Genomic DNA, 115,343 nt, shown 5'->3' with positions numbered 1-115,343 from the left:
CCTTCAGACAACCAAAATAATGAGTGATCACCAATTAATAGGATTACTGGAAAAATACCTGCAGGGCAATTGTTCGGAAGAAGAAAAAGAGGCGCTTGAATTATGGTACGAAGACTACAGGGCGAAGAAAACGGGGCATGCCGGGACTTCGCACCCCGACCTTCACCAGCTCTATAACGATATTACAGACCGGCTGAAAGCAGAAGGGGAGTGGGAAGAACCGGCAGCCAGGATAGTGAAATTTAAATGGAAGAAATTAGCCGTAGCAGCCGTACTGGCAGTGCTGATCAGCGCTGCCGGCCTGCAATATTATTTCTCCCATAAAGTGCAGCAACTGGCCATAAGTACCAGCGAAGGCGAACGTAAAAAAATAACGCTGGAAGATGGAACAGAGGTTTGGATGAATGTTGGCAGCCGGTTAAGCTATCCGGGGAATATAGCCGACGGCAAAAGGGAAGTGGTGTTGGAAGGAGAAGCATTTTTCGATGTAGCCAAACATGAAAGTAAACCCTTTACCATCCGGGCTTCTGATATGCGCGTACGGGTACTGGGTACCCGTTTCAATGTAAAGGCCTATAAAGACGACGAGGCGCTGGAAGCGGCGTTAATAGAAGGAAGTATTGCAATTGATCATCAATCTAATTCCCTCACGCTTAAAGCAGGTGAAAAACTGACATTAAAAAAGAAGGATCAACCAATTACCGTACCGCCGGGAGCAAGGGTTATAGAGTGGCCCGACCGGGTGGCGATCATAGAACAATTAAATCCGCAGACCAATAAAACAACAAACAGTGAACTGGAATGGATGGACGACAAACTATCGTTTAAAGACAAATCTTTCCCTGAACTGGCGCGATTAATGAGCCGCTGGTACAAACGTAAAATTATACTGAGGGATACTTTTCCGGAAGATTACAGATTCAAAGGCACTTTTAAAAAAGAAACCGTTACTGAAGTACTGAAAGCGCTGCAGATCACAGCCGACTTTCATTACACGATTAAAGGAGATACCATCTATTTGCACCATTAGTCAACCAACTTAAAAACGAAACGTATGAAAAATTTACACCTGGTACCTCCGGAACCTGTATAACCACTCCTTCTGCCATAAAAAAAGGGAAGTTGCACCTTCCCTTCAAAGCTAAACATGGAATGAAACAAAGATGTCCGTGCGGGATGCTCATTGTTTCAAATGTCTAACGTTCAATTTCAAAAGTATGAAAAAAACGCTGTGTTCAAAAACAGCCCGTTCCAACTATTTAGTGAGAAAAACATTCATGTGTATGAAGCTTTGTCTTATTCTCATAACTGCTACCCTTTTCCAGGTACGCGCTGAATCAGGCAGATTTACCCTCAACAGTAAACAGATCGCCCTGCATAAGCTGTTGGAATGGGTAGAAACAAGAAGCGAATACCGTTTCCTGTATAACTATAAGACCTTCCCGAAAGACCAGAAAGTGGACGTAAACTTTAAAGACGCTACGCTGCCCGAGATCCTCGACAAAGTGCTGAGTAAGAACTTTAAATACAAGATCCTGGAAGGAGGCATGGTAGCTATTTCTGAAAGCACTGCCGATATAACGGTAAAAGGTAAGGTAACTTCGGAGAATGGCCAGGAACTGCCCGGGGTAAGCATCCAGGTAAAAGGTACCAGCAGGGGAACTGCTACGGATGTAGACGGGAACTTCAGCATATCGGCGCCTGAAAACGGGGTATTGATCGTTTCCTATATCGGTTACCAATCCGTGGAAGTGCCGGTAAAAGGTAATAAACAACTGCCGGTTATCAGGCTAAAACCTTCCGAATCGGGCCTGAATGAAGTAGTGGTATTGGGGTATGGACAGAAGCAAACCCGCCAGAGCGTTACCGGCGCTGTTTCCAGCATACAAACGAAAGAACTGAAACAAAGCCCTGTTTCCAACCTCTCCAACGCCCTGGCAGGCCGCCTGCCCGGGTTGATCACTGCCCAGCATTCCGGCAGGCCGGGAGGCGACGATTCGCAGTTATTCATTCGCGGTATCAGCACCATAGGGGCTACCAACCCACTGGTAGTGATCGATGGTTTGCCGCGGGGAGATGCCAATATCGGCCAGTTGGACCCTAACGAAGTTGAATCTGTTACTATCCTTAAAGATGCGTCTTCCACTGCCTTGTATGGTATCCAGGGCGCTAACGGTATTGTGCTGGTGACTACCAAAAGAGGAAAGGACGGTCCCCCCAACATCCAGGTGAATATGCAATATGCTTTGCAACAACCTACTAATTTTCCCCGTTTCCTCAGCTCTTATGAATCAGGACTGCTGGAGAACGAAGCTGCAAAGAACGATGGATTGCCCGCCGTGTTTACAGACCAGGAGCTGGAATATTATAAAACAGGATTAAAGCCCTATGATTACCCGAACACCGATTGGTATGAAGAAATGATCAGGAAAAATTCTCCGCAGAAAACGCTGAATGTGAATATCGGCGGCGGCTCCAAGTATGTACGTTATTTTGTTTCCGGCTCTTACCTGCGCCAGGAGCCGATTTACAGGCGAGCTAATGAAAACATCTATGGCGTGAAATACAAATACGACCGTTTCAATTTCCGCTCCAACGTTGATATTACCCTCGACAAGAACACGGATCTGCAGGTAGACCTGGCCTCCAGGCTGGAGAACAGGACGGGCCCCTCTTCCGACCGCGGAGGATTTGAATTCCTTTGGGTGGTGCTGTCGCAGATGACCAACAGGCTCACTCCACGCCTGAACCCCAACGGCTCCGTTGCTTCCGGCAGCATGCGGGAAGACTTCTACAACCCTTACGGGATGCTTACCCGCAACGGCTACCTGGATGCTTACTGGCACAGCACCAATGGTAGCGTTGCCTTAACGCGGAAACTGGATTTCATCACTCCGGGGCTAAAGGTAAAAGGTTTATTCACTTTCGAAAACTACGGCGATATCAACTTCGCGCTGGACCAGGAATTTGATTCGTACCGTTATAAATCAGTACCCGGCAGCGAAGGTACGTATACCCAGCACCGTAAGGCTACGAGCTTGCAGCGTTCAGGCTTTTCCAGCGGTGAAAGGTATTACTACTATGACCTGAAGATCATGTACGACCGCGACTTCGGGAAACACTCCGTGAGCGGCTTATATCTTTTTAACCGCAACTACCGTTCGCAATCCGGCAACCTGCCACGTGTATACGAAGGCTTTGTTGGCCGCCTCGCTTATAACTACGCTTCTAAATATTACCTGGAATTCAACGCCGGCTACAATGGTTCAGAAAACTTTCCTCCGGGTAAACGCTATGGTTTCTTCCCGGCTATTTCTGCCGCCTGGGTGCTGAGCAGCGAAAATTTCATGAAACAGCAATCGGCCTTCAGCTTCCTGAAAATGCGCTTCTCTCACGGTTATGTAGGTAACGACCAGGTAGGAGGCGATCGTTGGCTGTATATGTCCGACTATGCAAGAGGCGATGGCTTTACTTTTGGCAGCGTAGCCTCTTCTGTAGGCGGCTACTACGAAAACAGGATAGGCAATACCGCTATCACCTGGGAGAAGGCTGCAAAAACCAACCTGGGTATAGAAACAGGATTCATGAAAGACAAACTGAAGTTTTCAGTAGATGTATTCAATGAGCTCCGTAAAGACATTCTCACCTATGCAGGCACCATTCCCTCTTACCTGGGCATCACCGCTTCTCTCAACCGTAATATGGGACGCATCCGCAACAGGGGTATCGAAGGCGAATTGAATCTTTATACCAACATCCGCCAGGTAGGCGTTTTCGCGAAAATGAACTACCAGTATGTGAAGAACAGGATACTGGAGCTGGACGAACCTAAGCTCGCATATCCTTACCAGAGCGCTGTTGGCCATCCTGTAGGGTACGACCTGGGATATGTTGCCGAAGGCCTGTTCCAAAGCCAGGATGAGATCAACAAAAGCCCTAAACAAACATTTGCTCCGCTCATCCCTGGTGATATTAAGTATAAAGATCTGAACAATGATGGAAAGATAGACGAGGCCGACAGAACAATGTTGCCTATGATGAATGTGCCTACCAATTACTACGGTATTACGGTAGGATTCGATTACAAAGGCCTGGATGTGAGCATCCTTTTCCAGGGGGCAGCAGGCGGCCGGCAGATCTTCTCTGCACAGCTGACAGCCAACTACCGGGAAAGTTTCAGGCCATTCCACGAAGGCCGATGGACCCCGGAAAATGCGGCCAATGCTACCTTCCCTGCGCTTCACCTGACAGAAAGCAACATGGCTAATAATTTCATTTCCTCCACCTATTGGATCAGGAACACTGATTATATCAAGTTAAAGAATGCAGAGATAGGATATAGATTGCCTGCGCACTGGCTGAAAAAAGCAAAGATCAAAAATGCAAGGATCTATATGAATGGTATGAACCTCATCAGCTGGGATAATGTGAGGGAACTGGGCATTGACCCCGAATCCAATACCGGCGGCCGTTGGGGCTGGCAGCCTTACCCAATTATGCGTGTGTTCAATGCCGGAATAACCGTTAATCTTTAAGCAACTGCGATAAAAATATAAGTATGAGAAAAGTTATTAAATCGGGTATCGCAGCAGTGTTGATAATGTGCTTTACCGCCTGCGGAAAAAATTACCTCGACAGAAAACCAAGTGACCTGATCACTGAAAAGGAAGTCTTTTCGAATATTGAAAACGCGGAAAGATTTGTAAACAGTATTTACCAGAGTTTGCCGAATATCTTCAAACCCGGCGCAGCATGGGGATTGAGCAGCGCTACAGATGAAACGAACCAGGCGAACGACTCGTATGCCGGCAACTTCAACAATGGTTCCATGAGTCCTTCCAACTTTCCTATGCAAAGCTGGTGGGGCGATTTCTACGGCAAGATCCGGTCCTGTAATAAATTCCTCGCGCAATATTCGCTGGTGCCGGAAGATCCGAACTACCCGCAGCGCCGCAACCGTTTAAAAGGCGAGGTATTACTCTTGAGAGCGTACTATTATTTTGAACTGATGCGGGCGTTCGGCGGCTTGCCATTGATCCTGGATGAAAAAAATCCCTTCGATGATCCGGCTGGCATTTACCTGAAACGCAACAGTATCGACGAAGTAACGGCAAGTATCCTGAAAGACCTGCAGGAAGCGGGTACTTTGTTGCCTGTTACTTATAATGATCGTCCTTCCAACTGGGGCCGCGCTACCAAAATGATCGCTATGGCGCTGGAAGGCAGGGTGAGATTATTTTATGCCAGCCCCCTGTTTAACCCGGGAAATGATGCCGGCAGGTGGAGATCCGCTGCTGCCGCATGCAAGGCGGCTTTAGACACCGCTATCGTTAACGGCTATACGTTATATGATAATTATGGAGATATTTTCACCCAGTATTTCAACAGGGAAGTGATCTGGAGCCGTGGCGCTCCCGGCGCCTTTGGCGATGGAGGGATAGACAGGGAGATGAACCCGCGCAGCGCTAACGGTTACGGGAATATCACCCCCTTGCAGGAGCTGGTGAATGATTATGAGATGAAAGCAACAGGATTGCCGATCGGCGACCCGGCTTCCGGCTACAATGCCCAACGACCTTACGAAGGCAGGGACCCTCGTTTTTACGCGACCATTCTTTATCCTGGCGCCAACTGGAAAGGGAAGATTCTGGACCCTAACGGCGCGGACGCTCCACGCTCTGGCCAGATCGTTACCAATTACTGGCCGCGTAAATACCTTTTGCCGTCTGTAGACCTGTTTGCAGGTACAGGAGGCTCCGACCGCAAATGGGTGCTGATAAGAACTGCAGAATTATACCTCAATTATGCGGAAGCGCAGAATGAAGTTGCAGGTCCGGGCGCCGATGTTTACAACGCCTTGAACGCCATCAGGAGAAGAGCCGGAATGCCTGATATAGCAGGCGGCGACCAGGCGGGCCTGCGGGCCGCGATACGCCATGAGCGAAGAATAGAACTGGCGCTGGAAGATCACCGCTTCTGGGATGTAAGGCGCTGGAAGATCGCGGAGGTGGTAGATAACAAAGAAGTGCATGGCGTAGCTGTAAGCGGCAACGGCGCCGGGAACGTTACCTATACCTACCCGGTAATAGGTAAAAGGGTGTTTGACCCGGCTAAGAACTACTGGCTGCCCATTCCGCAGAGCGAAATAGATAAGGTAAGCGGCCATAATCCCGATTTTAAACAGAATCCTGGTTGGTAAAAAATGCATACATGAAAACAACGATATACAACCTGCTGGCGGTATGCTTCCTCTTGCTGGCCGCCTGCAAAAAAGATAAAGGCTTTGTACACGATAACAACGCGCCGATAGTGGTAGACAAGTTCACTCCGGAGCATGGAGCGGCAGGAACAGAGGTATTGGTTTACGGTACCAATTTCAGTACAGATACTGCCGGCGTAACGGTGACCGTCAATGGCCATAAAGCCCTGATCACAGGCATTATCAGCGATCATATTTTAATCGTGATACCGGAGAAAGCGGGAAGCGGGAAAATAGCGGTTACCATCAACGGTAAAACAGGCGAAGCGCCCAAAGACTTTCAATATGAATCTTCCTACAAAGTAAGTACCCTTGCTGGTAATGGTACATCCGGCTTTGCCGATGGAAAAGGCAGCAATGCGTTTTTTAACTTTGATAAACGTTGCGGGTTGGATGTAGATGCTAACGGTAACGTATATGTGGCGGATGCAGGCAACCTGCGCATCAGGAAGATAGCTCCCGACGGCACTGTTACCACGTTATGCGGCGGTACCTATGGTTATAAAGAAGGTAAGGGAGCAGACGCCCAGTTCTACCTGCCGCTGGATATCGCTACAGATAACGATGGTAATATTTTCGTGACAGATCCTGCTGCCTGGACCATCAGGAAAGTGACTCCCGACGGTACTACCTCGCTTGTATGCTGGGGAGAAGCGTGGGGAATGGGGATAGATAAAAGGAATGGGATGATGTACTACGCCAACGCCGGCAACCCGGGAAGTATTTTCCAGGTAACGCCGTCGGGCGACGCCAAAGCCATTATTACAGGATTGGTATACCCCGCAGATGTGACCGTAGATGATGCAGGCAATCTCTATGTTACAGAAAACGGTACTTCGGTTATTAAGAAGTTCAAAGCCGGTACCTGGGAGCCTGAAACCATTGCCGGAGCCGCCGGCCAAACAGGCCTGGTGAACGGCATCGGCAACGCTGCCCGTTTCGACTATCCATGGGGTATCGCAATAGATAAACATAACAACCTGTTTGTTGCCGGTAACGGAACTTCAGATGGTTCTGTAGTGAATACCAACCAATGTATCAGGATGATCACGCCGGCCGATTGGAATGTAAGCACTTATATCGGCGGAAGTACGCCTGGCTTTGCAGATGGCTCAGGAGCCGCAGCGTTGTTCAATGCGCCAACAGGCGTGGCGGTAGATAAAGATGGAGTAGTGTATGTGGTAGACAGAAATAACAATTGTATCAGGAAAGTAGTTGCAGAATAAAACCAGCAGAATAATGAAGAAGTATTTATTAGCTATAGCGTGTTGTTTCATTCAGTTGTTGACCCAGGCGCAACAGCAGCCGGGAGAATTTAAATGGAATGTATTACCGGTAAAGGGATTATTGTTAAGTGTGCCGCCGCCGGAAGATGTGCCGCTGCTATGCCGCTTTATTAAGGAAGCGTTGAAAGCGGAAGGAGTGAATACCCTGGCGCTGAGGATCGAGTATTGGTACCAGTTTAAATCCAATCCTAAGATCCGTGAAAAGAATGCAATATCGGAGAGCGATCTTAAGCAGATTGTCCAGGCTTGCAGGGAAGCGGGCATCCGTTTTATCCCTACAATGAACCTGCTGGCGCACCAGTCGGAGCAAACAGAAATGTTGTCGTTGCTGAAGAATTATCCGCAGTTGGACGAATCGCCGGATTACGGTCCTCCTGTTCCCTGGAAGGATGGAGGCATGTTCGACTTTTACAGCAAGTGTCTTTGCCCCCTGCATCCTGACCTGTTCAGCATTATTTTCCCGTTGATGGATGAGTTGATAGATGTTACAGGAGCGGATGCGTTTCATGTGGGGTTGGATGAAGCATGGATCATCGGGTATGATAAATGTCCGCGTTGCGGAGGCCGGGACAAAGCAGAACTGTTTGCCGGTTATGTAAATGCGCTGCACCAGCATCTGAAGGAAAAGAAATGCCAGATGTGGATGTGGAGCGACAGGCTGATAGATGGAAAAGTGACCAACCTGCTGGCCTGGCAGGCAAGTATGAATAATACAGCCCGGGCAATAGACATGATACCGAAGGATATTATGATTTGTGACTGGAAGTATGAAGATGCGCCGCCGACGCCTGGTTATTTTGCAGTAAAGGGTTTCCAGGTACTGCCATCGGCATGTGGGAAAAAGGATGTGGCGCTGGCGCAGTTGGAGCAGGTTTACCTTGCCCGCAAAAATGCCCTCAGGGCCGATTTTTCCAGGACTTTATCCGAGCGTATGCCAGGCGTATTTGAAACCATGTGGGTAAGCACCCGTGAGTTTATAGACGGGTATTACAACCGTAAGGGCGTAAGGAAAGGAACCCAGGATAATGTGGATACTTTCAAAGCTTTGTTTGCTGAAATAAGAAGAATGGAAAAACAGTAATATAGTTAGCAGGGATGCAGAAGGGAGAAGCAGATCATCTTTCTCACTTTTGCATCTCTGCAATTAATTCTACTTCGTATACCGGGCTGAAAAGATAAACTTTGCCGGTTGCGATCTCTGTACCCCTGTATCGTTTCCTTATTTTTTCGTTCCGCTGGAATACCCTGCCATCCTTTGTTCTGAAGAAACCGTGCAGGGGTATCTGTTCCACGAATAAATGATTTTCTTTTTTCCTGTCGTAATTTCTGAGGACCCGCATAAGGTTTTCGTCGGCGCAGGAGCTGGCCGCCGGGTTGGTTATACTTTGCCTGATAGCCATTTCCACATCCGGGGGCAGGTAGTTTTTGCCTACAAACCCTTTCAGGATAAAGCTGAATTCCTGCTTCCATTCTTTACCATGGGCAGGCACATTATTCGCGTATTTATTATACGTGGTGAGGTGTGCGATCTCGTGCAGCAAGGTGATCAAAAAGGCGTACCTGTTCAGTGATCCGTTTACGCTGATACGGTGTCCTTTCCCGGTTCCGTCGGGATGCCGGTAATCGCCCAGGATACTTGCTCTTTCCCGGGTAATGGTGAGATGTACCTTGTAAGTGCGGATAAAATCCATTACCTGGTCGAAAGTGCCTTCTGGCAGGTAAGCCGCTAAAGCATGAAGTGGCGCCTCTTTTTTCAACAGTTTACTTTTTTAACCTGGTCAGCCGGAAAAGGCTGAATGTTTCAAAAACAGTATAGAGAAGATAGAGAAAAAGAAGGGTAAATACAGTTAGTTTACTGACATTAGGACGGTAAGTAAGCACATAGGCTGCAACGCCAACGATGCAAAGGAAGAATTTAAACAGCATAGAGCCATACACGGCCCTTACAAAGGCGTTGTTATTGGCAGAGGCTAAGCCCTGGCGACTCATCAGGTAAGACACCAGGGTAATAATTGCCAGCAACAGGTTTCCTATCATCAGGATATTGACGTGCATACCCTGGTCAAGGAGCTGTGGTTTTATCATGAACAGAATGCCGTTAAGGATCCCGAATACAGCGAATAATCTAATAAAAAATCTGTCAGTCATGCTTTCTGGTGTCTTTGATAATTTGCCACAAAATTATGGCTAAAGCAATTAAAGAAAAAATAAGCAAAAATACGGGAAACCGCCAGCCTATACGCTGGTCGAGCTTATATCCGGCAAAGACACCCAGGCCGAGCGTAGCCATCATCTGGAAGGCTAACCCGGCGTAACGATATATCAGTTTTAGATTATTCTGCTTCCTGGAGGACGGTTTTTCCATGTTTCTGGTGATCAGCTGGCGCCTGTTCATCCATGTAGCAACGGCCATTAAATTTGGCTGTAGGCTCCATTTCGAAATGAGCTGTATAAACATCGCCTTTTACCAATGCGTTGCCCTTCAGGAACAACAGATCTTCTACTTTAATGATACCTGTTACCTTGCCCAGTATATCTGCACTCTGGCATACCAGGTCGCCGCTGATTTCGCCTTCCGGCCCAACTACGATCTTGGCTTTGGTAGATACAAGGCCGGTAACCTGGCCATCAATACGAATATCGCCTTCGCATACGATGTCGCCCTGGATAGTAGTTCCAGTACCGATAATGTTGATTGTTGATGACGGCAGCATCGCCTTGTTGTCACCTTTCGATTTCTGACTGTTATTGAACATAGGGAATTAGGTTTTCCAAGTTTAGTTGTTACAATTTAATAAATATACAAAAAAAATAACATTTAACAAAAATAGGATTGGTCCGCTACCCGCTCGTGATTGTAGGACTAAAATATTCAAATAATAAAAAGAATAGTTTCTGTTACAAAAATCAATAGGTGCTGTTGTCTACCGCCGGAACCTTTAGTCTTGTCGTGTCTAACTTGCCCGTAAATTCACCATTGATAACCTGCTTGATATTATTCAGGTATTGATCGCGCAGCATCACCGCATGTTCCAGCGAATCGGCCCGCATTTTCAGATGAATAAATTCCTTGCGTTGCTTCAGATCACCATATCCCGGTATATAATAGCGTAATGGCGTAAATACTACGGTAGCTACAGTGATAGCAACCAATAATACAAATAGGGTACTGAATGCAATATAAACACTCATCCGGGAAAGCTTGAAAGATGTGACTTCTTCATAGGTATCTTCATTCATAATTACCAGACGGTATTTATGACTTAACTTTTCCAAACTTCTTCTGTTGTTTTTATTCACCTTCCGGGCCATGTGTAAATACTGCTTAAGGAATTTAAGGCGTTAAAGTTAATCATTATTGTAAAATTGGGAAGTTTGTTTTGACGATTCCTGAAAGTTAACATCTTTATAATCTGAAAACCAGTGTATTAAAATTTTATCTATGTTCCCGCTTTTCTCTAATTGCTTTGAAATCAACCATCGCAATCAACTATTTTATCCTATCTTTAAAATATTTTTCCAAACTGAGAGTTATATAATATAGCCTATACACCCTGGCATCCATGAATCGCATCAAATTGCTACATAAAAGTCTGGTACTCGTTGTTTTGTCATTTTGCCTGGGGCTTATTTCAGCAACTGCGCAGCAAAGACCTCAAAACCAGAACAGATCAACTCCTGTAAGGGGGCAAGCAGACACCTCCCGGCAGCAGCACACGGGGATGAAACCCCTGTTTAAACCCAGAGAACCCAGAGTGCAAGACAGGAGACCTCCCTCAGAAGTAATGCTGGAAAAAAAGAAATGGAACTGGAAAAGGATGTTCTTCCAGAACATGGCCACCCGCTTCAATTATTACTTCCATGCTAAAACAAAACTGGACAGGGTTGTGAAATCTGCCAACCGCGACGGGCAGGACGATTACACCGCTTTGCTTCCCTTCTACCCATATAGCCTCCAGAACAGCGACATCAGCAAAGGAGAGCTGGATTCAGTAATAGAAAAAAGCAACATGGGCATCCAGCTGCACGATCCCCGCGGCAAATGGATAGACGATTGCTTCCTGCTCCTCGGACGCGCTTATTTCTACGAAAACGACCTGGATAACGCCTATAAAACCTTCAGGTATATCAACATCGCTTTCGCCCCTAAAAATAAATCAGAATACAAAACAGTTGTAGGAGCACACGAGAACGACCAGATCTCTATCGCCTCCAAAGAGAAAAGGAACGGCTTATTCGGCTCCCTCAAACATAAAAAAGCCAGGAACGATGCCTTCTTATGGCAGGCACGTACCCTGCTGGCCATGCAGAACTACGATGAAGTACAGTCGCTGCTCAATGTACTCAACTCTGACCCTAACTTCCCTCATCGCCTCGATGGCGACCTGGCCGAGGTAAGGGCATACAGCAACTATATCCAGAAACGCTACCCGGAAACTATCGAACCCCTGAAACTGGCCATAGCAAAGAGCCGCAACAAGGTGTCGAAAGCCCGTATGGCGTTTATACTCGGACAACTATACGCTATGCAGCAGCAACCGGATTCGGCAATGGATGAGTTCAGGCATGTGATTGCCCTGAAACCCGACCCGATGATGGACTTCCAGGCAAGGATACAGATAGCCATCATCAATGCGCAAACAACCGGCGACCCCGACAGGAGCCTGGCAGGACTCAAACGCATGCTGCACAAACAAAAGTTCGAAAGGTTCAGGGATGGTATTTATTATACCATGGGCGCCCTGGTTGCAAAGAAAGATCCTGACGCCGCAGCCAATTACATGAAACAATCGCTCAAACAACCGAGCGATAACCTGATGCAGCGGGCGCTTACCTATAAAGGCCTGGCCGATCTCTATTACGATCATCGCAACTATGTGGATGCGAAAAAATACTACGACAGCACTGCCGGAGTAATGACCCAGGACTTTAAAGATGCAGCCATCGTTACTACCCGTAAAGACGCACTTTCAGAAGTTGTTGCCAAGCTGGATATCATAAAGAAACAGGACAGCTTAATGCGGATCGCCGCTATGGACCCCTCCGAAAGGAATATCTACCTTTCCAAGCTCCTGGCCGGCATGAAAAAAGAATCCAACACCAAAAAGCTGAAAGAGGCCCTGGATGCTACGTCAGCAACAGATGGACTGGCCAATATTACCAATAACAACGGCGCCTATTCGCCCAAGGAAGAAAAAGGCGACTGGTATTTTTATAATGCCGCCAGCAAATCAGCCGGCTATGCGGAGTTTAAACGTAAATGGGGCAACCGGGCGGCCGGAGATAACTGGAGGCGCAGCCAGAATGGCGTGGTAAATCCAAATTCCAATCAGCCTCTTATACCTGAAGACCAGGAAGCGCTGGCAAACACTAACGCATCCGGCTCTCCCGACAGCTTAACGGTAGACCAGTTGACGGCCGGGCTGCCATTAACACCGGCGCAAATGGAAACCGCCTCCGCTTCTGTAAAAGAAGCCTGGTTCGACCTGGGCAAGCTCTATCACGACAAACTGGACGACAGCCCCCTGGCCATTGAAACCTACGACTCGCTGCTGATCCTCTATCCTGAGCATCCCCGCAAGCCTGAAGTGATCTATTCCCTGTACGTTTGGCATAACAAGGCCAATCATGCCAGGGAAGCCGACAGGTACAAGACCATGGTGCTGAACCAGTACGGGAACACCAACTTCGCAGACATTATCAGGTCCGGAGGCCTGAAAGACATAGACGGGCAAAAGAAGAAAGAGATCACCAAAGCATATAACGAAGCTTACCTCGCCTTCAAGAGCGGCAATTTTGAAACGGCAAAAGCCCTGAAACAACAGGCCGACAGTACTTTTGGAGTTAATTTCCTGCAATCAAAATTCGATCTGCTGGAAGCTATGTTAGCCATCAGGATGGACACCGCCCAGGCTGGCGATACCCTGCAACTGGCGCGCAAAGCAGTGCAGCAGGTACTTACCAAATACGCCGCCGACGAGGAAGTGCATGCCCAGGCCCTCCTGCTGATGGAAGCGTTAGACAGGAAGGCGGAACTGACCAATTACCTCGCGAACCTGGAAATAAAGAAAACCGCCGATGGCAACCCGGTGATCGATGAAAATGTTTCCATGCGTTATCCATGGCAAAACCCGCAGCCGGTGCTGGCCGACAAGGTAAATACGGCTAAGGTGCCTGCGGATTCGGCCAGGATCATTGCTAAAATGACTTCGCCGCTGCCGGCGCCTCCAAGTCCGGTGCAACCTGCAAAACCGGTTACGCCCTATAAGCTGACGGCAGATAATCCTTATTTCGTGGTGCTGTCATTCCAGCGTGTGTCGAAAGAACTGATGGATGAAGGACTGAGCCAGTTTACCCGTTATAACGCAACCAAGCATGCGGGTGAAAAGATTGAAGTGGGAAGTTTCGTATTAACGCCGAACGAAGTAATGCTGATCTTCAGGCTGTTCCCCAACGAAGATAAAGCGCTGGCCTATTTCGACGAAATACGCGACGAGGCCGCAGTCACTATCATCCCGCGGATACAACGTAACGACTATAACTTTTTCGTTATTTCACGGGATAACTTTATCCTGCTGAACAGCACCAAAGACCTGAACGGGTACCGGAAGTTCTTTGCAGATAATTATGAAACCACTAATAACTAAACAGTTCATAACAAAATCCTAAATTTCAGCAAATCTGCAAATCCCCTGGATTTTAAATATCTTTGTCGGTCAAACTGTTATAAACAGGCGTGTTTATTGCAGTAAGAACTTTATTGAAAAAAAATATTATATAGCCAACAGATAATATAAATTGCCATTCTTTTAGGTTGAAGGGCAACTGTTAAACAAACTATTATAGCGCATGAAAAAATCGGTGAAAATACTGTGGTTGGTGGCTTTTGGATTTCTTGGTTTTATTATCCTCCTTGTATTGCTGATCAATTTCCGGATCATTGGCGGCATGCCGTCGCTGGATGAACTGGAAAATCCACGCGCCTCCCTGGCCTCTGAAGTAATAGCAGAAGATGGTACCATCCTCGGAAAATACTACCAGGTAGACCGTTCGAGCAGCGATTACAACGAGATCTCCAAAAATGTGATCAATGCGCTGATCGCTACAGAGGAAAGCCGTTTTTACGATAACTCAGGCATCGATCCTAAAGGTACCCTGGCTATTCCTTTCTATTTGCTGATCGGTAAGAAAAGAGGTTCCAGTACCATTACCCAGCAGCTGGCGCTGAACCTGCAGGCGGATAATGGTAAACAACGTTCCTCCAATCCCCTGTACCGCGGTTTCCAGAAGATCCAGGAATGGATCATGGCGATCAAACTGGAAAGGAATTTCACCAAGCAGGAAATACTCACCCTGTACCTGAATACCGTGGCATTCGGAGATAATGTGTATGGTATTGAGAACGGGGCCCGTACGTTTTTTAGTAAAGATGCAGGTCATTTATCCATAGAAGAAGCAGCGGTATTGGTAGGGATGCTGAAAGGGAACACTATTTACAACCCTCGCCGCAACCCGCAGAATGCCCTGATCCGCCGGAATACGGTGATAGACAATATGCTGAAAGAGAAGTTTATCACGCCTGCCGAAGCTGCATCCGCTAAAAGTAAACCTATAGTACTTCACTATAACAAAATAGACCATAACAAAGGATTGGCGCCTTACTTCAGGGAAGTGTTGCGCGATGAGCTGAAAGGCTGGTGTAAAACGCATAAAAAATCCGATGGTTCTGAATATAACCTGTACAGGGATGGCCTGAAGATCTATACGACCATTAACCCAAGAATGCAGTTGTATGCAGAAGAAGCAGTAGCCAAGCACCTGGCTGTATTGCAAAAATCACTTTTTGCCCAGAATGATATTAAAACAGGCAACGTTTGGAAAAAATGGCCAAAGTTCCTGGATCAATACATGAAAGAGTCGGATAGGTACAAAGCAATGAAAGAAGACGAAGCTTCCGATTCTGCCATTGCCAAAGCATTCAACACGCCAACCAGGATGAAGGTGTTCGGCTGGAAGAGCGCTACAGAACCTGATCTGAATGAAATTGATACAGTAATGACCCCGCTGGATTCCATCAAATATATGCGCGCCATTTTACAGGCGGGCTTTATGGCAATGGACCCTGAAAGCGGGGAGGTGAAAGCCTGGGTAGGCGGACCGGATTTCCGTTACTTCAAAAACGACCACGTAGCTAAAACCCGCCGCCAGGTTGGTTCTACCTTCAAACCGTTCCTGTATTGCTTTGCTATTATGAACGGTATGTCGCCAAATACAGTATTGCCGAACGAACCTATTAATATTAATGGCTGGCAGCCTAAGAACTCCGAAGGCAGTACCGGCGGATCTATTACCATGGCCGGCGCACTGGCAAAGTCGCTTAACCTGGTTGCCGCTTACCTGATCAAACAGATAGGCGCCAAGGCATTTGCAGACTTTGCGAAGAATAAAGTTGGCTTTAGCAGCGATATCCCCGCTTACCCGGCTATTGCGCTGGGAGCCGTAGAGATCTCGCTCTACGAGTTGATGCAGGGCTATACGATGTTCCCGGGTCGCGGTATCAACACCAAACCTATTTACATCACCAGGATCGAAGACCGTAACGGCAATATCCTGGAAACCTTTGCTCCTGTTAAACGTGAAGTGATCAGCGAAAAAGAAGCATATACCATGGTGAAGATGATGGAAGGGGTAGTGGCGCCCGGAGGTACCGGAGCCCGTGTCCGTTCCCGTTATAACATCCAGGGCGAAATAGCTGGTAAAACCGGTACCACTAACGATAACACCGATGGCTGGTTTATGGGCTATACCCCTAAATTGCTGGCAGGCGCCTGGGTTGGATGCGAAAACAACTTTATCCATTTCAGTACCACAGCAGTTGGTCAGGGTGCTAACACCGGCCTGCCTATCTGGGCGCTGTTTATGCAGAAAGTATATGCAGATCCCACCCTGAAGATCGGTTCCAACGATCATTTCCCTGTTCCTCCTAACATGGCGGAAGATGATATCTATATGAACTATGATTCCAATGTACAGCCGGGAGCGGAATCAGAGAACGTAGGAAACGGATCGGCGGATGATTATGGATCAGGAGCTGCCGACGATTTTGCACAGCCGGGATATGACCAGCCGGAACCGACTAAACCTGCCAAACCAAAGGAGAATAAGGAAAATAATAAAGAGAAGGAAGAGCAGAAACCGGCGCCAAAGGCGACAATGCCGGCGCAACCGAAGAAAGATCATTAATACATTTAACAGGCAGTTGTTTATTCACGGGAAGGATCCTGGTTTGAATCACTTAACAAATATCATATTAAAGAGGAAGCACTGGTTGCTTCCTCTTTTTATGCGGGTATAAAAAAAGTCCCCGGCCTCAGGCCGGGGACTCACAGAATATTTAATGTTTTTATAAACTAGGCTACTGCTTTGTTTACCAGTGCAGCTGCTTCGCTCAGCAGGATAGCTGATTGCACCTGCAGGCCGCTTTCTTCTATCAGCGCTTTCGCTTCTGCAGCGTTGGTACCTTGCAGGCGAACGATGATCGGAACATTGATGTTGCCGATTGATTTGTAAGCATCGATCACCCCTTGTGCAACCCTGTCGCAACGTACGATACCGCCAAAGATGTTGATCAGGATCGCTTTAACTTTTGGATCTTTCAGGATGATGCGGAAGCCGGCTTCCACAGTCTGCGCGTTGGCAGTACCTCCTACGTCCAGGAAGTTGGCAGGTTCGCCGCCGCTTAATTTGATCATGTCCATTGTAGCCATGGCCAGACCAGCGCCGTTCACCATACAACCTACGTTACCGTCCAGCTTCACGAAGTTGAGGTTGTATTTGCTGGCTTCTACTTCTGTAGGATCTTCTTCAGAGATATCGCGCAGCGCTTCCAGGTCCGGATGCCGCATTAAAGCGTTATCGTCCAGGTTTACTTTAGCATCTACTGCAATGATCTTATCGTCGCTGGTTTTGAACAGCGGGTTGATTTCCAGCATGCTGCAATCCAGGCCTACATATGCGTTATACAGGTTGGTCACGAATTTTACCATGTTTTTGAATGACTCACCGCTTAAACCCAGGTTGAAAGCTATATTACGAGCCTGGAACGGTTGCAGGGTCATATTTGGTTTTACCCACTCTTTGAAGATCTTTTCAGGAGTACTGTGCGCTACTTCTTCGATATCCATACCACCTTCAGTAGAGTACATGATAACGTTTTCAGCTTTTGCACGGTCTAAAAGAATAGACAGGTAAAATTCTTTTACAGGGCTGGCGCCAGGATAGTAAACATCTTGTGCTACCAGCACTTTGTTTACCAGCTTACCGGCTTCCCCTGTCTGGATGGTAACAAGGGTACCGCCCAGGATATTTCCAGCAATGGTTTTAATTTCTTCTGCATTTTTTCCTACTGCCACACCTCTTTGCTCTGTACCACGGATTTTACCTTTTCCGCGCCCACCGGCATGGATTTGAGCCTTTACAACGGCAAACTCATTACCAAATTGTACTTTCAGCTGCTTGTATGCTTCCGCAGCTGCTTCAGGAGTATCCACCGGAATACCTTCCTGTACCGGTACATTATATTTTTTCAACAGTTCTTTAGCCTGGTACTCGTGTAAGTTCATCGGAATAAAATTTGCCGCTAAAATAGGTCATTATGTTTTAAATATAAAACTGCATTCATTTGTGAATTAAAAAATACCTTTGCACGGGCTATTTTTGTTCCGTTATAATTAATATAGTATAAAACCGATGAGTGAATTAACAGCTAAGATTGAAGCAGCCAGGGACTATATCAACCAGTTTTGGAAGGAGAAACCTGTAGCAGGGATCATTTTAGGCAGCGGACTTGGAAACCTGGCTGAAGAAATAGAAGATTCGATCTCCATTCCATATAGTGATATACCACATTTCCCTGAATCTACCGTAGAAGGCCATTCAGGCAAATTGATCCTGGGATTTATGGAAGACAGGCCCGTAGTGGCAATGGCTGGAAGGTTTCACTATTATGAAGGATTCACCATGCAACAGGTGACCTTCCCCGTGAGGGTAATGAAAGCGCTGGGAATTGAAACTTTATTGATTTCCAATGCGGCAGGAGGAATGAACCCCGATTTTGAAGTGGGCGACCTGATGATCATCCGGGACCATATCAACCTGCAGCCCGAACACCCCCTGAGAGGAAAAAATGACGATAAACTCGGTCCAAGGTTCCCTGATATGAGCGAACCATATAACAAAGATTTAATACTGACTGCTTTCAATATCGCTGCAGCTAATAACATAGATGTACACAGCGGCGTGTACGTTGGCGTTCAGGGACCAACCTTCGAAACAAGGGCCGAATACCGCTATATGCACATTATCGGGGGCGATGCCGTTGGTATGAGCACCGTTCCGGAAGTAATTGTAGCTGTACATTCAGGTCTGAAGGTATTTGCCATGAGCGTAATTACCGATATAGGGATCCGCGAGGAAGAAAACGTAATTACCCACGAAGAGGTACTGGCAGCAGCTAAAGATGCAGAACCAAAGCTTACATTTATCTTTAGTGAATTAATCCGGCAATTATAAACGCTTTTGTTACTTTCGGATGAAGCAATTTTTCATTTTTACAGCGCTGCTGTTCTGTTGTGGGATTCATGTAAAAGCCCAGTTTAATTCAGGCCGTTTTACAAATATGGGCGGAGGCGCTGTTAACAGTGGTAACAGCAGGATGCAGCGTGATACCTCTAAACACGAACACGAGCCGGATACGCTGACCATCAGCTATAAGTATATGGGCGAACCCACCACTTATAGGATGGACTCATCGATCAACGATTTCCAGACCAATTTCCTGAGAGTGCCTGCCAGCTACACAACCCTCGGAAATACAGGATCTGCCGCCTATAACACGATATTTACTCCTGTCCTGAAACCAGGATTCGATCCGGGGTACCACGCCTACGACGTGTATATGAACAAGCATAAAGATGCGAAGTTCTATTTCACTACCCGTCCTTATACCGAACTGCAATACCTGGTTGGCAGCAAGCAGGAACAGGTTATTGGCGTATCTCATACCCAGAACAGGACAGAGCGTTTCAACTTTGCTTTCGATTACCGGAAGATCAATGCACCGGGATATTATCGTTCACAGAATACCAGTCATGATTTTTACAGGTTAACCGCCCGTTACCAGACCAAAAACAAAAGAGCCAATACTTACCTGAGCTTTTACAACAACAAGATCAACGGCGGCGAGAATGGCGGTATCCGAAGCGATACTTTCCTGCATAACAACAGCTTCAAACAGCGTAAAACCATCCCTACCAACATAGGTAATGGCGCTTCCACCACTTTTTCTTTCTTTAACAGTACCATCCCTACGAAATCCACCTACAAGGAAACCGGTTTCCTTATCCAGCAGCAATACGACTGGGGGCATGGTGATACCATTCACGTTAACGATACAACCGACTATTATAAATACGATCCTGTATTTCGCGTGCAATATACCTTCAACATCGAAAGCGGGAATTATGGATTTATAGACAGCGGGGCGGATACGGCATTTTATGTTAATCACTACGACTTTATACCAGGCGATACTGTAAGAGCCCAACACAAGTTCAGGACATTATCCAACGACCTGTCGCTTATCCAGTTTCCTGTGCGAGGCAACCTGGGCCACTTCATTAACCTGGGAGCCCGTTTCGAAAGCACTGCCGGCACTTTCCTGGATGCGGACATCAATTTCAGCAACCTGGCACTGCATGGCGAATACCGGAATAAGACCCGGAACCAGAAATGGGATTTTTCCGCCAAAGGCGAGTTTTATGCCGTAGGGCAGAACATTGGCGACTATATGCTCTCCGGTATGCTCAAAAGGCATATCAACGATCTGCTGGGAGACGTGACCATATCGGCGCTCAATGTGAACAGGGAGCCGAGCTACGTTTTCAAGTACTTCAACAGCAACCGGGATGCCTGGTATAACACCAGCCTGGGCAAGGAGAACACTACTTTACTGACCTTTGCTACGAATAATGATAAGTTAAAATATAATTTAACCGTCAATTATTACCTGTTCAATAACTACACTTATTTTACAGATTACTACCATAGCGCCCAGTTTAATGGTTTATTTAACCTGTTGCAGGTAATTTTCAGCAAGAAGTTCAGTATTAATTACTTCAGCTGGTACCTGGATCTTGCGTTCCAGCAACGCCACGGTGATGGACCTGTGAGTGTACCCGCTTTCTGGACCCGCAACCGCTTCGCCTTTGAGAAGAAACTGTACACCAACCTGAACTTATCCACAGGTATAGAATTACGGTACAATACAGGGTTCTATGCATATGATTACTCTCCGCTCCTGGGGCAGTTTATTTACCAGCAGAACCAGAAGATCACCAACAACATACCTGATATCGCTGCTTTCGTGAATTTCAGGGTGAAATCTTTCACTGCATATATAAGGGGAGAAAATCTTAACACTTTATTAGCTACCAACAATTATGCAGGCCCGATGTACCCTTTGAACAACTTTGCGTTCAGGGTGGGACTGCGATGGTGGTTCGTGAATTAAGAACGAAACACTTTTTTTGTTATTTTTGTAAATCAACATGAAACGATTTTTCGCCATATTACTTGCAACATTGTATATCACGCTTACGGGCGGGATAGCAGTGAACGTGCATTATTGTATGGGAAAACTGGCAGGTGTTGATTTAAAAGGAACGCCGGCCGACGTTTGCAATAAATGCAAGAAGCCGGCGAAAGGCATGGATTGTTGTAAAGATGAGGTGAAGTTCTGCAAGTTGACGGAATCTCACCAGGCTGCCAAAGCTACTCAACAAAACTTTGCCCCCTTAATTGATCTTCAGCTTCCGGTGAAGATCCTGCTAACTCCTTCCTTCAGGATGCTGGCATCATGCTTTGATCATGCCCATCATGATCCGCCTGATAATAACGCAGCTCCCTTATTTGTTCGTAACTGTACTTTCCTGATTTGATACCAGGCAACATTTAGTTGTTATGGGCATTGCCATGCCCGTATGAATTCATTTATTCACTTATCAAATCAATCATCATGAAATTCTTCTCTTTAATATTACTCGCATTAGGTATTACATTCGCTGCACAGGCACAACAGTTTAAAAAAGCCAGCTTGCATGCTTCAGGGCTTACCTGCGCCATGTGCTCCAAAGCAACTTACGAATCATTGGCTTCCCTGCCATTTGTTGATAAAATAGATACAGACCTGGATAACACTACTTTCATCCTGATCTTCAAACCTAATGTTCCGGTGAACATCGATGCGATCAAGAACAAGGTGGAAGATGCAGGTTTTTCTGTAGCCAAACTGGTTATGACAGCGAACTTCGACGGAGTAGCTGTAAAGAATGATACGCATATCAACTATGGCGGCAGCACTTTGCATTTTATGAATGTAAAGGACCAGACATTGAACGGAGATCAGCAGCTGACAGTGATCGACAAAGATTTTGTTTCCAGCAAACAGTTTAAAAAATTCAGTTCAGCAACTACTATGGCCTGCTATCAGACAGGGAAAATGGAAAACTGTTGCCATAAAACCGATGGCGCAACAGCTCAGCGGATCTATCACGTTACCATTTAATACCTGTTACTGATATGAAGAAGATTTTAGTATTGGCCATGCTCATTGCATTGGGAAAAGTTGTTGCAGCGCAGGAATTATATGTAAATACAGAGCCGGCAAGCAATATGCCTGCCCACTCGCTGGGCTTCCGGTTGGGAAACAAGATCTTTAATATGGATCATTCCGGAGAAAATGGCATTCGTATTGAGCCTGAGGTAATGTGGGGAGTGAATAAGAAACTGATGGTACACCTGCTTGGCTATGCTTCGAATATGATGCAGCCGTCTTTTAAACTTGAAGGAGGAGGGTTTTATGCAAAATACCGTTTTCTATCCAGCGACCAGCCCCATGCGCATTTCAGGATGGCGGCCTACGCCAGGGGATCGTTGATCGATAATCCCTTTTACCCTGTAATGGAGCATGGATCAACGTTCAAGCGCCCGTACCTGAACCGGGACCTGGACCTGGAAGGAAGCAATTCCGGTGTCAGCGGCGGTATTATTGCAACTCAGCTGCTGCATAAACTGGCATTATCAACAACGGTAGGGTATACACGTTATCTGAATAATATTCATGATAATATACCTTATGAGTTTTCAAAGAATTCGATCAACTACAGCCTGTCTGCAGGCCTGTTGGTATTGCCTGTAAAGTATAAAAGCTTCGAGCAGACTAACCTGAACCTGTATGTCGAATTCCTGGGGAAAACGAATACAGACCAGGTAGCAAAAGGCTCGTATATAGATGTTGCCCCGGCGCTGCAACTCATTTTTAACAGCACTACCCGCCTGGATCTTTCATACAGAACCCAGATGGCGGGTAATATGCCAAGAAATTCAGTCAATTCTTTCCTGGTTAGGATTGAGCATAACATTTTTAATGTTAAAAGGAGATAATGGAATGGCAACAACGGATCTTTATATTAAAAATATGGTTTGTCCACGCTGCATAAAGGTGGTTACCGGCATTCTGAACGCTCATCACCTGCAGGTAGCAGGGGTGGAGTTGGGAAAGGCGACGGTGAAAGGAACACCCGAACCGCAGCAGTTGCAGGCGATCGCAGAAGCCCTGGATAAAGAAGGGTTTGCGCTGATCGACGATAAGAAACAGCAATTGGTTGCAGGGATAAAAAGTATCGTGATAGAAAAAGTTCATCACTCAGATCTGGATGAAATGAAGGAAAACTTTTCTTCACTACTGGCAGGAAAGTTGCATAAGGACTACCACTATTTAAGTAATCTCTTTTCGGAGTTGGAAGGAACAACGATAGAACAGTATATTATCCAGCAGAAAATCGAAAGGGTTAAAGAATTACTGGTATATAATGAGTTGAGTTTAAGTGAGATAAGCTACAAACTGGGATACAGCAGCGTAGCGCACCTATCGGCTCAGTTCAAAAAAGTGACCGGCCTTACTCCAAGCAAATTTAAACAATTGAAGGCCCCTGAGCGTATTTCAATAGACAAGCTGTAAATACTATCGGGGTTACTATAAATTTTAGTTGTTTTAGTTTTAGTGTAAAAGAGAGGCTGCTGAACATCGTAGCCTCTTTTTTTTAAATTTGTGATATGAAAAAGTTATTAACAGGATTTTTAAAGTTTATTCAGTCCCTTTTTGTGAAAGACTGCTGTAAAAATTAATACATAATAGTTGAATCCAACCTCCGCCTGAGTACGTATCTCTAAATATAAATCTATCTTTACGCCAGCGATTAACTGCAGATGAAGAACAAATTTTTAATTACCAGTTTGTTGTGCGGATCTTGTATATGCTTCCTGTTAGCCTGCATTAATAAGAAAAAGCATACCGCCCCAAAACAAAAACAGATTGTAGCCAACATCAAACAATTAGATGAGGTTATTTCCGAAAGTATTGCAGAAAGACTGTCGGCCCTCCGCGACAATGAAGGTGAACTGGAAGACAGTATCCAGGCTTTCAGACCGGAGGCGATTGCCACATTTTATGGCGACGACAAACCTTCCAGCCATTGGTCTAAAAACGGCAATGCCAGCCCCATGATCGATTCCATGTTGTTCATGATCCAGCATGCAGATGAAGCAGGGCTGATGCCTGAACAGTATCATAGCGTGGCCCTGAGCGCTGCCTGGAACCAATTGAACACAGATCCTTCTGCGAAAAAAGACGCTGCACTTTGGGCAAAGGTGGATGTGCTGATGACAGACGCCTTTATGAAAATGGCTTCTGACCTGCGTTTCGGCGTAGCGCCCCGCGACAGCGTTTCCCTGAAAAAGGATTCGCTGTTCACCAACGACCAGCTGATCGCACAGTTGCAATCGGCCCTTCAGAACCAGGATGTAAGCAGCCAGCTGCATGCGCTGGAGCCTTCACATGCCGGTTACCTGGCCCTGAAAGAAGCGATCGTATCGTTCAAGGCAAAATACCAGGACCTGCACTGGGATACGCTGCCGCTGAACTATACAGATACCGTAGCTTTCCGCCAGCTGGTGATGAACCGCCTGGTACAATCGAAACACCTGGATACTACCGGCGGCAATACCGATAGTACGGCCCTGAAAGCAGGTATCAAAGCATTCCAGAAAGAGTTTAACATTTATCCTGACGGTATCGCAGGTAAGAGGACTGTGATGGCCCTGAACCGCACGGCGCGCGACTGGGTGGTGCAGGCAGGGATTAACCTCGACAGGTGGAGGAAGCTTCCGGATACCTTGCCTGATACCTACATTATGGTTAACCTGCCGGGATATACGCTGAGGGTAATGGACAGCGGAAATGTAGCGTTGGAATCCAGGGTTATCGTGGGTACGCCAAGAACCCGGACGCCGATACTGAACTCCTATATGACCAATTTCATGATGTACCCATACTGGAGAGTGCCATACAGTATTGTGTTCAAAGAAATGTTGCCTGCCATTCAAAAGAATATTGGTTACCTGGCCTCTAAAAACCTGGAGGTGATAGACAAAGACGGGAACACCGTAGATCCTTCAACCATTAACTGGAGCAAACTGAGTAAAGGGCATTTCCCTTATGTGCTGAGGCAAATGGATGGATTGGACAACTCCCTTGGCATCATGAAATTTAACTTCAGGAATAAATACAGTGTATACCTGCACGATACCAACAACCGTGGTTTGTTCAAGAACTCTATGCGCGCTATGAGCCATGGCTGTGTAAGGGTGCAGCAGTGGGACAGCCTGGCGCAGTTCCTTGTCAGAACTGATACGCTGTCGCATAAGGGAGACAGTGTAAGAGCGTGGTTGGCGAGAGAAGAGAAAAGACAGGTGGATTTACCAAAACATATTCCTATCTACCTGCGTTACTTTACGGCGGAAGGGCAGAATGGTACGCTTGTTTTCTTTGATGATATTTATGGAGAAGACAGGATATTGAAGAAGCATATGCACTTCAATTAATTGCCTGTCAGAAATAGGTATAAAAAAAGAGCGAAGATCATTGCGATCTTCGCTCTTAATATTTCTGGCAGCTTGGTAATTACTTGCCCAGCTTAGCTTTCAGGTTGTTGTCGATAGCTTCGAGGAATTCTTCTGTGTACAGGTAATGTTTACCATGTTCAACTTTGTTACCGTGGATACAAACTGCGAGGTCTTTGGTCATTTTACCACTTTCAACAGTTTCGATACAAACTTGTTCCAGGGTATTGCAGAAGTGTATTAATTGCTGGTTGTTGTCCAGTTTTCCACGGAATTCCAGGCCGCGTGTCCATGCGAAGATGGAAGCGATAGGGTTGGTGGAAGTTGGTTTACCAGCCTGGTGATCGCGGTAGTGGCGGGTTACGGTACCGTGAGCGGCTTCCGCTTCCATAATTTTACCATCAGGAGTGATGAGAGTGGAAGTCATTAAACCGAGGGAACCAAAGCCTTGTGCAACGGTGTCGGATTGTACGTCGCCGTCGTAGTTCTTACAAGCCCAAACGAAGTTGCCATTCCATTTCAGGGCGCTGGCTACCATGTCGTCGATGAGGCGGTGCTCATAAGTTAAGCCTTCAGCATCGAAAGCGGTTTTAAATTCGTTCTGATAGATCTCTTCGAAGATATCTTTGAAACGGCCATCGTATTTTTTCAGGATGGTGTTCTTGGTGCTCAGGTAGAGCGGCCATTTTTTCATTAACGCCTGGTTGAAACAAGCGCGCGCAAATCCTTTGATGGATTCGTCGGTGTTATACATTGCCAGCGCAACGCCGTCGCCTTTAAAGTTGTATACTTCAAATTCGCTTACTTCGCCGTTTTCGCCTTCAAATTTGATGGTCAGTTTACCTTTTCCTTTTGTGAGGAAGTCGGTAGCGCGGTATTGGTCGCCAAATGCGTGACGTCCGATACAGATAGGAGCTGTCCAGTTCGGAACCAGTCTTGGTACGTTCTTCATTACAATTGGCTCGCGGAATACAGTTCCATCCAGGATGTTACGGATAGTACCGTTAGGCGACTTCCACATCTGTTTCAGGTTGAACTCTTTTACGCGCGCTTCATCAGGGGTGATGGTAGCGCATTTGATACCAACGCCTACTTCTTTGATAGCGTTAGCAGCATCAATTGTAACCTGGTCGTTCGTTGCATCACGATGTTCCATTCCCAGGTCATAATATTTAATCTCAACATCCAGGTATGGAAGTATCAGCTTGTCCTTAATGAATTTCCAGATGATCCGTGTCATCTCATCTCCGTCCAGTTCAACTACCGGATTAGCAACTTTAATTTTTTCTGCCATTTCGGGTTTTTTAAAAAATTAGTTTAAAAGCTATTGACACACTTATTCAAGCGACTCCCATTACGGGATAATCCCGAAAAATACGAATAGCTATCAAAAAAACAAAAAAGTTTCTATGGGGAAATTTCACGCAAAGGGGTTTCACGCAAAGAAGCTAAGGAGCAAAGAAGCATAAGAGTTTTTGACCAGAGCGAATTTTAAGAAAGCAAAGGAGTTGAAGATTATGTTATAACACAATCTTCAACTCCTTTGCTTTCTTATTTTCCTTAAAAAAATATCTTATGCTTCTTTGCTCCTTAGCTTCTTTGCGTGAAACCCCTTTGCGTGAAACCTAGTGCATTTGTTTGATGATCTCATCCGCAAATTCGCTGGTTTTAACCAGGGTAGCGTCGTCCATCAGTTTGTAGAAGTCGATGGTGACGCGTTTGCGCATGATGGCGGTGCTCAGGCCATCGATGATTATTTTGGCGGCTTCTTTCCAGCCCATGTATTCCAGCATCATTACACCGCTGAGGATCACTGATGATGGGTTCATGGTGTTGGTGTTGGCGAAGCGTGGCGCGGTACCGTGAGTTGCTTCAAACACCGCATGGCCGGTAACGTAGTTGATATTAGCGCCCGGAGCGATACCAATACCGCCTACAGCAGCAGCCAGGGCGTCGGAAATATAGTCGCCGTTCAGGTTGAGGGTAGCGATCACAGAATAATCCTGTGGCGCCAGCAGTATCTGTTGCAGGAAGTTATCGGCAATCACATCGTTGATCAGCAGCTTGCCTTTAGCCAGTTCTACTTTCAGTTCTTTGTTTGCTTCCTCTTCGCCTGATTCTTTCTTGGTTTTTTCCCACTGTTCCCAGGTGTATACTTTGTCTCCGAATTCTCTTTCGGCCAACGCATATCCCCAGTTTTTGAAACCACCTTCAGTGAATTTCATGATGTTTCCTTTGTGAACAAGGGTTACAGACGGGCGTTTGTGTTCCAGCGCATAGAGGATGGCAGCGCGTACCAGTCTTTCAGTTCCTTCGATAGATACAGGTTTGATACCTAAAGAAGAGGTTTCCGGGAAGCGGATTTTTTTAACACCCATTTCATTCTGTAAGAATTCCAGGAGTTTTTTCGCTTCAGGCGTACCTGTCATATATTCAATACCGGCATAGATGTCTTCAGTGTTTTCACGGAAAATAACCATGTCAACTTTTTCCGGGTGTTTAACCGGGGAAGGCACTTTATTGAACCAGCGTACTGGTCTGACACAGGCATAGAGGTCCAGTTCCTGGCGCATGGCTACGTTTAGGGAACGGATACCGCCGCCTACCGGGGTCGACAAAGGACCTTTAATGGATACCAGGTATTCTTTCAGGGCATCCAGCGTATCTTTCGGAAGCCACTCGCCTGTTTCCTGGAAGGCCTTTTCGCCAGCCAATACTTCTTTCCATTCAATTTTCCTATCACCACCATAGGCTTTTTCAACTGCTGCGTCGAAAACCCTGACACTGGCTTTCCAGATATCCGGACCAATTCCGTCGCCTATAATAAATGGGATGATGGGTTGTGCAGGGACCTGTAACAGGCCGTTGTTCATCGTTATTTTTTCTGCCGGCATAAAACGGTTTCTTTATGCGTTACGTAATTGTTGTAATCGAGCGCAAAGGTAACGCTTTTCGGGTTAACCCGTGACAATATTGTAAGCCTTCCGCGGGTTAATACAGTTTTAACATGGAGGCCTTCCCCAGGTACGTTTTTAATGCCCTGCAAGGTGATACGCTGGCTGAAGGAACGACGTCTCTCTATCTATATATCATTTTTTGCTTATGTTAGGAATAATACTATTTTGCCTTTCTTTATCTACACCACTTTTCATGAAACCAATCACTTACCTGGCGCTGGGCGACAGCTATACCATAGGCGAAGCCGTTCCTGCATCCGCCTCCTTTCCTGTTCAGGCCGCTGATATGTTACGGGCAACCGGTATAAATATTAACCAACCCGATATTGTAGCCGTTACCGGCTGGACAACCGACGAACTGGCCGCCGGTATTGCCGGCGCTACCCTGCACCCGCCGTACGACCTGGTAACCCTGCTTATAGGCGTAAACAACCAATACAGGGGCCGGCCACTTGATGAGTATAAGGCCGAATTTACCGCCCTTCTGCAACAGGCTATTCATTTTTCCGGCAATCGCCCGCAGGCGGTGGTAGTACTGTCGATCCCGGACTGGGGAGTAACTCCCTTTGCCGCGGACCGCGACAGGCAAAAGATCTCAAGGGAAATAGATGTCTTTAATGCCGCCAATAAAGAAATAGCAGCCGGTTTTAAGACCCGGTACCTCGATATCACCGCTTTTACAAGAGAAGCAGCGGCCGATCCTTCACTGGTAGCGGAAGATGGGCTCCATCCATCCGGTAAAGACTACCAGAGATGGGCGCAGGCCCTGATACCGATGTTTCTTACAGCTTTGTAACGCCTGCCAGGTTATTTCTTTCGTCGTGTTGTTAACCCTGCTCCCTGGTCATTGGCCCCCAGGGGCAACCTTTCCTGCAATCATACTCAATCCATTCCCCAACAATCATCCTCTTTCATCCATCTCCCCTGATCATCCTCCTTAACCTATTCTCCCTCAATCCTTTTTACCATACAAACTTTATCCCCGAAAATCTCCCTTTTGCCCGTTTTAGGGTATCCCTTACGCTGCCGCCTTCATTTTCACCGGTAGTTTCCCGCCTTTTACCGGTAAACCCGCTTTTTTAGCCTAAAGGCGCTTCCTGCCCTGTAAACCGCTTTCTATTTTTGTATCATCAAACCAAACAAATAATCTTGCTACTAATGAAAGATCAAAATACAATTGAGGAAGACAAGAAGCAGCTCGATAAGGAGAGAAGAAGGGGAAAGAGCACCGGCGGTGTGATCCTCATCCTGATCGGTGCAGGGCTGTTGCTGAGAAACATGAACCTGGACCTCCCTTACTGGCTGTTCTCCTGGCAAATGATCGTGATCGTTGTTGGCCTTGTTCTCGGCTTCAAACATAATTTCAGACCAGGCGGCTGGATACCCGTTGTAGTAATAGGCACCATCTTCCTGTTAGGCGATATTTACAGCTGGCCCTATAACTCGGCCCGTTTCATCTGGCCGGTAGTACTGATAGGCGTGGGAATTTCGGTATTGATCAGCAAAAATTGTGATCTGCCAAAAAAAAGAATAAAATCTGAAAATTTTTCTGACGTTGATCCGTCTGTATATTCAGATCCATATAAAAACTATTATAAAGAGAAATACAAAGACTGGAGTAATACCGGAGATACAGACGGTAAAAGGGCAACTTTCTCTTCTGAAGATGTACTGAATGTTTCGGCCATTTTTGGTTCCGTGAATAAAATAGTAACATCCAAGAATTTCAGGGGCGGTGATGTATCTTCCGTTTTCGGAGGAGTTGAACTGAACCTTATGAAAGCAGAGCTGAACGGAACCGCTGTACTGGATGTAAATGCAATAATGGGCGGATGCGAGATCATAGTACCTGCAAACTGGAAAGTAAAAGTGGATATTACCACGATCCTGGGAGGAGTAGATGATACGCGCCCTGTTCAGTTTATGCAGGACGACGATAGCAAAAATGTACTTGTACTGACAGGCAGCTGCATCTTCGGCGGAGTTGAAATCAGAAGTTATGCCTGATCAAAGGCTTCAATATAAAAGATTCTTCCAACTTTTTAAATCTTAAAGCTATGCATTGGTTCGTTGCGAAAGTAGTATACCAGATCATTTGCGGAGAAGGCAACCATACCCCGCAATTCGATGAACAACTGAGACTCATCAGCGCTGTAACAAAGAAAGACGCCTGCGATAAGGCCAGGGAAATTGGAATGCAGGAGCAATACGCTTTCAAAAACCAGCAGCAGGAGCTTGTACAGTGGAAATTCATCAATGTGCCTGAAGTGTATACTTTAGACCAGTTGACAGACGGAATGGAACTGTATTCAAGAATAGAGGAACCAGGTGATCCTAATTCCTATATCGCCTGGTTGCAGATGAAATCTGCCCAGCTGCAAGGTCAACAATACTTCGAGTTGAATGTATAATACTTATAAAAACCGCTGCTTTGTCGAAACAGATCATAAGAGGTAACGTCCTCAGTGCTTTTATTATCAGCTTCCTGGTGTGGATGGTGTTATATGGGACGTTACTGTATTACTGGTTTAATATGCCGTTAATGCAGGCTGTTACCGATAGTTCGGTACATGTTATCCTGCTGAGCGCTGCAGGCGTTATCGTTAGCCATAACGTTGGTTATTACAGGCCTTCGGCAGATGCAATGAAGTATGGTTACGTGGGTTTGCTGAGTTGTGCGCTGGCTGTGCTTTGGGTATGTCTTAGCAGGTGGATATTAGTGACTACTTACCCGGATGACCCTACCTATATTCAATGGCTCAACAACGCCATTCCTATACATGCCTTTGTTGGATGGATGATGATATCAGGAATAGGCATGCGCAGCCAGATGTGGTATGAAGCTATGGAGCAGCAGAAAAACCAGCAGCGGCAACAGGATACGGAAAAGATAGTCAGAGAAGCTGAATTATTTAAATTACGCCAGCAGCTTCAACCTCACTTTTTATTCAACAGCCTGAACAGCATCAACGCCCTGATCATGCTCCGGCCGAAAGAAGCCAGGGAAATGGTGTTGAAGCTCTCAGACTTTTTAAGGGGATCGCTGAAGCAGGAAGATGATCAGTGGATCACGTTAGAAGAAGAGCTTAAATACCTGCAGCTGTACCTCGATATAGAGAAAGTAAGATTCGGGCATCGTTTATCCACCGCCGTTATCCATGACGTGGAAGCCGAAAAATTGCTCATGCCTCCCATGTTATTGCAACCGGTGGTTGAAAACGCTATCAAGTTCGGGTTGTACGATACAACAGGAGAGATCACCATCAGCATACATTCCTGGATAGAAAACCAGTTGTTGCATATTGCCATTGAGAATCCTTTCGACAGCAAATCATCATTACCTAATAAAGGAACCGGCTTCGGTCTTAGTTCCATCCAGCGCCGCCTTTATCTGTTGTTTGCCCGCCAGGACCTTCTCGAAACAAAAGCAAGTAATGGCATTTTTACTACCATAATTAAAGTACCACAAACCAAATGATAAAAGCAGTAATTATAGACGACGAGCCATTAGCAAGGGAAGTAGTGAAAGAGTATCTGCTCGGTTTCCCGCAGATCGAAGTTGTGCAGGAGTGCAACGACGGTTTCGAAGGACTGAAGGCGATCCAGCAACACCAGCCCGACCTGGTTTTCCTGGATATCCAGATGCCTAAGATCACAGGGTTTGAAATGCTTGAGCTGGTAGAAAAACTGCCGGCGGTTATTTTTACTACCGCATTCGAAGAACATGCTATCAGGGCGTTTGAAGTCAACGCCGTAGATTACCTGCTGAAGCCATTTTCGGCCGAACGCTTCGAAAAAGCCGTGCAGAAATGGCTGGACCATTTCCATAAACCGGCGGAAATGCCGGATACCAACGCTTTGCTGGAAGCGGCAGCCGCCACGCCCCTGCAAAACAACAGGGTAGTGATCCGGCTGAATGGCAAGATCAAGATCATACCGGTATCAGAGATCCATTACCTGGAAGCGGCAGACGATTATGTAAAAGTGGTGACCCATGAAGGAAGTTTCCTGAAGAACAAAACCATGGCATTTTTCGAGAAAACGCTCGACCCTGCGCAGTTTACCAGGGTGCATCGTTCTTATATCCTCAACATTAACCAGGTAACCCGCATAGAACCTTATGAAAAAGAAAATCATTTAGCTATCTTGCGCAGCGGGGCTAAAGTGCTTGTAAGCAAAACAGGTTATCCTAAGCTGAAAGCCGCACTCGGGCTATAGTTATAGAGATTGGGAGAAAAGGGAAGCAAGCTTTTCCCTTTTTAATATCTTTTGTACCTGTGTTCCTGTAGCAATTGTTCGTCCGCCGCTGGCAGCAACAAAACTACAGGTGATCGTATGGTTAACTATTAGTTTGATTGTGGCCACGAATTCTACCTGGCTTCCTGCAAGAGCAGGAGCCAGGTGTTCGATGGTTAAGGCAGCGCCAATCCCTTCTTCATCATCTTCTTTCATTTCCAGTACAAACAACCGGCAACACCATTCTGCATCCCTCGCCAACGCAAATGTTGCATATACAGGATGTACCTCTCCTGCGTCAAAAGCTGCACAATCTTCTTTCTTTACAATCCTTGTAAATTTTTTCTGGTCGCCCGGTTGAAATACCTGTCGCATGCCCGGATATTTTTTATTGAACCAACAATACTGGGATCTTAACATGGTGCCTCACCTGGTTGGCGGTTTCTCCATATAACCAGTCTTTAAATCCTTTGTGGCCATGCGCTCCCAATACCAGGAAATCAGCGTTTTCTTCTTTTACGATCCTGGCGATCTCTTTAGCCCTTCTCCTGAATCCCAGCACTCCTTTAGCCCTGTGCCCCCTGCTTTTCAGCAGGGTAATGTAGGTGTCGAGCTGTTCCTGGTCCCTGCGGGTTTCCAGGTCGTCCGACTCTTTTCCTGAATACTTTGCAGAGGCGCTTTCCACGATGTGGATAAGTATATACTCCGTTTGTTCGTTGCCGTGAGCAATGGCATTGGAGATGATCTCCCTGTCGCGGCCCGAGAAATCCAGCGCCATGGCGATGCGCTTGTAGGAAGGAGCTTCCATATCGCCCAGCGAAACCTGTGCGTGATGGATACCTGCGGCAGCGTCGTCCCGGTACCGTTGCCTTAACGGGTAAACGATCGTGATCACCAAAAGTATCACGAACCCAACGCAGGCCAGTATGATCAACGCGTCTACCGCCATATTACCGGTGCCGGACATATAATTGAATGCTTCTGTAAAAACCATTCTCAGGTTAAGGTACACCAATAAACTGGTAACTACCCAGCTGAAAACTCTTGTAAGAGGTTTGATGGCGAACTCGCCCATCTGTTTTTTATCGCTTACAAAATGAATAAGGGGAATAATAGCGAAACCAAGTTGCAGGCTTAGCAATACCTGGCTGAAAACCAGCAGGGCGCCTACTTCTTTATCTCCAAACCAGAGAATGGTGATCAGAGCAGGAATGATGGCCAGCAACCGGGTAATGATCCGGCGAAGCCATGGATTGATGCGAAGCCTGAGGTAGCCTTCCATTACTATTTGCCCCGCCAACGTACCGGTAACGGTAGAACTTTGTCCTGCTGCGATCAGTGCAACCGCGAAGAGGACAGGGGCCAGTTTATTGCCCAGTAATTTATCCAGCAACTGGTGCGCATCCTGAATTTCGGCAACATCCGTTCTGCCGCTTTTATAGAATACTGCGGCGGCCAGGATAAGGATAGCGGCGTTTACCAGGAAGGCCAGGTTTAGGGCTATAGTACTGTCAATAAAATTCATTTTGATTGCCTGCCTGATCCCTTTGTTGTCTTTCTTGATCTTCCTGGTTTGTACGAGGGCCGAGTGCAGGTAAAGGTTATGCGGCATTACCGTAGCCCCAATGATCCCGATAGCGATATAGAGCGCGTTGTTGTCGGGGATGGTGGGAATAAAGCCTTTGACCACCTCGTTCATTTCGGGTCTGACAAGCAGCAGTTCTATAAGGAAAGAGGTGCCTACAATGGCTACCAGGCCAATGATGAAGGCTTCCATCTTGCGGATGCCGTATTGTTGCAGGAAGAGGAGTAAAAAAGTATCGAGGATGGTCAGGCTCACTCCCCAGATGAGGGGTAAGCCGGTAAGCAGCTGGATACCGATGGCCATACCCAGTACCTCCGCCAGGTCGGTGGCTGCAATGGCGATTTCGGCAAGGAGGTAAAGAACAAAGTTAACGGCAGGGGGATAGGTTTCACGGTTGGCCTGGGCCAGGTCGCGCCCTCTAACAATCCCCAGCCGGGCGGCGAGGCTTTGCAGCAACAAGGCCATGAGGTTGCTCATAAGCAGCACCCAAAGCAGTTTGTAGCCGTATTGACTACCGCCTGCCAGGTCGGTGGCCCAGTTACCGGGGTCCATATAGCCTACGCTTACGAGGTAGGCGGGCCCCAGGAAAGCGAATATTCTCTTCCATTTAGATTTTCCGTTGGTCTCTACACTTTGATGTACGTCGCTTAATGAAGTATGTTCCATAATAGTTTTCAGACGGGTCTAACCATAATATTTTTAGCTACCTGTTCACTGATGGTAATAGGTGGTTGTTGTTTGATCTTTATTTCAATAGAATTATCGTACTCGTAATGTTCTATCACTTCCAGCTGGGTGCCCAGTTTGATATGCTTGGCATTCAGGAAGGCCAGCAAAGCGGTTGACTGGTCTGTAACGGCGGTTACCACTACTTTCCGGGCGGTCGACTGGTCAAGGGACGTTTGAGGGCGGGGTTTGGTCAGTTTGCCGTTAGCGTCCGGGATCGGGTCGCCATGCGGGTCGAAAAGCGGGTTGCCCAGGTATTCGCTGAGGCGGGAAGTCAGTTTTTCACTTCTTACGTGTTCCAGTTCTTCCGCCAGTTCGTGTACTTCTTCCCAGCTGAACGAGAGTTTATCTACCAGGAAACATTCCCAGAGCCGGTGCCGCCTTACAATTTGCAGGGCCATTTTCCGGCCTTCTGTTGTTAAAGTGAAGCCTTTGTATTTTTCGTAGTCTATCAGCAGCTTCTCTTTCAGCTTCTTAGCCATATCTGTTACGGAAGCAGGCTTGGTTTCCAGCTCGTAGGCCAGTGCGTTGGTGGTAACAACTGTATCCCCTTCCTGCAGTTTGTATATGGATTTGATGTAGTTTTCTTCCGCTATTGATAAGTTCATTCTATCTAAAATATTATTTAGACAAATCTAAATAATTAAAATGAACTTTTCGTTATCCGGTATGTTTTTTGTTTTTTAGCGCTCACATATAAAAATTATATCTAACTTTTCGCCCAAGAATTTATTTTTCTAATGAAGCGTATCTTTTTAGTATTGTTGACTATTGGGTTGTTTGCAGCCTGTAAGTCGAAAAAACCTGCAGGCAGGGGCAGCGGTGAGCCACTGACATTTGAAGATTTCCAGGCCCTGTTCACACCGGGCGCCTTGCCTTACAAACTGAACTCCGATTCCCTGATGTTGAAAGTGCCTGATTCCCTGGCCCTGGATACTTCCGGGCTTAAATTCCTGACAGATACTTTATCGAAAGGGGACTTCGCAAAAGGAGAACGGGTGAAATATTATCCTTTGCATAAGGTAAAGGGCAGCCAGGTCGACTATTTCACTGTGAAGGCAAGTTCCAGGAATAAATCTGTGGGTTATTTATGCTTCCTCGACAAAAAAGGAAAATACCTGAACCGTATCAGCGCTGCCACTACGGGAAACAGCGACGGCTCTGTAACTTCCGTGAATATTGATACGAAGAACGTGGTAAAGATCACGAATGAAACGAAACTTTCCGGAGGTAAAACTGCATTGAAGGAAGATTTCTACATGGTAAATCCCGATGGTACTACCACGCTTATCATGACTAACTCCAACGGGCCTACGAACGCCGGACAGATATTCAACCCGATAGATACGCTACCCCGTAAACACAAGTTCTCAGGCGATTATATGTCGGGCGACCTGAGTATTATCTCTATCCGCGATGGCAGCGATCCTAAGACCTTCCTGTTCTTTATCAGCTTTTCAAAAGACAACGGAAACTGTAAAGGAGAGCTTAGCGGAAAAGGAACTTATATTGCAGGGAACAGGGGAGAGTTTAAAGACAAAGAATCATCCTGCGGCCTGATGTTCCAGTTTTCATCCGGCAGGGTTACCATGAAAGAGATCGGCGGCTGCGGGGCTTACAGGGGTATCAAGTGTTTCTTTGAGGGCAGTTATGTAAAGAAAGCAGAGAAGAAAAAGAAGAAAGCATAGGCATAAAAAGCAGGCGTATTTATTGTCCTGTTTTTCTTTGATAAAAAATGACGGACCTTCTAAAACCTTTTACAGTATTGTGTTTTAGAAGGTTTTTATTTTTGGGAGACGAATGTAAAATTTACTTTTTTCAAAAAATATTTGGTAGAATAAAAATAGTTTATACCTTTGCGATCCAATCGGACGAAAGGGACGATAGGGAATAACGAAAAGAAGAAGGGAGCTTAGCTCAGCTGGTTCAGAGCATCTGCCTTACAAGCAGAGGGTCACTGGTTCGAATCCAGTAGCTCCCACACAAAAAGTTCTTATATTTTACAGGTTTTATCAGAAATGGGAGCTTAGCTCAGCTGGTTCAGAGCATCTGCCTTACAAGCAGAGGGTCACTGGTTCGAATCCAGTAGCTCCCACATCTTCAAAGGGCTGATCAAATTCATATTTGGTCAGCCCTTTTTTTTCACGCAGAGTGTTTCACGCAGAATGTTTCACGCAAAGAAGCTAAAGAGCAAAGAAGCATAAGAAGTTTTGACCAAAGCAAATTTTAAGAAAGCAAAGGAGTTGAAAATTATGTTATATAACACAATCTTCAACTCCTTTGCTTTCTTATTTCCCTTAAAAAAACTTCTTATGCTTCTTTGCTCCTTAGCTTCTTTGCGTGAAACATTCTGCGTGAAACACTCTGCGTGAAACCAGCTACTTTTTGAAGATGCGCTTAACCGCCTTGCCCAGCTTGTTGAGGTTGGCTATTTGTTCCTGGATTGGCGCCAAGGTGAGGTCCTCGGGTTGGAGGCCGGCTTCCAGTGCATCGAATTCCCGTTGTTCGGGGTAGAGCAGGATGACGTTGTTGTCTTTAAAATGCCGTTCCAATTTGGCCGGGATGCTATCCATATAGGCGTTGTAGGAGAGGGTGCTCTTACGTGCTGTTACCACTACTATCAGGTCGTCGGCGCTTACTTCCTTGGAAAGGATAAGGAAATCGTCTAGCCCGTCGAGTTGCCTGAAACTGAAATCTGCGTTGTTTTTAGTCTGTTCTGCATAAGCCTGTACAATGCTCTGTGTTTTGGCGTCGCAGTAAATAACCAGCCTGGCTCCCGCTTGTTTGGAAAGCATGAACAGTTTCTGCAAATAATGCATGAAACCCAGTTCATACGCGGTATTGGGAGGAAGTACCAACACCATTTTCTTGGTGGTATTGAGCGGCGTATGGAAGTTGCAAACGTAAACAGTTTCCCATACGCGTTGCAAAACGTTGTCGAGCGTTGTACCGAAGATGTTGCCTAACCAACGGTCGGTGGTGCTGGTTTTATCTGTCCAGCCGAGAATAAGATCGGTGATCAGCAATTCTTTGGTGGCCCTTGTAATACCGTCGGAAACGTTCAGATCGATGCGTGTAACAACCTGTACTTCGCTTTCTGTTGCAGCGGCATGTATCACCGCTTTTTCCATCATCTTGTTGGTAAGATGGATCTTCTCTTTCGCTTCTGCATCGTCCTGCACTACGGCTAACGGGTAAATGGGGGTGGGGGCGTTGCTGTCTTTGATCATCACTGCAAAATCAAGCAGGGCTTCCAGCTTGTCGGGGTTGGAAACGGGCACCAGTATACGCTCCGGCTGCTCCTGGGGGGCCGGTTTGTTTTCAATTTCCTGGATTGCCAGCCGGCGTCCAGCGTTTTCTGTTACAAACGAACCTGTCAGGCAGGTGATGAGGATCAGTACCACGGTGCCGTTCAATACATTTTCGTCCACTATTCCCATATTGTACCCGATAAGGATCACCGCGATGGTGGCTGCGGCATGGGCGCTGCTCAGACCGAAGATCACATTGCGCTGGGTGGGCGTGTATTTGAAAGAAAGTTGTGTAAAGAATGCCGCCAGCCATTTGCTGCTAAGGGCCATAACGGTTAAAGTACCTGCTATCATCAGGGCTTCCGGCCCTTTCAGCAATACCCGCAGATCTACCAGCATACCTACACTGATGAGGAAGAAGGGAATGAACAAGGCATTGCCTACAAACTCGATACGGTTCATCAATGGCGAAGTATGGGGGATAAGCTGGTTCAGGGCCAGCCCGGCCAGGAAGGCCCCGATAATACCCTCTACGCCGGCCAACTCTGCAAGGAATGCTGATGCAAATACCAGCGCCAGTACAAAGATGAAGTGAGAGGTTTTATCGTCCTTTATCTTCTTGAAAAACCATCTGCCCAACATAGGCATCAGCCAGAGGATGATAAGCGCAAAAATGGTAAGCGAAATGCCCAGTTTTACCCAAAAATAGGTGTTCAGGTTACCTGCCTGGGCTCCTGTGATGATGGCCAGTATTAACAGTACCAGCGTGTCTGTAATGATGGTGCCGCCAACAGCTACTGTCACCGCCTCGTTCTTGGTGATTCCCAAACGGCTGGCCAGCGGGTACGCAACCAGGGTATGGGTGGCAAACATGCTGGAAACCAGCAGGGTGGCCATAAAGTTGAACTGCAGCACATAACGGCATACCACGAATCCCATCAGCAGCGGGATCAGGAAGGTAAAACCGCCGAATACCATGCTCCGGTACCGGTTCTTCCTGAATTCTGTCATGTCAAGCTCCAAACCCGCCAGGAACATAATGTATAACAACCCTGCTTTCGAAAACAGGTCTATACTTCCTTTTTCGATTATTTTAAATCCATTGTCCCCTATCAGCATTCCCGCGATGATCAGCCCAATGATACTGGGTATCCTGAACTTGCGAAGAATAATAGGGGCCAGCAAAATGATAAACAATACCAGCGAAAAGATCGGGATAGGATCTTTTAGCGGTAAAGTAATGTTCATCAATAAAACCAATCCTTTCATATATATCCGGTTTTTGTCAGTATACCGACCTGTCAAGGTCAATTTACCGCAATTTTTAAAACATAAACCCTGTCAAATATGGATAAATTAACGAATATTCCATGTAATTTTGCAGAAAGCTTTTTAAAAGATGAATGATCATACTAGTACAAAAGGATTACCGGAGCAGGAAGAAGACGTACTGGTGGCGGAAGATGAGCAGTTCCCATTCAGCCTGGTAGTGTGGAATGACGAGGTGAATACTTTCGATTGGGTTATCACATCCCTCATGGAGGTGTGTGGCCATACCCATGAGCAGGCGGAACAATGTGCATTAATTATTCACTTTAATGGCAAATATGCTGTTAAAGAAGGAGAATACTATAAATTGAAACCGCAGTGTGAAGCCTTGCAGGAACGTGGATTGAGTGCAACAATTGAAGAAATGGCCGGAAGCTGATGGCAGTTTTCAGACTAGATAAAAGCCTGGTATTTCCTCCTCCTCAACTGGCCGATGAAGACGGGTTGCTGGCAGTAGGAGGGAATTTGAAAGTAGAAAGATTATTATTGGCATACCGCTCAGGTATATTCCCCTGGTATAGCGAACCCCCTATCCTGTGGTGGAGCCCCGACCCCAGGTTTGTTCTCTTCCCCGATCAATTGAAAGTTTCAGCCAGCATGCGGCAGGTATTGCGCCGCCAGGTATTCCGGATCACTTATAACCAGGCATTCGCATCCGTAATAGAACGTTGCAGCGCTATCCCGAGAGCCGGGCAGGATGGTACCTGGATCACGAAAGAAATGAAGAACGCGTATATCCGTTTGCACGAAGCAGGCTATGCTACCTCTGTGGAATGCTGGAAAGACGGCGTGTTGGTAGGCGGCCTGTATGGCGTCAGGATCGGCTCCTTCTTTTTCGGAGAATCTATGTTCGCTGATGTAAGCAATGCTTCAAAAACAGCGTTTATCACTTTTGTTCAGCAACATGCGAACGAAATACAAATGATCGACTGCCAGGTACATACAGAACACCTGGCTTCTTTAGGCGCCGTATTCATTTCACGGGAAGAATTTCTGGAGATCATAGGCTTTTCGTAACTTTCCATCACTGTAATTTCATTTACCCCTCTTTTCAAAATTAATTTTTATGAAAAAGCCTTTTTTACTGCTGCTATTGATGGCACTGATAGCAGGCAGTTTCTCGTTCACGTTATCTTCCACTGTTGACAAAAGAACTTACGACAAAAGTGATCTCATCAACTACCTGAAAGCAACAAGAGACAGCGCGCTCAATGCAGTACAGGGATTATCAGATACGCAGATGTCGTATAAAGAAGCGCCCGATCGCTGGTCGGTAGCCGAATGCCTGGAACATATCACCCTGGTGGAAAAGAATTTCATCACGATGGCAAAAAGCATGGCAGATGAAAAACCAAATCCTGAAAGAAGTCATGAGATCAAAATAACCGATGAAGCCATCGTACAAGGCGTATCTGACAGAAGTCATAAAGTGAAAGCGCCCGAGCCATTTATTCCCAGGCATGCTTTCGCATCAAAGGAAGAATTGATCAAAGCATTTACAGACCAGAGAAATGAGTTGATCTCCTATGTAGAAAGTACCAACGACAACCTGCGTGATCATATCAGAGACATGCCGCCGTTCGGTCCGGTATCCGCATTCCAGGTGCTCTTGCTCGACGGCGCACATAGCGCCCGCCATACCAAGCAAATGAGAGAAGTAATGGCAAGTGCTGAATTTCCTAAACAATAAGGATTAGCGAAGTTCCCAGTCGATAAGCTGATTATGCCACTCCTTGCGGAAAGGAGTGGTTACCTTGATATAGTTATCCGTATACCCTTCCATCATTCCATCTTTTCCTAAAGATTCGAATAATACTTTCCGTGTCTGGTTAAGATGCTGCTCGTTGAAATACTGCTGTTTCTTGTGACTCAGGTTGCGAAGCAGTTTATTCCTTTCCTGGCGAACAGGAACCGGAACTACCGGTTTAATATCCAGTGCGGCGGTATTGGCCCTTTCAGAATACGTGAAAACGTGCAGGTAAGAAACATCCAGGTTGTGCAGGAAATCATAGGTTTCTTTGAAATGCTCGTCGCTTTCCGAAGGGAAACCAACGATCACGTCTACGCCTATGGCACAATGCGGCATGATGGATTTAATAAGCGCTACTTTTTCTGCATAGAGTTCCCGGCGGTAACGACGGCGCATGCGACCCAGGATCTCATTGCTGCCGCTTTGCAACGGGATATGGAAATGAGGCATGAACCGTTTGCTTTGGGCAACGAATTCAATGATCTCGTCAGAAAGCAGGTTAGGCTCTATGGAAGAAATGCGATACCTGCTGATGCCTTCCACTTCATCCAGCGCTTTGGCCAGTTCAAAGAATGATTCTTCTCTTTTCTTTCCTCCTTCAAAACCTTTCCCGAAATCGCCCAGGTTTACGCCCGTCAGTACAATCTCCTTTACGCCGTTGGCAGCGAGCTGCTGTACCTGCGTAACCACGTTGGCAACACTGTCGCTGCGGCTTTTGCCCCTGGCCATTGGTATAGTACAGAAAGAACAGGTATAGTCGCAACCATCCTGTACCTTCAGGAAGGTACGGGTACGGTCGTTCACTGAATAGGAAGCATGGAAAGTATTTACATCTTCTATATCGCAGGAGCAGATCTTGGCGGAATCGCCTTTGGTAAGGTTCTTAAGATGCTCGGTAATGTTGAATTTTTCCGCTGCGCCCAGTACCAGGTCTACTCCTTCAATGTTGGCGATCTCCTGGGGCTTTAACTGTGCATAACAGCCGGTGATGACTACCATGCTGCCGGGAGCCCTGCGCTGTATGCGCCTTACCAGCATGCGGCATTCTTTGTCGGCATTGTCGGTCACCGAACAGGTGTTGATAACATATACATCTGCCGTTTCTTCAAAATCTTTTTTTACAAAACCATCCTGTTCCAGCAACCTGCTAAGGGTAGAGGTTTCTGAAAAATTCAGCTTACAGCCGAGAGTATGAAATGCTACTGATTTTACCTGTTCCATAAAGGATGGCAAAGGTAGGAACTTTTTATGTCATAGTTAGGTAAGGAATTTTGACTAATTTGCGCGCGTTCTGTTTTTATATGAGATCAATGCAAAAATATATCCCGGTATTATTCTTAGGCCTGTTATTGTTTGCCGGCTGGCAACAACGCTGGTGGAAAAGCTCCGGCAAGTCTGCAGGCCCTGTGGGTAAGCCTGTTATCGCCCGCGGAGCATTAGACGATAAGAACACCGGCAACGAGGTTATTAACCGGCATGCCCAGTTGGAGTATACGAAACATGCCATATGTCGGATGGGTTGCCGACAGGTGACTGCCAGCGAGGTGGAAGAAATCCTCGCAGTCGGTAAAATAAACCCTGAAAAATCTAATCCTAAAGATCATCCCTGTCCAACCTACGCATTAGAAGGTTACTCTACCGAAGGCCAGCATTTAAGGATCATCATAGCGCCCTGCGATGAAGAACATGCCAAAGTCATTACCTGTATCGACCTGGATAAGGACTGGTCATGCAACTGTGAATAGTATTTACTTGATTTATTAATGATTTTCTTCGTAGTTTTCACCTTTAATTCAACTATTTTTCAGAGGCGTTTATGAATTTGTTATTGAAACCGTTGCGTGTTATTTATGTGATATACGCCGCTGTGATCTTTCTTGGTATCATGTTTCTGATATTACCGCCTATTTTCCTGGCGTCGTTACTAGGAAAGCACAGGGGGGGAAATATCATTTTCTATTTTTTGCGTTTTTGGGCGCATACCTGGTTCCCGCTGGTAGGGATGCCGGTAAAACGCATCTACAAATGTGAAAAAGATAACGAGCCCTGCATTTATGTTGTGAACCATCGTTCTTACCTGGATGCGGCCATCGCTGTTAAAGTAATGCGCCTGCCTTTCAGGCCGCTTGGGAAAATAGAGATGTCGAAGATCCCGGCTTTCGGTTTTATATATAAAAACTCCGTTGTGGCGGTAGACCGTTCCAGCGCTCCTGCCAGGGCAAGAAGTGTGAGAGAGATGATGTCGGCCCTTAAAGCCGGTATTTCCATACTTGTATTCCCTGAAGGAACAACCAACGAGAGCACCCAGCCGTTAAGGCCTTTTCACAACGGCGCGTTCAGGATGGCGATAGAATTGCAGATGCCTATCAAACCTGTACTTTACCTGGATGCCGGCGACCGTCTTCCTCATAATTTTATGAAGATCAACCCTGGCAAATGCCGGGTAGTGTTCCTGCCATCAGTGCCGGTTGCAGGACTCACGTTAGATGATATCAATACCCTGAAACAAAAGGTATATGAGATCATGGACACCGAATTACGTAAATACCGCGAATATCCAACTTTGCAGCCCGTAGAATGAAATTTGCAGATGTAATATTGCCATTGGCGTTACCAAAGAATTATACTTATGCCATTCCTGAAACAATGGCCGACTCTTTGCAGCCTGGCAGCCGTATTGCTGTTCAACTCGGAAAACAAAAGAAATATGCAGGTATTGTAAAGGCGATACATGAACAGGCGCCTCCCTATAAAACCAAACCGATACTGGATATCCTGGATGCCAATCCTATCGTATACCCGTCGCAGTTAGCATTCTGGTCCTGGATCGCCAGCTATTATATGTGTACGGAAGGAGAGGTGCTGAATGCCGCTTTGCCCGCGCACCTGAAACTGTCCAGCGAAACCATCCTGTTATACAACGATGCTTATGGCTCCGATTTCTCTTCGTTAGATGATGATGAATACCTGGTCGCGGAAGCGCTCCTGATCCGTAAAGAACTGCGGATAGAGGAAGTACAGCTTATCCTGGATAAATCTTCCGTTTATTCCGTCATCAAAAAACTGATAGAGAAAAATGTGCTGCTGGTGTATGAAGAACTGAAGGAAGTGTATAAGGAGAAGAAAGAGAAATTTGTTCTCCTGCAGGAACAATATAAAGAAGACGCCCAGCTGGAAGCCTTATTCAATGAAATGAACAAGGCGCCCAAGCAATTGGAATTGTTGCTGGCGTATCTTCATTTGCAAAGAACGCAGGGCAATGTGCTGCAAAGCGAATTGCTGAAGAAATCCGGCGCCAGCGCCGCTCAACTGAAAGGCCTGGTAGATAAGGGGATTTTGTGGATAGAGAAAAGGACGGTAGATAGAGTTCCTGGCGGCGCGGCTGTAGCTGAAATTGATTTTGACCTGAGTGCCGCGCAAACAGCAGCTTTATCTGCAATTAATGAAAGTTTTAAAGAGAAACAGGTCACGTTATTACACGGAGTTACCTCCAGCGGCAAAACGCAGATCTATGTAAAACTGATAGAAGCCTGCCTGGCAGAAGGCAAACAGGTATTGTACCTGCTTCCTGAAATTGGCCTTACAGCCCAGGTGACCAGGCGACTTAAAAAACATTTTGGCGATAGCCTGGGGATCTACCACTCCCGCTTCAACAACAACGAAAGGGTCGAGATCTGGAACAAAGTAAAATCCCAGGAGATCAAAGTGATCCTGGGGGCCCGTTCCAGCCTGCTGTTGCCGTTCAAAGACCTGGGGCTTGTAATTCTTGATGAAGAACACGATGCTTCTTACAAGCAACAGGACCCTGCTCCCCGTTACCATGCCCGCGATGCAGCCATCTACTATGCCGCGCAGTTCAAAGCCAAAGTATTGCTTGGATCGGCAACGCCCTCGCTGGAATCCTATTTCAATGCCCAGCAGGGCAAATATGGCCTGGTAACGCTCAGCGAACGCTTTGGCGGCATTGAAATGCCGGCAATCGAGATCGTTGATATCAAAAAGGAGATGGCCGAAAAAACTATGGACGGGCATTTCACCTCCGCCCTGAAAACAGCCATCAACGATACTATCGCCTCCGGCAAACAGGTTATACTCTTCCAGAACCGCCGCGGTTATGCGCCTTTCCTTTTATGTACCACCTGCGGATGGATACCGCATTGCAAACAATGCGATGTATCCTTAACCTATCACAGGAACCAGGATAAACTAACCTGTCACTATTGCGGTACCCGTTACCCATATGTTCACACCTGCGCTGCCTGCGGTGCGCAAACCATCGAGCCTAAAAGTTTCGGAACAGAAAAGATCGAAGACGACCTGCAGGTCTTGTTCCCTGAAGCGCGCATTGCCCGTATGGATATGGATACCGTGAGAAATAAAGACAGCCATAACCGGCTCATACAGTTGCTGGAAGATAAGCATGTGGATATCCTGGTAGGTACGCAAATGGTGGTAAAAGGACTGGATTTCGAAAACGTAAACCTGGTAGGGATATTAAGTGCAGATAACCTGCTCAGCTTCCCCGATTTCAGGGTGCATGAAAGAGCTTTTCAGCTTATGGAGCAGGTGAGCGGAAGGGCAGGGCGAAAGCACGGAGCAGGAAGAGTGCTGATACAGGCCAGCAATACAAGGCACCCCGTGTTGCATTGGGTAATGGCCCACGATTATAAATTGATGTACGATGCGGAAATAGCGGAAAGACGTGCGTTCGGTTACCCTCCATTCGTGCGGCTGTTAAAGCTCACTATCAGGCATAAAGATCAACAAACCGCCGAACAGGCCGGGCATATTCTGGCCAGCTGGTTGCAGCCTTTACTCGGCAGCCAGTTGATGGGGCCTGCTGTTCCGCTCGTAGCAAGGGTGCGGAATAACTACCTCCAGGAACTGCTGATCAAGCTGCCCCGCGACGCCAAATCCATTGCCCAGATCAAGCAACGGATCCAGGATTATATCATCCAGTTAAGAACAGAGAAAAAATTCCGTACAGTGGCTATCATACCCGATGTAGACGGCGTATGACCCCTATTTCATCAGCACCATTTCCAGTTTCTGGATCTGCCTGATCTTCTCCTGCACCGCTTTAAATTTAAGTTTGCTGTTTCCTGACAGGTCATTCTGTTTGTACCATTCAATGATGAATATGGTAAGCTGCTGGCCGTTCTGGTCGCATTTGATCCTGTAGCTTAATGCAGGATCGTCGATCGTTGCATTCCAGTTGCCGCTGTTGGCAAGCTTGAAGCCTGAAGGAACGGTGATGTTGATACGTTTTTCCTGGTAGTAAGGGAAAGAGATCTGTATCGGGTAGTTATTTGTTGGTATATCCGTTTCCGTTGGTATGGTTCCTCCAAGCAGGTCGCCGATCCTGAGCCTGATCTCCTGAGGCGAAGTTTTTACCAGTGCAGGCGTAGCCAGGCTGCTTTTTAAAACAACCGGTTTTTCCAGGGTATACGGCGTGAACACTTCATTTTCAATAGCTACATTACTGGCCCTTCTTTCGCCGGCCTGGAATGGAAGAAGTGAGTTCAGCAAACTGTTTCTCGTTTCCTGCACATCTCCGGCCTTGGTAAATGCTGTTTTGATATTGCTGGAGGGATAACCGCCAAACGATTGAGTTACCTGCCATACGGGGTTTTGTACATCGCTTAAAGAGGCTTCCAGCGTAACGTTGCTGAAAGAATAAGGTACTACCGGGGTAGTGATGAAATCTGTCAGTACTTTACTTTGGCTGCCAACCAGCGTATCCCTGCAACGCAACGCGGTGATGCCAGACCATTTGGAAGGATAACAAGGGAAACGTGTAAGCATTTCCGTTGGAGCCAGCGCCTGGTTTAAAGTTGGGAAATATAGCAGTACATTCTTGGCAACGCCGCGGAGCGGAATTTCCGGGGTAACCGGGATGCTGTCGCGGCTGCCGGTGAATAATATCTGGGTGGGAATGTTCATTAAGTAATAGGACGCATTCAGCAAACGGATCATTCCTGTTTCATCGGCTTTTTTATTGCTGAGTATCCAGGAAATGTCTTGCGTGGCGCCTGTTTCATCAGGGAACACCAGCGTGAAATTGCTTTTGATATATTGTTCCAGGAGATAGATGCGTTGGGCCGGCGCCATCGGGCGGGCCAGGAAGGTGAGACGTTGCAGTTCCCTTTCCAGCTTTTTGAACTCCTGTGGCGATACGGCAACATAAGGGATATAGTTCTCTTCCCCGTATTGCTGCCAGGTAGCTTTAAGCGTGTCTTTTTTCTCGATGGCCTGTACTACGGCATAGTCGACCCGCTTAAGGTTTGGCAGCGTATAAAACAGGTCGCTGCTGATAAACGCAGGTACTTTATTCAATGAAATGCTGTGAAATTGCAGTTCGCCGGAAGTGCTGTCTTTAATCGCCGGTACACCCGGGGTTGTCTGTATCCTGAACGTATAATTCTTTGGTCCTGTAAGCCGGAAATCGACATGCTCCGCTTCCAGTCCTGTTTGCAGGAATTCCGAACCGGAGGTATTGTACAGGTACCTGACTACTATTTCATATTCTACCATTGTACCAACAGGAAGGCTGAGATCCTGGATAACAACCGCTCTCCTGTTACCCGGCAACCTCACTGTTCTTACCTTGCTTTCCAGGTTCGTTATTTCGCCCTGCTGGTTTATAGCCCTGACGCGCATGCTTCTGAGTTCATCGTTTGGTTCGAAGTTCAGAACAAGTTGATGAAGGCTGTCGGCTCCTGCCTGAGAATTGATCCTGATGGCTTTATAAGCGATCTTGTATTGATAGCATCCTTCAGCTTTATCCTGTGCCGAAACATTGAAATCCGCGACCAGTTTATTGTCTACTACCGTATAGGGAGCGTCGGAAGTGAGGCGGGGCGATTCGGGTTGGGTTTTCCAGGTATCCGGAAAATAGTTATTGATCTGGGCTGTTGTGATATTAGCAATACAAATGCCTACAGTAAGAAAGATGATCCATTTTCTCATAATGAGCTAAGATACGTATTGTCTAAGATACAGAGACACCCAAATTTTGGATGGCATCCGATTCAAGGATATGCGCTCCTGCATCGGCCCGGCGGGCCGCAACCAGCATAGCATTGGCTACTGTTGCCGCTTTGATCCCCCTGTATTTTTTCCATCTGCCCTGCAAGAGAAAATAGAAGAGCTGAATGATATATTTTCCAAGCCATTCTCCAAACCTGAATTCCTGTCTTTTTCCTATCAGTACAGATGGCCTGAAGATATAGATGCTGGGGAAGCCGACCTTTAATACAGCCTGTTCCATCTGGCCTTTGGTACGCAGGTAAAAATTGCGGGAGCGTGCATTAGCGCCGATGGCCGAAATAACCAGGTATTGCTTCACGCCCAGCGAGTGCGCGATTTCCGCACACCGGACCGGGATGCCGTAATCTACCTGCTTAAACCTTTCTTTGGTACGGGCTTTTTTTATGGTGGTGCCAATGCAGCAGAACAGCACGTCGCCCTGCAAATGAGGCGTTAAAGAAGCGGGATCGTTAAAGTTTACGATCACGCTTTCCAGCTTAGGCCGGGAATGCGCCCAGGGCTGGCGAACCAGGACCCTCACCTTATCATATTCCGGGTCTTGTAACAGCGCCGCTACAAGGTAAGTACCGGTCAATCCTGTTGCGCCTAAGACTATTGCTGTTTTACTCATAAACGGGTTTCATTTGGTGACGAACAAACCATAAATCTCATTATTGCCGTATTTCAAATGAGAATTGCGGCTATCTTTGCTGACCATAAATTTAAGTTATTATGCAGGTATCAGAAAATGTTCCACTCAGATCGTATAATACATTTGGCATTTCTGCAAAGGCCCGGTATTTCTCCACTTTCTCATCAGCCGATGAATTGCAGGAGCTTACCCACAGGCAAAAGGAAGATAATTTGCCCCAACTGATCCTGGGTGGAGGCAGCAATATTCTGTTTACCCGTAATTTCGACGGTTATGTACTGAAAAACCAGGTGATGGGCATTGAAAAGGTGGGGGAAGATGATGATTATGTTTATGTGAAAGCAGGGGCCGGTGAGAACTGGCATGGCTTTGTGAAATACTGCCTCGACGCGGACCTGGCGGGGGTAGAGAACTTATCATTGATCCCCGGGAATGTCGGAGCCAGCCCGATGCAGAATATCGGGGCCTATGGCGCAGAGATCAAGGATGTGTTTCACGAACTGGAAGCCTTTCACCTGCGCGACCAGCATATCGTTAAATTCACCAATGCCCAGTGTGAATTTGGCTACCGGGAGAGCGTCTTCAAAAAACAATTCAAAGGGCAGTTTGCTATCCTGAATGTCACTTATCGTCTTAACAAAACTCCCCGTTTCAATACCAGTTACGGCGCGATCTACGATGAGCTGGAAAAAATGAAGATAGAAAAGTTGACTATCCAGGCGATCAGCCAGGCGGTGATCAATATCCGCACCAGCAAATTGCCTGATCCGGCGCAGATCGGCAATGCCGGTAGTTTCTTCAAAAATCCCACCATCCCGAGGGCGCAGTTCCAGCAACTGGAAGCTGAATATCCAAAGATCGTAGCTTATCCCACAGACTCAGACCATGTTAAACTGGCTGCCGGCTGGCTGATAGAGCAATGCGGCTGGAAAGGGTACAGGCTGGGCGATGCAGGCGTTCATATCCGCCAGGCCCTGGTGCTGGTGAATTATGGCAATGCCAGCGGGAAAGATGTTTATGATCTCTCCCAGCAAATATTGGAAAGCGTACAGGAAAAATTCGGCGTACTCCTGGAACGGGAAGTGAATATCATTTAAGCATTATTCCTGATATGGCTGATGATCTTGCCGGCATGATCCCTTGAGTTCTCAATAAACCAAACATGAGTGTTCATGCCCCCGCATACCACTCCTGCCAGGTAAATATGCGGCATATTGGTTTCCATGGTAGCCGGATCGTATACGGGTATTTTCAGCGCATCGTCAGACAAGGCTATACCTGCGTTTTCCAGTAAAGAAAAGTTAGGCTGGTAGCCGGTCATTGCAATAACAAAGTCGTTGGGTATGGTAATGCTGCCGTCCGGCGTATTGACAGTTACCGACGCTTCCTCTATCATGGTAACGTGCGACTCGAAGTACGCTTTGATAGAGCCTTCTTTGATCCTGTTCTCTATATCAGGTTTCACCCAGTATTTCACCCGTTTTCCTATCTCTTTTTCCCTGACCACCATGGTTACCCTGGCGCCTTTGCGATAGGTTTCCAATGCAGCGTCTACCGCGCTGTTCGCAGCGCCTATCACTACAACGTCCTGGTCTGCATAAAAGTGCGGGTCTTTGTAGTAGTGCGTTACTTTCGGAAGGTCTTCTCCCGGTACGTTCAACAGGTTGGGGATATCATAGAAACCGGTGGCTATAACGACATGCCTGGCATGGTACGACTGTTTGCTGGTATGCACAATATATTCGCCGGCGTTAGGCAGGATCTGCTTTACTTCTTCAAACAGTTTGATGTTGATATGGTTGCTGCCCGCCACACGCCTGTAGTATTCGAGGGCTTCGGGCCGGGTAGGTTTCGGGTTGATGGAAACAAAAGGGATATTACCTATTTCCAGCCTTTCGGAGGTGGAAAAGAAGGTCATGTATAACGGGTAATTAAAAAGGGAATTTACAATACAACCTTTCTCAATAACTACATAACTGAGCCCTGCTCTCTTTGCTTCCAGGGCACAGGCGATTCCTATTGGTCCTCCGCCTACTATCAAAACATCAAATGCTGCGTTCATTCCTACTCTGATTTAATTATAAAGCCTCCAGGTGATCTAAAAGGCGAAACATGATCTTATTATTAACTGGCAAAAGGTCAAAATGTTGCCTGATAGTGGGTGCCTGTTGCACAAACGGGCCGCCGGCTTCCAGCACTTCCGCGTTATGGCCGACGATGTCTTCAATACTTTCCGGCGTCATTTCCAGGTGAAACTGCAGGCCAATGACCCTGTCGCCTTTGATAAAGGCCTGGTGAGGACCGGCGGCGGAAGCGGCAAACCTGGTTGCGCCCTGCGGAATATCAAACATATCCCCATGAAAATGAAAAGTAGGGAAATGTTGAGGGAATACTTTGTCCAATGCTGCAGCCTGGCCCTGGAAGCTGACATCCAGCGGGTACCAGCCTATTTCTTTCTGGTTCTGCGGGTAAACGTCGGCGCCTAAGGCGGAAGCGATCAGTTGCGCGCCCAGGCAGATGCCCAGCACCTTGATGTTTTTCTTAATCGCTTCTTCTATCAGTTGAAGTTCTGTTTTGATCCAGGGAAATTGTTCGATCTCGTAAACGCCCATGGTTCCGCCCATAATAATGAGCATGTCTATATTCTCAGGCAATTGGGATGCCGGTTGTTCGTACCAGCGGGTAAAGGAAAGTTGATGCCCTTTACGGCTTATCCAGTCGGCAATACTACCCAAACCTTCAAAAGGAACGTGCTGAAAGTAATGAATATGCATACAACGAAGATACGATGGCTATTTTACTTCTGCCCGTACAATTCGGAAATATTCATAACCTTTCATCCGCTTGCTTTTCTCGCCATAGTAAAGAGCGCGGTAATCGGTAGCCCCTCCGTCGTATCGCAGCTTCATATTCCGTTGGGCAAGAAATCCGGGCAGTTCATGGGTATGCAGTCCGAAATCCCATTGCTCGCCGGTTTTCTTCAGCAGTTTATTGATCTTGAAGAAACCGGTATAATGCCCGGGATTTACCAGCACGTCTTTATCCACATACGAAAAAATAACCTGTGTGCCTGGCGGAAAATCTTTCAGGTATTCGAAGATGGTTTCCGCCGCATTCAGTTCCCGGGTTGTCGTTAATGCTTCCCAAATGAATAAGGTTTTATAATGCCTGGGGAGTAAAGGAGATGGTATAACTTTGGCCAGTTGCTGTGTCTTTATATCAAGTTCTATATAATCTACGGGAAGCGACCTGGAACCGGGAGGCGGTTTCATGATCTTTCTCTTGCGCTGTTGCAGATCCTTATGATCGATCTCTACGAAGTTCACCTGCCGGCTTGTTTTCAGCCTGTGAGCCCTGGTATCGTACCTGGCGTTCAGGATGATGATCTGGTTGATGCCCTCGTGTTGTACTGCTTCAATTACCATATCGTCTATCAGGCGGGTACGGGCAACGCCGGCAGTATAGGTGCCCGGCCAGCGGGCGTTGATATAGGCTATAAAACAGTTCCTTACAGGGCCGAAACGGGATAGCGAAACAAGCAGTCTATGAAACTTAGGTAAGAATTTTATAGCATAAGGATCATAGAGCAGTCTTTTATTTACAGGCCTGGTGCTTTCAAGAGCGCGGAAGGTTGCCATATAGACACCGGTGTTGCGCGCAGGTGAGCGATTCATTTTAACGTATATTCCTTGAGGTTATATAATTTGATCCTGGTTATAATGAGAATGCGATTATTAGAATGATCAAATATATGTAAAAAGGAGAACGTTAAAACGGGGATTTTCCCGGTACGGGAAGTTAGTCGACCGTCAGTATAAACTTATTAAATTTTGTTGCAAAGTCGTCTCTCAGGGTCTGGTCGATTCCCGGCAGGTAGTTTATGGTAAACCCGCGTTGCAGGCGGCGGGCAGTGCTGCCATCGAGCGTCAGGGGGCGGGAGTGCAATACTCCTATCAGTTGCTGCCCCTGGAAGATAAGCGCCAGCCTGTAGAGGGGGCTGGGATCGTCTATCCCGCTTTCGTAATTAAAATACATTTTGTAGGGTTTGAGCACCTTTTCTTCTTCGAGCTGGAAGTTATGGATAAATGGCTCCATATCCTGTATGCTTCTGCCTTTATGTTGATTCAGGAAAGTAGTAAGAGCAGTTTCGATGATGCTGCCGCTCCTGACGCTTTTCTTGTCTACATAACCTTCAATGGTAGCCCACATTTTTTCGCCGTTGGTAGCAACAGGAAGCCGGATATCTTTTTCCAGCGTGCCCGCAGGGCGACCGTTAACTTCCAGTTTGCGTCCTTTACGGAACAGCGGTTTTCTGTATTCTTCAGGTGTGATATCAAAATCAATGTTTACAGGGTACCAGTCCTTTTGTAATTTGGCGGCGCGTACAGGTACATAATCCAGCAGTGTTACAATTGGCTGGCCGTTAGGCTGATCGCGCAGTATCGCTTTTCCGTTCACCCGTTCGCCGATAATGGGCGAAGCAGCTTTTTTTTTAGGAGCGGCAGGGATAGCGGCTTTGGTAGCTAATCGGTTATTGGTGTTGCCTTCGTTTCCGTATTTCTCTGTATTGTATTTCAGATCGCAGGCCGATAATGCAAATAAAAGAATGACAATTGAATAGCGCTTCATGTTCAAATTTCGTGACTCTGCGGTTATAGCCTCAAATATCAAGCCTAGAATTCTGAAAACAGCACCTGGTCACCGATTTGCAGGCGATGGACCTGTTGCATGCTGGAGAAAGGATCGAGCGGCGACCAGGAATGAAGCGTGTATAGTTGCACGTTCTTCCCTGCAATATCTTTTTCCAGTTGCTGTAAAGAGAGGCCGGTATTGGTTTTGGAAGAAATGTAAAAGATGTGGGGATTGTTTTTCAGGTGAATGATCCAGCCGGGAGACCCGGTTTTAATTGATGTTACCAATCCCGTTACCGGAATGCAGTTTTGTTTATTGGCTTTCCTGGAAGAAGGGATACCTGAAATGAGCAGTACCAGTATACAACAGGCAACTATTAACAAGGCCGTGGAAGCACGTTTGCCGGCATTTTTGTTTTTCATTTGTTGGCGTAGCTAGGTTAGGTGTGTTGAATTTAGGAAAAAAAATTCGTTAAGAATTAAACGTGATATTTATAGTAACCTTACTTTTGAATCATGTTTGTTAATACCCTTATAATCCATGTCTCTAAACGCCATAACCCATCTTATTATTGCAGGCCGGCAATTTTCCCAGTTAAGATCTTTAAAGCTGGAACAGGCCATGTCAGCACACCATTCGTTCAGCATTGAAATGCGTAATGAATGGCTGATAGCTGCGGGAGAAGATATGTTCAGCAGCGCCCTTGATTATCTTGGGAAAGAAATATCTGTTATCATCCGTATGCCGGAAAATCAGCAAGGCAAAGAACAACTGGTTTTCAAAGGCCTGATCACCGGCGTGCAAACCGGCAAGGCAGGCGATGGTACGGAAGGATACACCTGTTTGAAAGGAGGAAGCCCGACGTTGTTAACGGAAAAACTTCCCGACATGAAATCGTACGCCCACCAGCACCTTTCGGATATTGTGAGAGAGCATACGCAGGTTTGCAAGTCGTGGTTAAACCAGGTACAGATTACACCGGCGAATGACAGGCAGCTGAAATATTCGGTACAGTACAGGGAGAGCAGCTTCAGGTACCTGCAACGGCTTGCCGCCGAAAACGGGGAGTGGTTCTTTTACAACGGAACCGACCTTGTTTTTGGCCGGTATACGCCGGCGAACAGGCCGCTCACTCACCAGGTGAACCTGCTGGACTTTGAAATGAATGCCGTAGTAAGCGCTGCAAAAGGCATGTACAAGCAGTATGAATACAGGCAGGATAAACTGCATACGGTAGCGTGGCCTGAAAGGAACAACCATGCTTATTTAACCGGAGCTGTTGCACAGATCAGTGAACAATTATATCCTGCATCGTCGGTTTGCAAAGCCCTTAGCGGGCTGACAAGCAAGGCGGATGTTACTTTGCCGGTAACAGGAAAGCATTACAGGCAATCAATTATAGCCAACAGCGTTGTATTGAAAGGTAAAAGCAGTGATCCGGCTATCCGGTTGGGCGATGAGATCACGATCAGCGAGTTAAAAGGGAAAAGATATGGCGATTTCCTGGTAGTAGCGTTGGAACATCATTATACCGGCAATGGTACGTATTACAACCTTTTCAGTGCCATCCCTGCGGCATCCGCATACCCCGGAACCGCGCTGGCGCAGCCTCCCCGCTGCGAGGCACAGCGTGCGGTGGTTGTGGAGAATGACGATCCCAGGGGATTAGGTAGGGTAAAAGTGCGGTTCGACTGGCAGGAAAAAGATACTACACCCTGGATCAGGGTTTTAACCCCTTACGCAGGCGGGGAAAGAGGAATTTATTTTGTCCCCGAAATCAACGACGAAGTATGGATAGCATTTGAAGGAGATCATCCTGAACTGCCTTATGTAGCCGGTGCAATGTATAATGCGGGAACGGTTCCGGAATGGGCCGAACAGGAAAACAACCGGAAAGCGATTAAGACCAGGAGCGGTCACACCATCCAGCTGGACGATACAGCCGGAAAAGAGCAAATATCGATCACCGATAAAAGCGGGGGCAAGATCACGCTGGATAGCTGGGACAAAAGCATTTCCATTAAAGCTCCTGAAAGCCTCTACCTGGAAGCCAAACAATTGTTTATTAACACCCAGGAAAATATAACCCTGTGTGCAGGAGAAAACTTTACCTGTTATGCGGGGAACGACCTTCAACTTCAGGCCACGGCAGCCTGCCAGATAAGCGCTCATGATGCCGCAACTTTCATCAACAGTAAACAGGTTATCAATGCGCAGTCGGTGGATATCAGCGCCGGTAAAGTGAAAATTGAAAGCACCAAAGAGGATGTAGAGTTGATATCTGCCGGGCAGATCGATATACAAAGCTCAGAAAAAATAAGAATGTTCTAACTGTATTTCATTATCATTAAAAAGATAACAAGATGATAGATGATAAGGATAGTTGTGCCCAGGACACAAAGGAAGAACAACCTATGCTTGGTTTCCTTGTAAGTGAAGGTGCAGGCTGTACCTGTACATTTGCAGTAGATCCGGGACCTAAAAAGTTAAAGGTTATCAGTCAGCGGAAATACTTATTAAGTCATGCCAACGGGCATTTGCTGGCAACTACAAACGATAACAACATCAGTGCATTAAACTTCGGCAATTGTAAAATGCCGGATCCAAGTCACCCGGTTCCTTGTACAGCTAATCTCCGTTGGGCTAATTATTATACCGAGATCAAATTACCAGGTAATGCTTACCCGCTTACCGAAAACAGTGTGGCTACCTGCACTGCAAAAGGTGGAATTGTAAGAATCGTGAAACACGGTCAGGATGCCGCTACACCTGCGCCCCTGGCAGAAGATATGACTACGGAAACAGGAACAGCTGCGGATGGGGAAAACGACGCGGATAACACCGTGAATGAAAGCGACGAACCAGACGATGAGCAGGGCGCTGCAGGGAAGCCGGTTACTGAATCAAAGCCTATACGCGGAGGGAAAAAGAGATTCCAGGTGCTGGATGATACTGTTCAGCAAAAAGTAAGGCCGGGAGAGCTGATCACTTTTACTGTTACACCCGGGCCTGCAACAGGAGAACTGGAATTTTGGCAAGTGATGGGAGAGGGCGACATCATCAGTACAACCGGTAACTCTATCACGCTCCAAGCCGGCGCTCCGGGCAGCAGTTGTGGAGTGGTGGCTCATTGCGAAAAGAAACAGTTATACTCTGCAATGGTGCAATCAAACCCTAACAGGCTTAAAGCTGTGGATATTGAAAGAACAGTGCTGGTTAATGACCTGTTGGTACTGGACCTGGACGAATACTTTGAACTGCCGCCCAGGGGTTTGGAACGGCAACAGGTAAAATGGTATTGCAGTACCGACAGCAGTTTTGAGAACTATTATGGCAGTACCCTCCGTTATTCGTTCAGTAAGGAAGGGGTGTATAGGTTAGAACCCTACCTGGATTGTTTCGGAAAAGAGCTGACAATAACGGTAACGGTTAAACGTCCGAAGCTGCTCTTTGCGAGCTGGCGCGATGGGTTGGGATATGTGAAATTCGTCACAGGCTGGAAGGAAAGAAATCATTTGAGCCTCGTGTTCAGGGATGCAGCCAACCAGGAAGTCCTGGTTTCATTCGGCGCACAGGACAAACAGTCTGGCAGGCAGGTGATGTTGCAAACAGGTATAAGAAAGAAAATAGTTGATGACAGGGTAAGTATTGTTTTCGTGGCAGAAAAAGATAAAGCAAAAGCTTTAAAGGAGGGAATGTATTTTTTCGCTACAGTGAAGTTTGCCAATCCGCATTATGCCTCCGCCCAGGACAGGCTGCTACAGCCAGCCAGGTTAATGCGGTTGAAATGTGATCCCGAGATCATCGCTGTAAGGTTCTTTAAAAATGATAAGCAGGTTTTTAAAGCGGTATACGGAGAAACGCTGGAAGGAAAGGTATGGACCAGGAACCTTGTATACAGGGATCTGGCAATTGAAATTTACAGGAAGGAAGCAAGGAAGGGAATCGACTGGTTGCGAAAGGATACTTTGGTTTTCAGCTGCACTGCCTATGTGAACAGCGACGGATTCGCCTGTTTCAAATTTAAGCTCGACAGTTCTTTCAAAGATCAGTATAAAGAAAACTTCCACTCCTTTTACGTAAAAGTGAAGGATCAGCAAGGGGGGACAAATGCAATGATCATGGCTTTCCCGGAGCCGACAGAAAACAAAAAGAAAAATGGGAAAGCGGCGTCTGTGATACAGCAGCTTAAAATTAAAGGAAAGAAGGAAGTATGTGATGCCTGTAGTAAAGAGATCACGATAAGCGAGATCCTGGAAATTTGCAAGGATGTAAAGGGCCGGTCATTAATCCGGGAGATGAAACACATTAACGGGGCAATCGACTTCCTGAATAGCTTCAGGGAGAAAAGCGGGCTAACCAGGTGTATACGCAAAGCGCATTTCCTTGCCCAGGTAGCCGAAGAAACGAAGTTCTATAAGCTCGACGAACAGTTTAATTATTCAGCCGCCGGGCTCATAGAAACGTTTGCCAGGTTCCGGACGGCGGAAGGTCAACGGAAAGCGGACAAGTGGGGCAGAGGCCCTGGAAGTGATGTTCCCGTATCTCAATCTAACCAGGAGAACATTGCCAATTGGGTATATGCAGGTATTAATGGCAACAGTAAAGATGTAAGCGTAGGTGATGGATGGAGATACAGGGGGAAAGGATTCATACAGTTGACGGGAAAGGGAAATTACAAAGATGCTTCTGCCTATTTCAATAAGTATTTTGGAGGCGGGCAGAAAGATTGGGTGGCGGATCCCGACTCGCTTATTCAAGATCCTAAGGATGCTATGGCTACGGCCCTGGTTTTCTGGAAATCACGGCATTTGAGCGCCAGGGCAGATACAGGAATCACCGAAGCTTCGCTATCGTTCGTTACCAAGCCGTTGAACGATGCGCTCAAAAATTTCAATGAACGGGCATACTTTCTTGAGCGGGCAGTACAAACATTAAATGTTAATAATTGTATTCATTATATAGCGGGTAAAGATCAGAAAGGAAGTATTGTAGTAGTTAAAGGCCAAGGTCATCATTACATCAACGGATTTGTTGTATATGAAACCCTTGTTTGGCGCAATTTAACCCTGGAACGTTATCAACAGGAGCAACAGGATAATTCATTGCGTGATCCTGATTTTGTTACTTACCTGTCGAGGGATGCATGGGATACCAAATATTATGACAAGCAACAGAAGAAGCATATTACCGTAAAACATGATGACAGGCGTTATGGAAGTTATAACGAGGCGCCACCGGGAACCTACTATCTCTTTGCCGGAAGTTCAGGTCAGAAGTATAGCATGTACCTGGGAGATAGGCCGGGGAATGCGACGATTAACGGGCCGCATGGGGAGAGAGGAGGGATTGCGATACATCAGTATACGCCGGATAATTCACAAGGGTGTTTGACTACGGTTTCGGGCCGAGATGTTATTCCTGTGAAGGCGCTCAAAATGGAAATTCCAGATCTTATATTCCAGTCTCAGACAAGACTAGTTCGCATTATTTTAGAGGAAAGAAAAGTTGATGAATTAAAATGGGAGAGTAAAGAAAATGGAACGATTAAATGGTCGGGTGTAATATAGATCATAATGACTACTATAGGAATTGGAAATATCTTGATGCTAAAGAATTAGAATATGTTTTGCTGATCTTCAAATAAGAAACAGGAATAAATACTATCAGTATTATGGCTGAAGTAATTCCATATCAATATCATTGATTAGATGGCATACAAGCGACGTTTGAAATGCGGTAGGTGCCTAGCCGGAGAGTTATTGCTGTCGATCTGTAAACCTTACCCTGACTATTGTTTAAATAACATACTTACAATGAGATACCTATTTATAACTATTTTTTTGTTACCCCGTATGTTAACAGCGCAGCGACAACACGATACCAAAAGGCAAGTCTACCTGTCATCCTCTCAAGAGGCCGGCTTATTTCAGTATAGCAAGAGAATGATCGCGAATTGTAAAATTAATCCCTTGGATGAATTTGAATTTGCCAGGCGGATTTTAGATATTTATCAAATTGACATTGGCACTTATCCCGGTAACTATATTCCATTAGATGCCGATAACCAAGATGTCACAGTTGCGGTAAAGGATGCAAGGTATATCCATTTTGCTAACAGCAGTTCACCTACTGATATCGACGAGTTGGCGTTATGCAACTACAACAAATTGATTCTGCATAATGACAAATCAGCATTCGCTTATTTTAAAACTTCAATGCCTTACGTCATCACCGAATTAATCAAAGACTACGGCTACACCGGCAACAACGACTGGCTCGCATTCACATTCGACTACCTCGACGAAATCCGCGACAGCGAAGAATTTAACCGCTTCCTCTTCTCCGTTGACGACCAGCAAAAACTGGTGTTAAGAAAAAAGATGGTCGCTAAAATACTGGAAATACATCCCGACCTTCTCTACAACACATTCTCAATCGTGGAATTCATCCAACGTAGCCCTGAACAGTACAAAGAGCCCGACGAATCAATCGCCGTTATACTTGATGCAGGTTTGCAACATGATATTGTTGGCGTTTGCGAAATGGCTTTCGCCAATAAACCAGCACTCATAAAAAAACTGAAAAGCAAAAAGTATTACGGGTTGCCAACGCTGACAAACTACGTTGAACATTATTACAAGACACCGGCTGAACGAGCCAGGCAGGAACAGGAGAACAGTGATTATTACCTCCTGGAGGTAAGCAGGAATACAAAAGATAAAAGTATTGCCAAACATGGCGTTATTCACGATAAAGACGGTTTTACCAACCTGCGTCAAAATTCTAACAGCCATTCCGCCCGGGTACTGGCTAAGATCAGGGAAAATGAGCCCTTCCTCTATTGGCCCCTGGAAGGCGACTGGTGGGTAGTAGAATTGCAAAACGGGCTAAGAGGATTTGTGCATGCCAGCAGGATTAAAGAAGTTAAATAACCGGGAAAAGAGAAAGACAACTGGCGTAGAGAACAACCCGGGTTATATCCAGGCTTCTTAGCCTCCTCAGTGTAACTCACACTAAAGTGACCAGAACAAACTAAAACCTGGCACAAACCGCAATAAAACAAAAGAGGCGATTACATCGCCTCTTTCACATATAGTACATATAGTAGTATCGAACTTATCAAAACAAATAAATAAAGCGCCTACGCTTAATTCTTCTTATAGTCCTGGTCCGGATCTTCCCAATCTTCATCATTCCATTCCTCATCTTCCCAATCTTCATCCTCTTCTTCATCGATCAGCAAACTCTCGTCAGAGCCGGGCTCTACACCGTTAGCTCTCCAATGTGCTACAATCTCATCTACCTTAGCCTTAACAACAGCAAAATCAGTGATCGGTTTGTCTTCAAATATAACAGTAGTGTCAGGCAGGTTCTTAAAAGCCAGGAAACATTCCTCTAATAATGAAATATTAACAGGCGAGTTACGTAGCGCGCTGTAAGACAGGCGAACCGCATCAAACGGACCGCTGCCCAGGAAAACCTCTTCCCCATTCAGCATAGGAAATAACCAGATCAGCACATCGTCGCCGGTTTCTTCACTATTTAAAATTCCAAAAAAATCATCCAGTTGCTCGAATCCAAGCGGAGCTAACTGGGCAAAAGACTTACTCTTAGGAGGAAATTTAGGATGCTCGTCCCCTGTGATCAGGAACAGATCGCCAAACCTGGGTTTTTCTTTTGCCTTAAATTTAAAGTCAATGAGGATGTCGTTTTCCATTGAAGGCTATGATAATTTTGCTATTGTAATTTAATCTTTTTATTCAAAGGAAGGGAAAAAGTTCTTCGCTATAATTTTCAGGATATGGCAAATAGATGAAAAAAGGACTGGCCATTATGGCCAGTCCCAAAGCTATTACATAAAATGATAACGTACAAATGCTTCCATGGCTGCATACTTCTGCAAGCCTAATTTGTCATACAGGTCGGCAGTATTAGCGTTCCTGTCTTCGGCTCTTTGCCAGAACTCACGCAGGTCGGTACCCTGGAACGGCACCACATCCTTCTGGCTCTGGTGAATGAAGATACCCAGGCGTTTTTGCAATACCTGGTCAGGGCTCATCGGAACAGCCATTTCAATTTCATGGATCTCCCATTCCTGCCATGCGCCTTTATACAACCATACCCAGCAATCCTTAGCCCAATCATCATGTTTCACGATTTCCAGAGCTGCAAAAATGATATCCAAACAAACCTTGTGCGTACCGTGCGGATCGGCCAGGTCGCCGGCGCAATAGATCTGGTGCGGTTTCACTTTGCGGAGAAGATCAACAGTGAGCTGAACATCTTCAGGCCCCATTGGTTTTTTCTCAACCAGCCCTGTTTCATAGAAAGGCAGGTTCATAAAATGCGCGTTTTCTTCAGGGATGCCTACGTAACGGCAAGTGGCCTTCGCTTCGCAACGACGTATCAGCCCTTTAATAGCACGGATCTCAGGCGTATCTTTCTGGCTTGGTTTCTTAGTACGGATAAACGCTTTTGCTTCATCCAGGATCTGTGAGCTCTTGCTCTTATCAATGTCGAACATGCCTTCGAAACCTACGGCGAAGTCGATAAATCTTAATACAAATTCATCTGTTACGGCAATGTTGCCTGAAGTCTGGTAAGCAACATGCACATCATGCCCCTGTTCATGCAGGCGGATGAAAGTACCACCCATAGAGATGATATCGTCGTCCGGATGGGGGGAGAAGATCAACGCACGTTTTTTAGCAGGTTCTGAACGCTCAGGATGTTTAGGTAACTGCGGACCAGGTTTACCTCCGGGCCAGCCGGTAATGGTATCCCTGATGGCGTTGAATTCTTCAATATTCAGTTCATAAGCCGAACCATACTGCACGATCAGATCATTCAGACCATTTTCGTTATAGTCCTTATCTGTCAGCATGAGGATTGGCTTATTCAGTTTTAATGCAAGGCCGGTTACAGCTTTGCGGATAAGACCCGGGGTCCATTCGCAATCTCCCGTTAACCATGGTTCTTTGAAACGGGTCAATTCTGTTGCTGCCTGCTCATCGATAACGAACTTGCAGTTAGGATGCTGCTGCAGCAATGATGCAGGCACCTGGTCGCTGCTATGCCCTTCTACTGAACGGCAAACAATCTTCGCTTTGTGCGTGCCCCAAGCCATCAGCAAAATGCGTTTGGCTTTGAAGATGCTGCCCAGACCCATGGTGATCGCTAAGCGCGGTACCTGGCTCATGTTAGGGAACTCGTAAGCATTCGCCAAACGAGTGCTGTTATCAAGCGTTACAAGACGGGTATGAGAGTTGATATTGGAGCCAGGTTCATTGAACCCGATATGCCCGTTATTCCCGATACCTAATACCTGCAAATCAATACCTCCCAGCTCTTCAATCCGTTTGTCGTATGATTCGCAATACTTTTTAATCTGATCTTTAGGAATAGTACCATCTGGAATGTGATACTGGCCTTCCGGAATATCGATATGATTGAACAGGTGTTCTTTCATAAAGCGATTATAGCTTTGCAATGCATCCGGTTCAATCGGGTAGTACTCATCCAGGTTGAATGTGAATACATTTTTAAAGCTTAATCCTTCTTCTTTGTGCATACGCACAAGTTCAGCATACATGTACTTAGGAGTAGAGCCTGTTGCCAAACCTAAAACACAATGTTGGCCTGCTGCTTGTTTCTCACGAATTAATGTGGCAATTTCCTGTGCTACTGCTTTGGAACCTTCCTTGGCAGAAGGGTGTATTTCCACAGCAATTTGTTCAAAGCTGTCAATCAGTTCGATTTCCTGATGATTAATCGTCATTGTAAACGTTTTTTGATTAGATGCGGTTTAAAAAACGAGCCGGAAAATTAAAGAAATTTACTGCTAAAGCCTATTAATATTTAGCAAAATTTAACCAATAATTCTTTAGCTTAAGTAAACCATTTAATATTTTATTCCGTTAATATGTTTATGTTGCAGCCATTGAGGCTGTATTAAAATTTTTTGGTGTAGGAGTCATTCATATAACCGTTCACAGCACCTGTGCTGGAGCGGTTTTTTATTGTACCTCCAACTCATCTACCATCAGCCAGGCCTGATCACCGGCGCCTTCCGCGCCTGCAGGGATCTTCCCGAACCGTTGTACTGTCACTTTTACAAAGCGGGCATTAACCGTAGCAAATACGCTTCTTACATTGTTAATTCCCTGTTGTGAAAAGGTGGTTTGCTGGAAGATGGTTTTATAATTCTTTCCATCTTCAGACACTGAAAAGCTTACCTGCTTAGGCGGATAGATCCAATCATTCTTATTCACCAATACCCCGATCCCGATACTGCTGATTGGCTGAACGCTGTCCAGGTCTACCACTGCTTCAAAATCGCTGTTCTTATATCCAAACCATTCGTTGTCGTTATACGATTCGCTTCCCCTGATGCCATTTACCAACACTTCCGCGGAAGGCCGGTAAGCCTGGTCGGCTTCCGCTCCAAGCTTAACCTGCCTGCCTAACGCTTTGCTATAAACGAACCGTTGGTTATACTCATTACCAAAAGGCTTGTTATCCTGGAATACCTGCGCCCTGATTGTCATCGTTTTTTCGATGGCAACAGGTTGCGTATAAGGAGTCGACTGTGGAGTAGGGGCGGTACTATCTGTTGTGAAAAAAATCTTTCCGCCGTTTAATTTGCTGTCTAAGGTCAGCGATTCTTTACCGTCTTTAACCGTGATCTTACCTGTTACTTCAAAAACGTGCTTGGCGTAGTTGACTTTCTTTTTGTCGAGCCTTGCCACATGTTCTTTCAGCCTGTTCACGAAATCATCATAGTTTTTACGGGATGCCGGCGTCCACAATACCTCTGCCAGTGCGGCAGCGCGGGGGTAAGCCATGTATTCCAGGTAATCGCTGTTCGCAATATATTCTGTCCACAAATTGGCTTGTGCTCCTTTGATGTATTTGCCTTCTTCCTGGGTCAACGCCGCTGGAACAGGCTCGTATTCATAAACTTTCTTCACCGGCAGGTAACCGCCAATAGCCAGCGGTTCATTCGCGCTCCTGGATTGATAATGATCGAAATAGCAATAATCGCCCGGCGTCATGATCACATCATGATGTTGTTTTGCAGCCGCTATGCCTCCTTCAATTCCTCTCCAGCTCATTACAGTAGCATTGGGCGCCAGCCCGCCTTCCAGTATCTCGTCCCAGCCAATGATCTGCCTGCCCTTGCTGTTCAGGTATTTCTCTATCCGCTGGATGAAATAGCTTTGCAGCGCATGTTCGTTTTTCAGGCCTTCCTGTTTCATGCGGGCCTGGCATTTAGGACATTTTTCCCATCTGACCTTCGGACATTCGTCTCCGCCGATGTGAATGTATTTGCTGGGGAACAATGTCATGACTTCATCCAATACATCTTGCAGGAAAAGGAATACGCTGTCGTTGCCTGCACAATACACATCGTCGTATACGCCCCACCGTGTGCCGGTTTCATAAGGCCCGCCCGTGCATCCCAGGTTGGGATACGCTGCCAGCGCGGCTAAAGAGTGACCTGGCATCTCTATTTCGGGAATCACGGTAACGAAATGATCCTGGGCATACTTCACCACTTCCCTCACTTCTTCCTGTGTATAATACCCGCCATATGGTTTTCCATCAAACTGATTGTCGGCATACCTGCCTTTCATAGTTTCCTTGCGCTTGGAAGCAATTTCCTGCAGGCGAGGGTATTTCCTGATCTCTATTCGCCAGCCCTGATCTTCTGTAAGATGCCAGTGGAAAGTGTTGAACTTATGCATCGCCATCAGGTCTATGTACTTCTTGATAAAGGCTACCGGGAAGAAATGACGGCCAACATCGAGGTGCAGGCCGCGGTAGGCGAAACGTGGACTGTCAGTAATTTCGCCGCCTGGTATATACATCGCCTTTGCTTTGGCAACAGGGATCAGCTGTATCAGCGTTTGTACGCCATAAAAGGTACCGCTGCTGGTATTTCCCTGGATGGTGATCTGGTGATTGCCTACTTTCAGCGTATAGCCTTCAGGTTGAGTGCTGTCGCTCCCTGAATGAAGGGTAATGGCATTGTCGCCGGCTTCTTTCTTTACTTCCAGTTCATATCCTGTCAGCTCTTTTATCCAGGTGTTCAGAAGACTGGCAGTGGTTATGTCGGCAGGTTCGCTGGCAACAATAACCGTATGTTTGTCGAGCAGGAATGAATCACTGTTTGCCTGGATATTTGCCGGGAGGGGAATAACGTTGAAATGTCCCTTCGGAATTTCTTCGTTGGTAGTGGCACAGGCGCAGCATAACCCTATTAAGATCATGCACAGGTAGCTGATTGATTTCATTATTTTATCGAATTGATTGTTTTCAGTCGGGTAAAAAATATCTTGTTATTTCACTAATTCCACTTCACAAATAACAGGACGGTGATCTGATGCTACTGTTTCTTCTATCACTTTTGCTTCCCCTGCATTCCACCTGGCTTTTGGAGCCAGAAATATATAGTCCAGCTTCACTTTAGGCGTATCAGAAGGGAAGGTTGGACCCACCTGGTGCGTAGCATCTGTGAATACCTGTTTCAGGATCTTTATTTCTTTTGAAGCAGGAGGAGCATTCAGGTCGCCGCAGAAAATAACGGGCGTTTGCGCTGTTTTAAAATAGTTGGCAAGCGTGTTGGCCTGCGCAATGCGGTCGTTCGATCTTTTTCCTGCATCAAAATGCGTAGTCACAAAATGGATGACGCTATCGCCGGGCAGCTGCACAGTTACAATGCCTGCTGCTCTTGGTTCGCTGTCTTTACCTGAAGGAAGCGGAAGCGTGATGTTGTTCTGAATAGGAAACCGGGAAAGTACCCCGGTTCCATAGCCGCCGCCATCAAAGTCTGTTGCTTTTACAAAGTAGGTATACATTCCTGTGATAGCTGCCAGTTCTTTCAGTTGATCAGCGCCTTTTGAACGGCCGGTTACACTGTCTACTTCCTGGAGGGCAACAAGGTCCGGGTTTGTTGCTAATATTACGTTGGCAATTCCTTTTAAATCCAATTCCTGCCTGGTATTTTCTCCATGGTGAATGTTATAGGTCAATACTTTGATCTTCTGGTTCTGGGCATTCAGACAAAAACCTGATAAAATCACAGCAGTGATGAGCAGCATTCTTTTCATAGTCGTAATATTTAGAAACAAGAGGTTTTATACCTGTTGATTATTTAAATGCTTCAGTAACCGGACGCCCTGTCCACACAGCTGGTGTTTTCAGCCCAAAGATCCATGCCAGCGTAGCTGCCGTATCATAGGTCATCACACTGTTCCTGATCTCGTGGTTCTTCGCAATTCCCGGGCCACGTATGATCCAGGGTATCTGCATTTCTTCCATTGTCTTGCCTCCATGACCTTTCTTAATTCCACCATGATCCGCTGTCAGGAGGACGATGGTGTTATCCCACATGCCTGCATCTTTCACCGCCTGGAGGATTTGGCCCAGGCGAAGATCATTTTTGTGCACCTGTTCATAATACGCAGGGGTATCATGACCAATATTGTGCCCTGTTCCGTCAGGTTCGTCGAAATGGATAAACAGGAGATCCGGATGTTTTGTTTTTATATAGTCAACAGCTGCTGCTGTGGCCAGGCTATCGTTATCGTGGCAGGCTACCGAATGGTTCACCGCCTCTTTGGGAAAAAGATATCCTATCCCGTCCCAGCTGTAGATCACGCCAATTTCTGCTGTAGGTTTTTGCTGTCGTAATATGGTGTAAATAGATGGGAACATATTGTATTGATCAAGTTCCCTGGATGGTAAGTCTGGTTTTTTGCTATCCCATTCGGTGTAGCCGTGTAATTCAGGGCCTGCACCCATCACCATGGAAGCCCAGTTCACTGCACTGGAAGAAGGAAGTACGCTGCGGGCCCGGAGTGTATATGCTCCGTCCTGCATCATTTGTTTCATGTTGGGGTTGTCTGCTTTTGCAAAACTGTAGGCCCCCAATCCGTCCATACCCACAAGGATCACATGCTTCACCCCTTTAGTCTGGGCCTGTGCGCAGTATGTGCCGAGCATAAGGCCTGCCGCCAAGATCAATTTTTTCATTTCGTTGTTCACTTTACGCGGTATCTCTGACCGCCAATAATTTGGTATAGATAGCTGCTAAGATAGTAATGTTTTTTCGCCAATTTCACGTATCAGGGCTACTTCTTTTTCACGGGTTTGGGATATCCCGTATTCCGGAACTCCGGGAATGCCGCCCATGCTCACATTCGGGTGCCGGTAAACCATTTTGCTGTCTTCATACGATTTAGCAGAAGTATGGTATTCTGTGATCCCGGTTTCTTTTATCAGTTGTGCAATATTGGATGATCTGACACCTGAACCGGCCATGACAGCGATCCGGTCGTTAGCGCTGTTAACCAGCTGACGAAGCGTGGAGGCGCCTTCCAATGCCGTATTCCTGCCGCCGGATGTCAGTATCCTTTCAAACCCTAACGAAATAATATCTTCCAGCGCTTCGAACGGGTTATCTGTCATGTCAAAAGCCCGGTGAAAAGTAACTTTCATGGGTGCAGCCAGTGTAACAAGCACTTTGCATCTTTCTTTATCCACTTTCCCGTCCGGTGTCAAAATGCCAATCACCACGCCATCGCAGCCCAGTTGTTTGCAAAGCTGAATGTCTTTGATCATGGTGTCAAACTCCAGGTCCGAATACAGGAAATCGCCTCCCCTGGGCCTGATAATAGGATAAAGTTTAATGGAGGTCTTTTCCCTCGCTAATGCAATGGTTCCATAAGAAGGGGTGGTACCGCCTTCCAGGAGGTTGTCGCATAGCTCGATCCTGTCGGCGCCTCCCTTTTGAGCGGCAATACAGGATGCTACTGAACCCGCGCATATTTCAAGAATAAAAGCCATAGCAAAGGGTTTGCTGAGAAATTAAAAATAATGTTTCCCGTCGATCAGCGTATCGCAGTTACCGGTAGTGCAAACGGCATAGTTAAAGCCGGGTTGCAGGCAGTAGGCGCCGTGTTCTCCTTTTTTATTGAGGGCAAGGAATCCTACCTGTATTTCTTTCGCTTTTGAAGGACTTCTTTTTACTATCCTTTCAACTGCTTCTTTACATGCTTTTTCAGGAGGGTAACCTTGTCTCATCAATTCTACAACGAGATGGCTGCCCACGATCTTGATCACTTCTTCTCCAACACCGGTGCTGGTTGCGCCGCCTACTTCATTATCCACATACAGGCCGGCGCCGATAATAGGGGAGTCGCCCAGCCTTCCTCTCAGTTTAAAAGCCATGCCGCTGGTAGTGCAGGCGCCAGAGAGGTTTCCCTGCGCATCCATTGCCAGCATGCCGATGGTATCGTGGTTATAAACATTTCCCGGCAGTTGCAGCGGGCTGAATGCAGCAGCGCCGTTATCTTTTCCGTAGGAAGAATTTTCAATGTTGATGATCGGTTTGTATTCCGATTTTTTCAGCCATTCTTTCCAGGCTTTTTCAGCTTCAGGAGTGAGCAGGTTTTCTTTTTTGAAACCGTTGGCCAGGGCAAATTGCAATGCTCCTTCTCCCACCAGCATTACATGCGGTGTTTTTTCCATAACCAGCCGGGCAACAGAAATGGCGTGTGTAATGTGTTCCAGTGCGCCAACAGACCCGCAGTTGCCATGTTCGTCCATGATGCAGGCGTCAAGGGTTACACGTCCGTCGCGGTCGGGGTAGCCGCCAAATCCGACGGTGTGGTTGTTGGGATCAGCTTCCGGAACTTTTACGCCTGCTTCTACTGCATCGAGGGCGCGTCCGCCATTTTTAAGCACTTCCCAGGCAGCTGCGTTGGCAGCCCTTCCGAAATCCCAGGTCGATACAACGATTGGTTGTCCCGGTTTGGCAGCTCCGCGTCTGGCAGCCGGAGCGGCGCTAACTCCTTCTAAAGAGAAAACAGCGGCACTGAGGGCCGCTGTTTTCAGGAATGATCTTCTATCTTTCATACAAAGCATTTAGTTGTTCACTTCAGGGCTGAAGTGCGGCATGCTATTCTTTCATCTCCCAGGCCAGTGCGCTGGCTCCCAAAATGGCGGCATCGCTTTCTTTCAGTTCTGAGAACAGCAATTTAACTTTATTCTGGAATATCGGGAGCAGATTCTTTTCCATATGCTCCCTTACCGGTTTCATGATCAGATCGCCTGCCTTTGTAAGACCGCCGAATAAGATGATCGCTTCAGGGCTGGAGAACATTACAAAGTTAGCCAGGGCGGCGCCCAGTATCTTACCTGTAAATTCATATACTTCTCTCGCCAGCGGATCGCCTTGCATGGCTGCTTCGTAGATCAGTTTGGAATTGATTTCTTCTTTTGAATGCTCGCGCATAGTGCTTGGAGTATCGGGGCGGGTAGCCAAAAATTCGAGCGCTGAAGCTGTAACACCAGTAGCAGAGGCGTAGGCTTCCAATGAGCCAAGTGCGCCGGTGCCCGGATGTGGTCTGCCGTCGGGGATCACGATGCAATGTCCTAACTCTCCTGCAAAACCGTCATGACCGTAGATCAACTGACCGTTTGCCACAATACCGCTGCCAACACCGGTTCCCAACGTAATAACAATGAAGTCTTTCATGCCCCTGGCTGCACCATAGATCAATTCTCCCAATGCTGCTGCATTGGCATCGTTGGTCAGCACAGTAGGCAAACCAAATTTTTGTTCCAGGAGGCTGGCTAAAGGAACGATCCCTTTCCAGCGCAGGTTAGGAGCATACTCGATGTTCCCGGTATAGTAGTTACCGTTAGGAGCGCCAACGCCAATACCTTTGATATGTTCCATTCCACCTGCCTGTTCAATCAGTCCTGACAGGTGTTCGTGTAATTCGTCCAGGAAGCCGTTTACATCTTCATGTTGATTTGTTAACATTCGACCATCGCATAAGATATTTCCTCTGCGATCTACAACGCCAAATTTTGTATTAGTCCCCCCAATATCAATGCCCACCACTAATTGCTGACTCATAATCAATTCCTTGAGATTTTAAAATGTTTTTAACTCTAAATGCGAAGAAGGCCAGGTAAGCAAAACAGATTACCGGGATGATGTAAGAGGCGTGGATACCAATGCTTGGAATGTCTGCTAACCCACCCTGAACAGGAGGTATTAAAGAGCCACCAAGGATCATCATAACCAGGAAGGCAGAGCCCTGACCAGTATATTTGCCAAGACCGGCAATTGATAACGCGAAAATACTAGGCCACATTACGGAACAGTAAAGGCCACCGCTGATAAATGCGAAGGTAGCCACAGGGCCGGTAGTGAATAACCCGATCAGTACAGAACCTACGCCCAGCAAACCGAAAACCATCAGGGTTTTGGCAGGTTTATCCTGGCCGGCGAAGAATCCAATGATCTGGATCACAATGCAGATAGCATAAGGATATAATTCAGAGATGTCGTTTCCTTTGATACTGTTGGCAGCTAAAACAACGCCATAGGCGATGAAAGGAACAACCACACACAATATATTACGGGTAGTTTTGGAAACATTGAATACGCTGATGGCTCCCGTCCAGCGACCGATCATCATACTGCCCCAGAACAGGGATACATACGGGTCGATCTGTGATTCAGGCAAACCATTGGCAGTCAGGAAACCAGGATGTTTCAGCAATGCGCCCAGGTTGCTGGCCATGGTCACTTCCACACCTACATAAATAAAGATAGCCAGCATACCGAAGATCAGCTGCGGATATCTCATTGCGCCCCAACCTTCGTTGTTGGTTGCAGACGCGCTCTTTGTATAAAGCAGGATACCAATGATACCAACGATACCAGCTATAAAGAATGGCAATTCAATTTTCATTACAAGTCCTGCGAGGATCAGCACAAACATCAGCGTGATACCCAGCAGCGACCTGGTAGCTTTAGGCGAAGATTCAAATACTTCTGAGTCATTGCTCTCAGGCATTTTGACAAAGGCAAAAATGGCAGCGGCAACCAGGAACAACACGATCAATAAAATGTAAAGGGTATTGATCTTACTGATATCAGTGCTTACTTCACCGCCTTTAATGTTGCCAAACAGCAGCATGCTTACAATGATAGGTCCGATGGTTGTACCGAAAGAGTTTACTCCACCCGCCAGGTTCAGACGGTGAGTACCTTTCGCCGGGTCGCCCAGCAGGATCGCAAACGGGTTGGCAGCTGTCTGTTGCAGGGAGAAACCCAGTGCAACAATGAACAACGCCATAAGGATCAGGGCAAAGTAACCGAAGGTAACGGTTTGCTGGAACTCAGTGCTCAAAGCTGCAGTTACTTTTTCTACATTCGCTTTGGTAAAGGTGGCAACATACTGATGATGCTCTTCGTCTTTGTTGAATCCACCCGCTACGGCAGATAATAATTGTTGATTTGAAATGTATTTCTCTGCCTGCTCATTATCGCTGATCAGCAAAGAGTAAGTGTCGTCTGCTTTTTCACGACGGATCTTAACCTGCCTGTCGGATGTCTGCAACTGCTGTTCTACCTGGAAACCGGAGATATCTTTCACGGTTTCGGAAATAGGAACAATTTTTTCTTTGTTGACACATGGAATCATGATGGCAGCTCCCAGTACAGAGATCAAGAGTCCATAGATAATGCCTTTCCTGTAACCAATCTTATTCAGGATATCTACTTTCCTGGCGGCAGAAGCTAAATACAGGATCAAAGAACCAATAAAGTAGGCGCTGTAAAAAGAAAAGTCGATTAACTGGGATTCCAGTTGTGTAAGGTTGAAATGTGATTTACAGAAAGGGATAAAGATACTGTTAGATGCAGCCAGAAACCCCCAGAAAAAGAAAACTAGAATGAGCACAAAGAACGAAGGATGTGTGCTCTGCGCATTTTGTTTTGCATGCTGAGTCATAAACGTGTTGTTACTGTGAAATTTTGCCGGTTTAAATGTATAATTATTTTTTTAAAATTTTTTAAAAAGTAAAATTATTCTTGCAATATACTATATAGATAAAACGTTTTAGCAAAAATATTTAAGAAATATACAAGAAATATAGGAGAAGTTTAGTTAAGTTAGTACCTATCAAATAATAATCTGACAACATTATGTCCAACCAAACAGTAACAATGAAAGCCCCTCCAAAGCAGGTAGGGTACGCACAATCTATGGCCATTATCGGCATGTTATTCTTTATTTTTGGCTTTGTTACCTGGTTGAACGGTACACTGATCCAATTCTTTGAGATCGTATGTGAACTGAACGTTTCCCAGGCGTTATTGGTAACAATGGCCTTCTACATGGCCTATGTAGTACTGTCTATTCCTTCTTCCTATATCCTTGACAAAACAGGATTTAAAAACGGGATGGCGCTGGGATTATTGATCATCGCTGTTGGTTCTTTAATTTTTATCCCTGCCGCCAACGCCCGCAGCTTCTCTATGTTCCTGACAGGACTGTTTGTTCAGGGCGCCGGCCTGGCTCTCCTGCAAACGGCTTCCAATCCTTACGCCAGTATCATCGGGCCTAAGGAAAGCGCGGCAAAACGTATCAGCATCCTCGGCATCTGCAACAAAACTGCCGGCGCCCTGGCGCCGTTGATCCTCAGCACTATTGTGCTGAAAGATGCCAATGGCTTAAAAGAACAGATCGAAGCGGCAACAGACGCCGCCCAGAAAGCTACACTGCTGGATAACCTGGCTGGACGCGTGATCGGCCCTTACGTTGCTATCGCTGTCGTTTTAACTATCCTGGCCTTCTTATTAAAACGTTCTTCCCTGCCTGAAATTGATACCAACCAGGAAGACGAAACTACCGCAGCTGCTACGCTTGGTAAAACCAGCGTTTTGCAGTTCCCTCAACTGACACTGGGTGTACTCTGTATTTTCTTCTATGTTGGTGTTGAAGTAATGGCGGGAGATGTGATAGGCATATATGGTAAATCTTTAGGCCTGAGCGCCGACCAGACAAAATACTTTACTACTTTTACCCTGGTAGCTATGCTGGCTGGTTACATAGTGGGAGTAGCTACTATTCCCAAATATCTTTCCGGGAAGAAAAGCCTGCAGATCTCCGCACTGCTGGGAGTATTATTTACCGTTGCCGCTTATCTGACCACTGACTTCTCTGCTATCACATTCATTGCATTGCTGGGACTGGCCAACGCCCTTATGTGGCCGGCTATCTTCCCTATGGCTATCGACGGGTTGGGACGCTTTACCAAGATAGGTTCCGCCCTGCTGATCATGGGTATTGGCGGCGGCGCCATCATTCCGCAGGTTTACAGCGGGATGTTCAACCAACATGGATTAATGAGCTTTTTATATAGTCCGAATATTGATTTCCGCCATGCCTTCCTCTATTGCATGGTGCCCTGCTACCTGTATATTCTCCTGTATTCATTTATAGGAGATAAGCTAGGGAAGAAATAACCATTACCGGGTTCCAAAAGATTGTCTTTTTTTATACCAGATCAGCAGAAATGGAGTTCATCCGTTTTTGCTGATCTTTTTTATAGTACCCTGATCCCTTTTCCGGTCTATTTTATTAACAGGCAGGTTGATTTTTAAAAAATCCTTTTGAATCATCCTTTTTTTATATTTTTAGGTGTAAATTTTACGTTTAATAATTTTTGAATGATACAAAAAACCAGGGCGCTGTTTGTCCAGTTATTTAAAAAAGAGCCAACAATTGTGCTGTCTCCGGGCCGGATCAACCTGATAGGTGAACATACTGATTACAATGATGGTTTTGTGTTACCCGCTGCTATCGATAAGAAAATAGTATATGCGATTGCGCCGAATCATACCCGTACATGCACTGTACATGCAGTTTTTACCAATGAAACCCAATCATTTAGTTTAGACGATGTAAAGCCTACACCAGGATGGATCAATTACTTGATGGGCGTAGTTTACCAATTGCAGGAACGCGGGTTAAATGTAGAAGGCTTTGACTGCGTACTGGCTGGCGATATTCCCGTAGGCGCCGGTATGTCTTCCTCCGCCGCCGTAGAAGGCGGGTTGGTTGCTGCCCTCGATAACCTCTTCGGTTACCGGCTTAACAGGATGGAAATGGCCCTGATAGGCCAGAAAGCGGAACACACATTCCCGGGCGTAAAATGCGGGATAATGGACCAATTTGCCAACCTGCACGGAAAAAAAGACCAGGTTATGCGCCTCGATTGCCGCAGCCTCGAATTCGAATATTTTCCTTTCAACTTCCCCGACTATAAAATAGTATTATGCAATTCTATGGTGCATCACTCGCTTGCATCATCTGAATACAATGTTCGCCGCCAGCAATGTGAAGAAGGCGTAAAGGCCATCCAGGCCAGGTACCCTGCTGTAAAATCGCTCCGCGACGCCTCCATGCAGATGCTGGATGAAGTGAAAGAACAGGTACCAGCACTCGTATATAACCGTTGCGCTTACGTTATCTCCGAGATCCAGCGCGTACAGGATGCTACCGATCACCTGAAAGCAGGCAATCTCCAGGCATTCGGAGAACTGATGTATGCTACCCACGAAGGACTGAGCAAATTATATGAAGTAAGTTGCCCGGAACTGGATTACCTGGTATCCCTGGCCCGTACACGCCCTGAAGTAGCAGGCGCCCGCGTTATGGGAGGCGGTTTCGGCGGCTGTACCATCAACCTGGTAAAAGCAGACAAGGTAGATGAGTATGTAGCGTTCATCCAGGATAGTTATAAAGCACAATTCGGGAAAGTCCCCGAAGTATACGTCACCATCATCGAAGACGGCGTAAAAGTGCTGATCCCCAGCATCGCCTAGTTTCACGCAAAGGGTTTCGCGCAAAGAAGCAAAGGAGCAAAGAAGCAAAGGATTTTGTTTTAAGAAGAATAAGAAAGCAAAGGAGCGAAATTATGTTATAATAACACATAACATAATTTCGCTCTTTTGCTTCTTAAAATTCGCTTCGATCAAAAATTCTTTGCTTCTTTGCTCCTTTGCTTCTTTGCGTGAAACTCCTTTGCGTGCTAATATTGGTCGTCGAGCGCGAAGATAGGAGTGCGGTTCATCCAGCGTCCGCGGGTGAAGTCCGGGATGAATTGGACGTTACCGCCTTCTGCAACGGATTGTTCGCTCAGCGGAGTGATCGCGTACCAGGTAGCCATGTCGTATACATCAAGCGGGTATGGCGCTCCACGTTTTACGCATTCCAGGAAAGCGTTCAGCACGAACCAGTCCATACCTCCGTGACCTGCTCCCTTCGCATCTTTACTGAAACGTTTCCACAGCGGGTGATCATATTTCGCGAAGTAGCTGTTAGGATCATCGAAGCTGCCGGTTTGCTCCCATTCATCGTTCGGGCTCTTATGCTCTACGTAAATGCTTTTCTGATCATCCATCCACAGGCCATTGGTACCTTGAACGCGGAAGTTCAGGGAGTAAGGACGCGGAGAGTTGGTATCGTGCGACAACATAATTGTTTCGCCGTTGTTCGTTTTGATCAGGGTAGACACGATATCGCCTAATTTGAATTCAACCTTTGCGTTCGGATGATCAGGGCCTCCGTTATCTACGATGTATTTATGCAGACCGCGTGATTTGGTGGCCATGGAAGTCAGCGACACCAGGCGGTTACCGCGGTTGATATTGATATAGTTGTTGATCGGACCCAGGCCGTGAGACGGATAGAGGTCGCCGTTGCGGTGAACGGAGTGGTTGGTCCTCCATTTGGCTTCAGACAGCGCTTTCTCTCCAAATTCAACGCCGCCGCCATAATACTGCTTGCCATTGTTGAATTTTACCGGGCGAAGATCATGCTGGTAACCGCCCTGCAAGTGGATCAGTTCACCGAATAATCCCTGGCGCACCATGTTCAGTACTGCCATTACATCACGGCGGTAACACACGTTTTCCATACCAAATACAGGGATGCCTGTAGCTTCGCTGGTATTTACCAGCTCCCAGCACTCCTGGATATCAGAAGCGCCGCAAACTTCTACAGCCGGGGTTTTACCGGCTTTCATCGCTGCAATGGCCATGATGCTATGCCATTCCCATGGCGTTGCAATTACTACGGCGTCAATGTCGTCGCGTTTTAGAAGGTTGTGGAAATCTTCAGGTCCGTTAGTGTATTCAGCTACTTTTTTCTTGGTACCATAAGCCTTTTCGATCATGGCTTTTGCTTTAGGTACAGTGTAGGCAGTGTCGGGATCCGCGAACGCAATTACATCGGCGTCGTCGCGGTGTAAGAAGAAGTTCAGGTGTCCAAGACCGCGTGCTCCCACGCCAATCAGGCCAATTCTAACTTTAGGCATTTTTTCATTGGCAAATAATTTGGCAGACGAGCCGAGCATAGAAAGCCCTACGCCCGCTGCTACCGTGTTTTTCAGAAAGCTTCTGCGATGCAGTGGTTGTTTATTCATTGTTCAAAGTTTATCTGCGTATATAATGATACGTTCCGAAGGGACTAAATTTATAAAAATTGCTTTATCCAAACCAATGTGTTTCATAATATTCTTACATTTTTATGATAAACGGCTGCTTTTAAGGAAATTTCTTCCGGCCGGGATCATGACAATGATAATATTAAATTACAAAAGGGGAATATCAAGTCATAACGTTTGTATATCTGCCCTATCTTCGCTAAGATCCTTTATTTTATATTACAGTTCTACAACAATGAAAAAAAGCTTGTTATTGCTGGCCGGATTACTGGGCTGCGGTATCGCAAAAACCCAGGATATCCAACCCTATGGGGCATTACCTTCTGCTGCGCAGGTAGCATGGAATGACCTGGAGTACTACATGTTCATTCACTTCGGTCCGAATACCTTCACCAATAAGGAATGGGGGCACGGAGATGAAGATCCCAAAGTATTCAATCCGAAACATCTTGATGCACGGCAATGGGCCCGCACAGCGAAACTGGCGGGAATGAAAGGCATCGTGATCACCGCCAAACATCATGATGGTTTCTGCCTCTGGCCAAGCAAATACAGCACGCATACCGTCAGGGAAAGCGCCTGGAAAGACGGCAAAGGAGATGTATTGGCCGAATTGTCTGCCGCCTGCAAGGAGTACGGCCTGAAGTTCGGCGTGTATCTTTCGCCCTGGGACCGCAACCATCCTGCCTATGGCACCGCGGAGTACAACCAGATCTTCGCCAATACCCTCAACGAAGTATTATCAGGCTACGGCCCTGTTTTCGAGCAATGGTTCGATGGCGCCAATGGCGGTAATATCAAACAACCTTACGATTGGAAGCTGTTTCACAGCGTAGTATATAGAAATCAACCCAACGCGATCATTTTCAGCGACGTAGGACCCGGATGCCGTTGGGTAGGAAATGAAAACGGCTTTGCCGGCACTACTAACTGGAGTACATTAAATGTATCAGGCTTCACGCCGGGCGTAGGCGCACCGCCCACCAAATCCCTGAACGAAGGCGATGAAGACGGTGAAAAATGGATACCTGCCGAATGTGATGTCTCCATCCGGCCAGGATGGTTTTACAGTCCTGACACCGATGATAAGGTTAAATCAGTAAGCGACCTGCTGGAGATCTATTATGCCTCCGTTGGGCGCAACGGTAACCTCATCCTGAACGTGCCGGTAGACCGGGATGGATTGATCCACCCGAACGATTCCACCCGCCTGATGGAACTGCGGCGGGTATTAGACGCATCTTTCAAAACAAACCTGGCAAAAAATGCCCTGGTTACTGCCACCAACACCCGCAGCGGGAATCCCGCTGTCAGTATCCGCAACCTTACAGACGGGAAGAATGCTACCTACTGGGCGGCGGCAGACGGAAAAACAGAGGCTACCTTCGAACTCTCTTTCAGGCAACCTGTAACCTTCAACCGGCTGGTATTGCAGGAATATATCGCCCTGGGCCAGCGTGTAAAAGCATTTTCAGTATCTGTGCTGGAAAACGGCAGGTATAAAGAAGTGGCAAAAGAAACTACGGTAGGCCATAAACGCATCCTGCGCCTGCCTGATATTACTACTGCCAAAGTAAAGATCACCATTTTAGACGCCAAGGCGGCTCCGGTGATCAACGAGATCCAGTTGTACAAGGCTCCCGCGGTGATGGCTACCCCGGTGATTACCCGTAATGCCGCCGGCGAGGTGACTATAAATGGCGTTGCTTCTCCTGATGTAACCGTGCATTACACCACCGACGGCAGCGTTCCTGGCGCCAAATCGCCCGTTTACCATCACGGCCAGGCGATCCAACTGCCACAGGGCGGTACAGTAAAGGCAAGGGCATTTATTAATAATGGCGCCACTGCCGGAGAAACAGTTACCGCCGTTTTCGGCGTTGCGCCTGCCAGGTGGACCGTTGTAGGCAGCGATGATAAGAAAGCCATCGACGGGAACGCCAATACGGTGTACGTGGCCGACAGGAACGAAATCCAGGTTGACCTGCATGAAACCCTGCACCTGTCTGGCTTTACCTATACTCCGCCGGCATCCGACGACCATGGAGAAACGATTTCTATCTATGGTTATGAATTTTATGTAAGCAATGATGGCGCTAACTGGAAAAAGGTATCCGCCGGCCAGTTCGCCAATATCAAGAACAATCCTGTTCCGCAAACGGTGAACTTCGCTCCAACTGAGGCAAAATTCATCAGGTTGGTGGCCACCTCCCTGACAGACGAAAAAGGCAAATTCCCGGCTATCGCAGAGCTGGGGGTTTTTGCACGCAAAGCTGGTAAGTAGGGGGAAGAGCGCAAAGAAGATTTAATATTGTATATTATTCACAAAGAGGTATTTAAGAATATAATTTTCTTAAATACCTCTTTTTTTTCTTAAAATTCCTTAAAAAACCTTTGCGCTCTTCCCCCAACTTACCGTCTTTGCGTGCAATTTTCCAAAACCGCGAAAAAAAATCGATATTTTAAAAAGATATTATTATAACTTTGCGGGTATTCTAAACTAAAGACAATATTTATAACAATTTAACGCTGAACTGAAGTTGGAAAAAACCGCAACTTATACCAACATCTCTGCATATCATACCCGTTTAAACAAAGGGGTATATTCTGTTGGGTTCAATGTCTTTAGATTTCTTCTCCGACGACCTAGAATTTGATAGCGACATCGTTTTCATAACAATCGCTATCGCACCGTGATTTCCCAATCCTCCGGTGAGCCTTCCTGTTAAAGGAAATTTTCAATGTAGTTTATTGATTCACGATTTCAATTTAAAAAGTTGGAAAATCAACATATCATCGTTAGGGTAGCCACTCCTGACGATATTCACTATTCAAATACCATCACAGACGAGATGGAAGCGTCAGCAAAGGCAAGAGGAACCGGCATTGCTAAACGTTCGCCCGAGTATATCGAGTTAAAAATGAACGAAGGCAAGGCGGTGATCGCAGTAACGGAAAGTGGCGACTGGGTTGGCTTTTGCTATATCGAGGCATGGGGCCACGAGAAGTTTGTTGCCAACTCAGGTCTGATCGTTAACCCGGCATTCAGAGGGCATGGAGTTGCTAAATCTATCAAGAAAAAAATATTCGAACTGTCAAGGGAACGCTACCCCGATGCGAAGATCTTCGGGCTGACCACCGGTCTGGCTGTGATGAAGATCAACTCCGAGCTGGGGTATGAGCCTGTTACCTATTCCGAACTGACAGATGATGAAGAGTTCTGGAAAGGCTGCAGAAGCTGTGTGAACTTTGATATCCTGACTGCAAAGAACAGGAAGAACTGCCTTTGTACCGCAATGCTCTACGACCCGGTAGAGAAACTGAAAGAAGCGGAAGAAAGAGCAATGGCCGATAAAGCGGCGGCAGAAGCAGCGCAGAAGAAAACGCAACTCTCTGTCAGCCCCCAGGGACATATCCAGCACGACCGCCGTCATCGCGGGTTTAAAGGAAATATTAAACTCTACGAACGATGGCTGCGCTTCAAAAGATATGTGCTCCTGAAAAGTAAAAAAGAAGGCGGAGCCGCCGGACCTAAAAAGAAATTTTTCCTGTTCTTCTAACAAAAGCAGGCTGTAAATATTGTTATCTGGAATTATAAAAAAAGATGTCATAATGAAAAAAGTAGTACTGGGATTTAGCGGAGGACTTGATACTTCCTATTGCGTTAAATATCTGACCGAAGAAAAAGGTTACGAAGTGCATTCTGTGATCGTTAACACAGGCGGTTTTTCTGAAGAAGAACTGCAGGAAATAGAAAGACGCGCTTACAACCTGGGCGTTAAAAGTCATAAAACTGTTAATGCAATACATTCTTATTATGATGGCGTAATAAAATACCTCATCTTCGGTAATGTACTGAAGAACAATACTTACCCGCTGAGCGTAAGCGCAGAGCGTATGAGCCAGGCGCTGGCCATTGCAGAATACGTGAAAGAAGTGGGTGCAGACGCAGTAGCTCACGGCAGCACTGGTGCTGGTAACGACCAGGTGAGGTTCGACATGGTTTTCCATATCATGATCCCCGGAGTTGAGATCATTACCCCGATCCGTGATATGAAACTGAGCAGGGAAGAAGAAATTTCTTACCTGAAATCAAAAGGTGTACAGATGAACTTCGACAAAGCTGTATACTCTATCAACAAAGGTTTATGGGGTACTTCCGTAGGAGGTAAAGAAACCCTGACTTCTAACGGTATGCTGCCGGAAGAAGCCTGGCCTACCCAATTGACCAAACAGGGAGAAGAACAGGTTAAACTGGTTTTCACCAAAGGTGAACTGACCGGCGTCAACGATAAAACATTCGATCATCCGTCTGCAGCCATTCAATACCTGCAAACTATTGCCGGTCCTTTCGCGATCGGTCGCGATATCCATGTTGGCGATACCATTATCGGTATCAAAGGCCGCGTAGGTTTTGAAGCCGCCGCCCCAATGGTGATCATCAAAGCGCACCATGCACTGGAAAAACATGTGCTGACCAAATGGCAACTTACCTGGAAAGACCAGCTGGCTCAATTCTACGGTAACTACATGCACGAAGGCCAGATCATGGACCCTGTAATGCGCGATATCGAAGCCTTCCTGCAACATACCCAGGAAAATGTAACCGGCGAAGTATATGTTACCCTGATGCCTTACCGCTTCCAGGTTACCGGTATCCAGTCGCCTTACGACCTGATGAGCAGCAAATTCGGCAAATACGGTGAAATGAACAGTGGCTGGTCAGGCGAAGACGTAAGAGGCTTCAGCAAGATCTTCGGTAACCAGACTATGATCTGGCATCAGGTTAAAAATTCTATCTAAATCATCAGCTCATGGCACAGGAGAAAAAAATAAAAGCAGGGATTGTAGGAGGCGCCGGGTATACTGGTGGTGAAATGATCAGGATCTTACTGAACCATCCGGACGTCACTGTTTCGTTTGTTCATAGCCGTAGTAACGCCGGCAACCCGTTGTATGCGGTACATGCCGACCTGCTGGGAGAAACTGACCTGTTGTTCACCGGCGAGTTGAGCAACGATGTGGATGTAGTATTCTTATGCCTGGGACATGGCGAATCCGTGAAGTTCATGGAATCTGCCGACCTGGCTGCACATATTAAAGTAATTGACCTGAGCCAGGACTTCCGCCTGGGAGAAATGGTGAAAGGGCGCACTTTCGTTTATGGATTGCCGGAAATGCAACGCGATGTGATCAGAACAGCGCAGAATGTTGCCAATCCCGGTTGCTTTGCAACTGCCATCCAGTTGGGCTTATTGCCGCTGGCTGCCAACGGCCTGTTAACGGATGTGCATACAACAGGTATCACCGGTTCTACAGGCGCAGGTCAGAAACTGCAATCCACTTCTCATTTTACCTGGAGAGCGAACAATATTTCTACCTATAAAGTACTGGACCATCAACATCTCAGGGAGATCCGACGAAGCTTACAGCAACTGCAACCCGGCTTCAGTGGCGAAGTGAACTTTGTTCCGGTGCGTGGCGATTATCCAAGAGGCATCTGGATCACTTCTTACCTGAAAAGCGACCTTTCGCTGGCGGATGCAGTAAAGCTGTATAAAGATTATTACGACGGCCATCCGTTCACTCACGTAAGTGAAAAGCAGATAGATCTGAAACAGGTTGTTAACACTAACAAATGTATCATCCAGTTAGAAAAGATTGGAGATAGGTTAGTGATCCACTCGATCGAGGACAACCTGCTGAAAGGAGCTTCCGGACAAGCAGTTCAGAACATGAACCTGATGTGCGGACTGGATGAAACAGCCGGTCTTAAACTGAAGTCAATCGTATTCTAAGATTTGATGACGCTCTAACTTTTTAGCCAACATGAAACCGTTCGACGTTTACCCGGTAAACAATATAGTAATAGAAAAAGCGCTAGGTTCCCACGTCTGGGACGACCAGGGCAATCAATATCTCGACCTTTACGGTGGCCACGCCGTTATTTCTATCGGCCATACCCATCCTCACTATGTGAAAAGGTTGACAGACCAGCTGAATAAAGTTGGTTTCTATTCCAACTCAGTTAAAATGCCGTTGCAGGAGCAGTTGGCAGCATTATTAGGCAAAGTATCAGGCAAGGAAGATTACCATTTATTCCTTTGCAACTCCGGTGCTGAAGCCAATGAAAACGCGCTGAAATTAGCTTCTTTCTATAATGGCAGGAAAAAAGTGATCGCATTCCGGAAATCTTTCCACGGAAGAACTTCACTGGCCGTAGCAGCTACAGATAATCCAAATATCGTAGCGCCGGTTAACCAGACAGACAATGTAGTGTTCCTTCCCTGGGAAGATGAAGCTGCACTGGAAGCTGCATTCAAAGAATACGAAGTGTCTTCGGTGATCATAGAAGGCATCCAGGGCGTTGGCGGTATCAATGTAGCCAGCGAGTCTTTCCTTCGCAAGATCAGGAGCCTGTGCGACCAGTATAACGCAGTGTTTATCGCAGATGCTATCCAATGCGGTTATGGCAGAAGCGGTAAGTTCTACAGCCACGATTATGCAGGTGTGAATGCAGATATTTATACCATGGCAAAAGGTATCGGTAATGGTTTCCCATTGGGAGCCATCAGCATTGCCCCGAAGTTCAAAGCAGTACACGGCATGCTGGGTACTACCTTTGGCGGCAATCACCTGGCCTGTGCTGCGGCGCTTGCCGTGCTGGAAGTAATGGAAGAAGAGAAACTGATAGACAATGCAGCAAAGATCGGCGGCTACCTCATAGAGCAGTTAAAGAACTTCAAAGAAGTACTGGAAGTAAGAGGCCGTGGATTGATGATAGGCATCCAGTTGCCTGAATCGCTGGCGCATGTGAAAAAAGACCTGTTGATGAAACACCGGATCTTCACAGGAGAAGCCAAACCTAATGTGATCAGGTTGCTGCCTTCGCTGGCTTTGACCAAAGAGCATGCAGACCAGTTTTTAGAAGCATTTAGTAAAGAAGTGAAATAAAAGGAAATGAAACAGTTTATTTCTACAGCAGATGTTCCCAGTGTCCCGAGACTTGTAGACATTGCGTTGAACTATAAAGCAGATCCTTTCAGAGATAAGGAGTTGGGAAAGAATAAGACAGTGGGAATGATATTTCTGAACCCCAGTTTGCGTACCCGTCTCAGTACGCAGGTGGCAGCCAGGAACCTTGGCATGGAAGCTATTGTGTTCAACATCGACAAAGAAGGATGGGCGCTGGAAATGAATGATGGCGTTGTAATGAATGGCAATACCACCGAACATGTGAAAGAAGCGGCAGCGGTAATGGGACAGTATTTCGATATACTGGCCATCCGTACTTTTCCTGGCTTGAAGAATAAGGAAGAAGATTATACAGAGAAATATATCAACCAGTTCATTAAATATGCCGGTGTACCGGTAGTTAGCCTGGAAAGCGCTACCCTGCATCCTTTACAGAGCCTTACAGATGTAATTACCATCAGGGAACACTGGAACCAGCCCCGCAAACCAAAGGTGGTAATGACCTGGGCTCCGCATGTTAAAGCGCTGCCGCAGGCTGTTCCTAATTCTTTCGCTCAGTGGATGAACGCCTGGGGAGAAGCTGATTTTGTGATCACTCACCCCGAAGGGTATGAACTGGACGAGAAATTCTCCGGCAATGCACGTATCGAATATAACCAGGATAAAGCCCTGCAGGATGCAGACTTCGTGTATGTAAAGAACTGGTCTTCGTATCGTGATTATGGAAAGATCATTAACACTGATCCTTCCTGGACCTTCACTAATGCTAAACTGGCGTTGACTAATTCGGCAAAAGTAATGCACTGTTTACCTGTCCGTAGAAATGTGGTGATTGCCGATGAAGTACTGGATGGTCCGCAGTCTATAGTTATTCAGGAAGCCGGCAACCGCGTATGGGCGGCGCAGGCGGTACTGAGTGAAATACTCAAAGCAAAAGTATGATTGACCTGTTTATTATAAAGGTAGGCGGAAACGTTATTGATAACCCGGCATTGTTGCAGACTTTCATCGAAAAGTTTGCAACAATACCGGGTAAAAAGATCCTGATCCATGGCGGTGGTAAAATTGCCACCCGGATCGGCGATAAGCTGGGTATTGAGTCGAAGTACGTGGATGGCAGGCGCATTACAGATGCAGAAACCATTGACGTAGTAACGATGGTTTACGGCGGTTTGGTGAACAAACAACTGGTAGCCAGGTTGCAGGCCAATCAATGTAACGCGATAGGACTCACCGGCGCAGACGCCAATATCATCCCTGCAGTTAAAAGACCTGTGAAAACCATCGACTACGGATTTGTAGGCGATGTATATCCTGAACAACTGAATATCGCCCCGCTGAAAGCCTTGCTGGAAGCCGGCGTTACTCCGGTATTTGCTCCGCTGACCCATGATGGGAAAGGACAAATGCTGAATACCAATGCCGACACGATCGCTTCCTCTTTAGCTATCGCATTGTCGGCCAGCTATGCCGTTCGCCTTATCTACTGCTTCGAAAAGAAAGGAGTATTGAGCGACCCGAACGATGATAACGCTGTCATTAACCTCATCAACAAAGAGATATACCAGCAGCTACTGGACAATAAAGTACTCTCTGACGGCATATTGCCCAAGTTGCAGAATGCATTCGGGGCAATAGACAACGGAGTAAAGGAAGTATTGATCGGACATGCAGATGATGTGTTGAGCAATACAACTGCAACAGTAGCGGGTACCTTAATATGCTAAAAAATGTGGAACGAAAAACTATATGATGTGGCCGTGGCTTTGCTGAAGCAAATGATAGCCACCCCTTCATTAAGCCGGGAAGAAGCCGATACCGCGCAGTTGATCAGCGAATTCCTGACTGCCATGGATATTCCTCATGAACGTCACCTGAATAATATTTGGGCCTACAACAAACATTACGATCCTGCCAAACCTAATATACTTTTAAACTCGCATCACGACACCGTAAAACCCAACCCGCAATATACCCGGGATCCGTTCAGTCCCGATGTGGAAGACGGCAAGCTATACGGCTTAGGGAGCAACGATGCCGGCGGATGCCTGGTTAGCCTGATTGCAACTTTCCTGCATTTCTACCAACGTACGGATCTCAACTATAATATCATTCTTTCAGCTACCGCAGAAGAAGAGATCAGCGGCCAGAATGGTGTGGAAAGCATCCTGTCTAAATTACCGGCTATAGAATTTGCCATTGTAGGAGAACCTACTTTAACACAACTGGCTATAGCAGAAAAAGGCCTGATGGTACTGGATTGTACGAGTACCGGCAAAGCAGGCCACGCTGCCAGGGAAGAAGGAGAAAATGCGCTGTATAAAGCATTGCCTGACCTGAACTGGTTTAAGGATTATCGCTTTCCCAAGGTATCGCCCACACTGGGACCGGTGAAAATGAGCGTAACGGTGATCAATACTTCCAATAAAGCACATAACGTAGTACCTGCCGACTGCACCTTTGTAGTAGATGTAAGGGCTACGGATCAATATACCCTGGAGGAAATACTGGAAACTATCAAAGCGAACGTTTCCTGCGAAGTGAAGCCGCGCTCCATGCGGATGCGTCCTTCCTTCATTCCTATGGATCACCCGTTTGTACAGGCGGGTCTGGCTGTAGGTAAAACCTGTTACGGGTCGCCTACGACGTCCGACCAGGCGTTGATCCCGGCAACTTCCGTGAAAATGGGGCCCGGCGATTCTGCCCGTTCTCATACCGCAGATGAATTTATTTACTTGCACGAGATCAAAGAAGGCATAGACAGTTATATTCGCCTGCTGGAAATGATCCAGTAAGCATAACAAACAAAATTCTTAGAACATGAAATTGTGGCAAAAAGATAAAGTAGCATTGGAGTCGGTAGAACAGTTCACGGTAGGTAAAGACCGTGAAATGGATGCATACCTGGCCCCATTTGACGTACTGGGCTCTATGGCCCACATTACCATGCTGCAATCAATTGGCCTGTTGGATGCAACAGAATTAAAAATATTGAAGCAGGAACTGCGCAACATCTACCAGGAAATACAGGCAGGCAATTTTAAACTGGAAGAAGGAGTGGAAGATATTCACTCGCAGGTTGAGCTGTTGCTGACCCGCCGCCTGGGTGAAGTAGGGAAGAAGATACATAGCGGCAGATCACGCAACGACCAGGTGCTGGTAGACCTGAAATTATTCCTGCGCCATGAGTTGCAGGACATCGTATCTGAAGTGCTTGCCCTCTTCCATCTCCTGCAGCAACAAAGCGAAACATATAAGAACCGCCTGATGCCGGGTTATACACACCTGCAGATCGCGATGCCATCCTCTTTCGGGTTATGGTTTGGCGCCTATGCAGAAAGCCTGGTCGATGATCTCACTATGTTGCAGGGCGCATACAAAGTGGTGAATAAGAACCCGCTGGGTTCTGCTGCTGGTTATGGTTCTTCCTTCCCTTTAGACAGAACTTTAACAACCGCGTTGCTGGGTTTTGATACGCTTAACTACAACGTAGTGTACGCGCAGATGGGTCGTGGTAAAACCGAAAAACTGGTGGCCTTTGCCTTGTCGGGTATTGCAGCTACTGTTGCAAAAATGGCGATGGATATGACGTTGTTCATGAACCAGAATTTCGGGTTTGTGAGTTTCCCTGATGAGCTGACCACAGGTTCCAGCATTATGCCGCATAAAAAGAACCCGGATGTATGGGAGTTGATCCGTTCGCACGGTAATAAATTACAGGCTTTGCCTAACGAGATCGCTATGATGATCACCAACCTGCCTTCAGGCTACCATCGCGATCTGCAACTGCTGAAAGAAAACCTCTTCCCGGCTTTCCAGACATTGAAAGATTGCCTGAGGATGAGTCGCCTGATGCTGGAAAACATCCGCATCAAAGACCAGATCCTTGACGATGAAAAATACCAGTATCTTTTCAGCGTGGAAGTAGTGAACAACCTGGTGTTGCAGGGAGTGCCATTCAGAGAAGCATACAAACAGGTTGGGCTGGACATTGAAAAAGGTACTTTCTCTCCTGCTAAAGAAGTGAACCATACGCATGAAGGAAGTATTGGCAATTTATGTACAGCAGAGATCAAGGCGCAGATGGAAGCAGTGGTGAAGGGCTTCCCGTTTGAATCGGTTGATAAAGCGATTGAGCGGTTATTGAATGATTGATATTGTAAGGTAAGTTATAGGAGGCCGGAGGAGTTATAATTCTTCCGGCTTTTTTTTGGCAGGTCCTATAAACCTGATTGTAAGTAAAAGGCTGATCCGACTTATATGTCAGATCAGCCTTCTGATCGTATACACAGGATATGGCTAGAAACCAATAGTAACACCGGCAAAGAAATTGGTACCGGCCATCGGGTAATAGTAATTATCATACACCACCCGGTTGCTGTTGGTATCAAAGTATGGCCAGGTGCTTCCATTCGGCTCGTACTTTTTGTTGAAGATATTGTTCAGCATGAACTGTAATCCCAGTTCCCTGAATAGTTTCTGCGGAATGGAGTAGTTGATGCGTAAATTGCTAACGAAGTAAGGGTCCAGGCTTCCTTCCTTGTTGCCTGTATTATCCATGTACTGGCGGCTTACATATTTTCCTACCAGGTCGATGTTCAGGCGTTGCAGGGGCCTGGCGGTGAGGGTAGCGCCTCCAACGAAAGAAGGGGAGAAGGAAATATTCGCTCTTTTGATGAGCTGAACATGAGCTTCACCGGCGCCGTCGTACGTTACTGCGCTGTAATCCAGTACCTTGTTGCTACTCAATGCGCCGTTGGCCGCTATGCTGAAAACAGGAGAGAGGTTAACGGTACCATTCACTTCAACGCCTAAACGATAACTCTTAGGGATATTGGTTCTCATATAAGCCCCAACATCGGTCAGTTGGCCCGTTTGTACCAGTTGGTTTTTGTAGCGCATGTAGTAAACATTGGCTTCTACAATAGCTTTTTTATTTCTCCAGCTATAACCGGCTTCTATATCCTGCAACTCTTCGGGTTCAGGAACCTTGGCGCCATAGTTGGTTTCAAAGTCGCTGCGGGTAGGCTCTTTATGCGCAATGGCAATGGACGCGAATACCCTGTTGGCGTCGTTCAGGTTGTAGGAAACGCCGGCTTTAGGGTTGAAGAAATTATAATTAACGTGCTCTATGTATGTTGGAGCAGCTTCAAATCCATCAGCGTGGTAGCGGATATTGCGATACTGTGCATCGGCAAATACGCTGAAGCGGTTAGTGATCTTGTATTCTCCTTTCCAGTAAATATTGAAATCATTTTTCTGGGCAGGATAGCGATAGTATTCATGATCTTTATCTACGCCCACCTGCGCCCAGATGATCTTGCCGTAGTGGTCGCCGGTATACCTGTTCCAGCCTCCGCCTACGCTCCAGTTGAATTTCTCTCCCGTACGGTTTACAGAAAATACAGTACCATAAAAGTAGTTATCCAGCCATAACTGGCGAACCAGGTCGGTAGTATGAACAGAATCGCCGTTGATGATAGGGTAGTCTAATCCGTAGTCGCCAAACGACTGACCTGCTTTATATTGTTCGTAGTACCCTCTTCCTCTTGCCAGGTGCAGGGCTACGTTGAAGTTCAGGTGAGTATTGATCTCCTGGTTCAGGAATAGCTGGTAATGATCCTGTTGGTAGTTATCTGTTTCGTTGTCGTAAGGCGTGCCTGGTTTTGCGGTGCCGGCTGAGTTATAGGTGCGGTCAGTTTCCAGTTTATCTGCCGGTACGCCGTTCCATGCCTGGTATGTTTTTTCTTTACCGGAGAAAACGTTCAGGCGTATGGCTGTTTTGTCGGAGATGTAGGCGGCAGAAGTATAGAAAGAACGGAGGTCGGAAGTTGCGCGATCGATGTAGCCGTCGGACGAGATCTTCGACAGGCGGGCGTCGATAGTGAAGTGGTTGTTGATAAGGCCGGAACCAACTTTAACAGTGTTCTTCCAGCTGTTGAAAGAGCCGTAGCTGCTGCTGATCTCGCCGTATGCCTTTTCGTTGAATTCGTTGGTCGACAGGTTCAGGGAAGCGCCGAATGCGCCTGCACCGTTGGTTGAAGTTCCTACGCCGCGTTGCAATTGGATACTGCTGGTAGAGGAAGCGAAATCCGGCATGTTCACAAAGAAGGTACCCTGTGATTCTGCGTCGTTGATGGGGATACCGTTCACAGTAACGTTGATGCGGGTAATGTCGGAACCGCGTACCCGGATACCGGTGTAGCCGATACCTGTTCCGGCGTCGGAGTTGGTGACAACGGCCGGTTGCTGATCCAGCAGGAGCGGCAGATCCTGGCCCAGGTTCTGTTTTTTGATCTCGGCGGCTGTGAGCGTGGTGTTAACGAACGGCGCATTCTTGCCAGCCCTCAGACTGCTGATCTCAACAGGTTTCACGTACAGGGCGATACTTTCCAGCGAAATATTCAGTTGTTCGTTGGCGCCTGTGTTGTTGATGGTAGTTGAATAGGTTTTATAGCCTACAGAACTGGCTGTTAAGGTATAGGTACCAGCTTTGGAGAGGCGTATCTGGTAATATCCTGCCTGGTTGGTTAAGTCGCCTGTTTTGTTGATACTGATAGTTACACCCTGTAAAGGTTTGCCGGTTGATTGGTCGGTAACTGTACCTGTGATCAGCGACTGTGCATGTAAAGCGCCGGCTATGCAAAGCAGCGCTAATAACATTAGCTGTCTCATTTAAGTATGTCTGTTTTCTATTTTTTCAATTCCTAACCAGCATTACCTGGTCCAGGTTCCGTGGGTGTGATCTCAGCCTGAAAAGTAAGGCACCCCATGTATGAATTTGCGTGTAACGCAGGTACAAAGGTATAACTGTCATCTTTAAAATAAGAAATTATTTTTCGGCTCCATAAAAATGCCGTAATTTGAAGAGGTACTTCTTTAGATCATCATTTCTAAATTTTTAACCATTAATCTTTATTACTGATGATCAGAATGCAACTAATCGGGCATTTAGGCCGCGACGTAGTGAAAAAAGAAGTCAACGGTGCGAAAGTGTTCTCTTTCCCGGTAGCCGTCAACGAGCGTTTTAAAAATTCGCTGGGGGTATTGGAAGAAAGAACCACCTGGATCGATTGTTCTTTATGGGAACGGGGAGAAAATGTAGCGCCTTACCTCACTCAAGGCACGTTAGTGTTCCTGGATGGTTTTCCGAAAGCAGACGCTTATGTGAACCAAAGTACCGGGGCATTGACAGGTAGCTTTAAACTGAGGGTTTATTCGTTGCAGCTGCTAAGCAGGAAAGACGAAGAAAGAAGGAAAGCGATTCTTTCGGATGTACCTGTTTCTGAAGCAGAGCCTGTCCAGGAGCAACCCGCTGACGACCTTCCATTTTAACAGATCCGTATTTGTATTCCAATAAAAGCCAGCTTATCGCTGGCTTTTTTATTTTCGGGCCTCTATACTTATAATATTTGGAGTTAATGTGTTTATTGGTTAAATTGCTAAAAATAATAGTAAAAGAGCAACATGTACAAGGTGGAGGCCATAGCTAATTATTTCATAGAAAAGGGGATCTTAACAGATAATCCTGTTAATCCCATGAAATTACAGAAATTGCTTTTCTATGCCTATGGCTGGTATTATGCGTTGTTTGACAAGAAGTTGTTTGGAGACTCTATTCAGGCGTGGCAGTATGGTCCGGTGATTCCGGCCATTTACCATGATGTGAAAGGCTATGGCAATTATCCGATCACTACTCTTATATCTAAGGGAATTGGGAAAGAGGGCAGTATGTTTTCCTTCCACTACAATACTCCAAAAGTTGATGCTGAAAAAGACGGAGAGCTGATCAATTTCCTGGATGCTATGTGGAACGTATATTCAAAATATAGCGCAGTTAACCTTTCCACGGCTACCCATGCAGTAGGAACACCCTGGCATGACGTGGCAAAAACGTATGATTTTGTACTTCCCAAAGGGGCAATCATCAACGATTCCTTAATCAAAGATTATTTTATCAGTGAAAAAAAGAAAATAGAAAGCAAGAATTAAAATATGGATTTTCGCCGGCTGTTTTCTAATTATACCCCTATTCAACCAGAGCAAACCCCGGATGATGCGACCAGGGAGGGAGTATTTAATTACGATCTCGAGAACAAAAAGCATGATATCGCATTTAAGAAATCATATTTGAAAACCCGGAAGTGGGTTGGATTTTGGACATTTTTATTAGTCTGGGTCTGGTTGGCGTCAATGCTCTTTTTTGTTTTGTGCAAGGGTACCCGCATGATACCCGGAACATGTTATGGATTTGATTTGCCGGATGGAGTTATCATCGCATTGGTTACTACCACAACCGTGACAGTGGTCGCTTTTTTGACAATCGTGATAAAAGATTTATTTCCTAAAGGAAGTGGCAATGGAGACGTGGGGCCTCAATAAAAGCAATTATCTTTTATCCGGCTTTTTATATTCATCAGACCATAACTAACGAACCATTCCAAAAGGAATTGTATACGCAGAAACTAATTTTTTTAGAAATTTTTGGTTGTTAAGAAATTGTATCCTATCTTTGCACCCTCATTGCGAGGTAGAGCAGAGGTAGCTCGTCGGGCTCATAACCCGAAGGTCAGTGGTTCGAATCCGCTCCTCGCTACAAATAACGCTGAAGAGCGATAAAGATAAGGGCCGAAGAAATTCGGCTTTTTTTATTTGCATAAGTTTGAGGTCTAAAACCTCCCAATTAGTTGTCATGCATAAAGCAGGTTTTGTAAATATTTTCGGTAAGCCCAATGCAGGGAAAAGCACATTATTGAATGCTATTATTGGCGAAAAGCTCGCTATCATTTCTCCTAAAGTGCAAACTACCCGTCATCGTATCACCGGGGTACTGACAGAGCCGGGTTACCAGGTCGTATTTTCTGATACCCCCGGTATCATCGATCCTAAATACAAACTGCACGAGAAAATGATGGGAGCGGTAAAATCGGCCCTGGAAGACGCAGACGTAGCGCTGCTCATCCTGGATGCAAAAGACTCCCTGGAAGAAAATCTCGAATTGTTCGACTCGTTGAAACTAAAAGTACCCGTTATACTGGTACTGAATAAAATAGATAAACTCTCAAAAGAAGAGCTATCAGCCCTGGAAGAAAAAGCGAAAGAGTGGAAAAAAGCCACAGCAGTAGTGCCTATCTCTGCTATGCAGAAAAAAGGATTGAAAGAGCTGATGACAACAATAGTTTCATTGCTGCCCGAAGCCAACGCTTTCTATCCTGAAGACACACTAACTGACAGGTCTACACGCTTTTTCGTAGCAGAGATCATCCGCGAAAAAATATTTCAGCTGTTTAAAGAAGAGATACCGTACCATACTACGGTGATCGTCACCCAGTTCCAGGAAAAAGAAACCCTGACTAAAATTACAGCAGAAGTTATTGTTACGCGCGAAACTCAGAAAGCAATCATCCTTGGAGAAAAAGGTAAATCTATTCGTGAATTAGGTACGATATCCCGACAGGAGATAGAGAAATTCATTGAAAGAAAAGTATTCCTGGAATTATTCGTTAAAGTACGCGGCAAATGGCGGGATAACGACACCTTCCTTAAAGAATACGGTTATTAATTTGATCATCAGTAATATTAATAGAAATGGCTGGATATACAGTAGCTATCGTAGGCCGCCCGAATGTAGGCAAGTCAACCTTGTTCAACCGTTTGTTGGAACAACGTAAAGCAATTGTAGACGATCAGAGTGGAGTAACCCGCGATCGTCAGTATGGGATCGCCGACTGGAATGGCAAAACATTTAACGTAATTGATACAGGCGGATTCGTTTCAAACAGTGATGATGTGTTTGAAAAAGAGATCCGCAAACAAGCTAAGGTGGCGATGGAAGAAGCCAACCTTATCATCTTCATGTGCGATGTTACTACTGGCATCACAGACCTGGATGAAGATGTGGCAGATGTGCTCCGCAGAACTTCCAAACCAGTATACCTGGTAGTGAATAAAGTAGATAACAACCAGCGACAGCTGGAAGCTACAGAATTCTATAGCCTGGGATTCGAACATGTATTCTTCCTCTCTTCCATGACCGGTAGCGGAACAGGCGAATTGCTGGACGCAGTGGCCAGCCACATCACCCCGGAAATGGGAGAAGCCTCCATGGAAACAAACCTGCCAAAGATCGCCATCATCGGTCAACCTAACGTAGGTAAATCTTCCTTACTGAACGCACTGGTGGGCGACGAACGCAATATCGTTTCAGATATCGCAGGTACAACCCGCGATACCATCCATACCCACTACAACATGTTCCAGAAGGACTTTATGCTGATAGATACCGCCGGTATCCGTCGGAAAACCAAAGTACAGGAAGACCTGGAATTTTACTCCGTGATCCGCGCTATCAAAGCGATTGACGAAGCCGACGTAGTGATGTTGCTGTTAGACGCCGAAAAAGGGATCACCGCGCAGGACCTCAGCATCTACAGCCTGGCCGCCCGTAAAGGTAAAGGCATCGTGGTACTGGTGAATAAATGGGACCTGATAGAGAAAAGCACCAACACGGCAAGGGATTACGAGAAAGAACTGAAAAACAGGCTGGCGCCGTTCTCAGACGTGCCAATCATCTTTACATCCGTAACAGAGAAACAACGTATCTTCAAAGCCATTGAAACGGCGCTGGAAGTATACGAAAACCGCCTGCGCAGGATCCAGACCTCTACCCTGAACGAAGTAATGCTCAAAGCAATTGAATCATACCACCCGCCGGTAGTAAGAGGTATTCCTATCCGTATCAAGTATGTAACGCAGTTGCCTACGCATACGCCTGCATTTGCATTTTTCTGCAACCTGCCAGACGATGTAAAAACGCCTTACCGCAATTACCTGGAAAACCAGTTGCGTTCACATTTCGATTTCCGTGGGGTACCGTTGAAGTTATTTTTCCGCAAAAAATAATGAATTATTTGAGTTTGTAAATTATGAATTTTGTGTATACCTTTGCGGCGGTTTTTAAAACACAAAATCAAATCAACATGAAAAAAGTATTCGTATTTGCAATCGCTGCTGGTATGTTCTTCGTTGCTTGTAACGGTGGTAGCGCTCCTGCTACTGATTCTACTGCTACTGCAGTTGACACTATGAACGCTGAACCAGCTCCTGCTCCTGCTGCTGATTCTGCCGCTCTGCAAGCTCCAGCTGATTCTGCTGCTCAAGCTCCTGCTGCTGATTCTGCTGCACAAGCTCCAGCTGCTAAGTAAGAGATTATTATACTTAAATAATAAATCTTTCTTGCAAGAAATAAAAAAGCCCATCGCTTGTGCGGTGGGCTTTTTAGTTATGTCAAAACCGGCATCAGTCTTCCAGTATGCTGGCTAAATTCTTCAATTCATCCTGCTTATAACTGTCCTTTTCGTCCTGGAAACATTTAGACAGTTCTTCCAGCAAAAACTGGATGATCTGCTTGTTGGACTGCGGTTTGAAATAAGAAGGAACAGGAGGTACGGATACTCTCCTTAAATAAGTATCCACATCCTGTTGGGTATAGATCTGCCCCTGGATGGGATCTATAAAGAACAATATCCGGTAATCCGAGGGATCTACAGGTCCTGAAAAGTCAATGAATGTATCAAAGTATGCCAGTATAAACTGGCGGGGAATATTAACTGCATAGACCGGGAGATCCAGCATATGGCAGAGCGACTGGTAGATGATCCCGTTAGTAAGCGGGTTACCTTTCTTGGATTCAACCACCTGGTTTATAAAGAACTGGTTCTTGCGCTGGTAGGATACTTCTTCACCTTTAAGCCCAAAGTAGTTATAGATCATGCTGTTCAGCACATTGATCTGTTCCAGCGGCGTTAAATAATTATTTAACTCTAACCAGATATTCCTTTTAATTCTTTCAATTTCCGTTTGGATAACGTTAGACGCCAGGTCGGGGAACTGGTACCTGGCGGTCAGGATAGCACCCTGTAAAAGGTCGTGCATCTCTGAACGCGCCCAGACACGGAGAGCCGATTGTAAATCCTGGTAATGTACCCGATGGATCAGCAATTCTATCCTTTCCTGAATAGCCTCGTCAACTGTATTCTCCCACAAATTTTCCAGGTTGGGAATGATGTCTTTGCCATAAAGCAGAATCTTATTGGCAACCGTATCAAACACTTCAACATCCGGATCATCCAACAGGTGGAACAAAGCGTTTATTTCTCTGTTTTCGTTCATACCATTACACTATGATCAGGTGGCAATCATCAAATAATGATCCTGCTGGCAAATTAAATAATACGCGTATCAATCGCACTGCAGTAATTATCCTTTGCCTGATTCATCGGCCTTTGCCACCCGGTTATTCGGCTTTCTTCTTCCGTGCTGCCGCTTTCTTCTTAGGCGGATTGGCTTTGGCTTCTTCGATGATAGCCTTCGCTTCTTCCACTGTCAGGTCGGCTGCGTGATCTATTTTTTCTTTTGGTATTTTAAAGTTCTTCAAGCCTTGTTTGATATAAGGACCATACGGACCTTTCAGGATCTGTATCTTTTCCTTTTCAAACACCTTGATCGTTCTCTCATCTTTCGCTGCACGTTTTTCTGCGATCAGCGGCGCCACTTCATCCAGCTCCACTGTATAAGGGTCCATTTCCTTTTTCAGAGAATAAAACTTCTTATCGTGCTGGGCATAAGGGCCAAAACGGCCTATGTTGATAATAACGTCAGAACCTTCGAACTGGCCAAGATTGCGAGGCAGTTTAAAGAGTTCCATAGCCTCTTCCAGGGTAATGGTTTCAATGCTCTGGGTAGCTTTTAACTTCGCGAATCTTGGTTTTTCCTCATCTTCCACGCTACCGATCTGGATCATCGGGCCGTAACGTCCCATACGGGCTACGATAGGTTTGCCGGTGGCTTCATCCACTCCCAGCGGCCTTTCCCCTTTCACTCTTTCAGCGTTTTCCAGGGTGTTTTCCACATCTTTATGGAATGGGGAATAAAATTCTTTCAGCATTTTATTCCATTGCTTTTTACCGTTTGCTATCTCGTCAAATTCTTCTTCGATCTTCGCGGTAAAGCCATAATCCATTACATTGTTGAAGTATTGGTTGAGGAAATCCGTTACGATCATTCCCAGGTCGGTAGGGAATAACTTGGATTTTTCCGCGCCTGTATTTTCTGTTTCTGTGACTTTGGAGATCTTATCATTTTTAAGCGATAATACCCTGTAGTCTCTTTTTACTCCTTCTTTATCCCGCTTCTCTACATAATTACGTTTCTGGATAGTGGTAATGGTAGGAGCGTAGGTAGAAGGGCGGCCGATGCCCAGTTCTTCCAGCTTTTTTACGAGGCTGGCCTCTGTATAGCGTGGGGCAGGGCGGGAGAAACGTTCGGTAGCCTTCATTTCTTTCAGGTCCAGCGATTGTTTCACAGCCAGCGGAGGCAATGATCCTTCCTGGTCTTCTGTTTCCTCATCATCGTCATTGCTTTCCAGGTAAACTTTCAGGAACCCGTCGAACTTCAGTACTTCGCCGCTGGCTGTCAGCTCTTCGTGGTTGGTGCTGATATCTATTTTGGCGATGGTCTTTTCCAGTTCCGCATCCGCCATCTGGCTGGCGATGGTACGTTTCCAGATCAGCTCATAGAGGCGGCGGGTATCGCTATCGTCTACCGTGGTGTTTTCCATGTAGGTAGGACGGATCGCTTCGTGCGCTTCCTGGGCCGATTCGTTCTTGTTCTTAAACTTGCGATGCTGGTAGTACTTGTCTCCGAACTGTCCCCTGATCGATTTTTCGATATCCTGCATCGCAGTATCAGAGAGGTTTACGGAGTCTGTACGCATATAGGTGATGTTCCCGCTTTCGTACAGTTTTTGTGCTAAAAGCATTGTTTTGGATACGCTGTAGCCCAATTTACGGCTGGCTTCCTGTTGGAGGGTAGACGTAGTAAAAGGAGCGGCAGGCGATTTCTTTCCGGGTTTAACCTGTATATCTTTAACGGTATAAGCGGCGCCTACACATTGTTGCAGGAATTTTTCCGCATCTTCCGCCGTTTTGAACTTATTCGGGCCTTCAGCCTTGAAAGAAATGTTTTTCCCGTTGATATCTTTCCCCGTGAAGTAGGCGTCTACTTTAAAGGTGCTGGTAGATTGGAAAGCGTTGATCTCTCTTTCACGTTCCACGATCAGCCGTACGGCCACTGACTGTACACGGCCTGCCGAAAGGGAATTCCGCATGCTCATTTTACGCCATAATACAGGGCTGATCTCGAATCCTACGATCCTGTCCAGTATCCTGCGGGCCTGCTGGGCGTTCACCCGGTCCATATCCAGTTTACGCGGATGCCGCACCGCGTTTTCGATAGCTGGTTTGGTGATCTCATGAAATACGATACGCTTGGTAGTCTTCGGATCCAGGTTCAACACCTCACATAAATGCCAGCTGATGGCTTCCCCTTCACGGTCCTCATCCGTTGCTAACCATACTTCTTCAGTATCCTTCGCTAACTTCTTCAACTCCTTGACAACCTTCTCTTTATCTTCCGGGATCACATACTTAGGCTTGAAGTTATTTTCTATGTCTATCCCCATATCGTCTTTCTCCAGGTCACGGATATGACCGAAGCAAGACTTCACTTCAAAGTCATTGCCCAATATTTTTTCGATGGTCTTGGCTTTCGCCGGGGACTCAACTATAACTAGATTTTTTTTTGCCATGTATGCTTCTTTAATACTGCTAAATACGCAAAATTCTGTAGAATAATAACTTCAATGAATTTCTGCAATGATATAAAAGTACCTTGAAATTAAAAAATCAGGGGCCTTTAAATGTTAAAATACCTTCTAATGTAACGAAAAAATCGCCTTTGGGTTGAAAGTACGTATATTCGGTTATATAAGGACCCGGATACCCTATTGTTAAAAAAGGCGCCTTATTCGCATAGTAAAATCTTAACATTCAAATTTTTTTAAATTAAAAATTAATGGAGATTGTTATCATTGGCACAGGTAACGTAGCACATTGTTATGGACAATTGATGAAAATTCACGGACACCATATTAAACAGGTGATCAGCCGGGATATTTCCCACGCCAAAGAACTGGGTGAAATGCTGAACGCGGAATATACGAACGATCTGCAGGATATAAATATGGAGTCGGATATGTACATTCTGGCAGTAAGTGATAGCGCCATCTCTCAATTAAACGACGAATTAAGGCTGGGCAAAAGAATGGTTGCCCATACAGCCGGCGCTATTCCTTTAAGCGCCATTTCAAGGATCTCTTCCAATACCGGCGTCATTTACCCCCTGCAATCCATCCGCCGGGAGGTAAAGAACTATCCTGCCATCCCGGTTATGCTGGAAGCCAGCAGCGATGAAATGCTCCGCAGGCTCCAGGCTTTGGCCCAGAGTATTTCCGGCACAGTTACAGTGGCCGATTCAACCCAACGGCTTAAATATCACCTTACCGCAGTGCTCTGCAATAATTTCACCAACCACCTGATCGCACAGGCGAAGGCATATTGCGAAAAAGAACATCTCGACTTCTCTTTATTACAACCTATTATCAAAGAAACTTTCCAGCGCCTGGAAAAATACCCGCCTGAATCTGTACAAACCGGTCCCGCAGTACGCCAGGATATTATCACCATGAACCTCCACAGGGCCTTGCTGGAAGGCGACGAATACCTCCAGCTGGTGTACCAGGTAATGTCGGATGCTATATTTCAGTTCCATCATAAGTCCTGATAAATGGTATAAATCTTTATTTTTGGCCCCATGAACGTATTGGCTTTATTTAAACCGATCACCACATTCGTTCTGGATGTGGATGGGGTACTAACAGATGGAACGCTGCAACTTTTGCCCGGAGGTGAAATGTCGCGCCGCATGAATATCAAGGATGGCTATGCCATGCAACTGGCCGTGAAAAAAGGCTACAGGGTTGTAATAATCTCCGGCGGCAGATCGGAAAGCGTTGTAAGCCGCCTGCAAGGCCTGGGGATTAAAGACATTTATACAGGCATCACAGAAAAGAAAGAAAAACTGCAGGATTACGTTTTTGAAAACGACCTGCGTTGGGACGAGGTTTTATATATGGGAGATGATATCCCTGATTATATGCCCATGCAGATGGTAGGTTTGCCCGTTTGCCCTGCCGACGCAGCTGCAGAGATCAAAGGCATTTCAAAATATATTTCCCCTTTGCCCGGAGGACACGGTTGTGTGAGAGAAGTAATGGAAAAAGTGTTGAAACTCAATGGCCACTGGCTAATGGATGAAGGCATCGCATCGAAATAATCAATAAACAACACTATGAAGCACTGGGCTGCATTTTTTAGACTGATCAGATACCCTAATCTTATATATATAGCGCTCACCCAGTTCCTGCTGCAATACTGCGTGGTGGAACCGGTGCTCCGCAACGGGGGCGAAGAACCCTCCCTGTCTGTGCCGCTTTTCGTGCTTTTATGTTTGTCTACCGTCCTGGTAGCGGCGGCAGGCTATATTATCAACGATTACTTCGATATTAACATAGACATCATCAACAAGCCCGATAAAATGGTGCTTGATAAGGTGATCAGCCGGCGCTGGGCAATGGCCTGGCATACCTTATTTAATATGGCCGGCGTTTCGCTTGGCTTCCTGGTTGCCTGGAAAACAGGACAGTTCTACCTCGGGTTCACCCAGGTGATCTGTTCCCTGCTCCTCTGGTTCTACTCTACCTCCTTTAAAAGACAGGTACTGATAGGGAACGTGGTTATCTCGCTGCTCACCGCCCTTTCCGTGGTAGTGGTAGGTTTTTACGAAAAACAGATCTACCAGAGCTTTGAAGCTATCCTGTCGCCCAATGGCCGGAAACTTATCCAGATCATCGGCGTTTATGCCCTTTTTGCTTTCCTTATCTCCATGGTCCGGGAACTGGTAAAAGACCTGGAAGATATGATAGGCGACAGTAAAGACGGATGCAGAACACTGCCGATCGTATGGGGAGTATTGCCTGCCAAACGTTTCTGCAATGCCTTATTGCTGGCCCTTGCCGGCATTATCCTGCTGGTTGAGATAAGGGTCTGGTTACTGGGCTGGTATGTTGCGATCGGATATCTGGTTCTCTTTGTACAATTGCCTTTCGGCTATATTTACCTGCAGTTGAAGAACGCCAATGTACCTGCTCAATACCATAAAGTAAGTTCCCTGGTTAAATGGGTGATGCTTACTGGTATTCTTTCCATGATATTTTTTAAAATTTATTTATAGATGTATTCCGGCAAACCAGTTGTACTGGCCTCACAGTCGCCCCGCCGCAAACAACTGCTTGAACAGGCAGGGATCCCTTTTGAAGTAAAAGTGGTGGAAACGGCAGAAACCTATCCCGACGGGCTGGCGATTCCTGATATTCCTGTGTGGATCGCCCGTCAGAAAGCGGCTGCCGTGAGGGAGTTATGCAAGGCCGACGATATTATTATTGCTGCCGATACTGTAGTGGTATTGGATGATGTGATCATAGGGAAACCGAAAGACAGGGAAGATGCTATCAGGATACTCACCGCCTTAAGCGGGAGGGAACACCGGGTGATCACCGGTGTGATCATCCGGCAGGGGGGTAAGGAAATGGCATTCTCAAAGATCACTTCAGTGACATTTAAACCTTTAACCGCCGAACAGATCGAATATTACATAGACCATTACCAACCTTTTGATAAAGCCGGGGCATATGCCATCCAGGAATGGATAGGGGCAGTAGGGATAGAAGGCATTAATGGCTGCTTTTATAATGTAATGGGTTTACCTGTCAGCAGTGTAGTAACTGCACTGGAGGCGTTTTCCTGATATCCTTGTTTTTCTTTCCCCTCAAAGAGAACAAAAACGGCGCAGAGAACTGCGCCGTATTTTTTGTTGGTTTTTGCTTTATTAATAATAAGCTATTCTAACACGAGAATATTAACATCTTTGTTTTTCAGCCATCCTGCTTCTCTTAATTTCTGCAGGTTGATAGTTCCAACCACATAGCGCCATTCAGCAGATTCATATTTTTCTGAAATATGGAAGAATTCGGCGAGGTCAACCTGTCCCTGTGTTTTGTAACGCAGGTAGATTTTCAGTTGTACGTCGTTGGTAAAACTTGGCTGGTTATTTTGTTTGATCTTTTTGTATTCGTACCGGTAATTGTACAACAGGGCAGAGATATCAGACAATACAGCACTGCCGGTAGCGGTACCGCCGGCGCCTTTTCCAACGAAGAACTGTTTGTCTGTAAATGCGCTCTCCAGCAGGATGCCGTTGTATTCGTTGTACACGTCGTATAAAAGGTTATGTTCTTTTATGAGATGCGGTAATACGTAAGAGAATACATGACCGTTCTGGCGGCGGCATTGCGCGATCAGTTTGATGGTACAGTTGCGTTGTTTGGCAAACTGGATATCAAAATCGTTCAGGTGGTGAATACCGAAATTGAATACTTCCTCAGGTTTCACAAATGTTCCGAAAGCATGCAGTAAGAGGATGACGATCTTGAATTTCGGATCAAATCCTTCAATGTCGAGCGTTGGATCTGTTTCTGCAAAGCCCAGGTCCTGCGCTTGTTTCAGTGCTGTTTCGAAACTGAGGTTCTCTTCAAATATCTTGGTGAGAATATAGTTCGTAGAGCCGTTGCAGATACCTTCCACTGCATTCAGCAGGTCGTTGTCGTAATATTCTTCGAGGTTACGGATGATAGGAATACTTGCGCAGCTGGAGGCTTCGTACAGGAATGGTACTTTGTTTTCTGCCTGCAATTGATAGAGGGCTGGCAGGTTTTCTGCGATCATGCGTTTGCTGGCACTAACAACCGCTTTCCCGTTGCGGAGCGCGGTGCTCACAATTTCGAAGGCTGCTTCTGTATCATTGATCAGTTCAACTACTACATCGATAGCCGGATCTTCCAGGATATCATTTTTATCAGTCGTGAAATAACTGCTGTCGATAGGCCTTGATTTATTAGGGTCTTTAATACAGATCTTTTTGATACGTGCATTAATACCTTTTGTTCTGTTGAGCACTTCGTACAGTCCTTGTCCTACCACTCCGAATCCAAAAATACCTAGGTTGATGATCTTGTTTTCCATTTTTTTCAAACTTAGTGCTGCATGCAGGAATACAGGTTGCGTATAGCCGGCCCCGTTAGCAGGCAGCTTTATTGTAAAACAGTTATTTGCTTGCCAGCCGGATGATTTAGTTTATCCAGCGCTTGTTTCAGGTCGTTGATCAGGTCATCAGCATCTTCAATACCGATAGACAGCCTGATACAGGAATCCTGTAACCCTGATTTTTTCCGGAAATCTTCCGGGATGTTGCGGTGCGTCATTGTTGCCGGGTGTGCCAGCATGCTTTTAACGCCGCCGAAGCTTTCCGCCAGCTTAAACAGTTTGGTAGCGTTTACAATGCGGATAGCATTTTTGATGTTATCTGCCTTGAGTGAAAAGCTCACTAATGCGCCGTAGTTCTTCTGTTGTTTGCGGGCGATATGATGGTTTTTATGTGTGGCGAGGCCCGGGTAGAATACTTTGTCTACTGCGGGATGCGTTGCCAGCCAGTTCGCAATGGTGCTGGCATTACTGCATTGTTTTTCCAGGCGCAGGTATAGTGTTTCAATTCCCCTGATGGTGAGCCAGGCTTCAAACGGGCTAAGTATGCTGCCTGAGATATTCTGGTTATAACGTATCTGGTCGGCCAGTACTTTGGAATTCACTACTACCAGCCCGGCAATCACGTCGCAGTGCCCTGCCAGGTATTTGGAGGCGCTGTGTATCACGATATCGGCGCCCAGTGTCAGCGGTTGTTGCAGCAGCGGGGTGCTGAAAGTATTGTCTACTACCAGCAGGATATCATGTTGTTTGGCGATCTTGCTGATAGATTTAATATCGGAGATCCTCAGAGTGGGATTGGTAGGAGATTCCAGCCAGATCACCCGGGTTTTCGGCGTGATGGCCGCCAGTACTTTATCCAGGTTGCTGGTATCCACAAAATTCACCTTGATCCCGAAGCGTTCGAACATGTGGTTGAATATCTGGAAGATGCCTCCGTAGGTATCTTCTACCGCCATGATCTCATCGCCTGATTTCAACAGCTTCAGTACCGCATCAATAGCCGACATGCCACTGGCAAATGCAAAACCTGCAAAGCCTTCTTCCAGGTTGCAGATAAGATCTTCCAGTACCTTTCGGGTAGGATTGTTAGCCCTGGAAAATTCAAATCCTTTATTGATGCCCGGCGATTCCTGCACAAAAGTAGACGTCTGGTAGATAGGCACAGAAATGGCGCCTGTCAGTTCATCTACTGGAATGCTATGAATCAGTTGTGTTGCTGTTTTCATGTTATTTAAATATTTTAATGATATCAGAAGCGGTTTACTCTGCAACTTTATCATTAAAGATCAACTTAAACAACACAAATCCGGAGAAATTTGGGGGAAGAAGGCATAAAAAAAGCTCCTCCTATGTTGGAAGAGCTCTTTTAGAAAATTATATATATCTAGGAAGAATAATCTCTGCCAACTTATCTTTCTCTCTACTGGGTAGAGAGCAGGAATTAGCACCTTTTTCCTGATCTGATCAGGAAAGGTTGCTAAGGCATCGCAGGGCCAAGTCCCTCCGCCTTTCTGGATAAGTATTGTGTAAGAACTGGGCGCAAAGTTAAGGGTACTTTGATCAGATTTCCAAATCCGCTCTTCAAATTTATTTTTTCATCCCTGCTATTCCTTATCTTTAAAGGATATTCAACTAATTAACCCATATCTTATGTTTGTTAACCTGCAGCTCACCGAAGAGCTATTCCAGCACATCTGGGCATTACGCCTTTTTAGCCAGAACAACCTGACCACAACTACAGGAGAAGCGGTAAAGATCATTTCGCCGGGTACCCTTAACCTGCACGACGGCCCCGATTTCCAGGCTGCCCGCGTCAGGATAGGCGATACCCTCTGGGCGGGAAATGTGGAACTGCACCTGAAAACATCCGACTGGTTCAGGCATGGCCACCAGTCTAACCCTCAATACCAGCAGGTGATCCTGCATGTGGTGTTTATGCACGACCTGCCGCCAGGCAAGGCGTTGGAAATACCCTGCTTGGAATTGCAACAGCATATCCCCAAAGTTTTGTTGCAACGGTATGAACAACTACGCCAGCTGGCGCCGTTCGTACCCTGCGGCCCGGGAATAGAGCGGGTGCCTGAGCTAACCTGGACCAGCTGGAAAGACAGGCTGCTGGCCGAAAGATGGGAGCGTAAAACAGAAAATTTCAAAGCCTGGTTGTTATGTAATCAATACAACTGGGAAGAAGTCTGCTACTGGGCGTTGTCGCAGAGTTACGGCGCGCCTGTCAACGCCATGCCATTCCTGCAACTGGCTCAGAGCCTGCCTTTTACGCTGCTGCTGAGGTACCGTAATAACCTGCTGCACCTGGAAGCCTTGCTGTTCGGGCAGGCGGGGATGCTGACAGGGCCGCTGACAGACGAATATGCGTTGACGTTACAGCGGTTGTACCAGCACCTCCGCCATAAACACGGGCTTGTGCCCCTGCCTGTTCATATCTGGAACTGGATGCGCATAAGGCCGGCGGCATTTCCATCTATCCGCCTGGCTGCCCTGGCAGCTTTCCTGCAACAAACCCCCAGGGCCTTCGCCAAAATATTAGACGCCGAAAGCCTGGACGACCTGGCAGGCTTATTCAATACCTGTCCTTCTCCTTACTGGCATACGCATTACCGCTTTAACCAGGCAACGGCTCAAACCCAGCTGCCAGGGCTGCAAATGGTTCATAATCTTATCATCAACACTGCTTTGCCGTTGTTGATGTTATACGGGCAGGTCAAGCATAAGAAGTATTACCAGCAGAAGGCAATAGACCTGTTGCAGCAGTTGCCGCCAGAGAAGAACACCGTACTGGATAACTGGAAGAAGCTGGGCGCAAAGGTGCATAATGCCCTGGATTCGCAGGCCCTGCTGCAATTGAAACGTTACTACTGTGAAGAGAAAAAATGTTTGAAATGTGCGGTGGGGATCAGGATACTAAGTGAAGGTTTGCAGGAACCTGCAAAGAAAGGAAAGTGAGGGAGTAAAATAAAAGAGCCGGCATGGCAGCCGGCTCCGGTTATTTTCTGAACAGCGGATTACCAGTTGAAAGTCACATTCTGTACAATATCAGGGTGCAGGCTTTTGGCAACAGGGCAGGTTAATGCCGCGCGTTCCAGGATGGTCCTTTCTTTCTCGCCCAGGTCGATCCCTTTAGGAAAATCGATCACTACATTAACGCCGGTGATACGACGGGGATCAGTACCCATGATCTTCTGGATACTTACCTTGGTGCCTTCAATTGGCCATTGGTTATCTCTTGCTTTAATACCCATGATGGTAAGCATGCAGGAGCCCAGGGCGGATGCTACCAGGTCGGTAGGTGAAAATCTTTCGCCTTTCCCGTTATTATCTACAGGGGCGTCTGTTTCAACTACGGTTCCGGATTGCAAGTGAGTTGCGGTGGTGCGCAATTCCCCTGTATAGATGATAGAAGCGGTTTGCATATCGTTATGTTATTTGATTGGTTCGAACCACTAAATTACAGGTATTTTTAAGATTCGCCCAAACTACGGGTAGGCTAACCTGTTAAACTCAAAAAAAATTAGCTACGTTTGTAATATATACATAACAATACCTTTGTTAAAGCGTTTATTTATAGTACCATAATTATAGCCCGCTGTGAAAAAATTATACATTACCTTTTTGCTAGCAATGGTTTTAGGTGGTTTAGCTGCTCAGACTACCAGTCAAACTACCAGGAGCAACGGCCAGAATAAGAAAGCTGAGAAAGAGCAGCGAAAGCTAAAACGCATTTCTATTTTCAGGGAACAGGAAGAAGGAGAAAACGTATTCCAGCGCGATTTCTCGGTGGGAGGACGGTTGAATACAGATGGCTGGGGCGGTTTTGTGGAGATGGGGTATCGGAAAAGCAGGAAAACTGTCACTTATTTCCAGTTTGAATTCGGAGAAAAGAAAAATAGTAAAGAAGTTAAATCCAGCAATAATTTCTCATTTACTACCCGCCCTTATATTTTCGGCAAGGAAAATAACTTTTACCAGGCTAAACTGGGCGTTGGGCAACGTTACCTGATCGGGGGCAAAGCCAATAAGAATGGGGTAGAAGTGGACGTGATCTATTACGGAGGCATATCCCTGGGGCTTTTGAAGCCATATTACCTGAACGTACATAACCTGGATGGGCGGAACGTGGATATGAAATATAACCCCGACAGTGAAGACGACAGCAAGGTATTCCTCGATCCGGCCAAGATCAACGGGGCTGCCGGGTTTGGTAAAGGCTGGGGAGAAGTGAGTGTAGTACCTGGTTTGCATGGCAAGCTGGGGATGCGTTTCGACTGGGCCCATTTCAACGAGGTGGTGAGCGCCCTGGAGGTTGGTATGAACGCAGAAATATATAGTAAAAAAATACCTATTATGGTAGTTACGGATAGGGATTTCAATAAACAGTTCTTTTTCGGCGGTTATGTGAGCATCCAATTCGGAAAGCGCTGGAATAAGAGATAAGTATTACCTTTGTTTTTCTAAAGAAAGGATAAGCGATGCAAGAACTACCCGTAATAGCTGCCGAACCAGCTACAACAAGAGTAAAAAAGCCAGACTGGCTTCGCGTTAAATTACCTATAGGCGAAAATTACAAACAGGTTCGTAACCTGGTAGATACTCATAAATTACATACTATCTGCGAAAGTGGTAACTGCCCTAACATGGGCGAGTGCTGGGGAGCCGGTACCGCTACTTTCATGATCCTGGGTAATATCTGTACCCGTAGCTGCGGATTCTGCGCCGTGGCCACTGGGCGCCCCGAAGCTGTGGATTTTGACGAACCTCAGCGCGTGGCGGAAGCGATCTACCTCATGAAAGTAAAACATGCGGTTATTACCTCTGTAGACAGGGATGAACTGAAAGACGGAGGATCTATCATCTGGGCTAACACCATCAACGCGGTAAGGGCATTGAACCCTGAAACAACAATGGAAACCCTGATCCCCGATTTTCGCGGTATCTGGGAAAACCTGCAAAGAATTATCGATGTAGCGCCGGAAATTGTTTCCCATAACCTGGAAACAGTAGAACGCCTCACCAAACAGGTAAGGATACAAGCCAAATATCACCGCAGCCTTGAGGTGATCCGTCGCCTGAAAGATGGCGGTATGCGTACCAAAAGCGGTATCATGTTAGGCCTTGGCGAAACCAAGGAAGAAGTGATCCAGGCTATGCAGGATTTGTATGACAACGGTTGCGATGTGGTTACATTAGGCCAATATCTGCAACCTACACCTAAACACCTGCCGGTTGCCCGTTTTGTACACCCCGACGAGTTTGCAGAACTGAGGGAAATCGGGTACAGCATCGGCCTGGATTACGTTGAATCAGGCCCGTTAGTAAGATCTTCATATCATGCCGAAAAACATATTTTCAGCGGTCGGAATAAATGATAACCGGGGCTGATTTTCATGTAATTGTTAAAATCCATCCGAAAGGATGGATTTTTGTTTTCATAACAGTATCTTAGCGCCCAAATTAGATTTTACCTAACAACAGTTTGTTGTCTAACCTACTACTTCTCTGTTATTCGATGTTTCGATACCTGAAACTTCTATGGAATTGTGAAGCCCTGGTTTCAGTAGTTACATGATGCAACAATCCTCAAACCTGCCTGTTGCTGTTTGCACATATTACGGCTTAACTTGTTTTATGCAGTAATAAAAATTGTTAGCACTATGGTGTTACAAAAGAGGAAAATGATGCTATGCCAGAGAAAAACCGTCAACTTCCCTGGAACCATTATTTTTCGTTCGATTGGAATAAGAACAACTGAATGTCAAAAGCCTTTTATGAAAAGAGCATTTTATTTGTTAGCTGTGTTAGTCGGATTATCTATTTCTCCGCACCTTCATGCACAGCAATCTACGGATTCTCTGTTAGTAAGTGCTACGCTGGAAGATTGTCTTCGCTATGCTCTCGCTCACCAGCCAACCATCCGTCAGTCCTTCATCGATGAGTCAATCACCGACCGGACGGTTAAGAGTAAACTGGCTGACTGGTATCCCCAGATCGGCCTGGATGCAAACCTCCAACATTACCTGGAACTCCCTACCAATATTTTCGCCGGGAATCCAACCAAATTCGGAGTCTCCAACTCTTCCACCGCTTTGTTCACATTGAACCAGAACCTCTTTACCAGGGACCTGTTACTGGCGTCCAAAACTGCTAAGGAAGTAAGGAAACAAAGCCAGCAAACAACCGCCCGGAACCGGATCGACCTGGTGGCGGATGTCAGCAAAGCGTATTACGACGTATTGCTCACTAACGAACAGATCAAAGTCCTGGGCGAAGACATCGTACGCCTCGAACGCAGCCTGCAGGATGCCAATAACCAGTATGCCAGCGGGATCGTCGACAAGATCGATATCAAAAGGGCGGCTATCTCTTTAAACAACGCCAAGGCACAGCAAAAGTCGGCGCGTGAGCTGCTGACAGCCAAACAGGCTTACCTGAAACAGTTAATGGGATACCCCGAAAATGCACCGGACATTCCGCTGACCCAGAATGCAGAACAAACCGCTGCACAGGTGTCGGCTGCTGATACGCTGCAAACAACCGACTACAGGAACAGGATAGAATACCAATTGCTGCAAACCCAGCAAAGCCTGCTGGAAGCGAATGTTCGCTATAACAAATGGAGCTACCTGCCTACTGTATCTGCATTTATCAACTACTCTTTCGTATACCAGAACGAACAGTTCAGCAAGTTGTATAATGCCAACTACCCTAACTCCTTCCTGGGCGTGAAATTATCATTACCGATCTTCCAGGGTGGTAAAAGAGTACATAATATCAGGATCGCCGAATTCCAGCTGCAAAGGAACCAGTGGGATTTCGCGGCGCTCAGAAGCCAGATCAATACGCAGTATGTGCAGGCCATGTCTGCTTATAAAAGCAACTACTACGACTACCTGACATTGAAAGATAACGTGGAAATGGCCCAGGATGTCTACAATACCCTGCAACTGCAATACAAGGAAGGTATCAAAACCTACCTGGATGTATTGATCGCAGAAACAGAATTACGGACTGCTCAACTGAACTATTATAACTCTATGTACCAGGTGCTGTCTAGCCGGATAGACCTGCAAAAAGCATTAGGAACCTTAACAGCTAATTATTAAATGGTAACCGGAAAGGATATGAAAAATTTGAACAATCTTGTATTAATCAGTGCTACCAGCGTTCTGGGATTTGCTGCCTGTAAAGGTCCTCAGAATGCGCCTCCCGCAATGCCTCCAACACCGGTGAATGTTACCGAAGCTGCAGTTTCTGCAGCAGTGTATTACGATAAATATCCTGCTACTGTAGTGGCATTAAACCAGGTTGAGTTACGTTCCCAGGTAAGCGGTTTTATTACCGGCATCTTCTTCAAGGAAGGTGAGATCGTACCTAAAGGAAAAGTGCTTTACGAAATTGACCGCCGCAAATACGAAGCGGCTTACCTGCAGGCGCAGGCTAACGTTGCCAGTGCTAAAGCCACTTTTGAAAGAGCGAAAAAAGACGACGACAGGTACGAGCGCCTGGCCCAGCAGGACGCGGTTGCCCGCCAGATCCTGGATAACGCCAAAGCAACGCTGGAAACTTCCCGTAGCCAGCTTGCCGCGGCAGAAGCTAACCTGGCCGCCGTACGTACAGATCTCGACTATTCCCTCATCAAAGCTCCTTTCACCGGCCGCATCGGCATTTCACAGGTGAAACTGGGCGCACAGGTAAGCCCGGGATCTACCCTGCTGAACACCATCAGCAGCGAAAACCCTATAGGCGTTGACTTCGTGATCAATGAGAACGAATTGCCAAGATACTCCGCACTACAGGGAAAAAGCGGGGATTCAACTTTCCGCCTGCAACTTTCTGACGGAACCCAATATCCGCATTCCGGCAAGATCCTGGCTATCGACAGGGGAGTGGATAACCAGACAGGAACCATCAAAGTGCGTATAGAATTCGAAAACCCTAACGACCAGCTGAAAGATGGTATGAGCTGCGTACTCCGCGTACTGAACGACCAGTCCGGCGACCGCCTGATCATTCCTTACAAAGCTGTTTCCGAACAGATGGGCGAATACTTCGTGTTTGTAGCCAAAGACTCTATCGGCGTTCAAAGAAAAGTACACTTAGGACCTAAACTGGGCGATAAGATAGTGGTAATGGATGGAATCGAGCAAGGCGAGAAAGTGATCACAGAAGGATTCCAGCGCTTACGCGACAGCGGTAAGATAATGATAGGTATGCCAGCACCTCAAGGAGCGATGAAGAAATAGTTTATCAGTAGAATCAACAGCACAATCATGATTGCAGATACTTTTATAAAACGACCCGTAACAGCCATAGTGATCTCTATTGTGCTGGTATTGGTAGGAATATTGGCGATGATGAACCTGGCCGTTGGCCAGTACCCGGAAATCTCGCCCCCTACTGTACAGGTAACCGGTACCTATACCGGTGCTGATGCACAAACAGTAGAACAGACAGTGGCCACACCCGTGGAAGTTCAGGTGAATGGTACGCCTGGTATGACTTACATCAATACCAACAATACCAGCAGCGGCCAGATGAGCATGACCGTGAACTTTGAAGTAGGTACGGATATCAATATCGCGGCATTGGATGTGCAGAACCGTGTGGGTATTGCGCAACCAACCCTGCCGCAGGAAGTACAACGTTTAGGTTTGACCGTTAGGAAACGTAACCCGAGCATCCTGATGCTGGTTGCATTATATTCTCCAAGGGGCACCCACGATATTACCTTCCTCGACAACTACACCAACGTATATGTTAAAGACGCCTTGCTGAGGGCAAAAGGGGTGGGTGATATCTTCACCCGTGCCGATGATTTCAGTATGCGTATCTGGCTGAAACCTGATAAACTGGCGGAAATGGGGGTAACGGCCGACGATATCCGCGCTGCACTGGCCGAACAAAACGCCCAGATCACAGCAGGTTCCGTTGGAGCGCCTCCCCAGCAAACCGGTCAGACCTTCGAATACAACATCTTCACAAAAGGCCGTTTATCTACTCCTGAAGAATTTGGCAACATCGTTGTCAAAACCAAACCTTCAGACGGTAGCCTCGTATACCTGAAAGATGTGGCCCGCGTTCAGTTAGGTAAATTCAACTACTCCGGTAATAACTTCGTGGATGGCAAACGCGCCGCTTACCTCCTGGTTTACCAGGCCCCGGGCAGTAACGCCCTTGAAACGGCAGCCAATGTAACCGAAGCGATGGAACAGCTGAAGAAGCAATTCCCGCAGGATGTGGATTATGTAGTGCCTTTCGAATCAGTTTCCGTAGTGAAGGTATCTATCGAAGAAGTGGTGCATACCCTGGTAGAAGCCCTGATCCTGGTTGTGATCGTGGTATTCCTCTTCCTGCAAAGCTGGAGGGCAACCCTGATCCCCGTACTGGCTATCCCGGTATCCATCATCGCTACCTTCATCTTCTTCATACCATTGGGCTTCACTATCAACACCCTTACCCTCTTCGGTTTCGTACTGGCGATCGGTATAGTGGTGGACGATGCCATCGTGGTGGTGGAAGCGGTGCAACATAACATAGACCATGAGAAGATGACGCCAAGGGATGCAACCGCCCAGGCTATGAAAGAGATCTCCGGTCCGGTAATTGCCATTGCCCTGATCCTGGCTGCGGTATTTGTACCTGTAGGATTCATTCCGGGCATCGTAGGCCGCCTGTATCAGCAGTTTGCCATCACTATCGCGATCTCTGTAATGATCTCCGCATTTGTGGCATTGTCGCTTACCCCGGCATTATGTATCCTCCTGCTGAGACCAATGCATCTCGATAAGGATTCCAAAGGGCTGAACAAGTTCTTCTATAAATTCAACCGCTGGTTTGGTCATACTACTTCACGCTATTCTATGGGTGTGAAGAAAACCATCCGTTACGGCAGGTATGCCATTATCCTGTTGTTGTGCATCTGCGTGGGTACGGTTATGCTGTTCAAGGCTAAGCCATCCGGGTTTATTCCAACAGAAGATGAAGGCCGTTTGATCATTACTTTCGACCTGCCTGAATCTTCTTCTACAGAACGGACCGTTGATGTGATGAAACAGATGATGAAAGACCTGGACGAACAACCCGGTATTGCTCACTATGCAGCATTGGGAGGTCTGAACGCTGTGAACTTTGCAACCAAGGCAAACAGCGGTACCATCTTCTGTTCGCTGGACCCATGGGATGAAAGGAAACCGGATTCTTTACAGATCTTCGGTATGGTGGACGCAGTAAGGAAAAAACTCAGCAAGTATAAAGAGGCCAACGTGGTGGTAATTCCGCCTCCGGCTATCCCAGGTCTTGGTCAGACAGCCGGTTTCTCTTTCGTGTTGCAACAGAAAGGAGCCGGCGAGATCAAAGAGTTTGAAGGAGTGTTGCAGAACTTCCTGGGCGCCGTAAGAAAACGCCCTGAAATAGCACAGGCCTTCTCATTCTTCACAGCAAAAACTCCAGGTTACCAGTTGGATATCGACAGGGAAAAGGCAAAGAAAATGGGGGTTAAGATCTCTGATATTGCTTCCGCCCTGCAAACCTACATGGGTAGCGCTTATATCAACGATTTCACCATTTACGGACGTAACTTCCGCGTGGTAACACAGGCCGATTCCACCTACCGTGGAGATATTAAGAACCTGAGCCAGCTCTTTGTAAGAAACGCCGCCGGCAACATGGTGCCGCTTAGCGCGCTGACTTCCTACAAGGTGATCGAAAGTGCGCCGGTGATCTCCCACTATAACCTGTTCAGGTCTGCGGAGATAAATGGTAACCCTGCGCCGGGCTACAGTAGCGGCGATGCCATCAAGGCATTGCAGGAAGTAGCGGCGCAAACATTGCCAGCCGGTTACGGATACGAGTTCTCCGGTTTGAGCCGCGAAGAGATCTTATCCGGTTCCAAAACCGTATACATCTTTGCTTTATCCATCATATTCGTATTCCTTTTCCTGGCAGCGTTATACGAGAGCTGGTCTGTACCGTTCTCCGTACTGCTGGCAGTACCTATAGGTGCATTCGGAGCTATTACCGTGCTAACGTTCCTGCCTAAACTGAGCAACAACGTATATGCACAGATCGGTCTGATCACCCTTATCGGTTTGTCTGCGAAGAACGCGATCCTGATCGTGGAGTTTGCGAAAGAGAGGGTAGACAGGGGAATGGATCTTGTTACAGCGGCCGTGGAAGCGGCAAAGCTGCGTTTGCGCCCGATCATCATGACTTCCATGGCTTTCCTCCTGGGTATCCTGCCGCTGGTATTTGCATCGGGAGCCGGTGCTGAGGCGCGTAAAACCATGGGTTGGACAGTATTAGGAGGTATGTTTACCGCTACCTTCCTGGCTATCTTTATAGTACCGGTGCTTTACGTGGTGATCACCCGCCTGGCTTACGGTAAAGAGAAACTGGAAAAGATGAAAGCAAACTACGGAGCTGTTCCGGACCATGATATTCAAGGTAGACTGTAGCAATTAATAACGCTATATTTTTAGGGTTTATATTGTACACGATAGGGCGTTGCGAAAGGCAACGCCTTATTTGTTTCCGGTAATTATGTTAAGGCAATTATTCTCCGGTCACTCTACATCCGGCAAGATCCGTTTTCCATCTTTATCAAAATGCCTGGTTAACTGCCATTCTGTATTTCCCACTATATACATGGTGCCGCAAACCACTGCGCCTACAGTGATGTAATAAAACCAGTCGGTCTGCTGATCATAAAGCAGGGCGCATGCAAACCCCAGCAGGATCAGCACTGCCCCGATCCGCAGGGAAGTATAGGCTGCATATTCGTTGGCAGCGCGCCACATGTCTAAATTGCGGGTAGATAAGAAGCTGCGGTATCCATACCAGGAACGGGTGCTTTTGGGAGGAAAACGATGAATAAGGAAGCCCATGAGCACAAACAATGACCCGAAGATAATACCTGCGTTGAAGAACGTACTATGAAGAATACGGTACCACATAAAGCGGGGTTTTCCCCAATTTACGGAATTTCACGCAAAGACGCGGAAGGAAGCAAAGAGCGCAAAGGATTTTGTTTTAAGGTTGATAAGAAAACAAAGGGGGCGAAGATTGTTATATAACACAATCTTCGCTCCCTTTGCTTTCTTAAATCCTTTATATACTCCTTATTTTCCTTTGCTTTCTTATTAAAATCCTTTGCGCTCTTTGCTTCCTTCCGCGTCTCCTATGTTTGTACAGGTATTAAAGACTGTTGTCAAAGCTTATAAAGTACTAGTTTTGAACTAAATAAAATAAAAAGGTGAGAGTACATTATG

General features: G+C 46.5%; 93 protein-coding genes, 3 tRNA genes, 1 pseudogene and 1 riboswitch. Of the genes and pseudogenes, 60 read left to right on the top strand and 37 right to left on the bottom strand.

The window, feature by feature from the left end:
• The first annotated feature begins 19 nt into the window (after nt 1-19).
• From BLV62_RS17445 to BLV62_RS17425, 5 genes are all read left to right on the top strand, one after another.
• Complete coding sequence (locus BLV62_RS17445; protein ID WP_089763244.1) at nt 20-1,030, top strand: FecR family protein; 1,011 nt, start codon at nt 20-22, stop codon at nt 1,028-1,030.
• Nucleotides 1,031-1,283: 253 nt separating this feature from the next.
• Entirely contained in the window at nt 1,284-4,535 is a 3,252-nt protein-coding gene (locus BLV62_RS17440; protein WP_168927888.1) for a SusC/RagA family TonB-linked outer membrane protein, read from the top strand.
• A gap of 23 nt (nt 4,536-4,558) precedes the next feature.
• On the top strand, nt 4,559-6,199 hold the full coding sequence (locus tag BLV62_RS17435) for a RagB/SusD family nutrient uptake outer membrane protein (protein WP_089763242.1): 1,641 nt from the start codon (nt 4,559-4,561) through the stop codon (nt 6,197-6,199).
• 11 nt (nt 6,200-6,210) lie between these two features.
• Nucleotides 6,211-7,485, top strand: coding sequence for an IPT/TIG domain-containing protein (locus BLV62_RS17430; protein WP_139170250.1), 1,275 nt, complete (start codon nt 6,211-6,213; stop codon nt 7,483-7,485).
• 13 nt (nt 7,486-7,498) lie between these two features.
• Nucleotides 7,499-8,626 carry a family 20 glycosylhydrolase gene (locus BLV62_RS17425; protein ID WP_139170244.1) on the top strand — a complete coding sequence of 376 codons (1,128 nt, stop codon included), beginning with the start codon at nt 7,499-7,501 and terminating at the stop codon, nt 8,624-8,626.
• Between the two features lie 43 nt (nt 8,627-8,669).
• Here BLV62_RS17425 and BLV62_RS17420 read toward each other — a convergent pair whose 3' ends face one another.
• The 5 genes from BLV62_RS17420 to BLV62_RS17400 form a co-directional block, all read right to left on the bottom strand.
• Nucleotides 8,670-9,302: a SprT family zinc-dependent metalloprotease gene (locus tag BLV62_RS17420; protein ID WP_089763239.1), complete on the bottom strand. Its 633-nt coding sequence runs from the start codon at nt 9,300-9,302 to the stop codon at nt 8,670-8,672.
• A gap of 4 nt (nt 9,303-9,306) precedes the next feature.
• Nucleotides 9,307-9,630: a hypothetical protein gene (locus tag BLV62_RS17415; RefSeq protein WP_139170242.1), complete on the bottom strand. Its 324-nt coding sequence runs from the start codon at nt 9,628-9,630 to the stop codon at nt 9,307-9,309.
• A 55-nt stretch (nt 9,631-9,685) separates the two neighbouring features.
• Nucleotides 9,686-9,835 carry an AtpZ/AtpI family protein gene (locus tag BLV62_RS29000; RefSeq protein ID WP_370875302.1) on the bottom strand — a complete coding sequence of 50 codons (150 nt, stop codon included), beginning with the start codon at nt 9,833-9,835 and terminating at the stop codon, nt 9,686-9,688.
• 43 nt (nt 9,836-9,878) lie between these two features.
• Nucleotides 9,879-10,301 (bottom strand): bactofilin family protein, encoded by a 423-nt coding sequence (locus BLV62_RS17405; RefSeq protein ID WP_211117834.1) that lies wholly within the window; start codon nt 10,299-10,301, stop codon nt 9,879-9,881.
• Nucleotides 10,302-10,452: 151 nt separating this feature from the next.
• Nucleotides 10,453-10,785, bottom strand: coding sequence for a hypothetical protein (locus BLV62_RS17400; RefSeq protein ID WP_258522434.1), 333 nt, complete (start codon nt 10,783-10,785; stop codon nt 10,453-10,455).
• 515 nt (nt 10,786-11,300) lie between these two features.
• Here BLV62_RS17400 and porW point away from each other — a divergent pair.
• Both porW and BLV62_RS17390 read left to right on the top strand, forming a co-directional pair.
• A complete protein-coding gene (porW, locus tag BLV62_RS17395; protein WP_139170240.1) occupies nt 11,301-14,192 on the top strand; it encodes a type IX secretion system periplasmic lipoprotein PorW/SprE in 2,892 nt (963 codons plus the stop codon).
• 202 nt (nt 14,193-14,394) lie between these two features.
• Nucleotides 14,395-16,788 (top strand): penicillin-binding protein 1A, encoded by a 2,394-nt coding sequence (locus tag BLV62_RS17390; RefSeq protein WP_089763234.1) that lies wholly within the window; start codon nt 14,395-14,397, stop codon nt 16,786-16,788.
• Between the two features lie 167 nt (nt 16,789-16,955).
• Here BLV62_RS17390 and sucC read toward each other — a convergent pair whose 3' ends face one another.
• Nucleotides 16,956-18,167 (bottom strand): ADP-forming succinate--CoA ligase subunit beta, encoded by a 1,212-nt coding sequence (gene sucC / locus BLV62_RS17385; protein WP_089763233.1) that lies wholly within the window; start codon nt 18,165-18,167, stop codon nt 16,956-16,958.
• A 127-nt stretch (nt 18,168-18,294) separates the two neighbouring features.
• On the opposite strand from sucC, the gene BLV62_RS17380 reads away from it, so the two are divergent.
• The 7 genes from BLV62_RS17380 to BLV62_RS17350 all read left to right on the top strand — a co-directional run bounded on the left by BLV62_RS17380 (nt 18,295) and on the right by BLV62_RS17350 (nt 25,545).
• Nucleotides 18,295-19,116 (top strand): purine-nucleoside phosphorylase, encoded by an 822-nt coding sequence (locus BLV62_RS17380; RefSeq protein ID WP_089763232.1) that lies wholly within the window; start codon nt 18,295-18,297, stop codon nt 19,114-19,116.
• 19 nt (nt 19,117-19,135) lie between these two features.
• On the top strand, nt 19,136-21,115 hold the full coding sequence (locus BLV62_RS17375) for a putative porin (protein ID WP_089763231.1): 1,980 nt from the start codon (nt 19,136-19,138) through the stop codon (nt 21,113-21,115).
• Between the two features lie 37 nt (nt 21,116-21,152).
• Entirely contained in the window at nt 21,153-21,542 is a 390-nt protein-coding gene (locus BLV62_RS17370) for an HYC_CC_PP family protein (protein ID WP_089763230.1), read from the top strand.
• A gap of 77 nt (nt 21,543-21,619) precedes the next feature.
• Entirely contained in the window at nt 21,620-22,168 is a 549-nt protein-coding gene (locus BLV62_RS17365; protein ID WP_089763229.1) for a heavy-metal-associated domain-containing protein, read from the top strand.
• Nucleotides 22,169-22,182: 14 nt separating this feature from the next.
• Nucleotides 22,183-23,046: a hypothetical protein gene (locus BLV62_RS17360; RefSeq protein WP_089763228.1), complete on the top strand. Its 864-nt coding sequence runs from the start codon at nt 22,183-22,185 to the stop codon at nt 23,044-23,046.
• A complete protein-coding gene (locus BLV62_RS17355; protein WP_225889624.1) occupies nt 23,030-23,623 on the top strand; it encodes an AraC family transcriptional regulator in 594 nt (197 codons plus the stop codon). The genes BLV62_RS17360 and BLV62_RS17355 overlap by 17 nt, the downstream gene beginning before the upstream one ends.
• Nucleotides 23,624-23,871: 248 nt before the next feature.
• Nucleotides 23,872-25,545, top strand: coding sequence for a L,D-transpeptidase family protein (locus BLV62_RS17350; RefSeq protein WP_089763227.1), 1,674 nt, complete (start codon nt 23,872-23,874; stop codon nt 25,543-25,545).
• 79 nt (nt 25,546-25,624) lie between these two features.
• Here the strand turns inward: BLV62_RS17350 and BLV62_RS17345 are convergent, their stop codons facing one another.
• Nucleotides 25,625-26,857, bottom strand: coding sequence for an NADP-dependent isocitrate dehydrogenase (locus BLV62_RS17345; protein WP_089763226.1), 1,233 nt, complete (start codon nt 26,855-26,857; stop codon nt 25,625-25,627).
• 331 nt (nt 26,858-27,188) lie between these two features.
• Nucleotides 27,189-28,457, bottom strand: a complete 1,269-nt coding sequence (icd, locus tag BLV62_RS17340; RefSeq protein WP_089763225.1) for an NADP-dependent isocitrate dehydrogenase — start codon at nt 28,455-28,457, stop codon at nt 27,189-27,191.
• 256 nt (nt 28,458-28,713) lie between these two features.
• On the opposite strand from icd, the gene BLV62_RS17335 reads away from it, so the two are divergent.
• The 5 genes from BLV62_RS17335 to BLV62_RS17315 all read left to right on the top strand — a co-directional run bounded on the left by BLV62_RS17335 (nt 28,714) and on the right by BLV62_RS17315 (nt 32,738).
• Complete coding sequence (locus tag BLV62_RS17335; protein ID WP_089763224.1) at nt 28,714-29,316, top strand: SGNH/GDSL hydrolase family protein; 603 nt, start codon at nt 28,714-28,716, stop codon at nt 29,314-29,316.
• 362 nt (nt 29,317-29,678) lie between these two features.
• Nucleotides 29,679-30,527 carry a LiaF transmembrane domain-containing protein gene (locus BLV62_RS17330; RefSeq protein WP_089763223.1) on the top strand — a complete coding sequence of 283 codons (849 nt, stop codon included), beginning with the start codon at nt 29,679-29,681 and terminating at the stop codon, nt 30,525-30,527.
• 50 nt (nt 30,528-30,577) lie between these two features.
• On the top strand, nt 30,578-30,931 hold the full coding sequence (locus BLV62_RS17325; RefSeq protein WP_079469030.1) for a DUF4288 domain-containing protein: 354 nt from the start codon (nt 30,578-30,580) through the stop codon (nt 30,929-30,931).
• 20 nt (nt 30,932-30,951) lie between these two features.
• Complete coding sequence (locus BLV62_RS17320; protein WP_225889625.1) at nt 30,952-31,998, top strand: sensor histidine kinase; 1,047 nt, start codon at nt 30,952-30,954, stop codon at nt 31,996-31,998.
• Nucleotides 31,995-32,738 (top strand): LytR/AlgR family response regulator transcription factor, encoded by a 744-nt coding sequence (locus tag BLV62_RS17315; protein ID WP_089763221.1) that lies wholly within the window; start codon nt 31,995-31,997, stop codon nt 32,736-32,738. The genes BLV62_RS17320 and BLV62_RS17315 overlap by 4 nt, the downstream gene beginning before the upstream one ends.
• Here the strand turns inward: BLV62_RS17315 and BLV62_RS17310 are convergent, their stop codons facing one another.
• The 3 genes from BLV62_RS17310 to BLV62_RS17300 are packed head-to-tail and all read right to left on the bottom strand — an operon-like array spanning nt 32,739 to nt 35,675.
• A complete protein-coding gene (locus tag BLV62_RS17310; protein WP_089763220.1) occupies nt 32,739-33,131 on the bottom strand; it encodes a thioesterase family protein in 393 nt (130 codons plus the stop codon). It abuts the gene before it with no gap.
• A gap of 13 nt (nt 33,132-33,144) precedes the next feature.
• Nucleotides 33,145-35,007, bottom strand: coding sequence for an Nramp family divalent metal transporter (locus tag BLV62_RS17305; RefSeq protein WP_089763219.1), 1,863 nt, complete (start codon nt 35,005-35,007; stop codon nt 33,145-33,147).
• Between the two features lie 8 nt (nt 35,008-35,015).
• A complete protein-coding gene (locus BLV62_RS17300) occupies nt 35,016-35,675 on the bottom strand; it encodes a metal-dependent transcriptional regulator (RefSeq protein ID WP_089763218.1) in 660 nt (219 codons plus the stop codon).
• Nucleotides 35,676-35,807: 132 nt separating this feature from the next.
• On the opposite strand from BLV62_RS17300, the gene BLV62_RS17295 reads away from it, so the two are divergent.
• The 3 genes from BLV62_RS17295 to BLV62_RS17285 all read left to right on the top strand — a co-directional run bounded on the left by BLV62_RS17295 (nt 35,808) and on the right by BLV62_RS17285 (nt 37,162).
• On the top strand, nt 35,808-36,755 hold the full coding sequence (locus tag BLV62_RS17295) for a hypothetical protein (protein ID WP_089763217.1): 948 nt from the start codon (nt 35,808-35,810) through the stop codon (nt 36,753-36,755).
• 218 nt (nt 36,756-36,973) lie between these two features.
• Nucleotides 36,974-37,048 (top strand) — tRNA-Val (locus BLV62_RS17290).
• A 39-nt stretch (nt 37,049-37,087) separates the two neighbouring features.
• Nucleotides 37,088-37,162, top strand: a tRNA-Val gene (locus BLV62_RS17285).
• Nucleotides 37,163-37,445: 283 nt separating this feature from the next.
• Here BLV62_RS17285 and BLV62_RS17280 read toward each other — a convergent pair.
• Nucleotides 37,446-39,587 (bottom strand): cation:proton antiporter, encoded by a 2,142-nt coding sequence (locus BLV62_RS17280; RefSeq protein ID WP_089763270.1) that lies wholly within the window; start codon nt 39,585-39,587, stop codon nt 37,446-37,448.
• 130 nt (nt 39,588-39,717) lie between these two features.
• Between BLV62_RS17280 and BLV62_RS17275 the strand changes: the two genes are divergently transcribed.
• Genes BLV62_RS17275 through BLV62_RS17265 form a run of 3 tightly spaced genes read left to right on the top strand, consistent with a single transcriptional unit; the run spans nt 39,718 to nt 41,337 of the window.
• Nucleotides 39,718-40,026 (top strand): ATP-dependent Clp protease adaptor ClpS, encoded by a 309-nt coding sequence (locus BLV62_RS17275; RefSeq protein ID WP_089763216.1) that lies wholly within the window; start codon nt 39,718-39,720, stop codon nt 40,024-40,026.
• A complete protein-coding gene (aat, locus tag BLV62_RS17270; protein ID WP_089763215.1) occupies nt 40,026-40,664 on the top strand; it encodes a leucyl/phenylalanyl-tRNA--protein transferase in 639 nt (212 codons plus the stop codon). Before BLV62_RS17275 ends, aat begins: the two co-directional genes overlap by 1 nt.
• Nucleotides 40,665-40,713: 49 nt before the next feature.
• The gene (locus BLV62_RS17265) at nt 40,714-41,337 is read left to right on the top strand and encodes a DinB family protein (RefSeq protein WP_089763214.1); all 624 of its coding nucleotides are present in this window, start codon (nt 40,714-40,716) and stop codon (nt 41,335-41,337) included.
• A 3-nt stretch (nt 41,338-41,340) separates the two neighbouring features.
• Here the strand turns inward: BLV62_RS17265 and mtaB are convergent, their stop codons facing one another.
• Complete coding sequence (gene mtaB / locus BLV62_RS17260; protein WP_089763213.1) at nt 41,341-42,618, bottom strand: tRNA (N(6)-L-threonylcarbamoyladenosine(37)-C(2))-methylthiotransferase MtaB; 1,278 nt, start codon at nt 42,616-42,618, stop codon at nt 41,341-41,343.
• 89 nt (nt 42,619-42,707) lie between these two features.
• Here mtaB and BLV62_RS17255 point away from each other — a divergent pair, with 89 nt between their 5' ends.
• From BLV62_RS17255 to priA, 3 genes are all read left to right on the top strand, one after another.
• Entirely contained in the window at nt 42,708-43,142 is a 435-nt protein-coding gene (locus BLV62_RS17255; protein ID WP_168927890.1) for a DUF4258 domain-containing protein, read from the top strand.
• A 140-nt stretch (nt 43,143-43,282) separates the two neighbouring features.
• On the top strand, nt 43,283-43,978 hold the full coding sequence (locus BLV62_RS17250; protein ID WP_225889626.1) for a lysophospholipid acyltransferase family protein: 696 nt from the start codon (nt 43,283-43,285) through the stop codon (nt 43,976-43,978).
• Entirely contained in the window at nt 43,975-46,416 is a 2,442-nt protein-coding gene (gene priA / locus BLV62_RS17245) for a replication restart helicase PriA (RefSeq protein ID WP_089763210.1), read from the top strand. The genes BLV62_RS17250 and priA overlap by 4 nt, the downstream gene beginning before the upstream one ends.
• A 3-nt stretch (nt 46,417-46,419) precedes the next feature.
• Here the strand turns inward: priA and BLV62_RS17240 are convergent, their stop codons facing one another.
• Both BLV62_RS17240 and BLV62_RS17235 read right to left on the bottom strand, forming a co-directional pair.
• Nucleotides 46,420-48,366, bottom strand: coding sequence for a DUF3857 domain-containing protein (locus tag BLV62_RS17240; RefSeq protein ID WP_089763209.1), 1,947 nt, complete (start codon nt 48,364-48,366; stop codon nt 46,420-46,422).
• Between the two features lie 22 nt (nt 48,367-48,388).
• A complete protein-coding gene (locus BLV62_RS17235) occupies nt 48,389-49,057 on the bottom strand; it encodes an NAD(P)H-binding protein (RefSeq protein ID WP_089763208.1) in 669 nt (222 codons plus the stop codon).
• A 101-nt stretch (nt 49,058-49,158) separates the two neighbouring features.
• Between BLV62_RS17235 and murB the strand changes: the two genes are divergently transcribed.
• Nucleotides 49,159-50,175, top strand: coding sequence for a UDP-N-acetylmuramate dehydrogenase (gene murB, locus BLV62_RS17230; RefSeq protein WP_089763207.1), 1,017 nt, complete (start codon nt 49,159-49,161; stop codon nt 50,173-50,175).
• On the opposite strand, the gene BLV62_RS17225 is transcribed toward murB, so the two are convergent.
• The 5 genes from BLV62_RS17225 to BLV62_RS17205 all read right to left on the bottom strand — a co-directional run bounded on the left by BLV62_RS17225 (nt 50,172) and on the right by BLV62_RS17205 (nt 54,132).
• The gene (locus BLV62_RS17225) at nt 50,172-51,140 is read right to left on the bottom strand and encodes a YpdA family putative bacillithiol disulfide reductase (RefSeq protein WP_089763206.1); all 969 of its coding nucleotides are present in this window, start codon (nt 51,138-51,140) and stop codon (nt 50,172-50,174) included. The two genes, murB and BLV62_RS17225, sit on opposite strands and share 4 nt — an antisense overlap.
• A gap of 16 nt (nt 51,141-51,156) precedes the next feature.
• The gene (locus BLV62_RS17220; protein ID WP_089763205.1) at nt 51,157-51,852 is read right to left on the bottom strand and encodes a glutamine amidotransferase-related protein; all 696 of its coding nucleotides are present in this window, start codon (nt 51,850-51,852) and stop codon (nt 51,157-51,159) included.
• Nucleotides 51,853-51,870: 18 nt separating this feature from the next.
• Nucleotides 51,871-52,752, bottom strand: a complete 882-nt coding sequence (locus BLV62_RS17215) for a class I SAM-dependent methyltransferase (RefSeq protein WP_089763204.1) — start codon at nt 52,750-52,752, stop codon at nt 51,871-51,873.
• A gap of 124 nt (nt 52,753-52,876) precedes the next feature.
• Nucleotides 52,877-53,707 carry a hypothetical protein gene (locus tag BLV62_RS17210; protein ID WP_089763203.1) on the bottom strand — a complete coding sequence of 277 codons (831 nt, stop codon included), beginning with the start codon at nt 53,705-53,707 and terminating at the stop codon, nt 52,877-52,879.
• Nucleotides 53,708-53,751: 44 nt separating this feature from the next.
• The gene (locus tag BLV62_RS17205; protein WP_089763202.1) at nt 53,752-54,132 is read right to left on the bottom strand and encodes a hypothetical protein; all 381 of its coding nucleotides are present in this window, start codon (nt 54,130-54,132) and stop codon (nt 53,752-53,754) included.
• 118 nt (nt 54,133-54,250) lie between these two features.
• Here BLV62_RS17205 and BLV62_RS17200 point away from each other — a divergent pair, with 118 nt between their 5' ends.
• The 3 genes from BLV62_RS17200 to BLV62_RS17190 all read left to right on the top strand — a co-directional run bounded on the left by BLV62_RS17200 (nt 54,251) and on the right by BLV62_RS17190 (nt 60,645).
• Nucleotides 54,251-56,041 (top strand): type VI secretion system Vgr family protein, encoded by a 1,791-nt coding sequence (locus tag BLV62_RS17200; protein WP_089763201.1) that lies wholly within the window; start codon nt 54,251-54,253, stop codon nt 56,039-56,041.
• Between the two features lie 32 nt (nt 56,042-56,073).
• Nucleotides 56,074-59,280 carry a PAAR-like protein gene (locus BLV62_RS17195; protein ID WP_089763200.1) on the top strand — a complete coding sequence of 1,069 codons (3,207 nt, stop codon included), beginning with the start codon at nt 56,074-56,076 and terminating at the stop codon, nt 59,278-59,280.
• Between the two features lie 402 nt (nt 59,281-59,682).
• Complete coding sequence (locus BLV62_RS17190; RefSeq protein ID WP_089763199.1) at nt 59,683-60,645, top strand: hypothetical protein; 963 nt, start codon at nt 59,683-59,685, stop codon at nt 60,643-60,645.
• Between the two features lie 215 nt (nt 60,646-60,860).
• Here BLV62_RS17190 and BLV62_RS17185 read toward each other — a convergent pair whose 3' ends face one another.
• The 9 genes and pseudogenes from BLV62_RS17185 to BLV62_RS17145 all read right to left on the bottom strand — a co-directional run bounded on the left by BLV62_RS17185 (nt 60,861) and on the right by BLV62_RS17145 (nt 72,531).
• Nucleotides 60,861-61,430, bottom strand: a complete 570-nt coding sequence (locus BLV62_RS17185; protein WP_089763198.1) for a hypothetical protein — start codon at nt 61,428-61,430, stop codon at nt 60,861-60,863.
• A 135-nt stretch (nt 61,431-61,565) separates the two neighbouring features.
• Nucleotides 61,566-63,494: pseudogene (gene nagB, locus BLV62_RS17180) on the bottom strand (glucosamine-6-phosphate deaminase); the annotation flags it as partial.
• A gap of 235 nt (nt 63,495-63,729) precedes the next feature.
• Nucleotides 63,730-66,009: a glycoside hydrolase family 20 protein gene (locus BLV62_RS17175; protein WP_211117836.1), complete on the bottom strand. Its 2,280-nt coding sequence runs from the start codon at nt 66,007-66,009 to the stop codon at nt 63,730-63,732.
• Between the two features lie 45 nt (nt 66,010-66,054).
• A complete protein-coding gene (locus BLV62_RS17170) occupies nt 66,055-66,825 on the bottom strand; it encodes an endonuclease/exonuclease/phosphatase family protein (protein ID WP_089763196.1) in 771 nt (256 codons plus the stop codon).
• 40 nt (nt 66,826-66,865) lie between these two features.
• A complete protein-coding gene (locus BLV62_RS17165) occupies nt 66,866-67,750 on the bottom strand; it encodes an alkaline phosphatase (RefSeq protein ID WP_089763268.1) in 885 nt (294 codons plus the stop codon).
• Nucleotides 67,751-67,807: 57 nt separating this feature from the next.
• Nucleotides 67,808-68,563 carry a copper homeostasis protein CutC gene (locus BLV62_RS17160; RefSeq protein WP_089763195.1) on the bottom strand — a complete coding sequence of 252 codons (756 nt, stop codon included), beginning with the start codon at nt 68,561-68,563 and terminating at the stop codon, nt 67,808-67,810.
• 21 nt (nt 68,564-68,584) lie between these two features.
• Complete coding sequence (locus tag BLV62_RS17155; RefSeq protein WP_089763194.1) at nt 68,585-69,634, bottom strand: N(4)-(beta-N-acetylglucosaminyl)-L-asparaginase; 1,050 nt, start codon at nt 69,632-69,634, stop codon at nt 68,585-68,587.
• A gap of 43 nt (nt 69,635-69,677) precedes the next feature.
• Nucleotides 69,678-70,643 (bottom strand): ROK family protein, encoded by a 966-nt coding sequence (locus BLV62_RS17150; RefSeq protein WP_089763193.1) that lies wholly within the window; start codon nt 70,641-70,643, stop codon nt 69,678-69,680.
• Nucleotides 70,615-72,531 (bottom strand): MFS transporter, encoded by a 1,917-nt coding sequence (locus BLV62_RS17145; protein WP_211117837.1) that lies wholly within the window; start codon nt 72,529-72,531, stop codon nt 70,615-70,617. Before BLV62_RS17145 ends, BLV62_RS17150 begins: the two co-directional genes overlap by 29 nt.
• Nucleotides 72,532-72,725: 194 nt before the next feature.
• Between BLV62_RS17145 and BLV62_RS17135 the strand changes: the two genes are divergently transcribed.
• Together BLV62_RS17135 and galK are read left to right on the top strand one after the other, a co-directional pair.
• Nucleotides 72,726-74,048, top strand: coding sequence for a sugar MFS transporter (locus BLV62_RS17135; protein WP_089763192.1), 1,323 nt, complete (start codon nt 72,726-72,728; stop codon nt 74,046-74,048).
• A 204-nt stretch (nt 74,049-74,252) separates the two neighbouring features.
• A complete protein-coding gene (gene galK, locus BLV62_RS17130) occupies nt 74,253-75,410 on the top strand; it encodes a galactokinase (protein WP_089763191.1) in 1,158 nt (385 codons plus the stop codon).
• Nucleotides 75,411-75,616: 206 nt separating this feature from the next.
• On the opposite strand, the gene BLV62_RS17125 is transcribed toward galK, so the two are convergent.
• Nucleotides 75,617-77,011: a Gfo/Idh/MocA family protein gene (locus tag BLV62_RS17125; protein WP_089763190.1), complete on the bottom strand. Its 1,395-nt coding sequence runs from the start codon at nt 77,009-77,011 to the stop codon at nt 75,617-75,619.
• A gap of 256 nt (nt 77,012-77,267) precedes the next feature.
• On the opposite strand from BLV62_RS17125, the gene BLV62_RS17120 reads away from it, so the two are divergent.
• The 9 genes from BLV62_RS17120 (at nt 77,268) to argH (ending at nt 88,162) form a co-directional block, all read left to right on the top strand.
• Nucleotides 77,268-79,316: an alpha-L-fucosidase gene (locus BLV62_RS17120; protein ID WP_089763189.1), complete on the top strand. Its 2,049-nt coding sequence runs from the start codon at nt 77,268-77,270 to the stop codon at nt 79,314-79,316.
• 493 nt (nt 79,317-79,809) lie between these two features.
• Nucleotides 79,810-80,592, top strand: coding sequence for a GNAT family N-acetyltransferase (locus BLV62_RS17115; RefSeq protein WP_089763188.1), 783 nt, complete (start codon nt 79,810-79,812; stop codon nt 80,590-80,592).
• Between the two features lie 52 nt (nt 80,593-80,644).
• Nucleotides 80,645-81,835 carry an argininosuccinate synthase gene (locus BLV62_RS17110; protein WP_225889627.1) on the top strand — a complete coding sequence of 397 codons (1,191 nt, stop codon included), beginning with the start codon at nt 80,645-80,647 and terminating at the stop codon, nt 81,833-81,835.
• Nucleotides 81,836-81,846: 11 nt separating this feature from the next.
• Nucleotides 81,847-82,830 carry an N-acetyl-gamma-glutamyl-phosphate reductase gene (gene argC, locus BLV62_RS17105; protein ID WP_089763187.1) on the top strand — a complete coding sequence of 328 codons (984 nt, stop codon included), beginning with the start codon at nt 81,847-81,849 and terminating at the stop codon, nt 82,828-82,830.
• A gap of 31 nt (nt 82,831-82,861) precedes the next feature.
• A complete protein-coding gene (locus BLV62_RS17100) occupies nt 82,862-83,986 on the top strand; it encodes an aspartate aminotransferase family protein (protein WP_089763186.1) in 1,125 nt (374 codons plus the stop codon).
• 6 nt (nt 83,987-83,992) lie between these two features.
• Nucleotides 83,993-84,949: an N-acetylornithine carbamoyltransferase gene (locus tag BLV62_RS17095; RefSeq protein WP_089763185.1), complete on the top strand. Its 957-nt coding sequence runs from the start codon at nt 83,993-83,995 to the stop codon at nt 84,947-84,949.
• The gene (argB, locus tag BLV62_RS17090; RefSeq protein WP_089763184.1) at nt 84,946-85,734 is read left to right on the top strand and encodes an acetylglutamate kinase; all 789 of its coding nucleotides are present in this window, start codon (nt 84,946-84,948) and stop codon (nt 85,732-85,734) included. Before BLV62_RS17095 ends, argB begins: the two co-directional genes overlap by 4 nt.
• A gap of 3 nt (nt 85,735-85,737) precedes the next feature.
• On the top strand, nt 85,738-86,802 hold the full coding sequence (locus BLV62_RS17085) for a M20 family metallo-hydrolase (protein WP_089763183.1): 1,065 nt from the start codon (nt 85,738-85,740) through the stop codon (nt 86,800-86,802).
• 25 nt (nt 86,803-86,827) lie between these two features.
• A complete protein-coding gene (gene argH / locus BLV62_RS17080; RefSeq protein ID WP_089763182.1) occupies nt 86,828-88,162 on the top strand; it encodes an argininosuccinate lyase in 1,335 nt (444 codons plus the stop codon).
• A 144-nt stretch (nt 88,163-88,306) separates the two neighbouring features.
• Here argH and BLV62_RS17075 read toward each other — a convergent pair whose 3' ends face one another.
• A complete protein-coding gene (locus BLV62_RS17075; protein WP_089763181.1) occupies nt 88,307-90,682 on the bottom strand; it encodes a TonB-dependent receptor in 2,376 nt (791 codons plus the stop codon).
• Nucleotides 90,683-90,931: 249 nt separating this feature from the next.
• On the opposite strand from BLV62_RS17075, the gene BLV62_RS17070 reads away from it, so the two are divergent.
• The 7 genes from BLV62_RS17070 (at nt 90,932) to BLV62_RS17040 (ending at nt 95,211) form a co-directional block, all read left to right on the top strand.
• Nucleotides 90,932-91,342 (top strand): single-stranded DNA-binding protein, encoded by a 411-nt coding sequence (locus BLV62_RS17070; protein ID WP_089763180.1) that lies wholly within the window; start codon nt 90,932-90,934, stop codon nt 91,340-91,342.
• A 132-nt stretch (nt 91,343-91,474) separates the two neighbouring features.
• On the top strand, nt 91,475-91,999 hold the full coding sequence (locus BLV62_RS17065; RefSeq protein WP_089763179.1) for a Panacea domain-containing protein: 525 nt from the start codon (nt 91,475-91,477) through the stop codon (nt 91,997-91,999).
• A 3-nt stretch (nt 92,000-92,002) separates the two neighbouring features.
• Complete coding sequence (locus tag BLV62_RS17060) at nt 92,003-92,389, top strand: hypothetical protein (RefSeq protein ID WP_089763178.1); 387 nt, start codon at nt 92,003-92,005, stop codon at nt 92,387-92,389.
• Nucleotides 92,390-92,531: 142 nt separating this feature from the next.
• Nucleotides 92,532-92,603 (top strand) — tRNA-Met (locus tag BLV62_RS17055).
• 96 nt (nt 92,604-92,699) lie between these two features.
• Entirely contained in the window at nt 92,700-93,569 is an 870-nt protein-coding gene (gene era / locus BLV62_RS17050; RefSeq protein WP_089763177.1) for a GTPase Era, read from the top strand.
• A gap of 26 nt (nt 93,570-93,595) precedes the next feature.
• Nucleotides 93,596-94,909 (top strand): ribosome biogenesis GTPase Der, encoded by a 1,314-nt coding sequence (gene der, locus BLV62_RS17045; RefSeq protein ID WP_089763176.1) that lies wholly within the window; start codon nt 93,596-93,598, stop codon nt 94,907-94,909.
• Between the two features lie 23 nt (nt 94,910-94,932).
• Complete coding sequence (locus BLV62_RS17040) at nt 94,933-95,211, top strand: hypothetical protein (RefSeq protein ID WP_089763175.1); 279 nt, start codon at nt 94,933-94,935, stop codon at nt 95,209-95,211.
• Nucleotides 95,212-95,305: 94 nt separating this feature from the next.
• Here the strand turns inward: BLV62_RS17040 and BLV62_RS17035 are convergent, their stop codons facing one another.
• Nucleotides 95,306-96,178, bottom strand: coding sequence for a transglutaminase-like domain-containing protein (locus BLV62_RS17035; protein ID WP_089763174.1), 873 nt, complete (start codon nt 96,176-96,178; stop codon nt 95,306-95,308).
• Between the two features lie 124 nt (nt 96,179-96,302).
• The gene (topA, locus tag BLV62_RS17030) at nt 96,303-98,654 is read right to left on the bottom strand and encodes a type I DNA topoisomerase (protein WP_089763173.1); all 2,352 of its coding nucleotides are present in this window, start codon (nt 98,652-98,654) and stop codon (nt 96,303-96,305) included.
• Nucleotides 98,655-98,920: 266 nt separating this feature from the next.
• Here topA and BLV62_RS17025 point away from each other — a divergent pair, with 266 nt between their 5' ends.
• Genes BLV62_RS17025 through BLV62_RS17010 form a run of 4 tightly spaced genes read left to right on the top strand, consistent with a single transcriptional unit; the run spans nt 98,921 to nt 101,770 of the window.
• Nucleotides 98,921-99,688, top strand: a complete 768-nt coding sequence (locus BLV62_RS17025; protein WP_089763172.1) for a Rossmann-like and DUF2520 domain-containing protein — start codon at nt 98,921-98,923, stop codon at nt 99,686-99,688.
• Nucleotides 99,689-99,718: 30 nt separating this feature from the next.
• Nucleotides 99,719-100,240 (top strand): KdsC family phosphatase, encoded by a 522-nt coding sequence (locus tag BLV62_RS17020; protein WP_089763171.1) that lies wholly within the window; start codon nt 99,719-99,721, stop codon nt 100,238-100,240.
• 15 nt (nt 100,241-100,255) lie between these two features.
• A complete protein-coding gene (locus tag BLV62_RS17015; protein WP_089763170.1) occupies nt 100,256-101,197 on the top strand; it encodes a geranylgeranylglycerol-phosphate geranylgeranyltransferase in 942 nt (313 codons plus the stop codon).
• Nucleotides 101,198-101,770, top strand: coding sequence for a Maf family nucleotide pyrophosphatase (locus tag BLV62_RS17010; RefSeq protein WP_089763169.1), 573 nt, complete (start codon nt 101,198-101,200; stop codon nt 101,768-101,770).
• Nucleotides 101,771-101,862: 92 nt separating this feature from the next.
• Here BLV62_RS17010 and BLV62_RS17005 read toward each other — a convergent pair whose 3' ends face one another.
• Both BLV62_RS17005 and BLV62_RS17000 read right to left on the bottom strand, forming a co-directional pair.
• Nucleotides 101,863-103,044, bottom strand: coding sequence for a homoserine dehydrogenase (locus tag BLV62_RS17005; RefSeq protein ID WP_089763168.1), 1,182 nt, complete (start codon nt 103,042-103,044; stop codon nt 101,863-101,865).
• 68 nt (nt 103,045-103,112) lie between these two features.
• Nucleotides 103,113-104,291: a trans-sulfuration enzyme family protein gene (locus BLV62_RS17000; RefSeq protein ID WP_089763266.1), complete on the bottom strand. Its 1,179-nt coding sequence runs from the start codon at nt 104,289-104,291 to the stop codon at nt 103,113-103,115.
• A 179-nt stretch (nt 104,292-104,470) separates the two neighbouring features.
• Nucleotides 104,471-104,587: riboswitch (SAM riboswitch) on the bottom strand.
• 128 nt (nt 104,588-104,715) lie between these two features.
• On the opposite strand from BLV62_RS17000, the gene BLV62_RS16995 reads away from it, so the two are divergent.
• Nucleotides 104,716-106,026 (top strand): DUF2851 family protein, encoded by a 1,311-nt coding sequence (locus BLV62_RS16995; protein ID WP_089763167.1) that lies wholly within the window; start codon nt 104,716-104,718, stop codon nt 106,024-106,026.
• A 59-nt stretch (nt 106,027-106,085) separates the two neighbouring features.
• Here the strand turns inward: BLV62_RS16995 and BLV62_RS16990 are convergent, their stop codons facing one another.
• The gene (locus tag BLV62_RS16990) at nt 106,086-106,493 is read right to left on the bottom strand and encodes an OsmC family protein (protein ID WP_089763166.1); all 408 of its coding nucleotides are present in this window, start codon (nt 106,491-106,493) and stop codon (nt 106,086-106,088) included.
• A 175-nt stretch (nt 106,494-106,668) separates the two neighbouring features.
• Between BLV62_RS16990 and BLV62_RS16985 the strand changes: the two genes are divergently transcribed.
• The 5 genes from BLV62_RS16985 to BLV62_RS16965 all read left to right on the top strand — a co-directional run bounded on the left by BLV62_RS16985 (nt 106,669) and on the right by BLV62_RS16965 (nt 114,530).
• A complete protein-coding gene (locus BLV62_RS16985) occupies nt 106,669-107,514 on the top strand; it encodes a hypothetical protein (RefSeq protein ID WP_139170238.1) in 846 nt (281 codons plus the stop codon).
• Between the two features lie 35 nt (nt 107,515-107,549).
• A complete protein-coding gene (gene lipA, locus BLV62_RS16980; protein WP_089763164.1) occupies nt 107,550-108,446 on the top strand; it encodes a lipoyl synthase in 897 nt (298 codons plus the stop codon).
• Between the two features lie 399 nt (nt 108,447-108,845).
• Nucleotides 108,846-110,180 carry a TolC family protein gene (locus BLV62_RS16975; RefSeq protein WP_089763163.1) on the top strand — a complete coding sequence of 445 codons (1,335 nt, stop codon included), beginning with the start codon at nt 108,846-108,848 and terminating at the stop codon, nt 110,178-110,180.
• Between the two features lie 18 nt (nt 110,181-110,198).
• Nucleotides 110,199-111,320 carry an efflux RND transporter periplasmic adaptor subunit gene (locus BLV62_RS16970; RefSeq protein WP_089763265.1) on the top strand — a complete coding sequence of 374 codons (1,122 nt, stop codon included), beginning with the start codon at nt 110,199-110,201 and terminating at the stop codon, nt 111,318-111,320.
• Between the two features lie 27 nt (nt 111,321-111,347).
• Nucleotides 111,348-114,530, top strand: coding sequence for an efflux RND transporter permease subunit (locus tag BLV62_RS16965; protein ID WP_089763162.1), 3,183 nt, complete (start codon nt 111,348-111,350; stop codon nt 114,528-114,530).
• 108 nt (nt 114,531-114,638) lie between these two features.
• On the opposite strand, the gene BLV62_RS16960 is transcribed toward BLV62_RS16965, so the two are convergent.
• Nucleotides 114,639-115,028 carry an SdpI family protein gene (locus BLV62_RS16960; protein WP_089763161.1) on the bottom strand — a complete coding sequence of 130 codons (390 nt, stop codon included), beginning with the start codon at nt 115,026-115,028 and terminating at the stop codon, nt 114,639-114,641.
• Nucleotides 115,029-115,343: the final 315 nt, after the last annotated feature.

The sequence above is a fragment of the Chitinophaga terrae (ex Kim and Jung 2007) genome (assembly GCF_900107795.1).
In the GTDB taxonomy this organism is placed as follows: domain Bacteria; phylum Bacteroidota; class Bacteroidia; order Chitinophagales; family Chitinophagaceae; genus Chitinophaga; species Chitinophaga terrae.
This window is presented reverse-complemented; position numbering and strand designations above follow the sequence as displayed.

Coding starts and splice junctions, on each gene's coding strand:
- BLV62_RS17175 (WP_211117836.1), bottom strand. CDS start 66,009: ATGAAATCAATCAGCTACCTGTGCATGATCTTAATAGGGTTATGCTGC.
- BLV62_RS17275 (WP_089763216.1), top strand. CDS start 39,718: ATGAATGATCATACTAGTACAAAAGGATTACCGGAGCAGGAAGAAGAC.
- icd (WP_089763225.1), bottom strand. CDS start 28,457: ATGCCGGCAGAAAAAATAACGATGAACAACGGCCTGTTACAGGTCCCT.
- BLV62_RS17060 (WP_089763178.1), top strand. CDS start 92,003: ATGGATTTTCGCCGGCTGTTTTCTAATTATACCCCTATTCAACCAGAG.
- BLV62_RS17400 (WP_258522434.1), bottom strand. CDS start 10,785: ATGAATGAAGATACCTATGAAGAAGTCACATCTTTCAAGCTTTCCCGG.
- BLV62_RS17405 (WP_211117834.1), bottom strand. CDS start 10,301: ATGTTCAATAACAGTCAGAAATCGAAAGGTGACAACAAGGCGATGCTG.
- BLV62_RS17125 (WP_089763190.1), bottom strand. CDS start 77,011: ATGAATAAACAACCACTGCATCGCAGAAGCTTTCTGAAAAACACGGTA.
- BLV62_RS17345 (WP_089763226.1), bottom strand. CDS start 26,857: ATGGCAGAAAAAATTAAAGTTGCTAATCCGGTAGTTGAACTGGACGGA.
- BLV62_RS17315 (WP_089763221.1), top strand. CDS start 31,995: ATGATAAAAGCAGTAATTATAGACGACGAGCCATTAGCAAGGGAAGTA.
- mtaB (WP_089763213.1), bottom strand. CDS start 42,618: ATGGAACAGGTAAAATCAGTAGCATTTCATACTCTCGGCTGTAAGCTG.
- BLV62_RS17000 (WP_089763266.1), bottom strand. CDS start 104,291: ATGAAAACAGCAACACAACTGATTCATAGCATTCCAGTAGATGAACTG.
- BLV62_RS17025 (WP_089763172.1), top strand. CDS start 98,921: ATGGAGATTGTTATCATTGGCACAGGTAACGTAGCACATTGTTATGGA.
- BLV62_RS16995 (WP_089763167.1), top strand. CDS start 104,716: ATGTTTGTTAACCTGCAGCTCACCGAAGAGCTATTCCAGCACATCTGG.
- BLV62_RS17255 (WP_168927890.1), top strand. CDS start 42,708: ATGCAAAAATATATCCCGGTATTATTCTTAGGCCTGTTATTGTTTGCC.
- BLV62_RS17305 (WP_089763219.1), bottom strand. CDS start 35,007: ATGGAACATACTTCATTAAGCGACGTACATCAAAGTGTAGAGACCAAC.
- BLV62_RS17235 (WP_089763208.1), bottom strand. CDS start 49,057: ATGAGTAAAACAGCAATAGTCTTAGGCGCAACAGGATTGACCGGTACT.
- BLV62_RS17415 (WP_139170242.1), bottom strand. CDS start 9,630: ATGATAAAACCACAGCTCCTTGACCAGGGTATGCACGTCAATATCCTG.
- BLV62_RS16970 (WP_089763265.1), top strand. CDS start 110,199: ATGAAAAATTTGAACAATCTTGTATTAATCAGTGCTACCAGCGTTCTG.
- BLV62_RS17005 (WP_089763168.1), bottom strand. CDS start 103,044: ATGGAAAACAAGATCATCAACCTAGGTATTTTTGGATTCGGAGTGGTA.
- BLV62_RS17430 (WP_139170250.1), top strand. CDS start 6,211: ATGAAAACAACGATATACAACCTGCTGGCGGTATGCTTCCTCTTGCTG.
- BLV62_RS17195 (WP_089763200.1), top strand. CDS start 56,074: ATGATAGATGATAAGGATAGTTGTGCCCAGGACACAAAGGAAGAACAA.
- BLV62_RS17215 (WP_089763204.1), bottom strand. CDS start 52,752: ATGAATCGCTCACCTGCGCGCAACACCGGTGTCTATATGGCAACCTTC.
- BLV62_RS17325 (WP_079469030.1), top strand. CDS start 30,578: ATGCATTGGTTCGTTGCGAAAGTAGTATACCAGATCATTTGCGGAGAA.
- BLV62_RS17010 (WP_089763169.1), top strand. CDS start 101,198: ATGTATTCCGGCAAACCAGTTGTACTGGCCTCACAGTCGCCCCGCCGC.
- lipA (WP_089763164.1), top strand. CDS start 107,550: ATGCAAGAACTACCCGTAATAGCTGCCGAACCAGCTACAACAAGAGTA.
- BLV62_RS17035 (WP_089763174.1), bottom strand. CDS start 96,178: ATGAACGAAAACAGAGAAATAAACGCTTTGTTCCACCTGTTGGATGAT.
- BLV62_RS17150 (WP_089763193.1), bottom strand. CDS start 70,643: ATGAGTCAGCAATTAGTGGTGGGCATTGATATTGGGGGGACTAATACA.
- argH (WP_089763182.1), top strand. CDS start 86,828: ATGAAATTGTGGCAAAAAGATAAAGTAGCATTGGAGTCGGTAGAACAG.
- BLV62_RS17120 (WP_089763189.1), top strand. CDS start 77,268: ATGAAAAAAAGCTTGTTATTGCTGGCCGGATTACTGGGCTGCGGTATC.
- BLV62_RS17145 (WP_211117837.1), bottom strand. CDS start 72,531: ATGACTCAGCATGCAAAACAAAATGCGCAGAGCACACATCCTTCGTTC.
- BLV62_RS17365 (WP_089763229.1), top strand. CDS start 21,620: ATGAAATTCTTCTCTTTAATATTACTCGCATTAGGTATTACATTCGCT.
- topA (WP_089763173.1), bottom strand. CDS start 98,654: ATGGCAAAAAAAAATCTAGTTATAGTTGAGTCCCCGGCGAAAGCCAAG.
- BLV62_RS17085 (WP_089763183.1), top strand. CDS start 85,738: ATGTGGAACGAAAAACTATATGATGTGGCCGTGGCTTTGCTGAAGCAA.
- BLV62_RS17075 (WP_089763181.1), bottom strand. CDS start 90,682: ATGAGACAGCTAATGTTATTAGCGCTGCTTTGCATAGCCGGCGCTTTA.
- BLV62_RS17220 (WP_089763205.1), bottom strand. CDS start 51,852: ATGCATATTCATTACTTTCAGCACGTTCCTTTTGAAGGTTTGGGTAGT.
- BLV62_RS17310 (WP_089763220.1), bottom strand. CDS start 33,131: ATGCGACAGGTATTTCAACCGGGCGACCAGAAAAAATTTACAAGGATT.
- BLV62_RS17185 (WP_089763198.1), bottom strand. CDS start 61,430: ATGGAAAACGACATCCTCATTGACTTTAAATTTAAGGCAAAAGAAAAA.
- BLV62_RS17435 (WP_089763242.1), top strand. CDS start 4,559: ATGAGAAAAGTTATTAAATCGGGTATCGCAGCAGTGTTGATAATGTGC.
- BLV62_RS17170 (WP_089763196.1), bottom strand. CDS start 66,825: ATGAAAAGAATGCTGCTCATCACTGCTGTGATTTTATCAGGTTTTTGT.
- BLV62_RS17355 (WP_225889624.1), top strand. CDS start 23,030: ATGTTAAAAGGAGATAATGGAATGGCAACAACGGATCTTTATATTAAA.
- BLV62_RS17210 (WP_089763203.1), bottom strand. CDS start 53,707: ATGAAGCGCTATTCAATTGTCATTCTTTTATTTGCATTATCGGCCTGC.
- BLV62_RS17300 (WP_089763218.1), bottom strand. CDS start 35,675: ATGAACTTATCAATAGCGGAAGAAAACTACATCAAATCCATATACAAA.
- BLV62_RS17330 (WP_089763223.1), top strand. CDS start 29,679: ATGAAAGATCAAAATACAATTGAGGAAGACAAGAAGCAGCTCGATAAG.
- BLV62_RS17360 (WP_089763228.1), top strand. CDS start 22,183: ATGAAGAAGATTTTAGTATTGGCCATGCTCATTGCATTGGGAAAAGTT.
- BLV62_RS17350 (WP_089763227.1), top strand. CDS start 23,872: ATGAAGAACAAATTTTTAATTACCAGTTTGTTGTGCGGATCTTGTATA.
- BLV62_RS17040 (WP_089763175.1), top strand. CDS start 94,933: ATGAATTTTGTGTATACCTTTGCGGCGGTTTTTAAAACACAAAATCAA.
- BLV62_RS16960 (WP_089763161.1), bottom strand. CDS start 115,028: ATGTGGTACCGTATTCTTCATAGTACGTTCTTCAACGCAGGTATTATC.
- BLV62_RS17205 (WP_089763202.1), bottom strand. CDS start 54,132: ATGAAAAACAAAAATGCCGGCAAACGTGCTTCCACGGCCTTGTTAATA.
- der (WP_089763176.1), top strand. CDS start 93,596: ATGGCTGGATATACAGTAGCTATCGTAGGCCGCCCGAATGTAGGCAAG.
- BLV62_RS17445 (WP_089763244.1), top strand. CDS start 20: ATGAGTGATCACCAATTAATAGGATTACTGGAAAAATACCTGCAGGGC.
- BLV62_RS17095 (WP_089763185.1), top strand. CDS start 83,993: ATGAAACAGTTTATTTCTACAGCAGATGTTCCCAGTGTCCCGAGACTT.
- BLV62_RS17065 (WP_089763179.1), top strand. CDS start 91,475: ATGTACAAGGTGGAGGCCATAGCTAATTATTTCATAGAAAAGGGGATC.
- BLV62_RS17160 (WP_089763195.1), bottom strand. CDS start 68,563: ATGGCTTTTATTCTTGAAATATGCGCGGGTTCAGTAGCATCCTGTATT.
- murB (WP_089763207.1), top strand. CDS start 49,159: ATGCAGGTATCAGAAAATGTTCCACTCAGATCGTATAATACATTTGGC.
- BLV62_RS17375 (WP_089763231.1), top strand. CDS start 19,136: ATGAAGCAATTTTTCATTTTTACAGCGCTGCTGTTCTGTTGTGGGATT.
- BLV62_RS17380 (WP_089763232.1), top strand. CDS start 18,295: ATGAGTGAATTAACAGCTAAGATTGAAGCAGCCAGGGACTATATCAAC.
- BLV62_RS17100 (WP_089763186.1), top strand. CDS start 82,862: ATGAAACCGTTCGACGTTTACCCGGTAAACAATATAGTAATAGAAAAA.
- BLV62_RS16975 (WP_089763163.1), top strand. CDS start 108,846: ATGAAAAGAGCATTTTATTTGTTAGCTGTGTTAGTCGGATTATCTATT.
- BLV62_RS17110 (WP_225889627.1), top strand. CDS start 80,645: ATGAAAAAAGTAGTACTGGGATTTAGCGGAGGACTTGATACTTCCTAT.
- BLV62_RS16990 (WP_089763166.1), bottom strand. CDS start 106,493: ATGCAAACCGCTTCTATCATCTATACAGGGGAATTGCGCACCACCGCA.
- BLV62_RS17440 (WP_168927888.1), top strand. CDS start 1,284: ATGAAGCTTTGTCTTATTCTCATAACTGCTACCCTTTTCCAGGTACGC.
- BLV62_RS17280 (WP_089763270.1), bottom strand. CDS start 39,587: ATGAAAGGATTGGTTTTATTGATGAACATTACTTTACCGCTAAAAGAT.
- BLV62_RS17240 (WP_089763209.1), bottom strand. CDS start 48,366: ATGAGAAAATGGATCATCTTTCTTACTGTAGGCATTTGTATTGCTAAT.
- BLV62_RS17225 (WP_089763206.1), bottom strand. CDS start 51,140: ATGAACGCAGCATTTGATGTTTTGATAGTAGGCGGAGGACCAATAGGA.
- aat (WP_089763215.1), top strand. CDS start 40,026: ATGGCAGTTTTCAGACTAGATAAAAGCCTGGTATTTCCTCCTCCTCAA.
- BLV62_RS17015 (WP_089763170.1), top strand. CDS start 100,256: ATGAAGCACTGGGCTGCATTTTTTAGACTGATCAGATACCCTAATCTT.
- BLV62_RS17370 (WP_089763230.1), top strand. CDS start 21,153: ATGAAACGATTTTTCGCCATATTACTTGCAACATTGTATATCACGCTT.
- sucC (WP_089763233.1), bottom strand. CDS start 18,167: ATGAACTTACACGAGTACCAGGCTAAAGAACTGTTGAAAAAATATAAT.
- BLV62_RS17265 (WP_089763214.1), top strand. CDS start 40,714: ATGAAAAAGCCTTTTTTACTGCTGCTATTGATGGCACTGATAGCAGGC.
- BLV62_RS17020 (WP_089763171.1), top strand. CDS start 99,719: ATGAACGTATTGGCTTTATTTAAACCGATCACCACATTCGTTCTGGAT.
- BLV62_RS17335 (WP_089763224.1), top strand. CDS start 28,714: ATGAAACCAATCACTTACCTGGCGCTGGGCGACAGCTATACCATAGGC.
- BLV62_RS17070 (WP_089763180.1), top strand. CDS start 90,932: ATGATCAGAATGCAACTAATCGGGCATTTAGGCCGCGACGTAGTGAAA.
- era (WP_089763177.1), top strand. CDS start 92,700: ATGCATAAAGCAGGTTTTGTAAATATTTTCGGTAAGCCCAATGCAGGG.
- BLV62_RS17295 (WP_089763217.1), top strand. CDS start 35,808: ATGAAGCGTATCTTTTTAGTATTGTTGACTATTGGGTTGTTTGCAGCC.
- BLV62_RS17250 (WP_225889626.1), top strand. CDS start 43,283: ATGTTTCTGATATTACCGCCTATTTTCCTGGCGTCGTTACTAGGAAAG.
- BLV62_RS17425 (WP_139170244.1), top strand. CDS start 7,499: ATGAAGAAGTATTTATTAGCTATAGCGTGTTGTTTCATTCAGTTGTTG.
- priA (WP_089763210.1), top strand. CDS start 43,975: ATGAAATTTGCAGATGTAATATTGCCATTGGCGTTACCAAAGAATTAT.
- BLV62_RS17390 (WP_089763234.1), top strand. CDS start 14,395: ATGAAAAAATCGGTGAAAATACTGTGGTTGGTGGCTTTTGGATTTCTT.
- argB (WP_089763184.1), top strand. CDS start 84,946: ATGATTGACCTGTTTATTATAAAGGTAGGCGGAAACGTTATTGATAAC.
- argC (WP_089763187.1), top strand. CDS start 81,847: ATGGCACAGGAGAAAAAAATAAAAGCAGGGATTGTAGGAGGCGCCGGG.
- BLV62_RS17200 (WP_089763201.1), top strand. CDS start 54,251: ATGTCTCTAAACGCCATAACCCATCTTATTATTGCAGGCCGGCAATTT.
- BLV62_RS29000 (WP_370875302.1), bottom strand. CDS start 9,835: ATGGCTACGCTCGGCCTGGGTGTCTTTGCCGGATATAAGCTCGACCAG.
- BLV62_RS16965 (WP_089763162.1), top strand. CDS start 111,348: ATGATTGCAGATACTTTTATAAAACGACCCGTAACAGCCATAGTGATC.
- galK (WP_089763191.1), top strand. CDS start 74,253: ATGATACAAAAAACCAGGGCGCTGTTTGTCCAGTTATTTAAAAAAGAG.
- BLV62_RS17135 (WP_089763192.1), top strand. CDS start 72,726: ATGTCCAACCAAACAGTAACAATGAAAGCCCCTCCAAAGCAGGTAGGG.
- BLV62_RS17155 (WP_089763194.1), bottom strand. CDS start 69,634: ATGAAAGATAGAAGATCATTCCTGAAAACAGCGGCCCTCAGTGCCGCT.
- BLV62_RS17165 (WP_089763268.1), bottom strand. CDS start 67,750: ATGAAAAAATTGATCTTGGCGGCAGGCCTTATGCTCGGCACATACTGC.